This is a genomic window from Vibrio sp. 10N.261.55.F4 (assembly GCF_041470465.1).
Lineage (GTDB): Bacteria > Pseudomonadota > Gammaproteobacteria > Enterobacterales > Vibrionaceae > Vibrio > Vibrio crassostreae_C.
In genome coordinates this window covers 1-115,343 of sequence record NZ_JBFRMM010000014.1, presented here as the reverse complement: position 1 = coordinate 115,343, position 115,343 = coordinate 1, and the positions used below count along the sequence as shown (strand labels likewise).

108 protein-coding genes and 2 pseudogenes (1 of these 110 running past the window's edge) are annotated in these 115,343 nt (G+C 43.3%); 71 read left to right on the top strand and 39 right to left on the bottom strand.

The annotated features are described in order from the left end of the window. The 10 genes from pepN to rmf all read left to right on the top strand — a co-directional run. Positions 1-482, top strand: partial view of an aminopeptidase N gene (pepN, locus tag AB4249_RS08215; protein ID WP_372102802.1) — the 3' portion only. The gene continues 2,125 nt to the left of window position 1, outside the view; 482 of the gene's 2,607 nt are visible here — the last part of the coding sequence; the start codon falls outside the window, past its left edge; the stop codon is at positions 480-482. A gap of 219 nt (positions 483-701) precedes the next feature. Further along, positions 702-920 carry a DUF2835 domain-containing protein gene (locus AB4249_RS08210; RefSeq protein ID WP_004733645.1) on the top strand — a complete coding sequence of 73 codons (219 nt, stop codon included), beginning with the start codon at positions 702-704 and terminating at the stop codon, positions 918-920. Between the two features lie 228 nt (positions 921-1,148). Beyond that, positions 1,149-5,990 carry an NAD-glutamate dehydrogenase gene (locus AB4249_RS08205; protein ID WP_372102800.1) on the top strand — a complete coding sequence of 1,614 codons (4,842 nt, stop codon included), beginning with the start codon at positions 1,149-1,151 and terminating at the stop codon, positions 5,988-5,990. 330 nt (positions 5,991-6,320) lie between these two features. Continuing rightward, entirely contained in the window at positions 6,321-7,331 is a 1,011-nt protein-coding gene (gene pyrD, locus AB4249_RS08200) for a quinone-dependent dihydroorotate dehydrogenase (protein ID WP_372102798.1), read from the top strand. Positions 7,332-7,537: 206 nt separating this feature from the next. Then, a complete protein-coding gene (locus AB4249_RS08195) occupies positions 7,538-8,086 on the top strand; it encodes a cell division protein ZapC (RefSeq protein ID WP_017063848.1) in 549 nt (182 codons plus the stop codon). Between the two features lie 507 nt (positions 8,087-8,593). Next, entirely contained in the window at positions 8,594-10,714 is a 2,121-nt protein-coding gene (gene rlmKL / locus AB4249_RS08190; protein ID WP_017059679.1) for a bifunctional 23S rRNA (guanine(2069)-N(7))-methyltransferase RlmK/23S rRNA (guanine(2445)-N(2))-methyltransferase RlmL, read from the top strand. A gap of 25 nt (positions 10,715-10,739) precedes the next feature. Further along, entirely contained in the window at positions 10,740-11,000 is a 261-nt protein-coding gene (locus tag AB4249_RS08185; RefSeq protein ID WP_019823251.1) for a glutaredoxin family protein, read from the top strand. Next, complete coding sequence (locus AB4249_RS08180; RefSeq protein WP_372102796.1) at positions 10,978-12,894, top strand: ABC transporter ATP-binding protein; 1,917 nt, start codon at positions 10,978-10,980, stop codon at positions 12,892-12,894. The genes AB4249_RS08185 and AB4249_RS08180 overlap by 23 nt, the downstream gene beginning before the upstream one ends. 9 nt (positions 12,895-12,903) lie before the next feature. Continuing rightward, positions 12,904-14,613, top strand: a complete 1,710-nt coding sequence (locus tag AB4249_RS08175) for a DUF3466 family protein (RefSeq protein ID WP_372102794.1) — start codon at positions 12,904-12,906, stop codon at positions 14,611-14,613. Positions 14,614-14,774: 161 nt separating this feature from the next. Continuing rightward, positions 14,775-14,948: a ribosome modulation factor gene (rmf, locus tag AB4249_RS08170; protein ID WP_017059676.1), complete on the top strand. Its 174-nt coding sequence runs from the start codon at positions 14,775-14,777 to the stop codon at positions 14,946-14,948. Between the two features lie 252 nt (positions 14,949-15,200). Here rmf and fabA read toward each other — a convergent pair whose 3' ends face one another. Next, on the bottom strand, positions 15,201-15,716 hold the full coding sequence (gene fabA, locus AB4249_RS08165; protein ID WP_371724605.1) for a bifunctional 3-hydroxydecanoyl-ACP dehydratase/trans-2-decenoyl-ACP isomerase: 516 nt from the start codon (positions 15,714-15,716) through the stop codon (positions 15,201-15,203). A 70-nt stretch (positions 15,717-15,786) separates the two neighbouring features. Continuing rightward, on the bottom strand, positions 15,787-17,439 hold the full coding sequence (locus tag AB4249_RS08160) for an AAA family ATPase (RefSeq protein ID WP_372102792.1): 1,653 nt from the start codon (positions 17,437-17,439) through the stop codon (positions 15,787-15,789). Between the two features lie 189 nt (positions 17,440-17,628). Between AB4249_RS08160 and matP the strand changes: the two genes are divergently transcribed. The 4 genes from matP to AB4249_RS08140 all read left to right on the top strand — a co-directional run bounded on the left by matP (position 17,629) and on the right by AB4249_RS08140 (position 20,198). Next, positions 17,629-18,084 (top strand): macrodomain Ter protein MatP, encoded by a 456-nt coding sequence (gene matP / locus AB4249_RS08155; protein ID WP_010440786.1) that lies wholly within the window; start codon positions 17,629-17,631, stop codon positions 18,082-18,084. Positions 18,085-18,107: 23 nt separating this feature from the next. After that, the gene (locus AB4249_RS08150) at positions 18,108-18,416 is read left to right on the top strand and encodes a DUF3634 family protein (RefSeq protein ID WP_372102791.1); all 309 of its coding nucleotides are present in this window, start codon (positions 18,108-18,110) and stop codon (positions 18,414-18,416) included. 105 nt (positions 18,417-18,521) lie between these two features. Further along, positions 18,522-18,833 carry a hypothetical protein gene (locus AB4249_RS08145; RefSeq protein ID WP_017059671.1) on the top strand — a complete coding sequence of 104 codons (312 nt, stop codon included), beginning with the start codon at positions 18,522-18,524 and terminating at the stop codon, positions 18,831-18,833. Positions 18,834-18,977: 144 nt separating this feature from the next. After that, on the top strand, positions 18,978-20,198 hold the full coding sequence (locus tag AB4249_RS08140) for a hypothetical protein (protein ID WP_372102789.1): 1,221 nt from the start codon (positions 18,978-18,980) through the stop codon (positions 20,196-20,198). A 100-nt stretch (positions 20,199-20,298) separates the two neighbouring features. On the opposite strand, the gene AB4249_RS08135 is transcribed toward AB4249_RS08140, so the two are convergent. Beyond that, on the bottom strand, positions 20,299-20,901 hold the full coding sequence (locus AB4249_RS08135) for a DUF2971 domain-containing protein (protein WP_017063853.1): 603 nt from the start codon (positions 20,899-20,901) through the stop codon (positions 20,299-20,301). A 449-nt stretch (positions 20,902-21,350) separates the two neighbouring features. Further along, the gene (locus tag AB4249_RS08130) at positions 21,351-22,025 is read right to left on the bottom strand and encodes a hypothetical protein (RefSeq protein WP_102333349.1); all 675 of its coding nucleotides are present in this window, start codon (positions 22,023-22,025) and stop codon (positions 21,351-21,353) included. Positions 22,026-22,269: 244 nt separating this feature from the next. On the opposite strand from AB4249_RS08130, the pseudogene AB4249_RS08125 reads away from it, so the two are divergent. From AB4249_RS08125 to AB4249_RS08080, 10 genes and pseudogenes are all read left to right on the top strand, one after another. Then, positions 22,270-22,518, top strand: a pseudogene (locus tag AB4249_RS08125) (M15 family metallopeptidase); the annotation flags it as partial. Beyond that, positions 22,515-22,925: a hypothetical protein gene (locus AB4249_RS08120; RefSeq protein WP_229647985.1), complete on the top strand. Its 411-nt coding sequence runs from the start codon at positions 22,515-22,517 to the stop codon at positions 22,923-22,925. The pseudogene AB4249_RS08125 and the gene AB4249_RS08120, both read left to right, overlap by 4 nt. After that, the gene (locus AB4249_RS08115) at positions 22,910-23,080 is read left to right on the top strand and encodes a hypothetical protein (RefSeq protein ID WP_372102820.1); all 171 of its coding nucleotides are present in this window, start codon (positions 22,910-22,912) and stop codon (positions 23,078-23,080) included. The genes AB4249_RS08120 and AB4249_RS08115 overlap by 16 nt, the downstream gene beginning before the upstream one ends. 257 nt (positions 23,081-23,337) lie before the next feature. Then, positions 23,338-24,144, top strand: coding sequence for a hypothetical protein (locus AB4249_RS08110; protein ID WP_372102786.1), 807 nt, complete (start codon positions 23,338-23,340; stop codon positions 24,142-24,144). Positions 24,145-24,316: 172 nt separating this feature from the next. Further along, positions 24,317-25,270: an abortive infection family protein gene (locus AB4249_RS08105; RefSeq protein WP_372102784.1), complete on the top strand. Its 954-nt coding sequence runs from the start codon at positions 24,317-24,319 to the stop codon at positions 25,268-25,270. A gap of 87 nt (positions 25,271-25,357) precedes the next feature. Next, complete coding sequence (locus AB4249_RS08100) at positions 25,358-25,951, top strand: hypothetical protein (protein ID WP_372102782.1); 594 nt, start codon at positions 25,358-25,360, stop codon at positions 25,949-25,951. 132 nt (positions 25,952-26,083) lie between these two features. Continuing rightward, complete coding sequence (locus tag AB4249_RS08095; protein WP_372102780.1) at positions 26,084-26,821, top strand: HNH endonuclease signature motif containing protein; 738 nt, start codon at positions 26,084-26,086, stop codon at positions 26,819-26,821. Between the two features lie 87 nt (positions 26,822-26,908). Further along, positions 26,909-27,718, top strand: coding sequence for a pentapeptide repeat-containing protein (locus AB4249_RS08090; RefSeq protein WP_372102779.1), 810 nt, complete (start codon positions 26,909-26,911; stop codon positions 27,716-27,718). Positions 27,719-27,724: 6 nt separating this feature from the next. Continuing rightward, positions 27,725-28,345 (top strand): nucleotidyltransferase domain-containing protein, encoded by a 621-nt coding sequence (locus AB4249_RS08085; RefSeq protein WP_102333409.1) that lies wholly within the window; start codon positions 27,725-27,727, stop codon positions 28,343-28,345. Positions 28,346-28,347: 2 nt separating this feature from the next. Beyond that, the gene (locus AB4249_RS08080) at positions 28,348-28,647 is read left to right on the top strand and encodes a hypothetical protein (protein WP_229647984.1); all 300 of its coding nucleotides are present in this window, start codon (positions 28,348-28,350) and stop codon (positions 28,645-28,647) included. Between the two features lie 80 nt (positions 28,648-28,727). On the opposite strand, the gene AB4249_RS08075 is transcribed toward AB4249_RS08080, so the two are convergent. From AB4249_RS08075 to AB4249_RS08060, 4 genes are all read right to left on the bottom strand, one after another. Next, positions 28,728-29,150, bottom strand: coding sequence for a phage protein (locus AB4249_RS08075; RefSeq protein ID WP_372102776.1), 423 nt, complete (start codon positions 29,148-29,150; stop codon positions 28,728-28,730). A gap of 445 nt (positions 29,151-29,595) precedes the next feature. Beyond that, positions 29,596-31,317 carry an ATP-binding protein gene (locus AB4249_RS08070; RefSeq protein WP_372102774.1) on the bottom strand — a complete coding sequence of 574 codons (1,722 nt, stop codon included), beginning with the start codon at positions 31,315-31,317 and terminating at the stop codon, positions 29,596-29,598. Beyond that, on the bottom strand, positions 31,317-32,501 hold the full coding sequence (locus AB4249_RS08065; RefSeq protein ID WP_372102772.1) for an FIST signal transduction protein: 1,185 nt from the start codon (positions 32,499-32,501) through the stop codon (positions 31,317-31,319). Before AB4249_RS08065 ends, AB4249_RS08070 begins: the two co-directional genes overlap by 1 nt. A 115-nt stretch (positions 32,502-32,616) precedes the next feature. After that, positions 32,617-32,982, bottom strand: a complete 366-nt coding sequence (locus AB4249_RS08060) for a hypothetical protein (RefSeq protein WP_102321161.1) — start codon at positions 32,980-32,982, stop codon at positions 32,617-32,619. A gap of 252 nt (positions 32,983-33,234) precedes the next feature. On the opposite strand from AB4249_RS08060, the gene ccoN reads away from it, so the two are divergent. The 10 genes from ccoN to uspE all read left to right on the top strand — a co-directional run bounded on the left by ccoN (position 33,235) and on the right by uspE (position 42,239). After that, positions 33,235-34,668 carry a cytochrome-c oxidase, cbb3-type subunit I gene (gene ccoN, locus AB4249_RS08055; RefSeq protein ID WP_009846707.1) on the top strand — a complete coding sequence of 478 codons (1,434 nt, stop codon included), beginning with the start codon at positions 33,235-33,237 and terminating at the stop codon, positions 34,666-34,668. An 11-nt stretch (positions 34,669-34,679) separates the two neighbouring features. Continuing rightward, positions 34,680-35,300 (top strand): cytochrome-c oxidase, cbb3-type subunit II, encoded by a 621-nt coding sequence (gene ccoO, locus AB4249_RS08050; protein ID WP_017059643.1) that lies wholly within the window; start codon positions 34,680-34,682, stop codon positions 35,298-35,300. Between the two features lie 9 nt (positions 35,301-35,309). Further along, positions 35,310-35,483, top strand: a complete 174-nt coding sequence (locus AB4249_RS08045) for a cbb3-type cytochrome oxidase subunit 3 (RefSeq protein ID WP_372102770.1) — start codon at positions 35,310-35,312, stop codon at positions 35,481-35,483. After that, positions 35,483-36,457 (top strand): cytochrome-c oxidase, cbb3-type subunit III, encoded by a 975-nt coding sequence (gene ccoP, locus AB4249_RS08040; RefSeq protein ID WP_017063857.1) that lies wholly within the window; start codon positions 35,483-35,485, stop codon positions 36,455-36,457. The genes AB4249_RS08045 and ccoP overlap by 1 nt, the downstream gene beginning before the upstream one ends. 108 nt (positions 36,458-36,565) lie before the next feature. Then, a complete protein-coding gene (locus AB4249_RS08035; protein WP_017059641.1) occupies positions 36,566-37,045 on the top strand; it encodes a FixH family protein in 480 nt (159 codons plus the stop codon). Positions 37,046-37,050: 5 nt separating this feature from the next. Then, positions 37,051-39,423 carry a heavy metal translocating P-type ATPase metal-binding domain-containing protein gene (locus tag AB4249_RS08030; RefSeq protein ID WP_136974290.1) on the top strand — a complete coding sequence of 791 codons (2,373 nt, stop codon included), beginning with the start codon at positions 37,051-37,053 and terminating at the stop codon, positions 39,421-39,423. Beyond that, on the top strand, positions 39,423-39,659 hold the full coding sequence (gene ccoS, locus AB4249_RS08025) for a cbb3-type cytochrome oxidase assembly protein CcoS (protein WP_050649075.1): 237 nt from the start codon (positions 39,423-39,425) through the stop codon (positions 39,657-39,659). Before AB4249_RS08030 ends, ccoS begins: the two co-directional genes overlap by 1 nt. Further along, the gene (locus tag AB4249_RS08020) at positions 39,649-40,323 is read left to right on the top strand and encodes a sulfite exporter TauE/SafE family protein (protein ID WP_017059638.1); all 675 of its coding nucleotides are present in this window, start codon (positions 39,649-39,651) and stop codon (positions 40,321-40,323) included. The genes ccoS and AB4249_RS08020 overlap by 11 nt, the downstream gene beginning before the upstream one ends. Positions 40,324-40,409: 86 nt before the next feature. Beyond that, positions 40,410-41,156: an FNR family transcription factor gene (locus AB4249_RS08015; RefSeq protein WP_017059637.1), complete on the top strand. Its 747-nt coding sequence runs from the start codon at positions 40,410-40,412 to the stop codon at positions 41,154-41,156. A 132-nt stretch (positions 41,157-41,288) separates the two neighbouring features. After that, a complete protein-coding gene (gene uspE, locus AB4249_RS08010) occupies positions 41,289-42,239 on the top strand; it encodes a universal stress protein UspE (RefSeq protein WP_017070547.1) in 951 nt (316 codons plus the stop codon). 103 nt (positions 42,240-42,342) lie between these two features. Here uspE and ttcA read toward each other — a convergent pair whose 3' ends face one another. From ttcA to AB4249_RS07990, 4 genes are all read right to left on the bottom strand, one after another. After that, complete coding sequence (ttcA, locus tag AB4249_RS08005; RefSeq protein WP_017059635.1) at positions 42,343-43,236, bottom strand: tRNA 2-thiocytidine(32) synthetase TtcA; 894 nt, start codon at positions 43,234-43,236, stop codon at positions 42,343-42,345. A gap of 319 nt (positions 43,237-43,555) precedes the next feature. Further along, complete coding sequence (locus AB4249_RS08000; RefSeq protein ID WP_372102767.1) at positions 43,556-44,206, bottom strand: DUF2987 domain-containing protein; 651 nt, start codon at positions 44,204-44,206, stop codon at positions 43,556-43,558. A gap of 122 nt (positions 44,207-44,328) precedes the next feature. Beyond that, positions 44,329-45,180, bottom strand: coding sequence for a glucosaminidase domain-containing protein (locus tag AB4249_RS07995; protein ID WP_102393736.1), 852 nt, complete (start codon positions 45,178-45,180; stop codon positions 44,329-44,331). Continuing rightward, positions 45,173-45,988, bottom strand: coding sequence for a hypothetical protein (locus AB4249_RS07990; RefSeq protein WP_371724613.1), 816 nt, complete (start codon positions 45,986-45,988; stop codon positions 45,173-45,175). Before AB4249_RS07990 ends, AB4249_RS07995 begins: the two co-directional genes overlap by 8 nt. 329 nt (positions 45,989-46,317) lie before the next feature. Between AB4249_RS07990 and potA the strand changes: the two genes are divergently transcribed. The 5 genes from potA to AB4249_RS07965 all read left to right on the top strand — a co-directional run bounded on the left by potA (position 46,318) and on the right by AB4249_RS07965 (position 51,476). Beyond that, positions 46,318-47,433, top strand: a complete 1,116-nt coding sequence (gene potA, locus AB4249_RS07985) for a spermidine/putrescine ABC transporter ATP-binding protein PotA (RefSeq protein ID WP_017059631.1) — start codon at positions 46,318-46,320, stop codon at positions 47,431-47,433. Beyond that, the gene (gene potB / locus AB4249_RS07980) at positions 47,417-48,274 is read left to right on the top strand and encodes a spermidine/putrescine ABC transporter permease PotB (RefSeq protein WP_017059630.1); all 858 of its coding nucleotides are present in this window, start codon (positions 47,417-47,419) and stop codon (positions 48,272-48,274) included. Before potA ends, potB begins: the two co-directional genes overlap by 17 nt. After that, on the top strand, positions 48,274-49,044 hold the full coding sequence (potC, locus tag AB4249_RS07975) for a spermidine/putrescine ABC transporter permease PotC (protein ID WP_017059629.1): 771 nt from the start codon (positions 48,274-48,276) through the stop codon (positions 49,042-49,044). The genes potB and potC overlap by 1 nt, the downstream gene beginning before the upstream one ends. A 149-nt stretch (positions 49,045-49,193) precedes the next feature. After that, complete coding sequence (locus tag AB4249_RS07970; protein ID WP_017059628.1) at positions 49,194-50,228, top strand: extracellular solute-binding protein; 1,035 nt, start codon at positions 49,194-49,196, stop codon at positions 50,226-50,228. A 210-nt stretch (positions 50,229-50,438) separates the two neighbouring features. Then, on the top strand, positions 50,439-51,476 hold the full coding sequence (locus tag AB4249_RS07965) for an extracellular solute-binding protein (RefSeq protein WP_017059627.1): 1,038 nt from the start codon (positions 50,439-50,441) through the stop codon (positions 51,474-51,476). A 94-nt stretch (positions 51,477-51,570) separates the two neighbouring features. On the opposite strand, the gene cobB is transcribed toward AB4249_RS07965, so the two are convergent. The 11 genes from cobB to AB4249_RS07910 form a co-directional block, all read right to left on the bottom strand. Beyond that, positions 51,571-52,305, bottom strand: coding sequence for a Sir2 family NAD+-dependent deacetylase (gene cobB, locus AB4249_RS07960; protein ID WP_017063867.1), 735 nt, complete (start codon positions 52,303-52,305; stop codon positions 51,571-51,573). A gap of 256 nt (positions 52,306-52,561) precedes the next feature. Continuing rightward, entirely contained in the window at positions 52,562-53,782 is a 1,221-nt protein-coding gene (locus AB4249_RS07955) for an ammonium transporter (protein WP_102320202.1), read from the bottom strand. A gap of 376 nt (positions 53,783-54,158) precedes the next feature. Next, entirely contained in the window at positions 54,159-54,575 is a 417-nt protein-coding gene (locus AB4249_RS07950; RefSeq protein ID WP_017077240.1) for a hypothetical protein, read from the bottom strand. Continuing rightward, positions 54,559-55,632 (bottom strand): formate dehydrogenase subunit gamma, encoded by a 1,074-nt coding sequence (locus AB4249_RS07945; RefSeq protein ID WP_372102765.1) that lies wholly within the window; start codon positions 55,630-55,632, stop codon positions 54,559-54,561. Before AB4249_RS07945 ends, AB4249_RS07950 begins: the two co-directional genes overlap by 17 nt. A gap of 13 nt (positions 55,633-55,645) precedes the next feature. Continuing rightward, positions 55,646-56,254 carry a formate dehydrogenase FDH3 subunit beta gene (fdh3B, locus tag AB4249_RS07940; protein WP_004742271.1) on the bottom strand — a complete coding sequence of 203 codons (609 nt, stop codon included), beginning with the start codon at positions 56,252-56,254 and terminating at the stop codon, positions 55,646-55,648. A gap of 11 nt (positions 56,255-56,265) precedes the next feature. Beyond that, positions 56,266-59,121, bottom strand: a complete 2,856-nt coding sequence (locus AB4249_RS07935) for a formate dehydrogenase subunit alpha (RefSeq protein WP_372102763.1) — start codon at positions 59,119-59,121, stop codon at positions 56,266-56,268. 10 nt (positions 59,122-59,131) lie between these two features. Next, positions 59,132-59,332 (bottom strand): twin-arginine translocation signal domain-containing protein, encoded by a 201-nt coding sequence (locus AB4249_RS07930; RefSeq protein ID WP_181258778.1) that lies wholly within the window; start codon positions 59,330-59,332, stop codon positions 59,132-59,134. Positions 59,333-59,408: 76 nt separating this feature from the next. Next, positions 59,409-60,047 carry a molecular chaperone gene (locus AB4249_RS07925; protein WP_372102761.1) on the bottom strand — a complete coding sequence of 213 codons (639 nt, stop codon included), beginning with the start codon at positions 60,045-60,047 and terminating at the stop codon, positions 59,409-59,411. A gap of 9 nt (positions 60,048-60,056) precedes the next feature. Beyond that, positions 60,057-61,724, bottom strand: coding sequence for a 4Fe-4S dicluster domain-containing protein (locus tag AB4249_RS07920; RefSeq protein ID WP_372058650.1), 1,668 nt, complete (start codon positions 61,722-61,724; stop codon positions 60,057-60,059). A gap of 299 nt (positions 61,725-62,023) precedes the next feature. Further along, positions 62,024-62,707, bottom strand: coding sequence for a DUF3306 domain-containing protein (locus AB4249_RS07915; protein WP_102320204.1), 684 nt, complete (start codon positions 62,705-62,707; stop codon positions 62,024-62,026). After that, on the bottom strand, positions 62,697-63,158 hold the full coding sequence (locus AB4249_RS07910) for a DUF3305 domain-containing protein (protein ID WP_372102759.1): 462 nt from the start codon (positions 63,156-63,158) through the stop codon (positions 62,697-62,699). Before AB4249_RS07910 ends, AB4249_RS07915 begins: the two co-directional genes overlap by 11 nt. A 455-nt stretch (positions 63,159-63,613) precedes the next feature. Between AB4249_RS07910 and AB4249_RS07905 the strand changes: the two genes are divergently transcribed. After that, entirely contained in the window at positions 63,614-64,435 is an 822-nt protein-coding gene (locus tag AB4249_RS07905; protein WP_372102757.1) for a formate dehydrogenase accessory sulfurtransferase FdhD, read from the top strand. Between the two features lie 222 nt (positions 64,436-64,657). Here the strand turns inward: AB4249_RS07905 and AB4249_RS07900 are convergent, their stop codons facing one another. Further along, entirely contained in the window at positions 64,658-66,241 is a 1,584-nt protein-coding gene (locus AB4249_RS07900) for an ABC-F family ATPase (RefSeq protein WP_009846736.1), read from the bottom strand. Positions 66,242-66,703: 462 nt separating this feature from the next. Between AB4249_RS07900 and AB4249_RS07895 the strand changes: the two genes are divergently transcribed. After that, positions 66,704-69,049: an ATP-binding protein gene (locus tag AB4249_RS07895; RefSeq protein ID WP_372102755.1), complete on the top strand. Its 2,346-nt coding sequence runs from the start codon at positions 66,704-66,706 to the stop codon at positions 69,047-69,049. A 1-nt stretch (position 69,050) separates the two neighbouring features. After that, positions 69,051-69,938 carry a mechanosensitive ion channel family protein gene (locus AB4249_RS07890; RefSeq protein WP_017063876.1) on the top strand — a complete coding sequence of 296 codons (888 nt, stop codon included), beginning with the start codon at positions 69,051-69,053 and terminating at the stop codon, positions 69,936-69,938. A 365-nt stretch (positions 69,939-70,303) separates the two neighbouring features. On the opposite strand, the gene AB4249_RS07885 is transcribed toward AB4249_RS07890, so the two are convergent. Next, positions 70,304-72,331 (bottom strand): cache domain-containing protein, encoded by a 2,028-nt coding sequence (locus AB4249_RS07885; RefSeq protein WP_102333335.1) that lies wholly within the window; start codon positions 72,329-72,331, stop codon positions 70,304-70,306. Then, positions 72,321-73,784, bottom strand: coding sequence for a sigma-54-dependent transcriptional regulator (locus AB4249_RS07880; protein WP_372102753.1), 1,464 nt, complete (start codon positions 73,782-73,784; stop codon positions 72,321-72,323). Before AB4249_RS07880 ends, AB4249_RS07885 begins: the two co-directional genes overlap by 11 nt. A gap of 302 nt (positions 73,785-74,086) precedes the next feature. Here AB4249_RS07880 and AB4249_RS07875 point away from each other — a divergent pair, with 302 nt between their 5' ends. The 6 genes from AB4249_RS07875 (at position 74,087) to AB4249_RS07850 (ending at position 79,551) form a co-directional block, all read left to right on the top strand. Continuing rightward, positions 74,087-74,893: a substrate-binding domain-containing protein gene (locus AB4249_RS07875; protein ID WP_017059611.1), complete on the top strand. Its 807-nt coding sequence runs from the start codon at positions 74,087-74,089 to the stop codon at positions 74,891-74,893. A 303-nt stretch (positions 74,894-75,196) separates the two neighbouring features. Further along, complete coding sequence (locus AB4249_RS07870) at positions 75,197-75,895, top strand: ABC transporter permease (RefSeq protein ID WP_017067174.1); 699 nt, start codon at positions 75,197-75,199, stop codon at positions 75,893-75,895. Positions 75,896-75,905: 10 nt separating this feature from the next. Further along, on the top strand, positions 75,906-76,625 hold the full coding sequence (locus AB4249_RS07865) for an energy-coupling factor ABC transporter ATP-binding protein (protein WP_372102751.1): 720 nt from the start codon (positions 75,906-75,908) through the stop codon (positions 76,623-76,625). Then, positions 76,603-77,187, top strand: a complete 585-nt coding sequence (gene mobA / locus AB4249_RS07860; protein WP_004733776.1) for a molybdenum cofactor guanylyltransferase MobA — start codon at positions 76,603-76,605, stop codon at positions 77,185-77,187. The genes AB4249_RS07865 and mobA overlap by 23 nt, the downstream gene beginning before the upstream one ends. Beyond that, the gene (locus AB4249_RS07855) at positions 77,187-79,004 is read left to right on the top strand and encodes a bifunctional molybdopterin-guanine dinucleotide biosynthesis adaptor protein MobB/molybdopterin molybdotransferase MoeA (RefSeq protein ID WP_372102749.1); all 1,818 of its coding nucleotides are present in this window, start codon (positions 77,187-77,189) and stop codon (positions 79,002-79,004) included. Before mobA ends, AB4249_RS07855 begins: the two co-directional genes overlap by 1 nt. A 280-nt stretch (positions 79,005-79,284) precedes the next feature. Further along, complete coding sequence (locus AB4249_RS07850; protein WP_017063882.1) at positions 79,285-79,551, top strand: DUF2960 family protein; 267 nt, start codon at positions 79,285-79,287, stop codon at positions 79,549-79,551. Between the two features lie 179 nt (positions 79,552-79,730). On the opposite strand, the gene nagK is transcribed toward AB4249_RS07850, so the two are convergent. Together nagK and AB4249_RS07840 are read right to left on the bottom strand one after the other, a co-directional pair. Next, positions 79,731-80,639, bottom strand: a complete 909-nt coding sequence (gene nagK / locus AB4249_RS07845) for an N-acetylglucosamine kinase (protein WP_372102747.1) — start codon at positions 80,637-80,639, stop codon at positions 79,731-79,733. Between the two features lie 163 nt (positions 80,640-80,802). Next, positions 80,803-81,549 carry a tRNA-uridine aminocarboxypropyltransferase gene (locus AB4249_RS07840; protein WP_017080483.1) on the bottom strand — a complete coding sequence of 249 codons (747 nt, stop codon included), beginning with the start codon at positions 81,547-81,549 and terminating at the stop codon, positions 80,803-80,805. Between the two features lie 68 nt (positions 81,550-81,617). On the opposite strand from AB4249_RS07840, the gene AB4249_RS07835 reads away from it, so the two are divergent. After that, entirely contained in the window at positions 81,618-82,421 is an 804-nt protein-coding gene (locus AB4249_RS07835) for a sterol desaturase family protein (RefSeq protein WP_372102745.1), read from the top strand. Between the two features lie 206 nt (positions 82,422-82,627). On the opposite strand, the gene AB4249_RS07830 is transcribed toward AB4249_RS07835, so the two are convergent. Further along, positions 82,628-84,673, bottom strand: a complete 2,046-nt coding sequence (locus AB4249_RS07830) for a methyl-accepting chemotaxis protein (RefSeq protein WP_372102743.1) — start codon at positions 84,671-84,673, stop codon at positions 82,628-82,630. A 104-nt stretch (positions 84,674-84,777) separates the two neighbouring features. Between AB4249_RS07830 and AB4249_RS07825 the strand changes: the two genes are divergently transcribed. Next, positions 84,778-85,263 carry a C40 family peptidase gene (locus tag AB4249_RS07825; RefSeq protein WP_017059602.1) on the top strand — a complete coding sequence of 162 codons (486 nt, stop codon included), beginning with the start codon at positions 84,778-84,780 and terminating at the stop codon, positions 85,261-85,263. Positions 85,264-85,370: 107 nt separating this feature from the next. Here the strand turns inward: AB4249_RS07825 and AB4249_RS07820 are convergent, their stop codons facing one another. Beyond that, positions 85,371-85,715 carry a DUF3802 family protein gene (locus AB4249_RS07820; RefSeq protein WP_010440912.1) on the bottom strand — a complete coding sequence of 115 codons (345 nt, stop codon included), beginning with the start codon at positions 85,713-85,715 and terminating at the stop codon, positions 85,371-85,373. Positions 85,716-86,300: 585 nt separating this feature from the next. Between AB4249_RS07820 and AB4249_RS07815 the strand changes: the two genes are divergently transcribed. Both AB4249_RS07815 and AB4249_RS07810 read left to right on the top strand, forming a co-directional pair. Further along, positions 86,301-87,167, top strand: coding sequence for a fructosamine kinase family protein (locus AB4249_RS07815; RefSeq protein WP_017059601.1), 867 nt, complete (start codon positions 86,301-86,303; stop codon positions 87,165-87,167). A gap of 63 nt (positions 87,168-87,230) precedes the next feature. After that, on the top strand, positions 87,231-87,434 hold the full coding sequence (locus AB4249_RS07810; RefSeq protein ID WP_017059600.1) for a CPXCG motif-containing cysteine-rich protein: 204 nt from the start codon (positions 87,231-87,233) through the stop codon (positions 87,432-87,434). Between the two features lie 108 nt (positions 87,435-87,542). On the opposite strand, the gene AB4249_RS07805 is transcribed toward AB4249_RS07810, so the two are convergent. Then, complete coding sequence (locus AB4249_RS07805) at positions 87,543-88,151, bottom strand: riboflavin synthase subunit alpha (protein WP_372102741.1); 609 nt, start codon at positions 88,149-88,151, stop codon at positions 87,543-87,545. A 453-nt stretch (positions 88,152-88,604) separates the two neighbouring features. Here AB4249_RS07805 and AB4249_RS07800 point away from each other — a divergent pair, with 453 nt between their 5' ends. Then, on the top strand, positions 88,605-89,975 hold the full coding sequence (locus AB4249_RS07800; protein ID WP_017070849.1) for an MATE family efflux transporter: 1,371 nt from the start codon (positions 88,605-88,607) through the stop codon (positions 89,973-89,975). A gap of 101 nt (positions 89,976-90,076) precedes the next feature. Here AB4249_RS07800 and AB4249_RS07795 read toward each other — a convergent pair whose 3' ends face one another. After that, on the bottom strand, positions 90,077-90,919 hold the full coding sequence (locus tag AB4249_RS07795; RefSeq protein WP_229647996.1) for a DNA ligase: 843 nt from the start codon (positions 90,917-90,919) through the stop codon (positions 90,077-90,079). Positions 90,920-91,230: 311 nt separating this feature from the next. Here AB4249_RS07795 and AB4249_RS07790 point away from each other — a divergent pair, with 311 nt between their 5' ends. The 17 genes from AB4249_RS07790 to AB4249_RS07710 all read left to right on the top strand — a co-directional run bounded on the left by AB4249_RS07790 (position 91,231) and on the right by AB4249_RS07710 (position 111,083). Continuing rightward, entirely contained in the window at positions 91,231-91,560 is a 330-nt protein-coding gene (locus tag AB4249_RS07790) for an STAS domain-containing protein (protein ID WP_102333326.1), read from the top strand. A gap of 62 nt (positions 91,561-91,622) precedes the next feature. Beyond that, positions 91,623-92,459, top strand: a complete 837-nt coding sequence (locus tag AB4249_RS07785) for an OmpA family protein (RefSeq protein WP_017067078.1) — start codon at positions 91,623-91,625, stop codon at positions 92,457-92,459. Next, positions 92,456-94,555 carry an SLBB domain-containing protein gene (locus AB4249_RS07780; protein ID WP_102333324.1) on the top strand — a complete coding sequence of 700 codons (2,100 nt, stop codon included), beginning with the start codon at positions 92,456-92,458 and terminating at the stop codon, positions 94,553-94,555. The genes AB4249_RS07785 and AB4249_RS07780 overlap by 4 nt, the downstream gene beginning before the upstream one ends. Then, complete coding sequence (locus AB4249_RS07775; protein WP_372102739.1) at positions 94,555-95,244, top strand: chromosome partitioning protein ParA; 690 nt, start codon at positions 94,555-94,557, stop codon at positions 95,242-95,244. The genes AB4249_RS07780 and AB4249_RS07775 overlap by 1 nt, the downstream gene beginning before the upstream one ends. 554 nt (positions 95,245-95,798) lie before the next feature. Further along, positions 95,799-96,791: an ABC transporter substrate-binding protein gene (locus tag AB4249_RS07770; protein ID WP_017059592.1), complete on the top strand. Its 993-nt coding sequence runs from the start codon at positions 95,799-95,801 to the stop codon at positions 96,789-96,791. Between the two features lie 147 nt (positions 96,792-96,938). Beyond that, positions 96,939-97,838, top strand: a complete 900-nt coding sequence (locus AB4249_RS07765; RefSeq protein ID WP_017059591.1) for a proline/glycine betaine ABC transporter permease — start codon at positions 96,939-96,941, stop codon at positions 97,836-97,838. Beyond that, a complete protein-coding gene (locus AB4249_RS07760) occupies positions 97,831-99,063 on the top strand; it encodes a glycine betaine/L-proline ABC transporter ATP-binding protein (RefSeq protein WP_017059590.1) in 1,233 nt (410 codons plus the stop codon). The genes AB4249_RS07765 and AB4249_RS07760 overlap by 8 nt, the downstream gene beginning before the upstream one ends. A 394-nt stretch (positions 99,064-99,457) precedes the next feature. After that, positions 99,458-99,862, top strand: a complete 405-nt coding sequence (locus tag AB4249_RS07755; protein WP_017066737.1) for an Hpt domain-containing protein — start codon at positions 99,458-99,460, stop codon at positions 99,860-99,862. 223 nt (positions 99,863-100,085) lie between these two features. Beyond that, positions 100,086-101,597, top strand: coding sequence for a sigma-54-dependent transcriptional regulator (locus AB4249_RS07750; protein WP_372102737.1), 1,512 nt, complete (start codon positions 100,086-100,088; stop codon positions 101,595-101,597). After that, positions 101,578-102,684: a glycosyltransferase family 4 protein gene (locus tag AB4249_RS07745; protein WP_372102735.1), complete on the top strand. Its 1,107-nt coding sequence runs from the start codon at positions 101,578-101,580 to the stop codon at positions 102,682-102,684. Before AB4249_RS07750 ends, AB4249_RS07745 begins: the two co-directional genes overlap by 20 nt. Positions 102,685-102,936: 252 nt before the next feature. After that, positions 102,937-104,313, top strand: a complete 1,377-nt coding sequence (locus tag AB4249_RS07740; protein ID WP_102333320.1) for an O-antigen ligase family protein — start codon at positions 102,937-102,939, stop codon at positions 104,311-104,313. A gap of 92 nt (positions 104,314-104,405) precedes the next feature. Then, the gene (locus AB4249_RS07735; RefSeq protein WP_017063898.1) at positions 104,406-105,191 is read left to right on the top strand and encodes a DapH/DapD/GlmU-related protein; all 786 of its coding nucleotides are present in this window, start codon (positions 104,406-104,408) and stop codon (positions 105,189-105,191) included. Further along, complete coding sequence (locus AB4249_RS07730; RefSeq protein WP_136978473.1) at positions 105,184-106,302, top strand: glycosyltransferase; 1,119 nt, start codon at positions 105,184-105,186, stop codon at positions 106,300-106,302. Before AB4249_RS07735 ends, AB4249_RS07730 begins: the two co-directional genes overlap by 8 nt. Next, positions 106,299-107,723, top strand: coding sequence for a Wzz/FepE/Etk N-terminal domain-containing protein (locus tag AB4249_RS07725; RefSeq protein ID WP_017063900.1), 1,425 nt, complete (start codon positions 106,299-106,301; stop codon positions 107,721-107,723). Before AB4249_RS07730 ends, AB4249_RS07725 begins: the two co-directional genes overlap by 4 nt. Before the next feature lie 406 nt (positions 107,724-108,129). Beyond that, positions 108,130-109,230, top strand: coding sequence for a glycosyltransferase (locus AB4249_RS07720; protein WP_372102733.1), 1,101 nt, complete (start codon positions 108,130-108,132; stop codon positions 109,228-109,230). Next, positions 109,227-110,414, top strand: coding sequence for a glycosyltransferase family 2 protein (locus AB4249_RS07715; protein ID WP_017059581.1), 1,188 nt, complete (start codon positions 109,227-109,229; stop codon positions 110,412-110,414). The genes AB4249_RS07720 and AB4249_RS07715 overlap by 4 nt, the downstream gene beginning before the upstream one ends. 9 nt (positions 110,415-110,423) lie before the next feature. After that, complete coding sequence (locus AB4249_RS07710) at positions 110,424-111,083, top strand: sugar transferase (protein ID WP_017063903.1); 660 nt, start codon at positions 110,424-110,426, stop codon at positions 111,081-111,083. Between the two features lie 260 nt (positions 111,084-111,343). Here AB4249_RS07710 and AB4249_RS07705 read toward each other — a convergent pair whose 3' ends face one another. The 7 genes and pseudogenes from AB4249_RS07705 to AB4249_RS07675 form a co-directional block, all read right to left on the bottom strand. Continuing rightward, positions 111,344-111,859 carry a GNAT family N-acetyltransferase gene (locus AB4249_RS07705; RefSeq protein WP_372102731.1) on the bottom strand — a complete coding sequence of 172 codons (516 nt, stop codon included), beginning with the start codon at positions 111,857-111,859 and terminating at the stop codon, positions 111,344-111,346. Positions 111,860-111,937: 78 nt separating this feature from the next. Continuing rightward, a pseudogene (locus AB4249_RS07700) lies at positions 111,938-112,220 on the bottom strand (hypothetical protein). 194 nt (positions 112,221-112,414) lie between these two features. Further along, the gene (locus AB4249_RS07695; RefSeq protein WP_372102729.1) at positions 112,415-112,819 is read right to left on the bottom strand and encodes a DUF1801 domain-containing protein; all 405 of its coding nucleotides are present in this window, start codon (positions 112,817-112,819) and stop codon (positions 112,415-112,417) included. A gap of 104 nt (positions 112,820-112,923) precedes the next feature. Further along, positions 112,924-113,370, bottom strand: coding sequence for a hypothetical protein (locus AB4249_RS07690; RefSeq protein WP_372102818.1), 447 nt, complete (start codon positions 113,368-113,370; stop codon positions 112,924-112,926). Positions 113,371-113,402: 32 nt separating this feature from the next. After that, positions 113,403-113,825, bottom strand: a complete 423-nt coding sequence (locus tag AB4249_RS07685) for a hypothetical protein (RefSeq protein ID WP_017068350.1) — start codon at positions 113,823-113,825, stop codon at positions 113,403-113,405. A gap of 207 nt (positions 113,826-114,032) precedes the next feature. Next, entirely contained in the window at positions 114,033-114,515 is a 483-nt protein-coding gene (locus AB4249_RS07680) for an ATP-binding protein (RefSeq protein ID WP_102428876.1), read from the bottom strand. Beyond that, positions 114,512-114,718, bottom strand: coding sequence for a hypothetical protein (locus AB4249_RS07675; protein ID WP_372102727.1), 207 nt, complete (start codon positions 114,716-114,718; stop codon positions 114,512-114,514). Before AB4249_RS07675 ends, AB4249_RS07680 begins: the two co-directional genes overlap by 4 nt. Before the next feature lie 249 nt (positions 114,719-114,967). On the opposite strand from AB4249_RS07675, the gene AB4249_RS07670 reads away from it, so the two are divergent. Beyond that, the gene (locus AB4249_RS07670; RefSeq protein ID WP_133154771.1) at positions 114,968-115,264 is read left to right on the top strand and encodes a hypothetical protein; all 297 of its coding nucleotides are present in this window, start codon (positions 114,968-114,970) and stop codon (positions 115,262-115,264) included. The last annotated feature ends 79 nt before the right edge of the window (positions 115,265-115,343 follow it).

Below are 115,343 nucleotides of genomic sequence, written 5' to 3'. Positions count from 1 at the left end.
ATACGATGGCAGCAATGGGCGCGGCAAACAGTGCACAACTACCATGTCGTGAAACCTTGATGGTGGATTACAGTGACAAGTGGAAACACGATGGTCTTGTTATGGATAAGTGGTTTGCATTGCAAGGTACAAACCCAAGTTCAAACGCACTTGAAGTGATCAAAGCGTCGATGTCGCACCAGGCGTTCAGTTTGAAGAACCCGAACCGTACCCGTAACTTGGTCGGTTCATTCTTAAACATGAACCCGGTTCAATTCCACGACAAGTCTGGTCAAGGCTATGCATTTGCAGGCGAGATCTTACGTGAACTGAACAGCAGCAACCCGCAAGTGGCTTCACGTCTGATTGACCCGCTACTTAAGTTCCGTAAGTACGATGATGAACGCCAAGCTCTGATCAAAAAAGAACTAGAGACGTTAAAGAACATGGACAACCTAGCAAAAGATTTGTTTGAGAAAGTGACGAAAGCACTAGAGGCTTAAGTCAGCGCGCATTCAGGTAACTGTTTGCTAATAAGCGGTTTACTAATAAACTGTTTGCTATAATGAAAGGTCATCAGTGGTAGAGAATATCTGCCACTGATTTTTTGTTTCTGGTTCATCGAATTTTCGATAAGCTAGAGCAGCTTCAAGTTCAGTTTCACCGTCAGACATCTAAAAGTGCCAAAAAACACTGGCACTGTATATTTATACAGGTATCGTATGAATCGCTATATTTTCCAACTTAACATCTCATATCAGCAGTTTTTGGCCAGCTATTCTGGCGCCGCAAGTAAAGTTCAAGTGATAACAACAACAGGTTTACGCTTACAGTTACCTGCAACTCGGTTCAGACCATTTCTTACACAAATAGGGGTTAGAGGGCAGTTTAGGCTGACAACTGACCAAAAAAATAAGTTTATTAAGTTAGAAGCTCTGTAAACCTTGGCGTGCCTAGTGAGTTAAAAGGAATCTTAATCACATAATCAAACATTTCAGCTCTTACCACCTCCAAAACAATTAACTATTTTTCAATAATGCTTTTACAATAAATGAATGCATTACCTTTGCTTAACTCGTTAGTAGAAAAGCGCTCAACGGCACGTTTCAAACACCAGATTAAGTGATCCCCCTAATAATAAAATATAATTCTAATTGTGGAGTGTGACTATGACCGCACGTGAAACTGTGGTTCCAGTTTTACTTGAAAAAGTTTACAAGCTGATTCAAGACAAACTTGACCTTGCTCATCGACCTCTCGTAACTCAACTTGCTCAACACTTGTTTAGTAACGTTTCTCACGACGATCTAACTCAGAGAAACGAATCCGATTTATATGGTGCTGTAGTTAGCTTATGGCATCACATCAATGAAAAGAAAGCCGACGAAATCTCTGTACGCGTATTCAACCCGACGGTAAGTCGTCAAGGTTGGCAGTCTACTCATACTATCGTTGAGATAGTCGTTCCAGACAGTCCATTCCTTGTTGATTCCGTAAAAATGGCATTGACTCGCCTAGACCTTTCTTCTCACCTTATGCTTCATAACCCAACACAAATCTCTCGCTCAGATAAGGGCAGTGTTGTCGGTGTAAGCAATAACGAAGGTGCATTCCAATCGCTTTTCCATATCGAAGTTGACCGTCTGAGTAGTAAAGCTGAAATGACAGCACTTAAAACGGAGTTGCTGGATATCTTTACCGACACTAGCTTAGTCGTGAACGATTGGTTGAAGATGGTTGAAAGACTTGAAGAAGTGACCAATCAAGTTGAACAGCAAAAAGAGAGCATTCCAGTAGACGGCCAGCGCTTTGATGAAACGTTGGCGTTTCTTCGTTGGTTAGGCCAACACAACTTTACATTCATGGGTTATAAGGAATATGACCTAGTTTCAGTTAACGGCGACACTGAACTGCAACCGACCAAGGAGCAAGGTCTTGGTTTGTTTGCGAACTCAGATCGTGTACGTAACGTTAAGCTATCTGAGTTTTCTGATTCGGCACGTCTTGAAGCGAAAAAGCCTTATGTGCTTATCGTAACCAAGGGCAACACGGCTTCACGCATTCACCGCCCAGCTTACAACGATTACATTGGTATTAAGAAGTTCGATAAGAACGGTAAGGTCATTGGTGAGCACCGCTTTACTGGTCTTTACACATCTGCCGTTTATAACCAAACCGTTGAAACGATTCCTCTTGTTCGCGAGAAAGTAGAACGTATTTTGGATGCGAGTGGTTACCGTGAAGGTTCATACTCTTACAAAGCGCTGCACAACATTCTTGAAAACTACCCACGTGATGAACTGCTGCAAGCTCGAGAAGAAGAGCTACTAGAAGTCGGTACGGGCGTAGTACAAATGCAAGATCGCGATCTCCTGCGTTTGTTTGTTCGCAAAGACCCGTTTGGTCGTTTCTTTAGCTGCATGGTTTACGTAACAAAAGATCGTTACAACACTGAGCTTCGTCGCCAAACACAGCGCATCTTGAAACAGTACTTTGGTTGTGAAGAAGAGGTTGAATTTACAACGTACTTCTCTGAAAGTCCGCTAGCAAGAACGCACTATATTGTTCGTGTTGATAACAACAACATGGATGTGGACGTGAAAACAATTGAGCAAAATTTAATGGAAGTATCGTCTACGTGGGATGACCGTCTGTCTGAATCTATCATTGCAAACTTCGGTGAAAGCAAAGGTCTTCCATTGTCGAAAGAGTACATGCGTGCATTCCCACGTTCGTACAAAGAAGACATGATGCCAGGTTCTGCTGTTGCCGACATTGAACGTTTAGAAGCGCTAAGTGAAGACAACAAACTGGGTATGCTTTTCTACCGTCCTCAAGAAGAAGCGGCAGATTCAAAAGCCGTTCGTTTGAAGTTGTTCTACCACAGCGATGAGCCAATTCACCTTTCTGATGTTATGCCAATGCTTGAAAACTTTGGCCTACGCGTTATCGGTGAATCTCCATATGAAGTGCGTAAAACCAACGGTGTGACCTATTGGATCCTTGATTTCTCTATGCTGCACAAGAGCGATAAGACCATTGATCTTCGTGAAGCTCGCGATCTTTTCCAACAAGCCTTTGCGGCAATCTGGGCGGGTGAGTTAGACAGCGATGGTTTCAACCGCTTAGTACTTGGCGCTGGTCTTTCTGGCCGTGAAATCTCAATCTTACGTGCTTATGCTCGTTACATGCGTCAAGTTGGTTTCCCATTCAGCCAACAATACATTGAAGACACATTGTCTCATTACCCAGAATTAGCGAAAGGGCTAGTGAGCCTATTCGGCAAGCGTTTTAACCCGAAACTGAAGGGCAGCGTAAAAGGCCAACAAGATCTTATTAAGAAGATCACTGAACAGTTGGATCATGTAGAAAGCTTGGATGATGATCGTATCATTCGTCGCTACATGGAAATGATCACTGCAACGCTTCGTACTAACTACTACCAAGTAGACGAGAATAAGCAGTCTAAACCTTGGTTGGCTCTGAAAATGAGACCAAGCGAGATTCCAGATATCCCTGCGCCGGTTCCTGCGTTTGAGATCTTCGTTTACGCACCAGACATTGAAGGTGTGCATTTACGTGGCGGTAAAGTAGCACGCGGTGGTTTACGTTGGTCAGACCGTCAAGAGGACTTCCGTACTGAGATTCTAGGCCTAGTTAAAGCGCAACAAGTTAAGAACACGGTTATCGTACCGGTTGGTGCTAAAGGTGGTTTCGTTTGTAAGCGTCAACACATGATGTCTGGCCGAGACGAGATCTTTGCTGAAGGTCAACGTTGTTACAAGCGCTTCATCCGTGCATTGCTAGACGTTTCAGACAACATCATTGAAGGTGAGGTTATCCCACCTAAGAGCGTTGTTCGTCACGATGAAGATGACCCATACTTGGTTGTTGCAGCCGATAAAGGCACCGCGACATTCTCAGATCTAGCGAACTCAGTAGCTGAAGAGTACAACTTCTGGCTAGGTGATGCGTTTGCATCGGGTGGCTCTAACGGTTACGACCACAAAGCCATGGGTATCACGGCGAAAGGTGGCTGGGAATCGGTTAAACGTCACTTCCGCGAAATGGGTATTAACTGTCAAAGCACAGACTTCACTGCCATTGGTGTGGGTGATATGGCGGGTGACGTATTTGGTAACGGTATGCTGCTATCTAAGCACATTCGCTTGCAAGCTGCGTTTAACCACATGCACATCTTCATTGACCCGAATCCAGAATCAGCATCAAGCTGGGTAGAGCGTGACCGTCTGTTTAATCTGCCTCGTTCAAGTTGGGAAGATTACAATAAAGACCTGATTTCTCAAGGTGGTGGCATCTTCTCTCGCCGAGCGAAGTCTATCTCTTTGACACCTGAAATTCAGAAAATGCTGGGTACCAAGAAAGCATCAATGGCACCAAACGACTTGATCAAAGCGATCTTGTCTATGAAAGTTGATCTACTTTGGAACGGCGGTATTGGTACTTACGTTAAGTCTTCTAGTGAGACTCATACCGATGTGGGTGACCGTGCAAATGACGTGCTACGTATCGATGGCCGTGACCTGAAAGCTAAGGTTGTTGGTGAAGGCGGTAACTTGGGTATGACTCAATTGGGTCGTATTGAATACGCTCTAACGGGCGGTCGAGTTAATACTGACTTTGTCGATAACGTTGGTGGTGTAGATTGCTCGGATAACGAAGTTAACATTAAGATCTTCTTGAATGGCTTGGTGTCTAATGGTGATCTTACCGTTAAGCAACGTAACCAAGTTCTTGAATCTATGGAAGATGAAGTAGGTGAAATCGTACTAGACGACGCTTACTGCCAAGCTGAGTCTATCTCTGTTACTGAGCATCAAGGTGTAGGCTTAGTGAAAGAGCAAATCCGCTTTATCCACACAATGGAAAAAGCCGGGTACTTAGACCGTGGTTTGGAATACATCCCAGATGACGAAACGCTGCTAGAACGTGAGAAGCAGGGCCAAGCACTAACAAGACCAGAGCTATCAGTATTGATCGCTTACGGTAAAATGGTTCTAAAAGAAGATCTTGTGAGTGATGACATTGCGAATGATGAGTTCCATGCTCAACAACTGATGCAATACTTCCCAACAGAGTTACGCCGTAACTACTCTCAGCACATGGATAACCATCCACTTCGTGCAGAGATCATTGCGACTGCGCTTGCTAACCAAATGGTTAACGAGATGGGCTGTAACTTCGTGACTCGCTTGCAAGAAGAGACGGGCGCGAACATTGTTGATATTGCGAATGCTTACGCGGCATCACGTGAAATCTACGGCCTGGGTAAGGTATTGAAGAGCATCCGTGAACTGGACAACATCTCAAGTTCTGAAGCTCAATACGAATTGCTTTACCATGTACGTCGTACGCTTCGTCGTCTAGCACGCTGGTTGCTAAGAAACCGTACCGGTAAACAGTCAGTGAATGCATTGATTGAGCTTTACCAAGGTGATGTCGTCGCAATTACTGAGAAGCTGGATGAAAACCTAGTGGCTTCAGAAGTAGAAGAGCATCAAGCAATGGCTCAAGTATGGATTGACCAAGGTGTAAACGCTGAGCTGGCTAATTCAGTGGCTCGTTTGTCTAGCCTGTACTCAGCACTGGATATATCTACAGTGGCTCGTGAAACAGGTAAAACAGTACAGCAAGCGTCTAAGCTTTACTTCAACCTAGGCGATCGTTTGTCACTGCACTGGTTCTTGAAGCAAATCAATGGCCAAGCTATAGACAACAACTGGCAAGCACTGGCGCGTGCAGCATTCAGAGAAGATCTGGATTGGCAGCAACGCCAGTTAACTGGTCAAGTACTTAACTGTGGTTGTGCTTCAGATATCGATGTGATTAAAGCGCTTGATGACTGGATGGAAAGTAACTCTGTTTCTCTACATCGTTGGGAAAGCATCCTAAACGAATTCAAAGTAGGTTCTGTTCATGAGTTTGCTAAGTTCTCAGTAGCACTGCGTGAATTGATGCTGTTGAATCTAAACTGCATGTCAAAAGACTAGTTACTAGATAAGACGAAAAAGTATAAGGGCAGGCCAAAAGGTCTGCCTTTTTCGTTTCGGTAAAGTGGAAACAATAGGCCTAACGACTTTTGAAGAACAAACTTCGACGCAAACGTTGTTTGTTGTTAAGTGACCTGATGGCTGTACTAAGGTTGAGATTAGAAATGGCTTAATAACTTGAAGAAACGATAACGTTTGCTTAATAATGAACCTCATTCGTTAGCAAACTTGATTATCTTACCCTTACAGACAGTAATAGATTGAATAGTTGGGTAAATAAGTAAATAATAGCGCCCCGTTTACACGGGGCTTTTTTCTATCGGAGGCACAATGCTTTACCGTCTAGCCAGAACTGGCTTTTTCCAACTTGATGCCGAAAAGGCACATGATCTTGCAATTCAAAATTTCAAGCGCTTCACAGGCACACCTATTGATCTTTTGTATCGCCAACAATTACCTCACCGACCTGTAGAGTGCATGGGTCTTACTTTTAAAAACCCAGTTGGCCTTGCTGCTGGCCTAGATAAAAACGGCGAATGTATTGATGCATTTGGCGCAATGGGTTTTGGTTTCGTAGAAGTAGGAACAGTGACTCCGCGTCCGCAAGCGGGTAACGACAAACCTCGTTTATTCCGTCTTGTTGAAGCTGAAGGTATCATCAACCGCATGGGTTTTAACAACCTAGGCGTCGACAACCTTGTTGAGAATGTTAAGAAGTCGAACTGCGATGGCATCTTAGGCATCAACATCGGTAAGAATAAAGACACACCAATTGAAAAGGGCGCTGAAGATTACTTGATCTGTATGGAGAAGGTATATCAATACGCTGGTTACATTGCTGTGAACATCTCTTCACCAAACACTCCAGGACTTCGTTCTCTACAATACGGCGAAGCTCTAGACGATCTATTGTCTGAACTGAAAACGAAACAATCTGAACTGGAAGAGAAGCATGGTAAATATGTTCCTCTTGCTCTTAAGATTGCTCCGGATCTAAGCGACGACGAAATTCGCCAAATTTGTGAATCATTGATCAAAAATAAGATCGATGGTGTGATCGCAACAAACACAACATTGGATCGTTCAATCGTTGAAGGTATGAAACATTGTGATGAAGCGGGTGGCCTAAGTGGACGTCCTGTTCAATCTCGTAGTACTGAAGTAGTTCGTAAACTTCACGAAGAGCTGGGTGACAAACTGCCGATCATTGGAGTAGGTGGTGTTGACTCGTATGTTGCTGCAAAAGAGAAAATGATGGCAGGCGCTAAGCTTGTACAAGTTTACTCTGGTTTCATTTACAAAGGTCCAGGCCTTGTAGGTGACATCGTTAAAAATCTTTAAACGGCAAGACGCTTTTATTTCTGAAAAGCGACAATCTGGCATCGTCTTAATAAAAGAGACACTGTAACTCACTGAGTTGTAGAGAAAAGCGACAAGAAAGAGGAATTCATTTCCTCTTTTTTTTTGCCTATTGCTCAGTAAAATTACTGTAATTGAAGGTAATTTTGCGTTTTACCTAATGGAATGGTTCAACAGTGTGAGACGAAATGATGCTTAAACCTAGCGATACATGGAGTTGGTATTACGATGAGCAGCAATGTTCATTAATGCTAAACCTCGGAGAGGATATGATTTTCAAAACGAATCTGGTCCGCAATAAGCTGGTGGACTGCGCGTTTCGAGATAATGAATTCACCGTTGATGACGCATCTTCATACCAAACCTTCAAAGAACAAATTTCTGGCTTAGAACTGTCTGAGCCTCGTCAAGCTGAATTAGCACTCTATTGTGTGGCAGCAAAGCGTTTCCATAAGCCTGTACAGCCTAAGAGTTGGTTCTTCGACTCACAAGGTACTGGCCATGAATATCCTCAAGAAGGGGATATTGTACAAATGAATAACGAGCATAGCTTAGGGTATTTCATTGTATTAGAAGTGGGAGAGTGTGCGAGCCTATGTGCATTTGTTGACCTAGAAGAGTTCCTGTTAACGCCTTCAAAAGGACTGCGATTTGGAGACTCAATCAAGGTGATGCACGATAGAATGGTAGACGCGAACGCTATCCTTCATCAGACACACATAGCGATGGTAGGTTAACCTCTAATCTAGCACATCATTTCAACCACGCATCGCAGCACACAAACGTATAAACCTTCCTCAGAATCGGCTCATTAGCCGATTTTTTTGTGCCTAAAAAACCTCATCCTGATAAATACATCACGGCTTAACCATTTAAATAGTGAACTTACGACTATTTTTTCACCTTAATTTCTGCCCGTTTTCATCGCCAGAAGAGTAAATCTACCGTCTTTATTCCCTGTTTTTGGTCTTTTGTAGCTAAATTTCATCCATAAATCTCCTTTGGTATATACCAATTTTGAGGTGAATATAAATTCACATTGCTACTTTGGTTAATAAGTGGTCAGAAATGAAGTTGGTTTGATAGGTCTTATGTTCTAAGGGGATGTGGGTAAGCGATCGCTTCAACACTGTGCATTTGCTAGCCAGTTAGTCGAAAGATTCAATGAAAAGACGTGTTTAGTGTGATGCTCTAGTTACAAATTCAGGTATAATCGAACTCATTTTTATCAATAAAAGAACACTATGAATCAATATCTAGCGGTTACCTCAAACGGCCTTGAGAATTTATTAGTTGAAGAACTAACCCAACTAGGGATTACAAACGCAAAACCTGTTCAAGCAGGTGTTAAATTCAAAGCGACCAATGAGCAAATTTATCGTTGTTGTTTGTGGAGCCGTTTGGCTTCTCGATTTGTACGTGTCCTTTCTGAATTCACTTGTATGGACGACATGGATTTGTACCTATCAACCACTGCGGTTAACTGGGTAAATCAATTCCATAGCTCTAAGCGTTTTGTTGTTGACTTCAATGGTACGAACAACGAAATCCGTAATAGCCAATACGGTGCGATGAAAGTAAAAGATGCCGTTGTTGATTGCTTTGAGAAGAAGTCTTTACCTCGTCCTTCTATTAGCAAAGAGAACCCAGACATTCGTATCCACGTTCGTTTACACCGTGATAAAGCGATTCTTGGTGTTGATATGGTAGGTAGCGGTCTTCACCAACGTGGTTACCGTCCTGAATCAGGTCGAGCACCACTACGTGAAACTCTTGCTGCCGCGATTCTTCTTCGTAGTGGTTGGGACGCAACTAAGCCTTTCCTAGATCCAATGTGTGGTTCAGGTACGTTAGTGATTGAAGCGGCGATGATGGCTGCAAACATGGCTCCAGGTGTTAAACGTCAGAAGTGGTGTTTTGAATCACTAGAAGATTTCGAACCAGAGCTATGGGCTGAAGTGAAAGCTGAAGCGAACGTTCAAGGTCGTCGTGGTGTTAAGAAAGTGGAATGTAAGTTCTATGGCTACGACAATGATGAACGTATGATCAAAACAGCGCGTGACAATGCTCGTCGTGCCGGTGTTGAAGAGTTGATTGAATTCGAAGTAGGCGATGCTGCAAAGCTTAAGCGTCCTACAGAGTTTACTGATGGTGTGATTGTTTCTAACCCGCCTTACGGTGAACGTCTTGGTACCGAGCCGGGTCTTATTGCACTTTACACAGCATTCGGTGCACAGCTCAAAGCTGAATTTGGTGGCTGTAACGCATCTATCTTCTCTAGCTCAGACGAGCTACTAAGCTGCTTACGCATGCGTGCAGATAAACAGTTCAAGTTGAACAACGGTGCGTTACCGTGTCACCAAAAGAACTACTCAATTTCAGATCGCCCGATGTCAGAGCGTCCATCAGGCGAGCAAGAACAATTGATTGCACCTGATTTCGCGAACCGTCTTAAAAAGAACATCGGTAAAATTGGCAAGTGGGCTAAGAAAGAGCAATTAGATTGCTACCGTATCTACGACGCTGACCTACCAGAATACAATGTAGCGATTGATGTGTACCCAGGTCACCTTGTGATTCAAGAATACGCAGCGCCTAAAGATGTACCGGAAGAGAAGGCAAAACGTCGCTTAACCGATATCATCCGTGCTTCTATTCAAGTAACAGGCGTAGAAGCAAACAACGTTGTGCTTAAAGTTCGTCAGAAACAGAAAGGCCGTTCTCAATACCAGAAATTGGCTCAAGACTCATCGAACTTAGAAGTGAACGAGTATGGCGTTAAGCTGATTGTTAATCTTCATGATTACCTAGATACCGGGTTGTTCCTAGATCATAAGATCACTCGTCGTCGTATCGGTGAGATGGCCGCAGGTAAGGATTTCCTAAACTTGTTTGCTTATACAGGAAGTGCATCTGTTCATGCTGCTGTGGGTGGTGCTCGTTCTACAACTACTGTTGATATGTCTAATACCTACCTAGAGTGGGCGAAAGAGAACATGGAGCTTAACGGTCGTGTTGGTCGTCAACATCAGTTTGTTCAAGCTGACTGTCTACAATGGCTAGCTAAAGAGCAGGGTTCTTATGATCTGATCTTTATCGATCCACCTACGTTCTCTAACTCAAAGCGTATGGATCAATCTTTCGATGTTCAACGTGATCACATTCAGCTGATGGAAAACCTTAAACGTCTTCTTCGTGAAGAAGGCACGATTGTGTTCTCTAACAACAAGCGTCACTTCAAAATGGACTTGGAAGCTCTAGATGAGTTAGGTCTTAAGGCTCAGAATATCTCAGCGAAGACACTTCCATTGGACTTCTCTCGCAATAAGCACATTCATAACTGCTGGTTGATTACACATAAGTAGTTAAGAGATCGTATAAGGATATATAGTGCTGACTCTCTACAGTACAGAAGGGTGCCATCTATGTGAGATGGCATTCCAACTCACGGAACAGTTAAACATTAGCCATCACGTCAACGTTGTTGACATTGCATTTGATGATGAGCTCTTTTCCCGTTACGGGGTCACTATTCCGGTGCTCAAATTTGAAAGCTCTGACCTTTCTCAAAGCTCAGAGCTTAACTGGCCATTTGGCTTGTTAGAACTTAATGATTGGTTAAAGAAGAATGGCATTACTTACAATTCATAATGGGCAATTAGCGTTTGGTGATCACCCATTATTAGATCGTGCGGACTTCGTGCTGCAAGAAAACGAACGTGTATGTTTAGTAGGGCGCAATGGCGCTGGTAAGTCGACATTGATGAAAATCCTATCTGGAAACATCATCATGGACGACGGTAAGATGCAAATCACGCAAGATGTGGTTGTGTCTCGTCTAGAACAAGATCCACCGCGTAATGAAGAAGGCACCGTTTATGATTACGTTGCTGGTGGCCTAGCGGAAATCGGCGAACAATTGAAGATCTACCATGATCTTCTGGATCTCATCGGCGCTGACCCAAGTGAAAAGAACCTAAACCGTCTTACTCGCGTTCAAGAACAACTGGATCATGCTAATGCATGGCGTTTTGAAGATCGTGTAAGTAACGTATTGGCAGCACTTAAGCTGACTGCTGAAACCAAACTGACAGATTTGTCTGGTGGTTGGCAACGTAAAGCGGCACTTGCTCGTGCGCTTGTATGTGACCCTGACGTGCTTCTACTCGACGAACCGACTAACCACTTGGATGTTGCAACCATTGAATGGTTAGAGGGCTTCCTGAAAGACTTCCGCGGTTCAATCATCTTTATCTCGCATGACCGTGCGTTCATTAAATCGATGGCAACACGTATTGTCGATCTTGATCGCGGTAAATTGAGCTCTTTCCCGGGCGATTACGAAAATTACCTTGTTGAGAAAGAAGAGGCGCTTCGTGTTGAAGAAATGCAAAACGCTGAATTCGATAAGAAGCTTGCTCAAGAGGAAGTTTGGATTCGTCAGGGCATCAAAGCTCGTCGTACTCGTAACGAAGGCCGTGTTCGTGCGCTTAAGAAGCTACGTGAAGAACGTTTGAACCGTCGTGAAGTGCAGGGCAAAGCGATTATCCAAATCGACGATGGCCAGCGTTCAGGCAAGATTGTATTTGAAGCTGAGAATCTTAACTTTGGCTTTGAAGGCAAAGAAATTGTTAAGGACTTCAGCTTCAACATCATGCGTGGCGATCGTATCGCTCTGATTGGTCCTAACGGTTGTGGTAAGAGTACGGTACTTAAGCTGCTTCTTGACCAGCTTAAGCCTGATTCAGGTCGTTTGCATTGTGGTACTAAGCTTGAAGTCGCTTACTTTGACCAATACCGCGAAATTCTAGACCCTGAGAAGTCTGTAATTGATAACCTCGCGGATGGTAAGCAAGAAGTGACCGTAGGTGGCCGTGAGCGTCATGCTCTAAGCTACTTACAAGATTTCTTATTCTCTCCAAAACGTGCTCGCACTCCTGTTAAAGCACTATCTGGTGGTGAGAAAAACCGTCTGTTATTGGCGCGTATTTTCCTTAAGTCGAACAACTTGTTGATTCTCGATGAGCCAACCAACGATCTAGATATCGAAACTTTGGAACTTTTAGAAGATTTGCTTGCCAACTATCAGGGTACGCTGCTTTTAGTGAGTCACGATCGTCAGTTTGTTGATAACACAGTGATGACAAGTTGGATCTTTGAGGGTAATGGCGTTATTGAAGAATTTGTTGGTGGTTACCACGATGCTCAGCAGCAAAGAAAGCAAGCATTAGAGTACCGACAGGTTGAAAAGCCATCAAAGCCTGAGAAAGTAGTTGAGGAAACTCCCAAAACTGCGCCAGTTAAGGCTAAACCTAAGAAGTTATCGTATAAGCTACAACGAGAACTAGAAGCGCTACCAATGCGTTTGGAAGAATTGGAAACTCAAATTGAAACTCTTCAGGAAGAAGTCAACGATCCAAGCTTCTTTTCAAAATCTGTAGAGCAGACACAACCAGTTTTAGATAAGCTATCTGCAGCAGAGCAGGAGCTTGAAGTTGCTTTTGAGCGCTGGGAAGAGCTCGAGGCACTACAACAGGAAAGTTAAGAAGTAATAATGACTTGTACTAAATTTAAATTAACAACAGTTGCAGCGCTAGTTTTGGCTGCAACCAATGCCAACGCTGCACTTTACAAAGTAGTTGAAGTAACGCCTTCGATTACAGGTGCATCTGAAATCTTTGGTGTAGCGATTCAGCCAGCAACAGTTACAGACACTGAAAGTTGTTTTACGACTGGTACCGTTGGCGGAGTTGCATGTGATAGCTTTAAATTGGCTGGTGAAACTCGCAATACGGTCGAGGCTGTAAGTTATCGTGAAGAAGTACCATTCGCGATGGACGCTCCGTTCCAATACATCCAAGAGTTCGATGATTTCGAAAACTATTGTTATCGAGAGCTAAGATACTCTACATGTGAGAGTTGGGCGCAAAACCGTTGGAATGATACTTGGAGTAAGGAAAGGTTCGACCTAACTTACGTCAATGCAAAAGCATTTGTAGAAGGTGGTGATACATTTACGAGTCGAAATACTGTCATTAACTCACTGTATGCCAAATCTGCGACAGAAGTTGAACCTTTGGGGGTAAAATCTGAAGGTGGTATCCGTAATAATGCGCTTCACACCGACTCCGTTGCTCCAGATGGTACTTCGGAAACTCGTGCGTGGCGTGCGATAAAAGCGAGTAACGGCAAAGTTTACAATGTAGGTAGTGTCTCTGAAGAGTTTGTTCCGACTGATACATCAGAACCAGATAAGGCCTATGCTTCTAAAGCGGCGATCTGGGACGGTACTACGACCAAAGAAATCGATTGGATTCGCAGCGGTGACGCTAAACAAGGTGATTACTTTGCTCAAGGCAGTATGCGTTCAATCGTTGAATCAGGTTCTGGTTTTTACGGTGTTGGCTATAATACTGCAGATGGTAATGGTGACCTACAAGACATGAACGCCAGTGTTTTTGTGAGTGACTCATTAGATCTTACTGGTGCAACATGGACGACTACACAGATTAGCGGTGCAGAGGTTAAGTCAGGCTCGTCTAACGACGATGCTAGATACAGTAACTCTGTAGCGACTGACATCAACGATAATTTGTTCGCTGTTGGTTATTCTAAGCGTAATGGTTATGTACCAGAGAGTGGTAGTGCAGGTAATAAGCCTTTCGTTGTAACCGATGCCAAAAACCCAACAGCAACGTACTTGTCTGGTGGTATCTTCTTTGGTGGTTCGAGCGGTGAAGCTAAAGCAGTTAACAACTTTAATGAGTTTGTTGGCCAAATAGATGCAGAAACCACTCGTGAGGTTGATGGTAGTGAGCGTAGACATAGAGGCTTTATCTACCCATACAATGTCGACTCCTCGAAAGATGAGCGTCGTGTAGACATCTTTAATGGCCAAGCTTGGTGGTTAGATGATCTAACAAATGACGGCAACGCGTCTGGAGATAACAACAAGTTCCGAATCATTGATGCTACTGACATTAACGATGCTGGTGTGATCTCTGCTACTGCTATCAAATGTACAGTTGGAGGAACGACTCAACCGTATGACACAACTTCTCACAACTCATACTGTGGTGGCGCTGCGTCTAACGCAGTAGAAGAGGTGGTAGCCGTTAAACTGGTTCCAATTGTTGGTGCTACTAAAGCTGATATCCAAACTCGTAGTGCCGATTCAGAAAAAGTCGATCGCCAAGGTGGTAGCCTAGGTTGGTTGACTTTGACTGTGCTTGGTCTGTTAGGGTTCCGCAGAAAATTTAAATAATTTTATCTCTTGAGCCCGAGTTCACAATTCTGAACTCGGGCTTTTTTTCGCCTTGAGAAAAGTGAAAATCTGATCGATTCTTAAAGTTGGAGTCACAAAAACTCCGTAAAGTTGTAATCATTGTATGTTAGTAAATGTAACACCCGTATGAGGACTGCACTATGAAGAGACAAAAGCGTGATCGACTAGAACGAGCACAATCTCAAGGCTACAAGGCTGGTTTAAATGGACGGTCGCAAGAAGCTTGCCCATATAGCCAAATGGATTCTCGGTCTTATTGGTTAGGTGGATGGCGTGACGCCAAAGATGACAAGCAATCAGGTCTCTATAAGTAGATAGGGCGTAAAGAATTCAAGGTCAGGGCTCCATTGTCTGTTGATTACAACGGCTGGAGCCTTGTTAGTTTCAGAACAACACAAAGACTCCCAGAGCTATGTAGCATTCTAGTTTCGCTATCATAAGCGTATCGCTGGTGGATTTATCCTGTTTCAAGCTTAATACGGGATACTTTAATGCACTATAACTAAATTTATTGGAACGAAAATAAAGCAGCCATGGGCTGCTTTACTAAAAATCTAACTATTAGATTAGAATGCTGACGTATCTTGGAAAAGGCCAACTTTCAAATCTTTAGCAACGTAGATCTCTTTACCATCAACAAGTACGCGACCATCCGCAAGGCCCATAACTAGACGACGGTTAACAACACGCTTCATGTGGATCTCGTAAGTTACTTTTTTCGCAGTAGGTAGAATTTGACCAGTGAATTTCACTTCGCCAACACCTAGAGCACGGCCTTTACCTTTGCCGCCAACCCAACCAAGGTAGAAGCCAACAAGCTGCCACATTGCGTCAAGGCCTAGACAACCCGGCATTACAGGGTCACCTGGGAAGTGACAATCGAAGAACCATAGGTCAGGAGTAATATCCAGCTCAGCAAGAACTAAACCTTTACCGTAATCACCTTCAGTTTCAGACATCTTAGTGATGCGATCCATCATTAGCATGTTCGGTGCTGGTAGTTGAGGGCCTTGTGGCCATAGTTCGCCTTGGCTTGATGCTAGAAGCTCTTCGCGAGTGTAAGAATCACGTTTGTTTTGCATTATCAATTACTCCGATTTTTGATAGGTGCATATTAGTGAACAGGTGTACGCTAAACAAGTCCGATCAGTACTAGACAAACCAGTTTTTAATGCGTCCAACGATTCCAATAGGGTGCTCATGTCTTTCAAAGTTTTCAATACGTTCCGCGATTTTACTCAGAACGCTTTCTTGTTCATCGTCTCTAAATGGCTTGTTCATAATGAGAGGAATTGCTTCGTCTACATTAGACACAGACCAAATATGGAATTCTTCATTCTTAATGCTTTCAATAAGGTCAGGCTTTAGTGCAAGATGCCTTAAGTTCGATCTTGGAAGGATCACACCTTGTTCGCCTGTTAAGCCGTTGTGCTTACACACATGGTAGAAGCCTTCGATTTTTTCGTTTAGCCCACCAACCGCTTGTACACGACCAAATTGGTCCACTGCACCAGTAACCGCAATTTGTTGATTGATAGGGTATTCAGACAAAGCACTAACCAGAGAACACAACTCCGCAAGAGAAGCACTATCGCCATCTACTTCGCAGTAAGACTGCTCAAATACTACGGAAGCTGCGTATGGCAACGGATCTTCAAGGTTTAGTGCGCTGCTCACAAATGCTTGCATGATCATCATACCTTTAGCATGAAGATTACCACCCAACTCGGCTTTGCGCTCAACGTCGGCAATATCCCCATCACCAAAGTGAATAACGCAGGAAATTCGTGCAGGTTCACCATAAGAGATCGGGTGTCCTGGAACATCGATAACCGTCAGACCATTAACTTGACCAACTTGTTCGCCCTCGGTTTCGATAATGACTTGGCCATCTCGAATATCATCAAGGGCGCGTTCTGGTAGGTAAGATTCGCGGTTATATTTGTGCTGTTGAGCTTGTTGGATATGGTGAATATCAATCTCACCATTGTCGGCTTCAATCAGAGCTTCGTTCAATAATGCATTGTGCCAAATAGGGCATAATGGAATATAGCTTTGATCTTCCGTTTCTCTTGCTCCGGCAGTAAGAATGCCCGTCAACGCTTGTTGCGTGATGGTTGGCAATTCATAGCGTTGTTGAAGCCACTTAAGGTAACCAAGATATTGAGTCAAAGTCTCTTCAGAGAGCTTGATATCTTGTTCAATTTCGCTAAATAGGCAAAAGCCGGTTTGAATATCGCTGTCCAGGTAATCAAGGTCACCTAGTTGAGCTCTGTCTCCAACAACAATCAACTTAATGTTGTAAGTCAAAGGCAAAGTCGGGGATTGGTTCAAGTGCTCTGGATTACTGCTGATTGGTTCTACGGCTTCACCAAGCAGTGCTGATTTAAGCAGTAACCAGCTTCCTGGGTTGGCCAAGATCAAGTTTGCTGAAACGATCAGATAGCCGTTGTTTGCTCTAGCCAGTAGGCCGGGCTTTGTCGCTACAATCTTACCGTCTTTTGACTGAACTTGGTCAAACAGAGAGACAGCATTTAAAGACTCAGTTTTTATAACCGGTAGAGTGTGATCATCTAAAGCAGTGACTAGAGATTCAACAATCATTTGACGATAGATCGAATTGTCTGGAGCGTTTACAAGTAAAACACGCGAAAGGTTAGACAAACGGACAAAGCGGGTTAGCGCATCTTTGAATCTATGTTGAATATCTGAAAACGGGAAAGGCGAGATGTCAGGGAATTGCTCTAATTGAGCGCTATATTCGTCGTACTGAGGCGTAACATGTCGCCAATCTACTTGAGTCATTTAAGTTTCTGATTATGATAATGAGGTAGGGAGTATATAGAAAAACCGATCTCGCTTGTAGCTCTATGTGGTAGTTACTAATCACTAAGCTAATATAAGTATGATCTTGGTCTATTCTTTCAAGATCATAATTGTGAAATAACCCATTCTGGGTTACGCTGTCACTAGGATTAACTCTCGAGATTAGACATGAAATATCAGCAACTTGAAAACTTGGAATGTGGTTGGAAATGGAACTATCTGGTCAAAAAGTGGAAAGAAGGTGAATCGATTACTTGCCATATTGATTCAAGTGAAGCTGACGTTGCTGTTCAAGCCTTATTGAAGCTGGAACACCAGCCTACGGGTGTTCTTGAGTGGATCTCTAACAACATGTCTCCTGAGCTCGATAACAAGCTTAAACAAGCGATCAGAGCTAAGCGAAAACGCCACTTCAATGCTGAACAAGTTCATACAAAGAAGAAATCAATCGACCTTGATTACCGTGTATGGGAAAAGCTATCTCAACGTGCGAACGAGCTAGGTTGTACGCTCTCAGATGCCATCGAGTATTTGGTTAGCGAAGCGTCTCGTAGTGAGCAGGCCAGCAAGACGGTGACTAGCCTCAAAGAAGACTTAAGCAAGCTCCTTTCTGACGATAAATAACCATCAACAGTAGTGGTGACATTATGATGTACGTAATCTTAATCGGTGCGGTATTAGTTTTTTGGTTAGTAGCAGTCGATCGACCGGTATTGAAAATTAAATTTGGCGACGGGGCGATCGAACAAGTTAAAGGGCATCTTCCACCGAGCTTTAAGCACAACCTTCAAGAGATTGGTCATAACAACACCTTTAAAGGCGAGCTAAAAGTGTATGCAAAACGTTCTGGTTACAATCTCAAGTTCACTAAAGATGTTCCTAAAAACGTACAGCAACGTATTCGTAACGTGTTCCCGCATAATGGTTTTAAGTCTAAAGGCTCAAAGAAAGCGTAATCGTTGAGAGTTACGCGTTAGCTGGTCAATCCTCATACTAAGTTAATCCTTCATTTCTCTTAAATCTCCGCATACTGTTCTCACCTTCAACAAAGAGAGAGCAGTATGAGATATCTAGTATTACTATTATGTTTTTTATCCCCAGTCGCTTTTCCCGACGATGCATTGGTTAATCCTGTAGCTAAAAAGATAAAAGTCACCGTCATGAAAGGGCTCAACAAGAGTAATGTTGATTTCGAGGGTTATTGCGATCTGATGATTGAGATGAAGCACTCTAAAGGTTATGCAAGAATCAAAAAGGTGAGAACGTCTGGAGATAGTAAAGTTTGCAAGCAGGCGAAAAAACACCTACCGACGAAGAAAAGGTTCAAATACAGCTTTCCAGAAAAGTATATCCGGCTACATATCACACACTAGCCACTCTCAACGCACTATAACTAAATATCCTTAATTTTATTGAAACAATTTCGTGAACCAATCTCTAATTTCTATTAATATTAGTTTTGTTATAAAGGCAGGATATGCCGATACAAGAGCATTTACGGCAAAGGAAAGTCACGGTTGTTGTTAGCAAATAAAAGTTATACCTCTGAAGTAGTTGAGATCTCAAGGAAGGTCTCAATCAATGTTGAAGCTCGCTTTAATCGATGGTTAATCTCACCTGAATATAAGCTCGCACAATCTACAGTAGACACGTTACTAAGTTTGGAAAATAGGTATTGTGATAGTGTCATATTTGATGAATCTGACCGCATATCTCACAATCAACGTATTTTATTGCGCTGCGAGCAGGATAGAGTCAATGCTCATCGTGAAAAAGTCGACGCGAAGCAACAAACCTTACGATACGTTATCGATGATGTCAGCAATGCCGCTTCTGCGCTAATGCTTGAGAAGCTTCAAGGTACCTTAATAAGTTCGTTGTTTTCAGACTTACCCGATTACAATCAGTTCGCTAGTGTTGCGTATTCGCCATCTTTAAACTTTTCCAAACTCCATGAAATATCCGCGAAAAGTAGGCCATTGAGCTCAAGTTTAATCGAGTTTGTTTCCAATCAAGAGTTTGCAGATAAATATGGAAAGAAATCTAAGGTGATTCTCGATCCAAAAGTTGCAGCACGACAAATAGGAATAGAAAATTGTCGTTTATTGTTCCCATTGTTAATGAGTCAACAGCTGATTAAGTGGAATGATGGCAACATTAAACACATCACACCTAAGGTTTGGCAACACTTGGTCGTGACGTCAAATGCGACTCGAATTCGACTTCAAGAAACGTCGGTTAAAGATCCTAACGTAGGCATTTTACTTGGTGTGTTGAGAGTTCTGCCTTTGTTTTTAATTTGTAACCACTTTTCTTCAACGTTTGAAGACGCATTGGTAAAAACGATGCTTGGTTATCGTGAAGCAAGTGACAAGCATGATGAATATTATGCTTGTACTGAGGTGATGCCAAACACACAGTTTCTTGAATCAATGGTCGAGCAGCTAGAGCTTAAGCTACTAAAAAACCTCGTTGAATTTATAGATTGGAGCCCTGGAAATCAGTTCATCAAGAGGGCACTTCTAGAGGAAGTGAATGACATTCCAGTACTTGAGCGAACGGTTTATGGTGCAGCTTTGGCTCAAGGTAGAAAATATTCTGTTTTCGAGGCGTTAGATAATAGTGAACTATTTAACGTTAAGCACCGACCTTATTGGTTTTCAACTGTTCAAATGTCTATCGTGACGATTGAGCAGATGCAAGATAAAGTACTGGGAAAGCTTACGGTGAACATGTAATAAAAAGAGAGAGTCTCATTAATGTCGCTCTCTTTTTTGTTGCGCTGTAACTTTATGTGAATGTCTTGTTTTGGCGCTAAACAGTAGGATTACACTCTACTTAACTGACCACTTCGAAGGTAAACGACTCTTGCTTTGCTATTGCGTGTTTAACAGGGATACCAAGGCGCTGGCAAGTCATCAGAACTTTCAATTTCCTGTCGGCAGGAGCGTGCTCTGACAGAATCACCGAGCTTAGGCACTCTCTATTAAGGTAGAGTTTATTTCCGATCATCTCGTCATCAGGTAATACCCAGCGGTATTCCTTTTCATAACGCCAATTAGAATGCTTAATTTTGAATATCTCAGCTCCCAGTCTTGATGTTTGTAAACCTCTTAGCGATGTCGGGCGGAACATATTCGGTTCGTCTTCATACTGGACTTCAAAACAGTTGAGATTGGCCTCGCCGTTATAGCAGTTGAGATCATACTCGATACACATGCCTTTAAAGTTGTCACCATACTGCGACCATAGTATTGGGTGGTCGTTCGACTGAGAGAAACACATGATCTTAAAGTTTTGTTGAAGCTCTTTGTTGAATGCGTGGTTAGATTCAAAAGGGTTATTAAAAGTTTTAGCGTAATCAAACCACAACGAACACTCGGAAATAGATTGTATGTTTCTGTCGTGGAGCGATCTGAACTTATAAAGTTTAGGCAACATATCAAACACCTAGTTTACAAAATTGCCTGATGTTAACACTTTAATTTATTTTTAAGGATTGAATGCATAGCATTTGATTGCTTAATCACCAAATTTATTCGTATAACTGTTTGATAGATCAAAATTTAAACACGAAATAGTAGCCTGTTAAAGTGGTTTATCTGGCAGCTGAGCGACAGTAATCTAACATTCGCTTGTTGAAAATAAGATACAACGTAACTTTTATGTTTGGCTTAACTGCTTGAGTTTCAGCATTTGAAAGTTGTGAGGTGAATGTTGTCCATCACGGAGTTATGAATAAGGTTTAAGTTGATTAGTTTTGTATAAAAAGGCGAAGCTCAGATCTTTCCTTGCCATTAGATAGCTATTAACAGAAACATCAATCCCTCAAATTCAACGAGTTATAAATCAACCACCACATGAACATCGAGCGTGTTTTTTTAAGAAGTTTAATGCCAAAGGGCTTGGCCGTCGAAGTATGAAGGATCACGAGGCAACTTACGCAAAGTGATTTCATCTCTTAAGTATAAATTGGCGAAGTTCTTTCGTTTTGTTCCTGATGCCGGCAGTTCTCCCAACACGTTGACAATCCTACTCACTTCTTGTGAATCAAAACTATAGCCTTGCTCAAGAAGCACCTCTAATACAGGGTATAGCTTTTTATATACTCGACTAGCATCCGCTTTTGAGTCTAAACGTGCTTTGATCTTTATTAGTATGGAATCTAATAGTGGTGCCTTTAAAAACTGGCCAAGTACATTGATTTCATTAACTATCACGTTCGCTACATAGCTATTGACGACTAGCTTAATGGAAAAAATGACATAGTACTCTCTAGTAAGTGCATGGCTGCTGAATATTACCATAGGATAAACATTCTCTAAGATGGTTATGCAAACAAAACTTGCACCAATCAAGGTTCGATATTTGGAATTAATAACGTCTACGTTAGCGAACCTTAAGAACAGAGAGACAATAACAATATAACTGATAAGCGACGAAATGAAGGCTATGAGCTGTTCACCTATGGTCGCGTTCATTCCGTAAGCGTTAACGAAAGCCGACCCAATTGTTAATAGTGCAAATAAGATCATCGCTTGTTTTTGATAATTGTTTGTTTGCAAAGTTAGGGCTCCGTTTAATAAAGGCGCGGAGTATAGATGAAACTTGCAAATAATTTTATATCATTGATTTAAAATGGTTATTTTAACTATCCAATCAGTTATTTTGATTAGCTTGATGAGCAAAAAAGCCGTGTATTTGGTGTTTCTCAGTCAAGCTCTGTGCGACTTATGTCAATCGGCTCTTATAGTGTTCTGAAAATGTCTCTTTATGACCTAGGTTCTCTACACCAACCAACATTAGTTCTATCAGGAAGGCTTGAGCCAATTAGACGGCCACAAACGTCCAAGTCGCCATCAATCCGGGCATGCGATTGATTTCGTGGCTTACGATGAAAATAGCAAGGTGACATGGGACTTTAAGTATTATGAAGCCATCAGCAAAGCCTTTAAACAAGCGGCTAGGGAGCTTGATGTCTCTATCATTTGGGGCGGTGACTGGAAAAGCCTTAGAGATGGTCCACATGTTGAATTGAATCGTTTGGTGTACCCATGATTGGCGCATTATTGAATCTTGTGACCGGTGGCGTAGCGACGTATAAGCAGCTCAATCAAAACAAAGCTGAGGCGTTAAAGCGTAAAGATGAACTCGAAAATGAGAAGCATCAGGCGAGGGTACGTCGATTACAAAATGGCGAAGAGCAGGCCAGTAACCTTGATGACATCAGCATTCGAGATAGGGGATTTAAGGATGAATTTATCCTGTTAGTCGTCTTCGTGCCTCTCATCTTGTCTTTCATTCCTAATTACGCGCCATACGTCGAACAAGGCTTCAATGCACTGCAGAACATCCCTAACCCTTATTGGTTTGTAGTCGGTGCTGTTGTGGTTGATACGCTAGGCATGCGCGCCATGCTGCGATACCTACTTGAATACTACGCATCTCGATGGAAAACGAAGTGATGGAGTACCTCGATGCGTTAATCATCGCTTTGATCACAGGTGGAGTCTCAAGCCTTGGCACAATTGCGGCCCTGAAAACAGACATCAACTGGATAAAACGAGTGCAACAAGACCAAGAGCAACGGATACGAAAATTGGAGGATCCCAATGGCTAAGAAAGGTTATATATGCAAAGTCCTAAAACAAAACGGTTGGTTAATAAAAAGAGCTACTTTTTCATAAAGTGGCCCTTTTTATTAGCATTCTATAAGAGCTTGTAGTTTTAGCACCTGGTTTCACATCTAATGATTTAAATCACTGTTATACATAGGGTTGATGTTTATAATTCTTCCTTATAAATCAGATAGCAAGATTCTGTATTTTGATATGGAGTTTTGTCTACTAGCTTTTAGGGTTCAGAGGGAACATGCATATGAGTGAGATTGAAAACGAGATTCCTGAATCAGGAAAAAGTAGCAAAGTCGTTAGAGGTGCTCTTCAAGCAGCCGGGGGCGCTGTCCCATTTGTAGGTGGCGTTTTTTCTGCAATAGCTAGTGCTTGGTCCGAAAATGAGCAGGAAAAAGTAAACAAGTTTTTCCAACATTGGGTTCAAATGTTAGAAGAAGAATTAAAAGAAAAAGAAGAAACTATTGTTGAAATTATGGCGAGATTGGATTTACAGAATCAAGCCATCTCAGAACGAGTTGATAGTCGTTCATATCAGTCGTTGGTCAAGAAGACCTTTAGAGAATGGTCTTGTGCCGAAAGCGAAGAGAAACGGGAATATATTAGAAATATTCTAAGTAATGCTGCGAGTAGTTCTGTTTCAAGTGATGATGTAATTCGTATGTTTATCGATTGGATTGATCAATACTCAGAGATGCATTTTCAAGTCATAGCCGCTATTTACAATAGCAACGGGATAACTAGAGGCGAGATTTGGCACAAGATTGGTAAATGCACGGTTCGTGAAGATTCTGCTGATGCCGATCTGTACAAACTTTTAATTCGTGACTTGAGCACTGGAGGAGTAATCCGACAATACAGGGAAACTGACTATCATGGAAACTATCTAGCTAAGACCCCACAACGCAGGCCAAAAGGCAGCGGACCTAAGCCTCCTGTATCTGCTTTTGATACTGTGGAAGGTTATGAATTAACAGCTTTGGGACAACAGTTCATCCATTATGCAATGACAGATCTTCCATTGAGAATAGAATTCGATTCAACAGGGTTATAGATAACAGTTAACTTGTATTCGCTGCGCGTGTCGAATCGATTTTTTTTAAACATAGCGGGTGTTTAACCTAATATTTTTTGTAACGGAATAATTTAAAATGAGCTGTGAAAATATTTATAAAGCAATGTATTGGTCACGACGTGGAAATCTTAAGGGGTAGGTTCAAAAGGTTATGAAAAGTATCGTTAATGAGCTTGAGAGTCTTGAAGTCGATTTGAATTGGTATTTTGAAGATTCCCATTATTCACGCTTAATGGACTCTCAGTTCAGTGCCATAGTTGAAAAAATCAAAAGAAAACTACGGAAAAATGGTGATGTACACGCAATATCAGATCTTGAAAAGGCACTAAGTTCTATCGAAATGATTACTGGTCAAATTGACTATACAATCGACTTTACAAAAGATATTGAATCAAGCTCACCCCAAAACACCCTAAAGCCAAACGAGCAGTTCCAATTAGTTAATGACATTGCATATCAGTTGCAAAGCACAATGACGACAACAGATATCAATAATTACTTGTCCGCTTTTGGTGTTAGAACTCAAAAAGTAAGTATTGTTCAAAGTAAAAGAGTTTATGTTCAAGAGTTATTAAGTACAGCTTCTGCAGAGCAGGTGTTTGAAATTGCTAGTAGTCTCGATATTCGAGTTCCCAATTCTGGTGTATTCGGTGAATCTACTATTAAGAACTTGATTGAATCTAAAGATTTGAAGTCAATCACCGCTGATTTTAATCGCGCTGTTTCTAACATTGAATTGGACCCTGACCTTGCTATAGCAAGTGCGTCTTCAACTCTCGAGAGTATCTGCAAATGTATCATTGAACTTGAGGAGGGTGAGCTGCCAAAGAAGCAAACTATGTCTCAATTGGTCAGTGATACCTCTAAATTACTCAAACTAAGCCCAAGTGACCATGACAATGGTGAAGTTAAGCGAGTACTAGGTGGTATCCAAAATGTAATGCTTGGAATCGGAGCTCTGAGAACTGGGTATAGCTCGGCTCATGGCCACGGGTTAAAGCGACACCGGCTTAACGTTCGACATGTTCGTATGTTGGTTAATAGTATGGTGACATATGGAACATTTTTTTTAGAAACTTATTTTGAACAGGTCGGAGATAAATAACATTTGTTAAGCGTTACGAACGACTTGTAATTCTTCGTATCGTTGTATTTTTTGCTTAGTAAGTCACGCCCAAAGTATAGAGGTTCAATGAGTAATTGGGAAAAAGCACGAAGATTTAGCCACATCGGTATGTCATCTGATTGCAATCTTTCGTATGCATGGCAGTATCAAAACGCCTATGAAGTTCTTTATAAATCAAATGCTCCCGCAGATACAATAGCTTTACCTATGCTTTATATCATGAGGCATTACCTTGAATTGGCGCTGAAATTTAATATCGACTACTTCCATGAGTATTCAGGTTCTAGGAATATGGTTGGGAAGTCAGTTCACTCACTTAGTTCATTAAGTAATGCATTCAAAGAGCATTGGAAGCTAACTAAAGATCGCTACAATATTACGGTTGAGGATTGTGAGATGCTTCGCTACTTTAGCAATCTAGTGAAGCAATTAGATGAACTTGATAGTTACGCAATTAGTTTTAGATACTCACACGACCGTGAGTTGAACAAGAACTTTCAGTGGTTAGATACTGTTGATGTATACAAATTAAACGAGCTGTTTGAAAGTGCGACTACGTTACTCAATCACTCTGTTGATGTTTTTGGGGACAGTACTGGACTAATGCATGGATTGGTTACGAAAGAACAGCTTATAGAACATGTAAAAGATGGAATTTGATGTAGAGATGTAATCTATATCAAAAAACTTGATTAGCAAAAGGCAGGAGCCCTGTAGGCGCACCTATTTCACATTTGATAGTAAAATCAATAGTCATATCTTATTGCGTAATTTGCATAAGAAGAGGAAACAATGTCAATTTCAGATAAGAACAGAAAAATCCTTTGGGGGAAATCTGGAAATAAATGTGCAATGTGTAAGCATACCTTAGTTTTTGAAGGTACAGAGCAAGACTCCGAATCTATTGTTGGTGAAGAGTGTCATATAATCTCTGGGGCAAAAAATGGTCCAAGAAGCGATCCTCAATTTCCAAGGGAAAAAGTTGATGACGTTTCAAACCTTATATTGCTTTGCAGAATTCACCATAAGCAAATTGACGACCAGGTGGAAACATTTACATCTGAAATACTGAGAACAATAAAATCCAATCATGAAAAATGGGTTGAAGAAAAATTAAAAGACATACCTCAGACTCCAAAAATTAGGATTGTTCGAGATAAGAACCAGATCCCAGAAAAGCTCAATATTGTACATACAGGCAAAGAGATGTTTGAAATCATGTCAGGGTGCGTTGCTTCCTACATGGATTACAGTGATAACCTAACTGATGAAGAGTTAGATTTAGTTGCTAACTTCTTACAAAACATAAAGGATTGGTCTGAGTTCTCTCAGGAGCTAGAACCTATACAAAGAATAGGAGCTATCCGTGACATCGATATGGAACTCGGAGCCCTTCGTGACAAAAGTCTGTTTGCATTTGCTGCCGTTGAAATTCAAAAGTTAGTTGGTGGAGTTAAAGAAGAGTCTCCATTCCCGGTGCTTCACTTGACTATTAATAAGGCAAGTGACCCCAACATATGTTCGGAATAGCATTAGAAACTATACATAACACCAATATGGCGTATATAAATTTAATTTTATCGCCATTTTATGAGAAAAATCGAGAGTTGACATTACATGTTAGATGATAGCCGAAGAAAAATTCTTACGGATAAGATGTTCACCGGAGAAGAAACAGATAGCAATTATATCAACAGCTTGTTTGTTAGGGTTGTAGCTAAGAAAATCGTCTTTAGAAATGTAGATTTCAGATATTGCATATTTGATTCCGCGTATCTAAGGAACTGTGTTTTCGAGTCATGTGATTTTACCGGATGCAAATTTAATAACAGTAACCTTGTTGGTTCTGCATTCAACGGTTGTAAGTTCGATTATGCGACGTTTGAAAAGACACAGATCGATACAGACATTTTATATACGGGGTGTCCAAGCTCAGAGAATTTAAAGTTGAAGTTCGCGCGTTCATTAAGAACAAACTATCAACAACTTGGGGACGCCAAGGCCGCAAACAAAGCTATTAGTATCGAATTAAAAGCAACAGACGATCACCTGTACAAAGCATGGAGCTCAAAAGAACCATACTATAGGAAAAAATATAAAGGAATTCTTAGAGCAACACTTTTTACTGAATGGCTAGAGTTCAAATTGTTAGACTTCATTTGGGGGAATGGTGAAAGTGCATACAAATTATTTAGAGCCGTATTTTTAGTTTTGTTAATGATAACAATGTACGATGTATTTAACTTTGGTGATCCTAACCTTGTAAGTGACTATTGGGCTTCGCTTGTAAAATCACCTCAAATACTGTTTGGCGTCAATGGTTCTGCTTACTATCCAGGATCTTTTCTAGCGATAGTCTTTGCAACAAGGTTAATCATGTTTGGTTTCTTTATGTCGATCATTATCAAGCGTTTTAATAGGAGATAGCTAACTGTGCACATTTATGCTTTTGGTTCCGTGTGTCGGGGAGATATTGACTTAGGTTCTGATGTTGACATGTTAATGGTTGCAAAAGGTCAATTAGAACATGTTAACCCTTCGGACTATTCCATTTATTCATATGAACGAATCCAAGAACTGTGGGAGCAAGGGAACCCTTTTGCATGGCACTTACATTTGGAGTCGAAGTTAGTATTTTCGCAAGATGGCTCCAATTTTCTTCATGAGCTAGGTAAACCTAACCTATATGATAGTGGTAAGGCTGATTGTCTTAAGTTTTATGACATTTTTAACTCAGCTCGTGATTCAATATGTGAATCATCAATGTCCTTAGTCTTCGATCTTTCGACAATTTTTCTTTCAATTAGAAATTTTGCTACATGTTATTCCCTTGGATATTCAGATCAGCCAGATTTTTCGAGGCGCTCTAGCAGTAATCTAGGGGCGTCAAGTTTAGATATAGACAAAGAAGCTTTTAGTATATTGGAATCAGCTAGAATATTATGCACCAGAGGAGTAGGGGAAAACCTTACTCAATCTCAAATCGATATCGCAATTGAAGTCATCCCACAGATAGAAACATGGATGAAGTCCTTAATAAGTAGAATCAAGTGATCATGAGTGAATTTAAAAATAGAATTGAATCTCAGCGTGATGCTGTAAAAATCGTGAATAGTTTTAATTTATATAAAGAGCCTCTTTTTAGTCTTACCGAAAAGTCAATAATAAGATGGACATCCGCTAATTTGATCGACCCTAAAGCTAAACATGTGGATTTGATTATGCAAGCATCTAAGAAATTGTTCTTTTTAGCTAACAAAAGTCAGGAACAAATCACTGAAGATTACAAAAAACTTTCGAAAGATGTTGAACTGATTTTTACAGAAATAAATAAAGAAATGAAGCGCTTAGCATAGGCTGGCAAGTCAACAACTTTACATTATGTCGAGAATTACTCCTTGGAGAGCGAGAAATTTATCACGTGTGGGTGTTGTTGTTATTTGAATTTGGTAGGCACCCAAGGCTTCGCTGGCATACGACGACCGCCACGAAATGGCAAAGGATGCTCTTTAGGTGGGTAAAACTTTGGGGAATCAATTCGGCCGTGGCGTTCAACGAGCTGACGATGTTCGTCGCGCCAATACGCAAAACTGAGCAATTCTTTCGGATTAAACTCGCGTCGTTCAGGCGTGATCAAGGTAGCACGGTCAAAGTGCACCTTAAATCCATTCCAACGATAGTCTAACGGCAAGTAATCGCGAGCGTGGATGTTCATCAATTTTTCGGCCATCGGGTTCACAGGGACTTCACCTGAGAGCCATCGTTGGACTGTGATTGGTTGAACGTGAAAAAAGGCCGCGGCGTCGTGGATATCACCAAAGTGATCGTGCACGAGATCCGCAAAGTGTGGCGTGAGCATGTGATCTCCTTCAAAAATTAAGACAAGCGCGCAAAGTTTTTTTTCTCCTTATAAAGTGTGTTTGTAGTAGAAAGTCTCTGGAAACGGCAACACGTGAGCGCAAAAATCAGAGACACGAAAACAAAGTATAGCCAACAATATTGAACTCAACGTGCATAAACGTGCAGATAAAATCCATAAAACCAACGACATTAAGGACTTAGTCCGGCGCCGTGTGCAAAATCTGCAAGGACTAAGGCATTGAAACCCCTCAGATTTCACATGCAGTGACTGCGTATTATGTATATTATGTTAAATGGTGTTTGGTGTTTATAAGGCCGGTATCTTTGTGCGATGCCCTGCCTCTTGTTTATCTACCAAATCGATGTTCTATTTAACAGTAAGGCTATTTACCATAAAATACCTAATAAACATATTTCCTAATCTTCGATTAAGAATACGTTTATTAGACTTCAAGCATTAATCGATCAATTGCTTCTGTGATCTCTTTAGTTCTTACTGGCTTGGTCACGAAATCATTCATGCCGACATCTAAGCACGAACATTTGTCTTCTACTGATGTGTGTGCTGTTAGCGCAACGATTGGTGTTTTGATGTTTGCGTCTCTCATGTATTTGGTTGTGGTTAATCCATCCATGACCGGCATCGACACATCCATTAAGATAATGTCTATTGATTCGTTGCCTCTTTCAATAAAGCCAATCGCTTCTTCACCATTACTTGCGATGAAAACCTCGTGGCCTTGTCTTGTAAGGATTAACTTTATCACCATTTGATTCGTTGGATTGTCTTCGACAACTAACACTGAATAACGGCTTCTTAACTCTCGTGAAGATTCGTCTTCTTTGTTAGCCAGATTATTCGTAACTCTAGTAAGCACTGGCAACTGTACTTCGAATTTGGAGCCTTTTCCAGGCTCACTCTTTACCGATATGCGCCCGCGCATCAGTTCAACCAGTCTTTTAGTGATGGCCAAGCCTAAACCTGTGCCACCAAATCTACGTGTGATTGTGCTATCAGCTTGCACAAATGGACTGAACAGCGACGAAAGTTGTTGCGAGCTAATGCCAATCCCTGTGTCTTCCACCGTTATATAGAAAGAGCTCTGCTGGTACTTTATAGAAACATGGACATGCCCACGCTCAGTGAACTTAATCGCGTTACCGATCAAATTAAATAGGATCTGTGCCAAGCGACTTGGGTCGATGTAATGAAGTTCACCTTCAGGGATATCGCTAGTTACTGTTAGCGGCAAACCTTTATCGTCTGCTGTCTTCTTTTGTTCAGATAATACAAAAGTTACAGTGTCTTTTACGTTGCTCCATCGAGGAGCCAACGAGAAACACCCAGATTCAATCTTAGAAAAATCCAATACGTCACTGATAATTGCCAGCAATAGCTCAGATGATGTGCTCATATTAAGCAGTATAGACTGTTGTTCTTCGTTCAATGATGTGGATTTTAGGGCGTCTATTAGGCCAATTATGGCATTTAGCGGTGTTCTTAATTCATGACTCATCATCGCGAGGAATTCAGACTTGGCCTTGTTGGCTCTTTCTGCGTCTTTTCTTGCTGTGACAAGCTCTGCGGTACGTTCTCGAACGGTTGCTTCAAGCTTTTCTTTGTTCTCAATATCGAAAACAGCACGCTCTATCAACGGTCGAAAACGGTTTAGTGTGGCCTTAGTTTCAATACTAAAGTGCTTGGTATTCGAGTGGATAAAGATGATGACGGATTGTGTTAGTCCGCTATCGATACCAGTAATTAGAACAGAGTTGATTTGATCGAGGATAATGGGATGTAAGGAATTGAATTCACCCAGAGACTTGGGTTCAAAAAGGATGGCGCATTCTCCATTGATCACTCGAGATAACTTGCCACAATCACTCCAATTCATCTGTTCGAAGACTTTGTTATTGCTTAGCAGGGTTTTGAAACTGCCTTCGTTCCCTACCCTTGATACCACGATAAAGTCATCAAACTTAATGTATTTTTTGAGCACGAACTCGAGACTGGAGAATATCTCAGATATGTTACTTGCCTTACTGATCGCAGAGATGGTTGATAAGATCACCCTGTTCTCTTCAGCCAGCTTTCGCTCACGGGCTTTTAGTTTTTGCAGTTCAATACGTGCTTCTTGCAGCGCTTCTTGACCTTCAGAACCCATTACTTTTTCAACCTATAAAACGTTGCAGACGATACCATTAAATTCCCGTGTGCATTCTCGCCACCAGAGAGCCTGCCTTGTTCACCAAACGTAAATGGACATATGTATGGGAGCCCATTAAGTGCTTGATTTATTTGGTCACAAACCTCATCCATATCTTGTTTAAGGTTCAACATTGAGCCTGCACAAAAGATATTGATCGCCCCTAGTTTCTCTTCAAGATCCATGTCGTTGTAGTATGAGGAGTGAATGATATTCGCGGCGCGGCTAATCAACTGCTGCTTAGACCCTTGCATCAGGTAGATGGTGTCGCCTTCACTGATGTCTGTGAACAGCTCAATCCCATTACACTCCGTCTCTCTGATCGAATGAGACAATTTGAAATATGGGTAATCGTAAGAAGAGCCGACTTTCCTGCCTAATGGGTAGACTGACGACTTTTCGAATATGTAGCCATCATCACTGCCATCTAAGTGGAAATTAGTCCATTCGTTGTAAACGGTGACGGCTGGCCTGTGGTCTATCTCCAACAAAATTCGGTTTCTTACTTTGGTCACGGTGCCTGAATACCGCGTAGGCGTATGACCCGCGCTGAAAGAGGAATAGATGGACTGAGACGCAAACACTACCGTTAAAGACACACCATTTATAGACAGCGACTCTTCGGTGAAGATACTCCAATTTCCGGAAACCTGGTTGTCTGCAGCACTGCCACCAATAATTGGCACTTCAGTACCAAATTTCTTATCGATAGCCGCCATCACCTTTTCTTCGTTACCCGGTGTGGAATGCAGCAAGATAAGATCAGGAATTTCACCTTCTCGGTTGGCGTTCTTGAGTGCTTTGTCTATCGCGCTGAAGGTACTGCGGTCTATGGAGTCGCTGAAATGTTCGATTCCCGTACCATAGGCGTTGATCCCCGAGTCATAGATGATGAGTACGCCTATCACTGGGCCGGAGTGGAACCCAGTTTCGGTCATAATGCCGTGACAAGTGGTGCAGCCATGTATTGGGGTGTTAGGGAGAGCATCTACGAAATATCTCTGCACAGCGAGTGTTGAGTACTCTTCTGTGCAGTAGCAAATAAGACAGGCAATATCGTCAGGGTTTTCTACCCCATTGAGCAACTCATCTACTGCGATTTTATCGTCTAGGGAATAAGAGACTTTTGATAGAAATTTCATAGATTCCGGGAAACTTTATTAATGTCCTCTTTATAACACTTTAATGCATGGTGTTTCACTGATTTGGTACATATTTCTATCAAAAGAACCGAGGCGTGACTCAGTTTTCCCTCTATTACTCTTTAGAAAGGTTTACGGAAAACGTGCTTATCTGTTGTGGAAATGTAACTGTTATTGAGGAGGTCTTATCATTAGTTTGTAACAGCCAATTCGAAGGCCCTTTTTCTTCTAGAATTCCGCTTTCATTATAGCTAATGATAAATTTGCCAGTTTTAGATGTTTCGATCGAATACCCTAGGTTATTGCTTGAAACTGAAACATTATGATTATCAATACCAAATTTACAAGGTTTTGAAACTATACAGTTTACTGTTTCGTTATTATCGTATGTTACTGTTCTCCAAGTAAATGCAGCTATTAAAATAACCAACATGACGATAATTTGAACAAGCCTGCCTTTTGTTAGCTTTTGTGCCGCCATTATAATCTTTACTCCTTGTTACAAAGTTCAAAGTTTTTAAATAAAAATCCAATTCCAGACCAAGCGTAAGGTTACTACTCTGTCATTGATTTGTTAATTCAAGTATAGTGTCGCGTTGAAAATGCCACTTTTTTTTAAAATCAGCAAGTGGAAATAAAGCCCTGAATAGGCTGAATTTCCTTTTCTAATTTGGGTGGCATTACGACGTGAGTCGTGTTGGAAGTAAAGTGTAGTAAATAAGAAATTGGAAGCATGCAAATGAGCCAAGAAAAGCAGCTTGAACAAAACTACAACTATACGGTCGTCCGTCAATTTACCCTAGTTACAATTTTGTGGGGTATTGTCGGTATGGGCGTTGGTGTTTTGATTGCCGCTCAATTAGTTTGGCCACAGCTAAACTTTGATACGCCGTGGTTGACGTACAGTCGTTTACGTCCCCTGCATACTAATGCGGTTATTTTTGCGTTCGGTACAAGTGCGCTGTTTGCAACATCATATTATGTTGTACAACGTACCTGTCAGACGCGTCTCTTTGGTGGCCCTCTCGTAGCCTTTACCTTTTGGGGTTGGCAAGCGATTATCCTGTCCGCTGCAATTACTTTACCGTTAGGTTTAACCTCTGGTAAAGAATACGCAGAACTTGAATGGCCAATCGATATTGCTATTACTCTTGTGTGGGTAGCTTATGCGGTCGTGTTCTTCGGAACCATGATTAAACGTAAGACATCGCACATTTACGTAGCAAACTGGTTCTTCGGAGCCTTCATTATCACGGTTGCCGTGTTGCACATCGTTAACAGCCTAGCTGTTCCTGTCTCTGCGTTTAAATCGTACTCGATTTATTCCGGAGCGATCGATGCAATGGTGCAATGGTGGTACGGACACAATGCGGTAGGCTTCCTATTGACAGCTGGTTTCCTAGGCATGATGTACTACTTCGTTCCTAAACAAGCTGGTCGCCCTGTTTACTCTTACCGTTTGTCGATTGTTCACTTCTGGGCTCTCGTGTCTCTGTATATCTGGGCTGGTCCTCACCACCTACACTACACTGCACTTCCTGACTGGACTCAATCTCTAGGTATGGTTATGTCTTTGGTTCTGTTTGCTCCATCTTGGGGTGGCATGATCAACGGTATTATGACTCTATCTGGTGCGTGGCATAAGCTTCGCTACGACCCAATCCTACGTTTCCTAATCGTTTCTCTATCATTCTACGGCATGTCGACTTTCGAAGGCCCAATGATGGCAATCAAAACGGTTAACGCACTATCTCACTACACGGACTGGACTATCGGTCACGTTCACTCTGGTGCGTTAGGTTGGGTTGCAATGGTTTCTATCGGTTCGGTTTACCACTTAGTTCCTAAACTATTTGGTCAAGAGCGTATGTACTCTGTATCCCTAATCAATGTTCACTTCTGGTTAGCAACGATTGGTACGGTTTTCTACATTGTAGCAATGTGGATCTCTGGCGTGATGCAAGGTCTGATGTGGCGTGCAGTTAACTCTGACGGTACATTAACTTACAGCTTCGTTGAATCTGTAGAAGCGTCTTACCCATTCTACTTTGTACGTTTCTTAGGTGGTTTCATCTTCCTATCTGGTATGTTCTTAATGGCATACAACACGTACAAAACTGTTTCTGCACCTAAAGATAGCCTTAAAGCTATCCCTCAACCGGCTTAAGGAGATTTAGAATGAGCTCAAATTCAAATAATCGCCATGAGTTGGTAGAGAAGAATGTTGGCCTACTAGCGATTCTTATCGTTATTGCTATCAGTTTTGGTGCTTTAGTAGAAATTACCCCACTTATTTTCCAAAAGCAGACTACTGAACCTGTAGAAAATCTACGTGTTTACTCTGCTCTGGAAATGGAAGGTCGTGATATCTACATTCGCGAAGGTTGTAACGTATGTCACAGCCAAATGATTCGTCCTTTCCGCTCTGAAACTGAACGTTACGGTCACTACTCTGTAGCTGGCGAAAGCGTTTGGGAACACCCATTCCTATGGGGTTCTAAGCGTACTGGTCCTGATTTAGCGCGTGTTGGTGATCGTTACTCTGATGAGTGGCACCGCGTTCACCTTATCGACCCTCGCGAACTTGTTCCTGAATCAAACATGCCTGGTTTCCCATGGCTTGCTGAGAATGTACTTGATGGCAAATTGACTAAACAGAAGCTTGAAATCTTCCGTAATCAATTTGGTGTTCCTTACACAGACGAACAAATTGCTAACGCTAAACAAGATGTTGAAGGAAAAACAGAGATGGATGCAATCATCGCTTACCTTCAATCGCTTGGCCACGCAATGAAATAAGGAATAATTATGGACATTATTACATTTCAAAGTGTTTGGACTGTTATTGTTTTTGCTTGTTTCATCGGCATCGTTTGGTGGGCTTTCGGTAAAAATCGTAAGTCGCGCTTCGACGAAGATGCAAACCTAGTGTTCGCTGATGAAGCACCTGCGAAAGATAAAAATCAAGGAGTGACGAAGTAATGAGTACATTCTGGAGTATTTGGGTAACAGTAATCACAATCGGTACATTGATTGGCTGTGCAGCCTTACTTCGTTGGTGTTCCAACGATAAAACAGGTGTAGAAGAAGGTCAGGATATGGGCCATGAATACGATGGTATTCGTGAGCTTAATAACCCGCTACCTAAATGGTGGACATACCTTTTCGTTAGCACAATTGTGTTTGCAGCTGTTTATCTAGCTCTATACCCAGGCCTTGGCAACTTTAAAGGTCTACTAGGTTGGACGAGTTCAAACCAAACAGTTCGTAGCGTAGAAGAGTCTCGCTCTGCAATCGCTGCTGCGCAAGCAAATAAACAGTTAGACGCATACGCGAAAGAGCTTGATGATGCAGACACCTACTTTGGTGAAGCATTCAGAAAGCTAGCTCACGACGAAAATGGTCTACGTTCCGTCCCTGACATTGCATCAGATGCTGATGCAATCAAAGTGGGCCAACGTTTGTTCCTACAAAACTGTTCTCAGTGTCACGGCTCTGATGCACGTGGTCAGAAAGGTTTCCCGAACCTAACTGATGACGCATGGCTATATGGTGGTGAACCACAAGCTATCGTTACTACCATCATGCATGGTCGTGTCGGTCAAATGCCAGGTTGGAAAGACGCTCTTGGCGAAGAAGGCGTAAAAGAAGTAGTTAGCTACACGCTTAGCCTTTCTGGTCGTAGCGTAAACGCACGTGAAGCAGAGGCTGGTAAAGCGCGCTTTGTAGTGTGTGCAGCCTGTCACGGTACTGATGGTAAGGGTAACCCTGCTGTTGGCGCACCTGACTTGACTGACCGCGACTGGCTATTTGGCGATTCTCGCGCTGATGTGACGGAAACAGTCATGTACGGACGTTCTGGTGTAATGCCGGCTTGGAAGGACATCCTCGGTGAGGATAAGGTTCAGCTCGTCTCTGCCTACGTCTGGAGCCTCAGCAACTCAGATAAAGAGTAACATAATAATAACAGCCCCTTCTTAAGGGGCTGTCTTTCTTTTACAGTTATAACCTTAAGTGTTTGTAAAAATTAGTTTTATTTCATTGTATATATTGAGAATAATAATATGGAACAACCTTGGTATAAGCAGTTTTGGCCGTGGTTTTTGATCTTCCTAACCGTTGGCGTTTCTATGCTAACATTGGTTCGAGTCGCGATACTTACCAACCATTCAGTTAACGTTGTCACTGAAGATTACTATAAAAAAGGTAAAGGTATTAATGTCGACATTTCGAAAGTAAATGTTGCTAAAGAGCTTGGCTTATCAGCTTCAGTTAGCGAGAAAGGTAACTCAGTTATCATTACTCTCGACAAAGGCAAACTAGACCACTTCCCTGCTATTAGCGCAATGTTCGTGCACCGAACGCTGCCTGACCGTGATTTTACTCAGCTACTGACCGCTGATGCGAGAGGCAACTACACGTTGACTCTGGATCATGAAATGCAAGGTCCATGGTTTATCGAGCTTTCTCCGCATGATTCTGAATGGTTAGTGCAAGGTCGCATGAACTTCCCTATTGATACTCCTACTCAACTAACGAACTAAATCTTATGTGTGAATCCTGTTATCACTGCGGTGAAGATGTACCAGCGGAAACGGATTTTAAAGTAGAAATCTTAGGATCGGTGCGACCTATGTGTTGTCCGGGTTGCGAAACCGTAGCCCAGACAATCGTTGATAGCGGTCTGGTCTCTTACTACCAATATCGTACCGCTCCAGCTGAAAAAGCGGATCTCGTGCCAGAGCAACTTCTGGCACTCAGTCATTACGACAACGAAGATGTTCAATTGGAGTTCGTCCGTAACTCTGAAAACACCTCTGAAGTGACATTGTCACTAGAAGGTGTCTCTTGTGCTGCTTGTGCTTGGCTTATTGAAAAGCAAGTCTCTTCAAAGTTAGGGGTTGTTAGTATTCGTGTTAATACCACGACTAACCGCGCCCTGCTCAGTTGGGACAACACTCAGACGAAACTGAGCGAGCTGTTGTCTGCAATCCATACCTTAGGCTACAAAGCCGCACCTTTTGAGGCTGATCAACAAGAAGCCGCCTATCATCGATCGATGAAGAATTATCTCTATCGTCTTGGCATTGCTGGTTTAGCAACCATGCAGGTCATGATGCTGGCTGTTGCGCTTTATCTTGAAGTCTTTGGTAACCTTGAGCCCGAATTCAAAAGCTACTTCCGTTGGGTGAGCTTAATCTTTGCAACACCGGTTCTGCTCTACTCTGCATTGCCTTTCTATATCAACGCGTGGCGTAGCCTCAAAGGTCGAACATTGGGTATGGATGTACCTGTGTCGATCGCTCTTTTGTTTGCCTACGTTGCAAGTTTGGTCGCAACGGTGACAGAGAAAGGTGAAGTATTCTTCGAATCTATCTCGATGTTTACCTTCTTCCTACTGCTTGGTCGTTTCCTTGAAATGCGCGCTCGTCGTAAAGCCGCCGCTGCTAGTGGTAACCTGCTTAAGCTCGTTCCTGCTATGGCAACAACGTTAGATGGCGAACAAGTTCCAGTCAAAACCTTAAAAGTTGGCGACCAAATTCGCGTTCTACCGGGTGAGCACATTCCTGCCGATGGCAAAGTATTGTCTGGCAGAGTTCATATCGATGAATCGATGCTGACTGGCGAATCTATCCATGTGGTCAAAAACGAAGGCGATACTGTCTACGCTGGTACATTGAATGGTGATGAGTCGTTTGAATTGGAAGTGATGACATCAAAAGCGGATTCGGTGATTTCCAACATCGTTCGCCTGCAAGACGAAGCGCAACTGTCTAAACCTCGCATTGCAGAAATTGCTGATGTTGTGGCTCGATACTTTGTTGCGGTTATCTTAATCATCTCATTCGGCACTTGGTTTTACTGGCACCAAACACGACCAGAAGACGCTTTCTGGATCATGCTTTCGGTATTGGTCGCAACGTGTCCTTGTGCTCTGTCACTGGCAACACCGACGGCGATTACCTGTTCCACTTCTCGCATGGGTAACTTCGGTATTTTGCTGCGCAAAGGCCACGTATTCGAAACCTTGTGCAAAGTGAATCACTTGATCATCGATAAAACAGGTACATTGACTGAGGGTGATATTCGTATCAGCCAAGTTGAAACCTTCGCTGAACTTGATAAAGACACTTGTCTCAAAGTAGCGGCGAGCCTGGAACAACACGCTAACCACCCTATCGCTAAAGCGTTCAAGACTCATCTTTCTGATGAGATCGAAGTAGAGTCAGTTAATAACGTGATTGGTTCAGGTATCACTGGTGAGTGGAATGGCCAAGAAGTTGCGATTGGTAGTAGTGAATTCATTCTAGGTGAAGCTCAACCATCGGAAAGCAACGGCATTTACTTGTCGATGGCGGGTCGTCATATCGCTACATTTACTTATGAAGATCCAATCCGTAAAGAAAGCATCGAGTTTATTAAGCAATTTAAAGAAGCGGGCATCAAAACAACTCTGCTTACTGGCGATTCTTTGATTAACGCGAAGCCTGTTGCTGAAGAGATTGGTATTACTGATATTGTTGCTAACGCGAAACCTGAAGATAAACTTGCTTACCTGAACTCTCGAGATGCAAGTGACATTACCATGATGGTTGGCGATGGCATTAACGATGCCCCTATTCTTGCAGGTGCCCACCTTTCTGTCGCTATGGGCGGCGGTACAGACGTGGCGAAAGCTTCTGCGGATATGGTGTTACTGGGTGATAAGCTCGATAGATTACTTAAGTCGCGTACTTTGGCGTTAAAAACACGTAAGATAATTCGTGAAAACCTAGCTTGGTCATTAGGATATAACTTACTTATCCTTCCATTGGCTGTCGCGGGTTTGGTTGCTCCATACATTGCCGTTGTGGGCATGTCTGCCAGCTCTATTATTGTTGTGTCTAACTCGTTAAGGCTTTTAAAAGAGCAAGGTAAATAATGGAAAGTTTATACATCCTGATCCCCATTGCGATTGTACTGGTGTGCATCGCTGTTGGTATTTTTCTATGGGCGGTGAAGAGCGAACAGTTTGAAGACCTAGAACGTCAAGGTCACAATATACTGTTTGATGAAGACGAAAAGGCTCACAACCATTCTGATAGTAAACCTGCCAAGAATGAGAAAGCTAACAGCGAAAGCCAAACTAACGTAGACAAAAAGAACGATGACGCCTGATTGGATCGGAGCCTTTGTTGTTGGATTGATCGGCGCAGGCCACTGCATGGGAATGTGTGGTGGTATTGCGTCGCTTCTTTCGATTGGCAACAGTAAACCTTCCCCTGTTATTCCCCTACTTTATAACCTAGGGCGCTTGCTAAGTTATGCCGTGATTGGTGGTGTGATTGGCGGTGCAATCTCTTCGATAGGTCAGCTAAGCGATTTTAACGCTCTGCTAGGTTGGCTGCGATTATTTGCAGCTGGCTTTATGATCGTCTTAGGTTTGTATATCGGTAAATGGTGGTTCGGCTTGTTGTTCTTTGAAAAAGTCGGGCAGAAACTATGGCGCTATATCTCTCCTTTAGGTAAATCATTTCTACCCTTGAAGCACCCTAGCCATGCTTTGCCGTTTGGCTTTATTTGGGGTTGGCTACCATGTGGCTTAGTTTACTCAATGCTTACGTGGGCGGCCGTATCAGGAAGTTGGTACAACGGTGCAGGTATTATGCTTGCTTTCGGTTTAGGTACGCTTCCAGCAATGCTCACAGTAGGCATGGGCGCTAATTTCCTCAAAAAACTGCAACAAGCTGACTTATTTCGCCAATTAGGCGCAATTTTAATCCTCCTTTACGGTTTCTATACCGGATATATGGCATTGCAGCTCATTATTTATACCGTATAGGTAATCTTTAAATCCGGTTTTTTTACTACCCAACTGGATAAAGGAATGCTAAAATATTGACGTATATCAAATAGTGAAAGATTGTTATGATTTCTGAAAAGCCTGTGACGAAACGTGTTCAGTCTGGTGGCTGTGCGATCCATTGCCAGGATTGTAGTATTAGCCAGCTCTGTATTCCGTTTACTTTGAATGAATCTGAACTCGATCAACTTGATCAGATCATTGAGAGAAAAAAGCCTATTCAAAAAGGCCAAGAGTTATTTAAAGCCGGTGACGAGCTTAAATCTCTATATGCTATTCGCTCTGGAACGATCAAGAGCTACACGATTACTGAGCAAGGTGATGAGCAGATTACTGCGTTCCACCTAGCGGGCGATCTTGTTGGCTTCGATGCGATTACTGGTGACCAACACCCTAGTTTCGCACAAGCGCTAGAAACTTCTATGGTATGTGAAATCCCATATGAGATTCTTGATGACCTATCAGGAAAAATGCCTAAATTGCGTCAGCAAATTATGCGCCTGATGAGTAATGAGATTAAAGGTGACCAAGAAATGATTCTGCTTCTTTCTAAGAAGAACGCGGAAGAGCGCCTTGCTGCATTCCTTTATAACCTTTCTACTCGCTTCTCTCAACGTGGCTTCAGCCCGCGTGAGTTCCGCCTAACGATGACTCGTGGTGATATTGGTAACTACCTTGGTTTGACTGTTGAAACAATTAGCCGTCTTCTAGGCCGTTTCCAAAAAGCAGACATCTTGAGCGTTAAAGGCAAATATATCACTATCGAAGATCACGATGCGTTGATGGAACTTGCTGGCGTTTCAAAAGAATAGTCTAGATATCAATGATGTAGTTCAATAATGAGCTACATCATGTTTCTCTCTTAAAACCTCTTATATTTCTCTTAATCTCTCCATAACTACGCTACATTATTTATATGTTCGGTCTGAAAAGTAGGCTTAGTTATGAGTATCTATAACAAAATTTTAGTTGTCGCAGACATTAATCACGATGAGCAACCTGCTCTAGTTCGTGCTATCCAACTTGCTAAGAAAAGCACCTCAACAAGCCACATCACTTTCTTTTTGTCGATATACGACTTCTCGTATGAAATGACATCTATGCTCTCTATCGATGAAAGAGACGCAATGCGCAAAGGCGTAATTCATCAACGCGAAATTTGGATGAATAAAGTCGCAGAACCTTACCTAGATGATTCTATTGAATTTAATGTACAAGTGGTTTGGCACAACCGCCCATACGAAGCGATCATTGCCGAGGTTTACAGTGGTGAGCACGACATCTTAATCAAAGGCACGCGTAAGCACGATACCTTGGAATCTGTCATCTTTACTCCAACCGATTGGCATTTATTGAGAAAGTGCCCTAGCCCAGTGCTATTGGTTAAAAACGATTTCTGGCCAGATCACGCGAAGATTTTTGCTTCAGTTCATGTAGGTTCTGAAACAGAAGCTCATTTAGAGCTTAACGATACGATGGTCGACAGATTGCTAGAGATCACCGGTCGTTTGGATGCGGAACCGTTCTTGGTGAATGCCTACCCTGTGACACCTGCGAATATTACCATTGAACTGCCAGAGTTTGATCCAACGTCTTATACCGATGCGGTTCGTGGCCATCACTTAACGGCAATGAAAGCATTGCGCCAGAAGCACGGTATGTGTGAAGAACAAACTGTGGTTGAACAAGGCTTGCCAGAAGATGTTATTCCTCGCGTCGCTTCTGAAAATAACGCTGCGATGGTGATTCTGGGTACAACGGGTCGTACTGGCTTGTCTGCCGTGTTTATTGGTAATACCGCGGAACATGTTATCGATAAGATTAACTGTGATGTGTTGGCTCTTAAACCGTCTGGTTACGTCAGCCCACTAGACCCTAACCTTTCGAAAGGTTAGGTCAGGGATAGTTTAACTTATAAAAAAACGCCTCAAGCATTGCTTGAGGCGTTTTTGTTTGTCTGTTGTAGGCGCATCTATTGCTCTACAACGATTATTCTTATTATACGTTCGTTACGTCGATGAACATTGACTCATCGATGTTAGAAGATGAAATTTCAGCTTCTTCGAATTCGTACGCTTTGCGGTCTTCACTACGGTCTAGTGGAAGGTTCACGAAGTCAAACAGCTCGCGGTCAGCCAGTTGGCTTGGACTTACGTTCTGGATTGACTTGAAGATCTTCTCAACACGACCTGGCGTTTTCTTATCCCAATCAATTAGCATCGCTTTAATGTTCTGACGCTGTAGATTCTCTTGAGAGCCACATAGGTTACAAGGAATGATTGGGAACTCTTTATGTTCTGCGTATTTGATTAGGTCCGTTTCACGACAGTAAGTCAGTGGACGAATAACAACGTTACGACCATCATCTGAACGAAGCTTTGGTGGCATAGCCTTTAAGCGCGCACCGTGGAACATGTTTAGGAACATGGTCTCAACGATGTCGTCTAGGTGGTGACCCAGAGCGATCTTAGTTGCACCAATCTTCTCTGCGAATGAGTACAAAGTACCACGACGAAGACGAGAACATAGGCCACACGTTGTTTTACCTTCTGGCACTTTCTCTTTAACCACTGAATACGTGTCTTTATCTACGATGTAGTAAGGAATGTTCAGCGTTTCAAAGTACTCAGGAAGAATGTGTTCAGGGAACCCAGGTTGTTTTTGATCTAGGTTTACTGCCACAACATCAAATTTGATCGGTGCTGCTTCACGTAAACGTAGCAAAATATCTAACATCGCAAATGAATCTTTACCGCCACTAATACATGCCATTACTACGTCATTCTCTTCGATCATGTTGTAGTCGATGATGGCATTTCCAACATTTCTTCTCAGACGTTTCTGAAGTTTGTTGAATTCAAGTGTTTCTTTTCTATTATCGTTTTGGTTCATTGCGACTCTCACACCGTCGTATTACCGACTGTAGATTGCTAGTGGGACTGTTTTAGGGCGTGGATTATACGGATTTTTATTTGATGTTGAAATAGTAACGGCCGGATAAACAAGCTGAGTAATAGAAAGATTCTGCTTTTATTGTTCGATAAGCGCCTAAACGGCAGAGAAACGCGGCTTCACAAGCTCTCGGTTGGTATCATAGATAAAGAAAAGCAGCCTGATCTTATTCGATGAGGCTGCTTTAAGATATGTCGCAAAAACTTAGGGGGATGATTTCGCTAAGCTTTTACTTCACTAACAATGATTCTGTTAAAAATTATTGCGCGGGAATGTACGGCAATACGCGAACTGTTGGTTCTGGCAACGTGATGCTGTCACTTCCATTCAGTTCTTCTAAGGTGAATTTCGCACGTCCTTCTTTGATTGGTAGTTGCTTGCCATTTGAAAGCTCGATGTTGCCTTCCAGCTTATTAGCGAACTCTAGCGTTAACCCTTGGATATCTGGCGTGAACCAACCAGAGAAAATACCGCTGACGTCTTCAAGCATCGCCTGCATCTGTGGCAATAGATTTTCTATCTGTGTAACTTCAACAGTTCCAACTAAAGGCTCTTGAGTCATCACGACCAAAGAATACGCACATTCTTGTTCTTGAGTTTGTACAAAGATAAGAGGGTTTGCTGAACGAAGGTTTTGATCTACCGGTAGAAGCAGTTCATTGGCCGGAGAGACTTTTAGCTCTTCGTAGTGCTCTTCTTTTTCCATCCAAGCTTTGCTGATGTGACAGGTTTGCTGAGCTTGTTGATCAACAAAGAAGACCGCAACTTTGACATCATCATGCCCTTCTTTGGTGTTGTTTTTCAGCTGAGTATAAAGCTTAGAATACGTGAACATGTATTCTTGCGCTGAAGCAGGAAGAGAAACCCCAAGGCTTAATGAGGCTAATAAAGCGAGTGCTGTCTTTTTCATTATTATAATCTTGTCGAAGTTGAGCGTTTATAAATAGAAAGAGCAGCCAATGAGCTGCTCTTTTTGTGATATTACTGGTATAAGCCGACTATCGAAGGCAACCAAGTTGGTATCAAAATGAGTTACTTTTTCCAGTATACCTCGTTGTGACGGATCATAGCTTGTAAATCAGTCACATAGTCGGAACCTCGCTCAGAATATTTTAACAAGCCATTGGTTAGCTCTGTCGCCGTTGCGGTTGTTAAAAGATCATCACCTTGCGCATCAAGTTTTGCACGAATCACTCTTAGATCGGCGTAAGCACGATTACGATTAAGGTTCATGAAGTAACGATGTACGGATTCTTGGCTTGAAGAGAATGTTGCGACTTCATGCGAGCTACCTTCGTTACGTTGTAGCGGAACAAGGCCACAACCTTTGGTGTAACACCAGTGTCCAAAATAGTTATTTGCTTTAGTGGCGAAACGAGATGTACCCCAAGCTGATTCATTGGCCGCCTGAGTTAACACAAGCGCTTCAGGTAGCACGTTTACACGATTCAACATTTCTTTCAGCCAAGCGTCATCTAAGCCCGATGAAGGTACAGGCAGGCTATACAGCTTCCCTAGTCTCTTTGCGTATGACGCGTCTTCAGAGTCAACATTGTTCAACCCCGTCTCTGAAAGCTTGGTTAGAAACGCACGTTCTTTGGTGATTCGCTTGTTTTCGATGTTGATACTTGGGCGAAGATAAGAAAAGAAGGTGTCTTTCTTTTTATTTACATCTTCAATCGCTGCGAAATCTGGCTTATCAGAAGAGACGGTCAAGTCACCAAAGTTTTGCTCTGAGTCTGAAGCCTTTTGCCCCGCTCGCCTGCGCTCTTCTTCTTGTTGGTAAAGCATTGGGCCAACTAACGAGATCGAGCCAACTAAGGCTAATGCTGTCACTTTTAGCGCAAGTGATTTACTTGCGCTTAATTTAGAGTTGTTATGCATCGAATACCTGTGGGTCTTTATTGTTGCTACCGTTGTGGTCGTCATCGCTCTTTGGACGATCTGAAGCAATCAGTTTCAACTTGATGCCAAACATTTCACGGTAAAGGATTCCTTTCACGTGGAAGAAGAACGGAAGAACGAAGATTAAGCCAATGCCGTACATCATTGCCGCGACGATGAACATCAGCATTACTAATAGGTAGATAGAAGCAACGGTGAAGATTTTTTTGTTGACAGCACGCAGAGAAAGCAGAAGCGATTGCATTGGTGGTACTTTCTTATCGCAAATCAACAGGATTGAGTGGCTGAATGCAAGTGAGAAGTAAATCGACAGAAACGGCAGAATCATACCTGCAATACCTTGAAGCATCAGGCTGAACAGAGTCACAAGAATTACTGGAATCGTAAACTGTAAGCCTTTACCAATGTGGCGTACTTTGGTCTGTAGGCCAGCGGCGTGGCTCATTGCCATTAAACAGATACCGGCATAGATAGGCGCGCTGATCACTTCATAGCTAAAGTTCGCAATAAAAATCGATTCAACGATTTGTGGCGTGAACGACTCTGGGTCGATAACCGCATCCAAGATAACCGCAGGATCACCAAGCTGTAGTTTTAGTGCGATATAAAAGATAGCGAGCTGCACAAACATCAAAGCAATAATCGCTGGGGAAAACGAAAGAAAGTGACTTATCGTATGTTTCCAAGCTTCTTGGAATACAGCCGTTGCTTTGAGCTCATAATCGCCAGAAAGTGCACGGTTGATACTACCGCCCAAATTAAAATCTTTTTCGATGTCGTTGTTCATATTGATACCTAGGTGTGCCGATTAAGCGAAGCCACCTAACTTATTGATAAAAAATTACCTTCATTATACTCATATGTCGGATACAAACTAAAATATGAATCTGTAACAAGGCTTGCTTTTGCGTCTTGATGGTTAATAATTAGACACTTGTTAGGGTGTAAACCCAGTAAATAACAGTATGGTAAAGGATGTTTACTTTTACCTGCGAAATTTTTTATCTTCGAAAGGTAAAAAATGCTTTGAATTCACGTTTTTGGTGATTATGATGCGCGCCTTAAAGGTGTATAGCAACAGGTCTCAAATAGAACCAAGGTGGAGAAAAACAGACGTTGAACGCTAAAAAATCAGTAGGAAAGCCAGTAGTACAGCTAACTGGCATCAGTAAAAGTTTCGATGGTAAGGAAGTCATCGGCAATCTGGATTTAAACGTAAATCATGGTGAGTTTCTCACGATTTTAGGCCCATCAGGTTGTGGTAAAACAACCGTGCTAAGAATGATTGCGGGTTTTGAAACGGCAGATAGTGGTCAAATACTATTAGCTGAACAAAACGTAACCCAAGTTCCTGCTGAACAAAGGCATGTAAACACTGTATTCCAAAGCTATGCCCTATTCCCGCATATGACCGTTTTCGACAATGTGGCATTTGGCTTACGCATGCAGAAAGTTCCAAACAGCGAGATTGAACCTCGTGTAATGGATGCTTTGAAAATGGTGCGCCTAGAACAAATGGCACAACGAAAGCCACACCAGCTATCTGGTGGCCAACAGCAACGTATCGCAATCGCTCGTGCTGTCGTTAATAAGCCTAAAGTTCTTTTGTTGGATGAATCTCTATCTGCTCTGGATTACAAACTACGTAAACAGATGCAAATCGAGCTGAAACAATTACAACGCCAACTTGGTATCACGTTCATTTTTGTAACGCATGACCAAGAAGAGGCGCTGTCTATGTCTGACCGTATTATTGTTATGCGTGATGGCGTGATTGAACAAGACGGAACACCAAGAGAGATCTACGAAGAGCCTAAGAACCTATTTGTAGCGCGTTTCATTGGTGAAATTAACGTATTCGAAGCGACAGCGAAATCTCGTCAAGATGAAAAACGCATTGTTGCGACAATCGAAGGTGAAGAGTCCATTATCTATCACGATAAAGACGTAACACCGGGTCAAAAACTGCAAGTATTGCTTCGACCTGAAGATCTTCGAATCGAAGAAATTAAAGAGTCAGAGCAACGCGGTATTGTTGGCCACATTGTCGAGCGAACCTATAAAGGCATGACATTAGATTCAGTCGTAGAACTTGAATCTGGTATGCGTGTCATGGTTAGCGAATTCTTCAACGAAGATGACCCTGATGTTGATCACTCACTGGGCCAAAAAGTTGCAGTAACTTGGGTTGAGAGCTGGGAAGTGGTATTAGAAGATGAGCAAGAAGTTTAATTTACAAAACGCAATTGTTGCTTTAATCACAGGTTGGTTAGTGTTGTTCGTGATGATTCCAAACATCATGATCATTGGTACTAGCTTCTTAACTCGTGATGAAGCGAACTTGATCGAGATGACCTTCACTCTCGATAACTACGTGCGTTTGGCTGACCCGCTGTATTTTAAAGTGTTGATGCACTCTTTCTATATGGCAATTGTCGCAACCCTACTTTGTTTGATTATTGGTTACCCATTCGCTTACATCGTGGCAAAAATGCCGGCGAAGTGGCGTCCAATCATGTTGTTCCTAGTGATAGTACCATTCTGGACGAACTCTTTGATTCGTACATACGGATTAAAAATTGTACTGGGTACGCAAGGTGTCTTGAACAAAAGCTTGTTAGCGTTAGATATCATTGATAAACCGCTACGTATCATGTACTCAGAAACCGCAGTAATGATCGGTTTAGTGTACATCCTACTTCCGTTTATGATTCTGCCGCTGTATTCAGCGATTGAAAAACTGGACGATACGTATTTAGAAGCGGCTAAAGATTTAGGTGCGAACAAACTGCAAACGCTATTGAAAGTGGTACTACCACTAACAATGCCGGGCATTATTGGCGGCTGTTTGTTAGTGCTACTGCCAGCGTTAGGTATGTTCTACATCTCTGACCTATTAGGCGGAGCTAAGAACCTATTGATTGGTAACGTGATTAAGAGCCAAGTGCTCAACGCTCGAGACTGGCCGTTTGGCGCAGCGACGAGTATCGCACTGACCATGGCAATGGCTGTGATGCTGTATGCCTACTACCGAGCAGGTAAGCTATTGAACAAGAAAGTGGAGCTAGACTAATGGGGCGCACAGTTAAGTTCAGCTTTATGGCGCTGGTATACGCCTTTCTATACCTACCTATTATCGTATTGATCGCTAACTCGTTTAATGCCAATAAGTTTGGTATGAAATGGGGTGGCTTCACCACTAAATGGTATGACGCGCTTATTAACAACGACAGCCTAATGCAGGCTGCGTGGCACTCGATCAACGTAGCGGTGTTCTCAGCAACAGCCGCAACGATTGTCGGGAGCCTTACAGCAGTAGCCCTATTCCGTTACCAATTTAAAGGTAAAGGCATCGTAAATGGCATGCTGTTCATCGTAATGATGTCTCCAGATATCGTAATGGCGATTTCGCTTCTTGCGCTATTCTTGGTAATGGGTGTTCAACTTGGGTTCTTTACCCTACTTGCTGCTCACATTACCTTCTGTCTACCGTTTGTTGTAGTAACGGTATACAGTCGCTTGAATGGCTTTGATGTGAAGATGCTAGAAGCAGCAAAAGACTTAGGTGCAAGTGAATGGACGATTCTAAAACAGATCATTCTGCCTCTTGCTAAGCCAGCGGTTGCTGCGGGTTGGTTATTGAGCTTCACTCTGTCTTTGGACGATGTAATCATTAGCTCTTTCGTAACCGGCCCAACGTATGAAATCTTACCACTGAAGATTTACTCAATGGTTAAAGTGGGTATCTCTCCTGAGGTAAACGCCCTAGCAACAGTGATGTTAGTGGTGTCGTTAATACTGGTGATCATTTCTCAGTCATTAGCGAGAGAAAAAATCAAGTAAGTCTCCTACTCTATATAGAGACTGGCTTGATTAAGAAGTTAAGAGACTTCAAGTTCAAAAAAAGTGTTAATCATAAACAGAATGGTAAATTGCTATTCTGTTTTTCTATCTACTGCCTTCGGGCAACGTTTAGTTTGGAGCTAACGTCAATGAAAAAATGGGCTACTCTATTAGCTGGTAGTGCATGTGCGCTTTCAATGTTATCTGCACCATCATTTGCAAAAGATAACAAAGAATTGGTATTCATGAATTGGGGACCTTACATCAACAGTGAGATTCTAGAACAGTTCACTGATGAAACTGGTATCAAGGTGATCTACTCGACTTACGAGTCGAACGAAACCCTGTACGCAAAGCTAAAAACACACAACAAAGGCTATGACCTAGTTGTGCCGTCGACTTACTTCGTATCTAAGATGCGTGACGAAGGTATGCTACAAAAGATCGACAAAACTAAGCTGAACAACTTCAAGAATCTAGATACTAACTATCTAGATAAGCCGTACGACCCAAGCAACGACTACTCTATTCCACACGTAGTTGCGATCACAGGTCTTGCTGTTAACACTGACATGTACGATCCAGAAGATTTCCAAAGCTGGGCTGATCTATGGAAGCCAGAGCTTGAAGGTCAACTGATGATGATGGACGACACTCGTGAAGTGTTCCACATCGCACTGCGTAAGTTAGGTTACTCTGGTAACACAACCAACGAAAAAGAGATCGACGAAGCGTACGCTGAGCTACAAAAGCTTATGCCAAACGTTCTAGTATTTAACTCAGATAACCCAGGCGCGCCTTACATGTCTGGTGAAGTGGGTCTTGGTATGCTGTGGAACGGTTCTGCTGCTGCAGCGCAAAACGAAGGTCTACCAATCAAACTGGTTTTCCCTAAAGAAGGCGGTATCGGTTGGGTTGATAACTTTGCGATTAGCTCTGGTGCGGTAAACGTAGAAGCAGCTCATAAGATGATTGATTTCCTACTTCGCCCTGAAATTGCTGAGCAAATTTCTCGTGACACAGGCTACCTAACGGCCGTTAAAGCGTCTAACGAGAAGTTCAAAGATAGCCCTGCGCTATTCCCATCGCAAGAAGACCTTGATCGTGTTGAATGGCAAGCTGCGGTTGGCGATAAGACAGTGAAGTACGAAGATTACTTCATGAAACTTAAAGCAGGTCAGTAATTTAGCTTATTATCTAACTGTGGCTAAGTAACCAGTTTACTTAACAGGTCAACGTAGATAATCAATAAGTTAAAAATAAGAATATCAATGAATAGGCAGCTTAGGCTGCCTATTTTATTATATCGCTGCTATAATATAGCGCGATTTTTCGAAATCCTTTACCTTGGGTTCACTACCCAGCTCCAAATCAAACAAATGAACGGAACAGTAATGAAAAAAACACTGTATACCGGCGCATTGTGTGCTGCTACTTTACTTTCTACACCCTCTTTCGCAGCTGACCAAGAACTGTATTTTTACAACTGGTCTGAATATATTCCAAATGAAGTACTAGAAGACTTCACAGAAGAGACGGGCATTAAAGTCTACTACTCAACTTATGAGTCTAACGAAAGCATGTACGCTAAGTTAAAAACTCAAGGTACGGGTTACGACTTAGTGGTTCCTTCTACTTACTTCGTTTCTAAGATGCGTAAAGAAGGCATGCTTCAAGAGCTTGATAAAACCAAGCTAAGCCACTTTGCAGATTTGGATCCAAATTACTTAGATAAGCCATTTGACCCAAATAACAACTACTCAATCCCATACATCTGGGGTGCGACGGGTATTGGTATCAACTCAGACATGCTAGACAAGTCTTCAGTTAAAAACTGGGGCGATCTGTGGGATACGCAGTGGGAAGGTCAACTGATGATGATGGATGACTCTCGTGAGGTTTTCCATATCGCTCTATCTAAACTGGGCTACTCTCCAAACACGACTAACCCTGAAGAAATCAAAGAAGCCTACGAAGAACTTCGTAAGCTAATGCCAAACGTATTGGTATTTAACTCAGATTTCCCAGCGAACCCTTACCTAGCAGGTGAAGTGTCTCTTGGTATGCTTTGGAATGGTTCTGCTTACATGGCACGCCAAGAAGGCGCAACGATTGACATTATCTGGCCAGAAAAAGGCGCTATCTTCTGGATGGACAGCCTAGCAATTCCAGCAGGCGCTAAGAACACTGAAGCGGCTCATAAGATGATCGACTTCCTTCTTCGCCCAGAGAACGCTGCGAAAATTGCTCTAGAGATCGGTTACCCGACACCAGTTAAAACCGCTTACCCTCTTCTTCCTAAAGAATTTGCTGAAGACAAGAACGTTTTCCCACCACAATCAGTGATGGATAACGGTGTGTGGCAAGATGAAGTTGGTGAAGCGAGCGTTATTTATGACGAGTACTTCCAAAAACTTAAAGTAAACAACTAAGTTATTGTTAGTTAAGAAGTTAAGTAAATAAAGCGGCGTAAGCCGCTTTATTTTTTCAGATTCAGAAACTGATGTGTGTTATTAAAGACAAGGCTTAGGCCGTTAAAGAACCTTTCTCTGTACATAATAACTCGCCAACCAGTTTAGGCACCTCGATACTCGCCTTGCCGTAGCGCTTCTCTTCAAATTCACTTTCAACCGCACTTGGTTCGAGGTTTATCTCGATAGTATGTGCACCATGCATTTTCGCATCGTGAACAAAGCCTGCCGCTGGATAAACAACACCTGAAGTTCCGATAGAGATAAACAGATCCGCTTCTTCCAGTGCGGAATAAATGTCGCCCATTCTTAGTGGCATTTCGCCAAACCAAACAATATGTGGACGCATTTGTGCAGGGATTTGGCAGCAATGACAAAGTTCACCCGTTTCAATATCGCCTTTGTGCTCTACAACTTGATTGGATTCACTGCAACGCGCTTTTAAAAGTTCACCATGCATGTGAATAATGTTGTTGCTACCGCCTCTCTCGTGCAAATTGTCGATGTTTTGAGTAATGATGGTAACTTTGCCATCAAGCTTGTCTTCGAGCTCTCCTAGCGCCTTGTGGGCTGAATTGGGCTGAATGCTCTCACTTTGCAGGCCGTGACGACGCTTGTTATAGAAGGCTTGTACCAAGTCAGGATCTTTTGCGAACCCTTCAGGCGTCGCTACATCTTCGATTTTGTGGTTTTCCCATAGCCCGTCTTGTGCTCGGAATGTTTGTATCCCCGACTCTGCAGAGATGCCAGCGCCAGTAAGAATTACGATATTTCGATATGGGAAATGCATATAACGTCCTTTTAGATATGTCACTTTGTAACAGCTTAGCACTGTTCAAATTCCAACAATAGTTTTGGGGATTAGACCATAGTCTTAGGCAACTGAATTCATTGGCTATTTGTGACATAACTCGCTTGATAGTTGTGGTTGTTGTTACTCAAATTCTCTGTTTTGCTATCCATAGAAACAAAAAAGCGACCGAAGCCGCTTAGTTCTGTTCAACAGTTGTCTACTTGATGTGCTTTACCCCACCAAGTGAACAACGTTAGTCTTCGTTGATAGAAGAGATCTTATGGATAGAAAGATCCGCACCGTTGAATTCATCTTCTTCACTTAAGCGTAGGCCTGTTAGTTTGCTCAACACACCATAAACAATCATTGCGCCAATCAAAGCCACAGCAATGCCCGCTAGTGTACCGACAACTTGAGAAGCAAAGCTCACGCCCCCTAGCCCCCAGAATGTTTGCGAGCCGAAGATACCCGCTGCAATGCCACCCCAAGCGCCACATATGCCGTGTAGAGGCCATACACCTAATACATCATCAATCTGTGTTTTGTTTTGCATATAAGTAAATAGGTAAACAAACAGCGCACCTGCCACACCGCCCGTCACCAAAGCGCCAAGTGGGTGCATCAAATCTGAGCCCGCACAGATAGCGACGAGACCAGCCAAAGGACCATTGTGGATGAAGCCCGGGTCATTTTTACCTGCAATTAGAGCCGCAAGAATACCGCCAACCATGGCCATGAGAGAGTTCATTGCCACGAGACCGCTGATGCCATTGATCGCTTGAGCTGACATCACGTTAAAGCCAAACCAACCCACACATAAGATCCAAGAGCCTAGTGCTAAGAATGGGATATTCGATGGTGCGAAGTTGGTGTGTTTGCCTGCACGGATTCGACCTTTACGCATCCCTAAGAAGTAAACTGCGACCAAAGCAATCCAACCACCTACGCCGTGAACCACTACCGAGCCTGCGAAGTCATGGAACACGTAACCAAACTGACCTTCTAGCCAATCTTGGAATCCAAAGTTGCCGTTCCAAATGATGCCTTCAAAAAATGGATAGATGAAACCAACCGTAAACAGTGTCGCAATCAAAATTGGATAGAAACGAGCACGCTCTGCGATACCACCAGAAACAATCGCAGGAATTGCCGCTGCGAATGTCATTAGGAAGAAGAACTTAACCAGTTCATATCCGTTGCCTTGCGAAAGTGTTTCTGCGTCTGCAAAAAAGTGTGCACCGTAAGCAACCCAGTAACCGATAAAGAAGTAAGCAATGGCGGAGACACCAAAGTCGGAAAGGATCTTAACCAGCGCGTTGACTTGGTTCTTCTTTCGCACGGTACCGACTTCGAGAAACGCAAAGCCAGCGTGCATCAGGAAGACCATGATTGCGCCGAGTAATAGGAATAAAGTATCTGAACTTTGGGTAAGGGTTTGTACTGCACTATGAACTTGAGTCACCGTTTCACTCATTAAAGCATTCTCCTTCGCTTTATCTGATTTGCACTGATATCGTGCGATTCAATGTTGTAATTAATTAAAGACTCAACAGTGAACGCAAGATGCGTTCCAAGTGTGTGGTGTAATTTTCGTGCAACAGTTTTTGCTTTTAACTTACTGATTAATTGATAATAAATTTATCGGTGCACTTTCTTGGTTCTTAATGAGCGTGAAAATGGAAACAAGAATTGCACCAATTAAGGGAGTTGCACCATATTGAAGCGGTCAATACTATGCTTCATTAAGTTTCGTTGCTGATTAGAAACAAAAAGCCCAATGACCGAAATCATTGGGCTTTCAAAAGGACTATTGTGCTAGATAATTCGCTATCTAGTGAGCCGATACTCGACTACAGGTTTGGCCCTGTTGTCGGGCTTTGCGGTAGGTTTTGACTTAAGCGCTGCATGCCTTGATACATACGAATAAACCACACCACAATCGCTACACCACCAAACAACATGCCTACGTATGGGATGTAGTAAGCGATGTCATCGATAATATGGTTTTGATACCAGTAATCGTTCACACCGATCAACACGCCATTAGAGGTCGCTACCGTGACGATAAGCACAACAAAGAACGTCAGGTTCAAGAAGAAAGAGCGAATCAAGCCGTAATAATGCGTATCCACTACTTCGCCGTCTTCCCCTTTATCTAAACGATAGCCTGCGTAGATAATCGCGACCACACCAGAGAGAAGACAAGTAAATGGTGTAAAGCAGCTTAGGATGTAAGCGACCCAAATACCTTTATGAGGTTTGTTCATTCTTATTCACCTCTTCGGTTTTCTCTATTGCTACGTTTGCGCTTTGTTCAGCGCCGCTTTTCTCTTGTTCCATCACTTCTTTGTACCAAAGGTCATGGTGCTCTTTAGCCCAAGTTTCATCAACTTCGCCTGTCACCATACCCTCAAGTGCACCTTCCATACCGAACAAGCCGATGTAGATGTGGAACACAAAGCCACAGATAAGGATCAGAGCAGCCAACATGTGGACTAGGTTTGAAAGCTCCATATCACGTCGTGTTTGGCCAAAGATTGGGAAATCTAACACCAAGCCACTGATTGCTGCGACACTGCCCATAACGATAAGCAGCCAAAATAGCGCTTTTTCACCCGCGTTCGAAAACTCTGCAGATGGATGAGAACCTTTATGTTTCCCGACCATACCACCCAGTTTCATGAACCACTGTACATCGACCATCTTGAAAATAGACTTGCGCCACCACTTGATGAGAACAGCCATCAACAGCACATAGAAAATCGGGCCGATGTAGTTGTGGTATTGCTTCGCCAATAGAACGATGAAGCCCCAAAGGTCTGTTGGAATGTACGGCTTCAAGAAGTGCTTACCGTAAACCAACATCAAACCACTGAACGCCAGTGTTAAGAAGGTAAACGCCATACTCCAGTGCAAGGCACGGTCTAGTCGAGACCAACGTTTGATCTTACGGCCTGTTCTTGGCGCACTCAGCATTAATGGGCCAATCACAACGTACATTAGAGTAACGAAAGCAATACTGCCAAAGATAGCGACAGCACCGGCTGGTGACATCCACTTCTCTTTCAATATGTACCACGTTTGACCTGGGGTACTGATCAACACACCGTGCTCAGCCGATTGAGATGTGGTGTAACCTTCTTCACCGTTTCTTACTTGTCGCCAAAAATCAGCGCCAGCAAGTTGTGTGATTTCTCGTTGAGCAGAGCTCGATTGAGTTTGTGATGAGTTCGTCTCAGATGCATGACTCATAGGAGAAAGCATTGTTAGTGCTGCCAACATTGGCAGCACTACAAGGAAGAGACGCTTAAACATTGTAAGCATATGTCTCTCCTACTTAGCTCTTAGTCGCATCGTAAGAAAGGTCGTTGCCGTCTGTCCAACCTGCACCTTTCGCACCACGTTCAACAACACGCTGACGGAAAACATCAGAAACTTTCTCTGCGTCACCCGCTAGCAGTGCCTTAGTTGAACAAAGCGAAGCACACATTGGCAGTTTGCCTTCAGCAATACGGTTCGCACCGTATTTTTGACGCTCTTCAACAGAACCTGGCTCTGTTTCTGGGCCGCCAGCACAGAAGGTACACTTGTCCATCTTACCGCGCTCACCAAAGGCTTCCTGTTTAGGAAATTGAGGTGCGCCAAACGGACAAGCAAACAAGCAGTAACCACAACCGATACACAGATCTTTATTGTGAAGTACGATGCCGTCTTCCGTATGTTCAAAACAGTCTGCCGGGCAAACTGCCATACAAGGGGCATCAGTACAGTGCATACACGCTACTGAGATAGAGTTTTCACCTGGTTCGCCATCGTTCAGTGTCACAACGCGACGACGTTGAATACCCCATTCCAGAGCATCATCATTTTCATTCTTACATGCAGTGACACAACCGTTACATTCGATACAACGCTTGGTGTCACAAAGAAATTTCATTCTAGCCATTTTAAGACTCCTTACGCTTTACGAATATTACAAAGGGTTACTTTCGTTTCCTGCATCAACGTGACAGGGTCGTAACCGTATGTGGTTGCTGTGTTAGCAGCTTCACCAATAACGTAAGGATCAGTGCCTTCTGGGTATTTAGAACGCAAATCTTCGCCTTGGAACTTACCACCGAAGTGGAATGGGATGAATGCCAGACCCGGTTTCACACGACGTGTAACCATCGCTTTCACCTTAATACGGCCCTTCTCTGCACCCTCAACCCAAACATCGTCACCGTCTTTAAAGCCGATGTCGTTTGCATCTTTCGGGTTCACTTCAACAAACATCTCTTGCTGTAGTTCTGCTAGCCAAGGGTTAGAACGGGTTTCTTCACCACCACCTTCGTACTCAACCAAACGACCAGAGGTCAGGATAATCGGGTATTCGCCAGATTTGTCTTGCTCTTGAATCGACTTGTAAAGCGTAGGAACACGGAAGATAGCTTCTTTGTCGTCCCACGTTGGGTAATCAGCAACTAGGTCGCGACGTGGCGTGTAAAGTGGCTCACGGTGCAGTGGTACACGGTCTGGGAATGTCCAAACAATCGCACGTGCTTTCGCATTACCAAATGGGATACAGCCGTGTTTAATTGCCACACGTTGGATACCACCTGAAACGTCAGTCTTCCAGTTTTTGCCTTCAGCAGCCGCTTTCTCTTCTGCAGTTAGATCATCCCACCAACCCAGTTGTTTCAGTAGTTTGTCACTGAACTCTGGGTAGCCGTCTTTGATCTCACAGCCTTTCGAGTAGCTGTCTTCTGCCAGTAGGCTTTGACCTTCAAACTCAACACCAAAACGAGTACGGAAGTTACCACCACCTTCAGCAACCGTCTTAGACGTATCGTAAAGGATGTGTGTACCCGGATGTTTCATCTCTGGTGTGCCCCAACATGGCCAAGGTAGACCGTAAGTCTCGCCATTTGCTGGACCGCCTTCTGCTTCTAGAGACGTTTTGTGGAATGTGTGCCAATTTTGTTGGTGTTCTTTCAAACGCTCTGGGCTTTGACCTGTGTAACCGATCGTCCACATACCTTTGTTGAATTCACGAGTGATGTCTTCAATCAATGGTTGGTTGTTCTCAACACGGATGTTTTTGAACAGCTGATCAGAGAAACCAAGCTTCTTAGAAAGAAGGTACATGATTTCGTGGTCAGGCTTAGATTCGAACAGAGGATCAACCACTTTGTCACGCCATTGTAGAGAACGGTTTGACGCCGTTACACTGCCGTAGGTTTCAAATTGAGTGGTTGCTGGAAGCAAGTAAACGCCGTCGGTACGATCGTTCATTACTGCCGCGACCGTTGGGTATGGGTCAACGATAACCATCATATCCAGCTTCTGCATCGCCTTCTTCATCTCTGGACCACGAGTCTGAGAGTTCACCGCGTGACCCCAGTAGAACATGGCACGGATGTTTTCGCGTTGACGAATCTTGTCTTTGTCTTCAAGTACGCCATCAACCCAACGAGATACAGGAATACCTGCACTATTCATTGGTTTTTGACCGCCGTATGCGTTGTCGTCGAAACGCCCTTTAACCCAGTCAAAGTCGATGTCCCAAACTTTAGACCAGTGGCGCCAAGAACCTTCAGACAGACCGTAGTAACCTGGAAGCGTGTCTGATAGCACGCCAAGGTCAGTTGCGCCTTGTACGTTATCGTGACCACGGAAAATGTTTGCACCACCGCCTGATTTACCAATGTTACCTAGAGCAAGCTCAAGTACACAGTAAGCACGCGTGTTGTTGTTACCAGTAGTGTGTTGAGTACCACCCATACACCAAACGATACAACCCGGACGGTTTTCAGAAAGCAGTTTTGCTGTGTGGTAAACGTCTTCTTCGCTAACGCCGGTTACACGCTCAACTTCTGCTGGGCTCCACTTTGCAACTTCTTCACGGATCTCGTCCATGCCGAATACACGTTGGCGGATGAATTCTTGGTCTTCCCATTTGTTAGCAAAGACATGCCATAACACACCCCAGATAAACGCAACATCTGAGCCTGGGCGAAGAGATACATAGTGATCAGATTTCGCAGCAGTACGCGTACGACGAGGATCCGCAACAACGATCTTACAGTTGTTCTTCTCTTTCGCGATCAGGATGTGTTGCATCGCAACCGGGTGAGCTTCTGCAGGGTTTGAACCAATGAACAGCATCGATTTACAGTTGTGCATGTCATTGAACGAGTTTGTCATTGCACCGTAACCCCAAGTGTTCGCAACACCGGCTACTGTGGTTGAGTGACAAATACGTGCTTGGTGGTCAACGTTGTTGGTACCCCAAAGCGACGCCATCTTACGGAATGCATAAGCTTGTTCATTACTGTGTTTTGCACTACCCAAGAAGTAAACTGAATCAGGCCCAGACTCTTTACGAAGTTCTAGCGCTTTGTTACCGATTTCTTCAATCGCTTGTTCCCAAGAAAGCTTCTTCCACTTACCGCCTTCCAATTTCATTGGGTACTTAAGACGACGTTCACCGTGGCCGTGCTCACGAAGTGCTGCACCTTTCGCACAGTGTCCACCAGCGTTGAATGGGTGATCGAATGCAGGCTCTTGACCCGTCCAAACACCGTTTTGAACTTCAGCGTAAATACCACAACCCACAGAACAGTGAGAACAGATAGTGCGTTTCACTTCTGTTTTCGCTTCAGGGTCGACTGACTTAGCTTGCGCCTTTTTCATCATACCCGGAGCGAATAGACCAGCGCCTACTACCGCACCACCAGCCGCTAGAGAGGTGTTTTTCATGAAGGCGCGACGAGACACACCTAGCTGATTAGTTTCTTTGCTCACACTATCGGAGCGTTTGACAAGTTTCATCCGTTATCTCCTAAAGTGTGTCGTAGTAATCGCGAATATGTTGCGTTTCGCGATAGCCCGTTTTCTTCGCGTCTTTTTCAGGCATTTCAACAGTTTCTGAAGCGGTTGCCACTTTGGTTGTACCAGCGACAACGGCACCAGCAACGGCTGCAGTTGTTAAGCCTTTGAGTAAGTCCCTACGGCTTGTATTTATTTCTTTATTATCTTTCATCATTGCTTCCTTACCTTACGGTAGATCTTTTTGGAGGCTTAATGCCCCTCTATCGATATAATCGCGTACTGCTCGATTACTCGTAATCAGTGACGTTTTTCACATCAATCTTTAATTTGTGCTTACTGCTTTTTGTATTCACGCTAAAACGTACTTGTTCTAACGTTAAGAATGCTTCACACAGCTGGGCTGCTGATTTGTAGAAGTTGGCGCTTTCTGCTGCTTCAAGTTGACGCGTGAAAGAGTTAAACCAAGGGCCAAGGTGCTTATTGAAAACCGCTTGTTGTAGCGCTTCTTCTTCATTGCTTAACATTGCCATTACTTCACAAAGCGCAGCGATATGATCTTCTGGCTCTTTCACTTGATCATCACGCTCAATGCCTAAAAGCTCTAGGTCATGACGAATTTCTGCTAATGGCTTTTCCATCATGGCGCCAGTTCTATGCCAAGAACCAAATGGAACTATCTCTCCACGGCCAATGCCAATGAACAGATCTTGATATTCGTCTTCTAACGCTTCGCGATTTGATTCCGTTGCCGCTTGTTGAATGGCAATCCAAGCTTTTTGCATTGCACTCTCAGACGCTTCAATGTCTAACGTCTTTAGGAAATCAATGACCTCTTCAGAAGGTGCGCTACGGAACAATGCAGAAAGAACCAAATAGATCTCAGTTCTTAGTGTCTGTTCTTGTGCCTGATCCAAATTCGTTTCCAAGGCTAACTCCTAGTATTTCAATTGTTTCAATGGGTCTTGAGCCATTGAATCGAACATATCCACCACACGGCAGTCTTCACACATAGCAATACGATTAATCGCTGCTTCATCTGAAAAGTGAGAGTGACCGCGTAACTTGTTCTGTAACATGTCAATCATAGACTGAGGTGCGAATGGTTTATGGCAACGTACACATTCCGCAGCTTTCTCTTCATGAATCACAACTGCTTTTTGACGTTCTTCTTTTACCCAGTTCATACGAGGCGTAAGAGTCAGAACATTTTCAGGACATGCCTTTTCACACAAGCCACATTGAATACAGTCTTGTTCTACAAATTTAAGTGATGGAGAAGCCCCGTCGGTATGAAGTGCACGTGTCGGACACACAGCCACACAGCTCATACATAACGTACAATCTTTGCTATCACACGAAACGTTGCCGTAAGGTGCGTTTGACGGAAGCTCAACAATGTTCTCAACAGGAATACGAGCTGAAGACATCGCATCAAGTGCTGTAAATAGACGTTGGCGCTTGTTGCCTTGAAGATCGCCAAGTGCAAGGTCGAATGAATCCACACAAAGTGTTGGAGGACATTCACGTAGAGATTCTAAGTACAGAATATCGATGGTTTCTTTTGGAATACCGATTTGATCTAGTAGTTCTTGAGCAATCCCTACTTCGTTATTTAGAACACGAATGATCGTTTCTGGCATAAAGCGAGATGCGGCAAACAGAACCTGAGTTGCGCCATTAACTAAAGCTGCAAACCAAGTATCGATACCAATAGATGGCAGTTCTTCTACGACAATTGGAATCACGTTATCTGGTAGCGCTTTAAGAGCCATCACGTTGTAAGTCTCATGACGTGAGCTACAGATAAGTACGATTGGATCCAGACCACCCGCTTGCTCGTAGTTAGCTAGCGTACGTTCAATGAATTTTTGAGTATCGTCAGGGTTAGGTAATGCGTAAGAGATAGCTTCTGTCGGACAGCTCGTTGCACAGGTACCCACGCCTTGACATAGGTACGGGTTAATCTCGATCTTATGACCCGTCTTATCTGAGCCTTCACTTGAAAGTGCACCAGCAGGACAAGCATCAACACAACGCTCACAACCTTTAACACCACGAGAACTGTGTGCACATAGGTCTGTGTCCAAACGGAAGAACTTAGGCTTATCAAACGTGCCCATTAACGTAGGAATTTCTTCTAACGCTTCAGCCAGTTTTGGATAACCACGACCTACTGGGTAATAACCAGGAACAGGCACTTCTTCAGTCATGCAGCTATTCAGACATAAGTCCAAAACCACATCAAAACAGTCATGATTGATTGCTACTTTTGCAAGGTTATTGGTTCGGCCTTTGTTTTCGATTAGAACTTCGAACGTACCAAGGAACCCTGAAACCTGAACAGCATTTGCGTAGTAAAGCTCTGACTCAGTATTCGTTGCCTTCACACCATCTGTCGAAAGCAGTGTTAGGCTTGTTAACTGAGGTAATTGCGCCGCAGCACTTTCAATGATCGCAGTTGGACCAATAACAAGTGTATTACCGCCGCTTTCGTAGCTAACAGTAGGTGGAATCAGATTTGTTAACTCAACTGTATTTTCAAATGCATACAGTCTTGCTTTAGCGTTATTTGAATTTGCTTGTTCTAATAATTGTTTAAGCATTGCTCAGTTCCATCTTTGGACATGGATAATCTGTTCAACCTTTATTGTAGTAAGCGAGAGAGAACTTGCTGAGTAATCCGTTAACAACTAACCCTTTAGCCAGTGTGTCGTTCGTCAGACCGTGAACTCATCTATCTACAAAAAAGTTGATAATGAACGTTATTTTGCAAATGCCATGCCAATTTAATATGCCTTATATTTCAGTGATTTAATCCTATATAACGTTTATTGTGCGTATAAAAAAACCGCTTGGGACATTTTGTCGCAAGCGGTTCATTGAGTGTTTAGTCAAAATGTACCTATTCTTTGTGTGGTATATTTTGTCCCACCTCTTTCAGGTCTGCTTCGTCTGACATTGTAGCGTTATTATCCGATACTGTGTTTTTATACAGTTCTTTTTCTTGTTCGGTTATTTCGGCACTTTCTGACGTTTCAAGTTTATTATCAGATACCTCAAGATCGCTTTCAGAATTTTCTAAAACTTCACCTTCGTCTTTATTATCAATGATTTGCTCTTCTTCTGGCGCAGTTTCTTCTTCCGTTTTGTCTTTAACCCAATCACGCAAGGTTTCCGCAACCCCTTCAGAAAGAGACTTCAAATTACTGTAATCGTCGTCGTAATCATCTAAACCATCACGAACGTTGAATTCTTCTGAGAGGAATAATTTACGCAATGCCGCTTTTTTTACGCTTTCTGAAGCTTCTGACACCAATAATTGAGCAACAGACAAGTCTTCAGTCGTTTCTGATGCTATCTCCTGAGAGTCAATAGTTTGAGAATCGACAGCGTGTTCTGGAGACTCTTTTTCCAAAGTTCCACGTTCTAGTGACTCCGATGTTTCTGCGTCTATAGATGAAGCAGCAGACGAAGCCTCAGTGGAAGTAAGCTCAGTTTCCTCAAGCGTTTGTTGCGCTTCTAAAGGTTGGTCGGTTGATTCATCAAGCTTTCGTTGAGACCAACGGCTAAAAAAGTTAGTTGCCATTTGATCGACCCGCGCCTTTACGTTTCTTACGTCTTGCTTCTAATAACTCGCCATGACGACCGATGAATGCTTCCATCCAAGCTTGTACAGGCAATGGCATGTCGTAAGACAATACTTGGTTATCTCCGTCCATGTATTGGCCTGCGACTGTTTGTGATGCTGTCAGTAATTGAATAATAGGTTTACCGGAGTCAACATTATCCATAACTAAGAATAGCTTAGGTTGCTGAGAGCTTAGATTGAAGCGGTAGTCGGTACGTTCGTCTTTGTGCAACTGAAGCAAACATACGTCTGGGGTTTCATTTTCAGGTGATAATTCAAAACCGATGAGTTCCCATTGAGTTGTTACCCAAATGCCAGTTTTGATCTCTTTCTCTATTCTTTGGACACCGATTGGCCAAGCTGCTTCTGTTTTTTCATATTGTTCTTTGAATTCTTTTATCTCAGACATACTTCACCCAATTGATTTTCTTTGGTCTGAATGCACTTAGGACATTTTGTACTGTGTGCATTCATATACACCCCATAAAGCAATAAACACGCCAATACGGATTAACTGCGAGAGCGTATCTATAGCGTTCGTTATCAAGTTGTCACTATAACGTTAGTCGATACTGGTTATTTCAGACAACTCCACCCGGTGAACTCTCATATTTTGCGCTATTTTAATCTAATGCTTCATGTTTCCATCAATCCCCGTTATTTTGGAATAAGATTTGCTTTAGCTAATTCGCTAATGTTCTTCACAGAGCTATGTATTCACAGATCTATGGCATGTTCGAGAACGATAATCGAAATCTAGGCCATAGCGAATCAACAAACTAGCGCATTAATGAATGAGAGCCTTATTGCTCTTGTTGACTTCTTATCTCATAAAATCGCTATCTCATTAAGTAGGAAATGACTGTGGTAAAACCAAACATAATAAAAACCAGTGAGAACCCTCTTCAGACAATCGAAGTTGAAGTGTTTGATGAATATGGCGAAAAGCTAACGAAACAGATCGCGTGTGAGCGCCCTCTTACCGTGATGTTGAACTGGAAAGAGATCGTAACTCTAATGACATTGGGCTCTCGTCCTGAGTCATTAGTATTAGGCTATTTGAAAAACCAAAGCTTCCTTTCCGATCCGGAAGCGGTTGAATCTATTATCATCGATTGGGAAACCAGCTCTGCTGCGGTTATCACCAAAGAAGATACAAGCCAACTTGAGCAAGCGCTTAAGAAGAAGACAGTAACCTCTGGCTGCGGTCAAGGCACTATGTATGGCAACGTGATGAAGCAGTTGGAATATTACCAAGTGCCTCAAAACAAGATTAAGCAATCTGAAATCTACACAGCGCTTGAAGCGTTGACTCATTACAACGATACCTACAAGAAAGCAGGTGCTGTGCACGGTTGTGCGGTTTGCAAAGACGACAAGGTTCTATCGTTTGTTGAAGATGTTGGCCGACACAATGCCGTTGATACATTGGCTGGTGAGATGTGGCTTAACAAAGAGACAGGTGAAGATAAGATCTTCTACACCACAGGCCGTTTAACGTCTGAGATGGTGATTAAGGTTGCGCAGATGGGAATCCCTGTTCTACTGTCACGCTCTGGCGTTACACAAATGGGCTTAGATTTAGCGCAGAAGTTCGGCATCACTACGATTGCTCGCGCTAAAGGTTTACGCTTCCAAGTGTTCACGGGTGCAGACAAGATTGACTTTGATGTGAAAGGTGAATAATCAGCAGTCGGAAAAAAGCGTAGGTTTGATTGGTGATTCACTAACCGCTTCTAATTGTAAAGTTCTGATGTAAATAGTTAGTGACCCATCAAGGATAAATACATAGAAACTTAGCTAGATACAAAAACGCCGTCATGCTTTTTAGTATGACGGCGTTTTTAATTTTCAATTTATAGCTTAATTTCCAACGCATAGAGTTGAAAACTAAGGCTAACTAAAAGCTTAGCCGCGTGCTTTCAAGAACTCAGCGTAAGTACCGCGGAAATCGTTGATCTTGCCATCTTTGATTTCAAGGATACGAGTTGCAAGCGAGTCTACGAATACACGGTCGTGAGATACGAAGAACAATGTGCCCTTGTAGTTCTCAAGAGCCAAGTTAAGCGCTTCGATAGATTCCATATCCATGTGGTTTGTTGGCTCATCCATTAGCAGGATGTTTGGTTTATGCATCATGATCTTACCAAGAAGCATACGACCTTGCTCACCACCAGAGATAACCTTTACAGATTTCTTAATGTCGTCTTGACCAAATAGCATACGACCTAGGAAGCCACGAACAACTTGCTCGTCTTCGCCTTCTTGGCGCCATTGGCTCATCCAATCAAACAAGTTCATGTCTGTCTCGAAATCGTGTGCGTGATCTTGAGCGTAGTAACCGATGTTTGAGTTTTCAGACCACTTGTACTCACCTGTGCGAGGCTCAAGAGCGCCAGCTAGTGTGTTAAGTAGTGTTGTTTTACCCACACCGTTCTCACCGATGATAGCAACACGCTCACCTACTTCGAAAATACCGTCGAACTTGTTGTATAGGTCTTCTTCAAAACCTTGAGATAGGTTTTCAACCACAAGTGCGTTACGGAATAGCTCTTTAGACTGTTCGAAACGGATGAATGGGTTTTGACGGCTAGACGCTTTAACTTCGTCTAGTTGGATCTTATCGATCTGCTTAGCACGTGACGTTGCTTGCTTCGCTTTAGATGCGTTAGCAGAGAAACGAGATACGAACGTTTGAAGTTCAGCAATTTGTGCTTTCTTCTTAGCGTTGTCAGACAGTAGACGCTCACGAGCTTGAGTCGCAGCCGTCATGTACTCATCGTAGTTACCTGGGAATAGACGAAGTTCGCCGTAATCAAGGTCAGCCATGTGTGTACAAACAGAGTTTAGGAAGTGACGGTCGTGCGAAATGATGATCATTGTGCAGTTACGTTGGTTTAGCGTGTCTTCCAACCACTTGATGGTGTCCATGTCCAGGTTGTTCGTTGGTTCGTCAAGAAGCATGATATGCGGGTCTGCAAACAGTACTTGAGACAATAGAACACGAAGTTTCCAACCCGGTGCTACTTCGCTCATCAGACCGAAGTGCATTGATTCTTCAATACCTACCGCTAGAAGAAGCTCACCAGCTTTAGCTTCTGCCATGTAACCGTCCATTTCAGCGAACTGAACTTCAAGGTCAGCCACTTTCATGCCGTCTTCTTCGCTCATTTCTGGCAAAGAGTAAATGCGGTCACGCTCTTGCTTAATAGCCCAAAGCTCTTTGTGACCCATGATAACCGTGTCGATTACCGTGAATTCTTCGTAAGCAAACTGGTCTTGGTTTAGCTTAGCAACGCGCTCGTTTGGATCGTAGCTTACGTTACCAGCACTTGGCTCAAGTTCACCAGATAGGATCTTCATGAACGTCGATTTACCACAGCCATTCGCGCCGATTAAACCGTAGCGGTTGCCTTCGCCGAACTTAACTGAAATATTTTCGAAAAGTGGCTTAGCGCCGAATTGTTGGGTGATATTTGCTGTGGAGATCAATGCCATTACCTTTTTAATGTGAAAAACGCCGCAACGTTACTTGTTCAGGGCTTTAACTGCAAGTATTGATTGCAATTACTGGCCATTAAGTGAGTGATAACCTAGCCAAATCATAGTTTGAACTGACTCACATTTTTGGCTTTCTATTTATCGCCGTAAAACCGTCGATTTTAAGGAAAAACAAAATATCGAACAGCGCACCATAATGGGCGGTATATAACGTCCCAAATCATGCCAACCATTGAATATATCGTATGCTGATTGGTCACAGTAAAAGCCAACCCGATCAACGCAACAGAAGACATAATAAAGATGCTCAAATACTAGCCTAATCCCTGACAATTTCATGACAAAATCTCTCGAAACAGGAATAAATTACTCGCCCCCGACACGGGGTTGGATTTCACAAAGTCAGATTATCTAACTATAGTAATCCTAACCTCATAATTCTAAGAGACTTTTATGCGTTCACTATCGCGCTTCTTAATCCTCACTTTGGCCATTCTCTCTTGGCCTAGTCATGCCAACTTGGAATATGACTTACAATCTCAGCCGCAGGTATCCGATTCTGCTGTTGATCTCGATGATCGAATTGATTCGTTACCCGACCCCCTCTTTATGGAACCGTCGGACAGACGCCAAGTCAATATATTGCTCGCTGAAGTGCTACAAGTTCAAAAGCAGGAAATCAAAACCTTCGAGCAACAGATAAAAGCCTACAGAGCGAACAACGACGCCGATCAATGGTTTGCCGTTCAAACCAGTTACGTCACTTTGAATAGCTTGAATGTGAGCAAGCAACACCTGTTAGAGCAGACGAATTCCGCTAATAAAGAGCGCCTAACGGGTTTTGGCCCCTACGGCGTAACTCAATTTAAGCAAGAGTGGGAATTAACCAAGCTCAACATTGAGTATCTTGTTTACTTCCAAATTCGTAGCTTTAAAGCGCTCGTTAAAGACATCTTTATTTCGCCAGTGCCAGTGATTGGTGCCTCACTAAAAGTGTTATTCATCTACTTCGGTTTAGTGTGGTGGCTTGCCAACAGCACCCGCTTGATTGAACTGTTTCGAATTAACTTTCTTGAAGCGAAAACGAACCCTCCTTTTCTGGTTCGCGTGATTTGGTATATCAGCCGCGCTGATCGTGCGATTGCTTGGCTAATTGCCATCACATTGTCATTGAGAGTGCTTTCTAGTATCCCTAGTCTTCAACATTTGATTTTCCTGGAGATCTTCACTTGGTGGATTCTAGGTGGTTCGATTGCCATCAGCTTTATTTTGGAATTTGCCTACCGTTTAGGTCGTACATCAAATCAAGAAGTGATAGTACTACGCCTATCGACTATTCGTCGTTACGTGTGGAGCTTCATCGTTGCGGGTGTGATTCTCCAGATATCAAGTATTACGCTAGGCAAAGGTACGATTTACAGCTGGATTTACAGCGCTCTGTTTTTCTGGTTTGTGCTGGTCACGATCTCAGTTCTCAGACTATGGAGAGCGAAGGTCTTCAATACGTTGCAACACATCTCTGATCGCCCGGTTTGGGTGAATTGGGCAGTAAACCGCAAGGATACCTTCTTACTTAATATATTGGCGACGGCCATTGGCATCGTGTGGTTGAGTGTTTACAACTTTCAACATCGAATTATGGCCCTGCTATCCAATTACACTTTGTTTAGCCAGGCCTTAGCTTATCTATTTAGAATTGAAGTTGCTAAACAGTCTGACCTTGATAAGAATCAGCAAAACTTGGTTCGAATCAAAGGCGATCAAACCTATGAATACATTCTTCCGGGTAATATCGACAGTACGTTGATAGATTACGCGGGAGATGAAATTAAGCAGTTATCACGCTACTTAATGTCAGACAGCCCGGCTATCTGTATTGTGTCTGGCGAACGTGGTGTCGGCGCGACAACGCTGCTATATACCTTACTGCACAAAGTCTCTAACGCTGAGCCTGTATACGTGAGTTGCCCTTATGCGGGTTACCAAGAGCTTTTAGCGCATTTAGCCGTGAGCATTGGCTTGGACGAAGAAGCGACTGAAATTCAAATATTAGCGCATCTTCGTAAGAGCAATACCACTTACCTTATCGCGATTGATAACGCACAACGACTGGTGCAACCAATGGTCGGTGGCCTGTCTGATTTGATTCGTTTGACCAACCTTCTGCGTCGTTCTAAAAAGAACCACCGTGTCGTGATATCGATCGCCAAATCAAGCTGGCGATTTGTGGATAGAGCGCGTGGCGAACGTTTGCTGTTTGACTTGGTGTGTTTCCTTCCGCGTTGGACAGAGAAACAAGTGGGTGAACTTCTAAATAGCCGTATCAATACGGAGCTTGAGAAGCCGTTGTCTTTTGATGGTTTAGTAGTCCCTAAGCAATGGGACCAAGATGATATGAGTGAAGAAGAACGTGCACGCCAAGGTTTCTATCGAATTTTGTGGCACTATTCTGATGGCAACCCTACCGTTGCGCTGCGTTTCTTCCGACTCTCTTTGAACCGAAACAAAGAGACAGATCAAGCCGTGGTGCGTCTGTTCCATGTTCCTGAAGCCCAGGAGCTGGAAAATATGCCGAAACCTATGCTGGCTGTACTTCGTTCTATCGTACAACTGGAAATCGCTTCTCCGGAAGTATTGTCTGAATGTACACAGCTGAGCACGGCAGAGATAACGGGGATTCTGCGTTACTTTGAAAGCCGTGGTTATATTGGTTGGCATGAAGAAAAGGCTCGGATTTCTGAGCACTGGTTCCGCCATATTACGAACGTTCTCGACCGTCAACATCTACTGGTGAAGTAAAATGAAGAAGTTATTTATCCTACTATTTGTTGGCTTGGCAAGTGCTGTCAGTTTCCCGACCTTTGCGACGGAAGAGTTAGCTAACGTAGAAAACATATCTAAAATAGCGAGCCTTGTGCGATGGAGCGGCGTGTTCTTCTCCATGATCGTTATTGCTGCGATGTGGTTATTGCTTAAGTTCATCAACTCGTTAGTGACCAGCTTTGGTAGTCAGTTCGTGCAATATCGAATGCTACTACAAAAACTGCAGTCGTTTACTCAGTTCTTCATCTATGTGAGCACCGGTCTTATCGTGTTCATGATGAGCTTTAGAATCAACGACCAAATACTGGCTTTGATTGGTGGTACACTCGCCGTGTCAGTCGGCTTTGCGCTTAAAGATTTGGCAGCTTCATTCATCGCGGGCATCACGGTAATGATTGATAGACCCTTTCAAGTTGGTGACCGCGTCACGTTCGAAGGCAACTACGGAGATATCATTACCATCGGTTTGCGTTCAGTGCGAATGAGAACGCTGAACGATGACATCATTACCATTCCTAACAACAAGTTCTTAAATGAAGTGACCACCAGTGGTAACTACGGTGCGTTGGACATGCAGGTGGTGATTCCGTTTTACGTCGGTATGGATGAAGACATCACCCTAGCCCGTGACTTAATTCAAGAAGCTGCGTCTTCGAGTCGTTACATCCACTTACCGAAGCCTGTCACGGTTTTGGTTAAACAGACGATTACCGATAACTACCTAGCGATACAGCTAACCTGTAAGGCTTATGTTGTGGATACTGCGTATGAGAAGCTGTTTGAAACCGACATTACCCTGCGTGTGATGAAAGAGTTTAAGAAGCACAACATCAACCCACCGAAGATTTCAGTGGCAGCGCATTAGGCTTGATGCTTTTGACGTTAGTTTCTTATAGCAAATGACTAACCATAAATAAAAACACCTCCGAACTTATCTCAAGTGCGGAGGTGTTTTTTATGGGCTTTTTATCTTCAGCTCAGTTGTATTTAGGCTAAACCTTAAAGTATTTCAATTGCTCAGTAAGGTGCTCTGTGGTGTTCGCCATTTTCTGACTGTCTTCTGCGAGCGATTGTGAGGCTTGGAGTACCTCATTTGCAGCGAGTTGAGATTTGGTTTGCGATAGATTAGTAGTGCGGAATTTTCGTGCTTGGGCTAAAACGTTCGTGTAATAGCCCAAGCGCGTTAGAAATATTATCAGATGATAATATCAGTGAATGAGTTCTTAGAACTTATAGGTTTGATACAAGCAATTGAGGTGTCGCTTTCTGTTGAAGATAGATACTAAAGCAACTTCCCTTACCTACCTCAGATTCAACTCGGATCTCGCCGCCAGTTTGGCTCAAGATACTCTGAGATACTGACAACCCTAAGCCCGTGCCATCTCGTTTGGTGGTATAGAAAGGTGAGAAGATACGTTTCAGTTGTTCTTCCTTAATACCGCAGCCTTCATCTTGAACATGAACGATAGCGCCATGAGACACACCATTTTCAACCCAGTCTTCACTCGAAATGGTTAACGTGCCCTGACCGTCCATTGCATGAATCGCGTTCATTTGTAGGTTAACCAGAATCTGTAGCAATTGGTTTCGATTGACCTCGACTGAGGTTTTAGCGTTCAGCTGCGATACGTACACAATGCCTTTCTTCTTCGCACCTGTTTTTACGAGCGTAATACTTTCATCCACTATTGGGTTGATATGTTGCCACGTAATTTCGTCTTGTACGCCGCCGTGACGGCTGTATTGAAGCAGGCTTCGTGTGATATTTCGAATTCGGTCAATCTGCTCCATGATCGCGTGGACTTCCTCATCTACACGGCTCACTTCATCGCCCAGTTCAAACTTCATCAGTTCAACGTTGCCAAGAATCACGGCGGTTGGGTTATTGATCTCATGAGCAATACCTGCCGTTAATTCACCTAACGCGGCCAGTTTTTCATTGACCACCAGCTTATCTCTGGCTTGATTGAGAAGCTTGATGTGCAGTTCAAGTTCTTCAGTTTTCTCTTTCAAACTCGCGGTACGAGAATGCACTTTGCACTCTAGTTCAGACGCCGCTTGTTGAATCTCTTGATTGCGCTCGTGCAGTAGATCCAACATCTTGTCGAACTGTTTAGCGAGCAGTGTCAGTTCGTGTTGATCATCCAAACCTAGCGTACCAATTCGCTTGTCTTGCCCCATCTGGACTAGCTTGACGACCTTATGAATGCGTTCGATTGGGTTGAAAAGATCACGTGCGCCACGGTGAACGATCAAACCGGATGCCAACAGAAGCAACACAATGGTAATGCTAATTTCGCCAAGGTTGGTTAAGTACGTTTCTATCAGCGGCCAAATCAAATAACCGGTGTAAAGCATACCAATCACATTATTAAACTGGTCATGGATTGGTTGGTAAGCTGTGATGTACCAAGCATCGTAAACATACGCTCGATCTAGCCACTCTTTACCTTCATTTAAGACTTTCGAGTGAACCTCGTGAGAAACACGTGTACCAATGGCGCGCCCTACACTGTCTTCACTGCTCAAAGGCACGTTGGTGCTAACACGAAGATCATCAAGGAAAACCGTGACCGTTCCTATATGACGATTAAAACCTTCTCGTTGTGGATAGATAAGGTTACTGATTTGGTCAACAAGTTGAGTACTGTTATTCAGTAAGATCCCACCATCCAGAAAACCAATCACATGATCATGTTCATCTTTGATGGATACAACGGTTCGGCTTACCAATCCGCGAGTCTCGACCTCTTGCCCGTTGAGCATCGGAACTTCCGCTTTTTTAGCGAGGTCACGATCGAGATAATTGAGTTCATTACGGCTTAAGACACTGAAAAATGAAGGCTTGTGAGTTAAGTTTAGATATTCGAGTTTCTTTTCCATGCTCTCGACACTGCGCCAGCGCAGAAAATCGAGCTCATAGCGAGATTTGTTCTCAGACACCCAGCGAGTTAGCTCTTCGTGTGAAAGATCACTCGCGAGTTTGGTTCGAAAGTTATAAGACTCGGCGAACGCACGAACGTTGTATGCTTGCTGATTTTGGATCAGGTGAATACTGTTATCGGCAACATCCAAGCGTTCATCAACATCAATCAGAGCGCCCTGCCACGTGTAACGTATTGACCAATACAGTGTGATAGCCACAAGCGCGCACAAGGTCAGAATGATCGGAGCTGATGTTAGGAATAATAATCGGTAGCGAACCATGGTTTTGAATCGGAACGCCCACTTTGACCACCAACGACGTCTAATCGGCATATTCAGAGCCTTCTGTGTTCCAATCTTTGTACTTACGCTCTAGCGTTTTACGTGCGACGCCAAGATCTCTTGCAGCTGCCGATTTATTGCCATCATGAAAACTAACCAGCTGTTCTATATGAGATTTTTCTACTTCTTTGAGTGTCCAAGTGTTTGGATAACCCTCGGCAGCGTCTGCATTATTCAAGTTTGGCATTTCCGCACCATGTGACACCGTCACTGAAATGCTAGCGGGAACAGGATCACCATTAATCTCGCGCCAATAGTGTGCTGGTGGCTTGTCTAAAAGAATGCATCGTTCGACTAAGTTTTTAAGTTCACGAATATTTCCCGGCCATTCGTATTCGTTCAACGCCAAGATATCTTCATGTGCCCAATTTGGAACTGGCATGCCAAGCTCGCTCGATAAAAGACGAGTAAAGTATGGAACAAGTTCAATCAGGTCTGACGGGCGCTCTCTCAATGGCACCACATCAATCTTAAGTACATTGAGTCGGTAGAACAGATCGCGGCGGAAGTGCCCTTTATCGACCTCTTCTTGAAGATTTCGGTTGGTCGCCGCCACCACTCGTACGTCAACGGAAATTTCCTTTTCGTTACCGACTGGACGAATGGTTCTTTGCTCTAACACGCGTAGCAATGCAGCTTGCATTGGCAGTGGCATTTCACCAATTTCATCAAGGAACAAGGTGCCACCACTTGCGACTCGGAAAAGACCTTCACGGTTTTTCTTCGCACCAGTAAATGCGCCTGATGTATGTCCAAACAGTTCACTTTCTAGAAGCTCTGGAGCAATCGCACCACAGTTGATTGGCACAAATGGACCTGTGCGTTTACTGGCTTCATGTACACCACGAGCAACCAGCTCTTTGCCGGTACCCGACTCACCTTCTATCAAGACGGACGCTCGAGACGGTGCAAATTGACTGATCAGCAATTTAAGTTGTTTGGTCTTGTCTGAATTGCCAATCAGTTCAGTCTTGATATGACGACTCACATCACGCTTCAACGCGTACTGCATTCTTTGGTCGAGTCGCTTATCCATACAACGCAGAACCGCTTGTATCATCTGTTCGAGGTTGAACGGCTTAAGAATAAAATCTGAAGCACCAAGCTTAAGCGCGGATATGGTCATCTCTAGATCGGCATAACCCGTCATGAAAATCACATCGGCGCGTTTGTCGTTGTCGTTAAACGCCTCTTCCCACTCAATGCCAGAGCGGCCTGGTAGGTTGATATCAAGGACAATCAGATCAAAATGTTCGCTCGAACGCAGCGTTTCAGCCTCTTCAACCGATCCTGCGCTCGACACCTTGCCAAAGAACTTACCTAGTGCTTTCTTTAAGATAGCCTGCATACCCCATTCATCATCGACGACCAAAACGGAAAAGGCCTGATACTGAGTCAATGTGTTCGGGTTGAGATTGGATGCAGATGAACTAGGTAAAGACATAATGATTAGCCGGTGAGAAAAGTTGGGACAGAGTGTACCAATTAACCTTTTCTCCAACAGGGACAATGTGCGACATTTTGTCCTCGCTCATGTTTTGATTCATTTTAACGGGGTAAATGACGCAATTTTGTCCGAAATAACAGCAATTTAATGAAATCTGATGCATTATTTATTGGCATTAAGATTGCTTATAAGGTGTAGATTTCTAATTACAACAATTAGCGTCTTATGCACATGCCCTCTTTGAGCCCTTTAAAACTGAAGGCATGTCATTCATTTATAACAGAATGGACATAATAATAATGAAAGCAATTCCCCTAACTATTGCAGCTCTATCTATCGTCAGTTACACGGCTAGCAGCGCGGAAGACACCACTCATATTAAGTTGGCGACAACCACAAGTACTTATCACTCTGGTCTATTGGACTACTTATTGCCTGAGTTCGAAAAAGATTCTGGTATCAAGGTTGATGTTCTAGCTGCGGGTACCGGTAAATCACTTCGCATGGGCGAAAATGGTGATGTTGATTTGGTAATGACTCACGCACCAAAAGCTGAAGCGAATTTCGTAGAAAAAGGCTACGGCGTTTTACCTCGTAAGCTGATGTACAACGACTTTGTGATTGTGGGCCCTCAAAGTGACCCTGCAAAAATTGAATCTCAAAAAGCAGTGGCAGATGTGTTCAAAGCGATCGCGACTAATAACGTGACGTTTGTGTCTCGTGGCGACGACTCTGGTACTCATAAGAAAGAGATGGGCATTTGGGCGCAAACTAAAATTGAACCAAACTTTGGTGGTTACCGCAGTGTTGGTCAAGGTATGGGCCCTACTCTGAACATGGCGTCAGAGATGCAAGGCTACACCATGACAGACCGTGGTACTTGGTTGGCTTACCAAAATAAACTGGATCTAAAAATCCTTTTCCAAGGTGACAAGAACCTCTTCAACCCTTACCAAGTGATTCTGGTTAACCCTGAGCGCTACCCAAGCATTAACTACCAAGCAGCGAAAGTATTCAGTGATTGGTTGGTTAACCCTAAAGGTCAGAAACTGATTAACGACTTTAAACTGCATGGCAAACAACTGTTTGTTGCAAGCGCAGAATAGTTTGTTGTAAGTGAACCGTCGTTTTCTGTAAGTAAAAGTAGCGCTAAGGGTTCAACCCGAATCAATTAGCGCTACGCTTAACTAAACAGTTAACGAAGCACCTAAGCAATATCGCTTTAATAACTATCTTGTTTAACAGCAGGTCGCTATAAAGCTGTCTCGCTTTAATAGCGTTCATGCTTAGAAACACAATCATGCTTAAGAGCAATCGCTGACCAATACACACTCAAATAGTTTGGGTCAGCTATGATTAACATCAGTCATTACCGATAAAACCTATTATCGATTTACACGAGATACTTCATGACCCTATGGCAAACAACGATTGATGCAATGAATCTACTTGTGAGCTTTGACCACGAATTGTGGAAAATCGTCGCGGTATCCTTCAGCGTATCTTTGTCCGCCATCTCATTGGTGATTGTTCCTGCAATCCTTATGGCTTTCTTATTGGCTTATACCGAGTTCCCCGGGAAATGGGCTCTGCTTTCAGTGATCAACACCCTGCAAGCGATCCCTACTGTGGTTATCGGTTTGTTGATGTACATGATGCTTTCTCGCTCTGGCCCGTTAGGTGATTGGCAATTGCTGTTCACCCAAAAGGCGATGATTCTAGGTCAAATGGTGATCTGTTTCCCTATCCTAGTTGCGATGATGCATGGCGCTCTGCAGGCCAGTGACCGCCGTGCGGTAGAAACAGCGCGCACACTTGGCGTATCAACAACACGCGTGGCGTGTACCTTGATTTGGGAAACGCGTTTTCCTCTGTTGGCTGCAACCATTGCTGCCTTCTCTCGTATCGTGACAGAGGTAGGTTGTTCAATGATGGTAGGTGGCAACATTATGGGGATGACAAGAAACATCCCAACAGCTATTGCCATGGAAAGCCACAAAGGCGCATTTGCTCAAGGCGTCGCCCTCGGTATGGTGTTATTAGCATTGGCATTAGCCCTTAACTTTTTCCTTTCCAGTGTGAGAGGAAAAGGCTATTTAAGAACTTAGGAACGCTGTCATGAGTATAAAAATAACAACGCAGCAAATTTCAATGCGCTACAAAGAGCGTGTTTTGTTCCATATTCCCGAATTGTCGATCGGCCCCAACGATGCCATTTATCTCAAAGGAGATAATGGTATGGGTAAAACGACCCTACTTAAAATATTGTCTGGATTGATTCAGCCCAGCTCTGGCCGCATTCAGTCTCCGACACAAAGCTGGCAGCAGATCTTATTCCCTAGGCTCAAGTTCAAAGACATTATCTACCTGCATCAAACCCCCTATCTTTTTGATGGTTCGGTGTACCAAAATGTCGCTTATGGCATTCGCTTTAACAAAGAGAGCCAAAAAGATAAGCGAGCTCAAATAATTAATGCATTGAGAATGGTAGGTTTAGAAACCTTGGCAGATGAACACATTTCTGTGTTGTCTGGCGGTGAGCGTCAACGCGTAGCAATGGCTCGAGCTTGGATTCTTAAGCCTTCAATCTTGCTTATGGATGAACCAAGTGCTTCTTTAGACAAAGAATCTATTGAAAGATTGGTGATTATGGCCGAAGATCTTCTTCAGAGAGGCGCGAGTTTAGTCATCACCAGTCACCAAACTAACGCGTTAACCGATTTATGTAAGAAGCAGTGGTGGATCAAAGACAATACTTTGACCGAATCCCCGCTTCTGCAAGTTATTCAGAAAGATAAAGCACAAGAGAATATTTATGCTGCTTCCAACGCAAACTAGTTGGGTTATTTTGGCTGGCGGACAGGCCAGCCGCATGGGCGGAAAAGATAAAGGACTTGTTGAGCTCAACGGTTCTCCGCTTATTCAATACGTTATAAACAAGCTGTCACAGCAAGATGTCAGCATCACTATCAATGCCAACCGTAACTTAGACAGTTACCAAGCATTTGCTCCGGTTGTTTCCGATTCCTTCCCTGACTATCCAGGTCCATTGGGCGGCATTCATGCTGGCCTTAAAAACGCGAGTACAGACTGGGTCGGCTTTGTCCCTTGCGACAGCCCACAAATCAGTGACGACCTTGTTGAGCGTTTTTGTTCTGCAGTTAAAGAAGACAGCGACATTCTTGTCGCGCATGATGGCGAATTTAAGCAACCTGTATTCACCCTATTCCACAAACGTGTTCTACCAAAATTAGAAGCGTTTTTGGAACGTGGTGACCGTAAAATCATCTTACTATACAAAGAGTGTGTTACCGAATACGTTGATTTCAGCGATTCTCCTAACTGCTTTGTTAATCTCAACACGCCAGAAGAACTCACCCAATTCGGAACGCTTCAATAATGAAAGATTCTAAACAACGCCCTAACCTTCCTTTATTGGGCTTTGCTGCTTATAGCGGTACAGGCAAAACGACCGTACTTGAAGCCCTGCTTCCTCTGTTGACTGATGCGGGTTTAAAAGTTGGCGTGTTAAAACATGCTCACCACGATTTTGATGTCGATAAGCCGGGTAAAGACAGTTACCGCTTACGTAAAGCGGGCGCGAACCAAATGTTGATTGCTTCTCGTAATCGTCACGTGATGATGACAGAAACACCAGAAGCCGAAGCAGATTTTTATTACCTGCTGACTCGATTTGATACCAACACGCTTGATCTGATTTTGGTTGAAGGCTGTAAGAACATCGCCTTCCCTAAAATTGAACTGCACCGAGATGAAGTGGGCAAACCTTGGTTATATCCAAACGATAACAACATTATTGCTATCGCGGCAGACAGCCAAGTTGAATCAGAGCTGCCACAAATGGCGATCAGCGACTTAGAAGCGATTCGTGATTTCATCATCGATTACGCGCAGTCCTTTGACCTTGTCTCTACAACAGGCAGAGCCGTGTCATGCTCACCTTCAAAAGACGCAGCGCCAGCTGTTTGTTGTGATTCGTTCTCTCCTGCAGGTTTAACCGTTACTCAAGGCCAACAAAAGATTGTTGATAGCATTGACGCACTCGATCTCACAGAGAGTGTTGAATTACTGCAAGGCTACGGCCGCGTGCTGGCTGAAGATGTGATTTCGCCAATCAACGTTCCTCAGAATACCAACTCTGCAATGGACGGTTATGCAATTCGTAGTGAAGATCTAGAATTGGACAGTTACAACATCGTTGCTGAAGTCATGGCGGGTCACAGCTACGAGCAAATCGTGCAACAAGGTGAAGCCGTTAAAATCATGACCGGCGCACCAATGCCAGAAGGCGTTGATGTTGTCGTGATGCGTGAACAAGCCGTCCAAGATGGCGATAAAGTTAGCTTCCCTGATGCTAAAATCTCGGTTGGACAAAATGTCCGTATCGCAGGTGAAGATTTAGAAATCGGCCAACCTGTCTTTACACGTGGCACACGCATTGAAGCGCCAGAAATGGGCATGATGGCGTCGTTAGGTTTTGGTACCTGCCCTGTTCTGCGTAAAGTGAAAGTGGGTGTGTTCTCTACGGGTGATGAAGTTCAAGCGCCGGGTCACGAGCAAAAACCAAACTCTATCTATGACTCAAATCGTTTTACTATTATCGGCATGCTTCAAAAGCTCGGCTGTGACATCGTCGATTACGGCATCATTGAAGATGATGAGCAGAAGATGATGGATGTGCTGCATTCTGCGTCGCTTGAAACCGATATGGTTTTGACTTCTGGTGGTGTGTCTGTTGGTGATGCGGATTACATCAAGCTTGCGTTAGATAAACTGGGTGAAATCAACTTCTGGCGTATCAACATGCGTCCAGGTCGCCCATTGGCTTACGGTAAGATTGAGAACAAGCCGTTCTTTGGTTTACCGGGTAACCCTGTTGCTGTGATGGTGTCGTTCATTAACTTTGTTGAGCCTGCGATCCGCAAGCTTCAAGGTCAAACGAACTGGACACCAGTAAAAGCGAACGCGGTAGCGACCGAACGGTTGCGTTCACGCCAAGGTCGTACCGAGTTCAGCCGTGGTGTGTTCTCGATGAATGAATCGGGTGTGCTTGAAGTGAAAACGACGGGTAAGCAAGGTTCAGGTATCCTGCGTTCAATGAGCGAAGCAAACTGTTTAATCGAAATCTCACCAGCGGTTGATACCGTGAAAGTTGGTGAAACGGTAACGATCATTCCATTGCAAGGGCGTGTTTGATTCAAAGCTCAAACACCTAAATTGACTTAGCTGCTTTTTAAATGATTTGGAAGATCTTCGCCAAAACATAAACGAAGCCCCTATATAGATTTTTCAATGTTAAGGGGCTTTTTGTTCTTTTCGTTTCGTGAAAGACAACCTGTTCGTTGCCTAAAAGACAAATAGCTTAAATTACGCTAAACGTTAGAACGATAATCTTAAGATTTCTTATCATAACCTTGAGCCACGTACGCTTTTTATGTAGAGTGCGCGCAAAGTAATAATTCTATTGGAGAGCACCATGGCTCGTACCATTCTGTACACTTACAAAGACGAAGACAAAGAGTTACTGTTTTCAAAACAAGAACACCGCACGATCCAAGAAGCTGTTGCTGCAGCTGAAGGCATCGATATCTCTGAGTATCTAAAAACTGAGCAACAGCTTGAGTTGATTTCTGATACTAAAGCGGTTCGCAACTACCAAGACAACTACTTCCGCAAGCTTGGCTTTACTAAGCTTACGTTGAAGCAAAAAGACAATCTTGGTGTTGGTAAAAAGAAGAAGTAAGCCCTCTTGGATCTTTTCTTGATATGTCGTTTCTAGCTTTTCGTTTGTAGTTAACAGCTAACAGCTAAAGAAACGAAAGCACCGAACAATAAAAAATGCCGCAACCTCTTTCGAGATTGCGGCATTTTTATTTGTACTTTTTAACTATCTAACCTTAACTAGCTTAACTTAAGTCACGATTACTTAATGTTAAGGAATGCAGCACCACGAACGCCGCCTGAATCACCATGCTTCGCTTTGATGATCTTTGGACATTTCGCTACAGACAGTAGGTATTTAGGGATACGCTTTGGCATCTCTTCGTAGATAAGTTCGAAGTTTGAAAGACCGCCACCCAATGCAACTACGTGTGGATCAAGACCGGTAAACAGGTTCGCGAAACAGATAGCCAATAGCTCCATGAAACGATCAACGTGCTCAGCCGCTTTTGCTTCACCTTCGTTGTACGCTTGAATGATCTCGATTGCTTTCTTCATCTCGCCGAAGTAGTGCTCGTAAATCAATTCAAAGCCACGACCTGATAGGTAGCTGTCTAGACAACCTTTCTTGCCACAACCACAACCGAGTAACGGTGCGTTGTCGCCAAGGTGGAACCAAGCATCAATAGGAAGACGCATATGGCCCAGTTCACCAGCAACGTGGTTACGACCAGAGAACACTTTGCCTTCGTAAACTAACCCGCCACCAAAACCAGTACCTAGAATTAGGCCTGCTACTGATGGTTCGTCTTTAAGCTCGTCATCCCACGCTTCTGAAAGCGCAAAGCAATTCGCATCATTTTCAATTTTCACACTACGACCAATAAGTGATTCTAGGTCTTTACGTAGTGGTTTCCCCGTTGAAGCTGGCACGTTAACAACCAGCATTGTGCCGTCGTCAGCATCTTCCATACCAGGAAGACCAAGACCAATTTTACCTTCGCAAGAAAATTCACTGTCGTACTTCTTCACCAAACCGGCAATCGTATCAAGTAGCAGTTGATAATCTTCAGTAGGCGTTGGTACGCGTTCTGTTGCTACTCGCTCAAGTTTTTCATTGAACGCACCAAATTCAATTTTTGTGCCGCCAACATCGAAGCCGTAATACATGAAATCTCTCCAATTTTTCCCTAAATTCGGGCAAATAAATTTTTCAAATTAAACATCTAGGACGCATTATCCATAACACTCCCCCTACAAACCGTGATAGATAACAAACTTATCTCGTGTTCGAATCTGTTTGAACAACAAGTCAGCACAAAGCGGTTAAAGGTTAGAGTGACGTCTCACTTTTAGTATGCTCTATGAAAGCATTCAGGCTTGGTTTGGTTGGATCCGATTTATAACGTGTCTTACTCAACATGTAGCTTTCACGAAATGCTTCAAACCATAGCTGTAAAGTCTTAGCGCCCTGTTCTTCACCGGCTTGTTTCAAAACTAAGCTCGCTACTTCGGCCGTTGATAGATGTTGTTCGTTGTCTGACTTACGCATCATGTATTGAGAAACCGATTCCGGCTCAATCGACAACACCGGTAAATCTTGCAGATACTCTGAGCGACGGAAGATACGTCGTGCTTCGCGCCAACTGCCATCAATGAAAATCAGCAATAGTGTTTTGTTTGGGTCACGCATTTGTGGCAGATCTTGAACTACGCGCGTTTTGTCGTCGGTATAGTCTTCAGGGAATACGATCACAGGTTGGTATTTGTCATCTTTGAGGACATCCAACATCTCTTGATTTGGCTCAGTACGATGCCAAAGGTAGGCGTAACTGTCTTTAACCGTATCAACAATCAAACGACCAGTGTTACTTGGCTTTAAGATTTCGTTGTCTGACAAGATCAACATAGTCGCGACGTTCGTATCAACGTTAGGTTGATGTTCACAGATACAGCTGTCTTGTTTGATTTTACAGAATTCACATCGCACGACTTTACACCCGCGCGCATTAAACGGTTTGGTAGCAATGGACAAACGATGTTGATATAAACGGTGAAAAGCGTGGATTCTCATGGACAATAACGATAACTCTAGAAAAGTGGCACGATTGTACTTACAGTGTCCTTAGAATGATAGAAGGAATTCCCATGCAAGACCCATCACTGCTTCGCCTTGTTTGTTTTATTGTCGTTTTTGGATTGTGTGCGCTTTGGGAATACCGTTTTCCACGTAAAGCACTGACTCAAAGCAAATGGTTTCGCTGGGGAAACAACTTTGCGTTAGTCGCTTTGAACAGCTTTCTATTGGCCACTATAATTCCTATCGCAGCATTTCAAGCGGCGGTTATCGCACAAGAAAACCAATGGGGTCTGTTCAATACCCTTTCACTTCCGAAAGAATTGACCATTCTGATCTGTGTATTACTGTTAGATTGCGCCATTTACCTACAGCACTTGGTGTTTCACCGTGTTCCTTGGTTGTGGAAGCTACATCGAGTTCACCATGCGGATCTAGATATCGATGTCACAACCGGAACGCGCTTTCACCCTATTGAGATGATTCTTTCAATGCTCATCAAGGTGAGTTTGGTGATCGCACTTGGTGTGCCTGTCATTGCTGTCGTGATCTTTGAAATTGTTCTTAATGCGAGCGCGATGTTTAACCATAGCAATGCACGTTTTCCGCTATGGTTCGATAAACGATTGAGAAAAGTGATTGTGACACCAGACATGCACCGCGTTCATCACTCGGTCATTGTTAAGGAAACGCACTCAAACTTTGGCTTCTTTTTATCTGTGTGGGACATCTGGTTTAAGACTTACCGCGCCCAACCCAAGCTTGGTCATGACAAGGTGCATATTGGTGTTCCCGAGATTCAAGATGGTAAAGAGCAACGGCTAGATTTAATGTTACGTCAGCCATTTGCACGATTCCCGACAACGAAAGATTAAGTTCGAATTCAGTTGAGTCTCAAGCTTATATTGAGACCAACCTTAGCTTAATACCAAAGTTATCTTAATCCGAAAACAAAACGCCCTTAGATTCTTGTGAGAACTTAAGGGCGCTTCTGTATCGATAGTCGTTATAAGCGTAGTTAATGATTAAGTACTGCTAGTGCTTAAACTCTTTCGCACACTAGCTTAACTATCACGCTCGTCTATTTCAGCACGTACTTATGAAGCATGGCTTGTTGGTGCCCTGCTATCTCTCCGACTTGCTCTGAACTCTCGATCATAGATTCAAGTTGCAGCTTAGTATTCTCGCCCTGCTCAGATACTCGAGTGATTGAATGGGTAACATCGACAGTTGCACGAGCTTGTTCTTCGGTAGCCACCATGATTTGCTCAACACGCCCTTTGATCTGGCTAACCGCAAATTCGATTTTCTCGAAGGCTTGTCTTACATCGCCACTGGTTTCCAGTGCATTGGCCATCTCACTTCTCGATTCCGTTACAGAAGCACGTGAGCGATCTGCTGCCGCTACTAGTTCGTTCATCATGCTACGAATATTGGTGGTTTGCTGGGATGTGCCGCTCGCCAATTTACGCACTTCGTCTGCAACTACCGCAAAACCTCGACCTTGTTCACCTGCTCGCGCCGCTTCTATCGCAGCGTTCAGTGCCAATAAGTTGGTGTTTTCAGCGATACCACTGATCATGTCGACCATTTCACGAATCTGTTTCACTCGACCATCCAAGTCAGCCATCGACTCTTCACTCATGCTAAGAGAGTGCTCAAGCGCTTGTAATCGTTGTTGGTTAAGGCCAACCACTTGGCTGCCATTCACTGACTCATCTTCTGCTATTTGAGCATCGTCGTTCGATGCGTTAGAGATACGAGCAATCTCACCAATCGATGCTTCCAGCTCCGTAATGGTGGTGATCATATTCTGAAGTGATTCGTTCTGCTCGTTCAAGCTCGAATTGGTTTGCTCTGCAGCGTCGTGGCTTACTTCTGCCGTTTGATAAAGCGTCTCACAGTTGCGCGTTACTAAACGAACCGAATCTGCGGTTGAATCAACGACCGTATTGAGTTTTGAAGTAATAACTTGCAGCTCTAGCGGCCCCAGTAATTCACTCTGTTTAGAGAAGTCATGATCTGCCAGTGAACTCAACTGTTGAGTTATGTTTTTAAGCCCTTTATTCATCCAACGGCGTAACACGAACCATGAAATCACAATGATTACGGCAATCACTAGCCCGCTGATAAACAACACACGATCAATATTGGTAATGGTTTGATTTACAACCAGTTCACTTTCATCAATCAGGTGGGAAGCGGTGGAAGACAGCTGATTCAATGTGCTAATGACGGTGTTCGCTAAGTTAATGACTTGCGTTAAGTTTTGCTCTTGCTGCTGAACCAGTTCGAGTTTCAAGAGGATCTGTTTGATCACGCCTTCTTCGGTAAAGCCTTCTTTCACCATCTCGTAAGGCGCCGTCAAGCTCGCGAACTCAACGATGTCTGGATGCCAATCGGCAAAATCGCTGTAAGCCAAGTTAAGGCCTGCGATTCGGTTTCTCAATTGACGGTATTCGTCTTGTGCTTTATCAATGTCAGGTTGCATCATCAACATCAAGAAGGTGTTCGCCATAGCAGACGCACTGGATGTGAATCGGTTCGCTGCATCGCTCGCTTCTGGGTTGTCTTCAACCAAGAATGAGCTGATTCGATTCATTTCTGGTCCGATAGATCCAACGCCATAACGGAACTCGCCCATTTTACTGTCGATCAGATTTTGCTTACTTTGAATTTCGATCTGTGCCAGCAGTACCGTGTTGGTCATGGTTTGCAGTTGCGCCATGTCATCGACAAGGTTTTGTTGTTGCTCTAAAGAGATTGCATCAGGAAAAGATTGGGAGATAAAAAGGAGTTCCTCTAGCGTGGTATTGCTCTCTGTAGCGAGTTGGTCAATTGAGCCCCTTGTGGCATTCAGTGTATCTAAGTCGGTTGATTGGGTGCTGTAAGTGAGAAGTTTTACTTGTTCTAATACGCTTTGCGTTAATTCGGCGTTATGTAGAGCAAGGGGTAATGCTTGTTCCGAGAGTGCATCAAAATGTCCCCCGACCCGTTCAACGCCCCGAATGCTAACCATTGATAAAAAAGTAACAAGTAAAAGAATGGAAATAAATACAGCAGTGACGGTTTGAATGAGCGAGAATGTATAACGTGAGGGTTTTATTGATAAATTTGTGTCGGGCATGTGAAATCCAGTTTGACTACGAAAAGAGATATCCTTAAGTTAGGTCGTATACTAGAAGTCCTTGATGACGTTTTTATTTCAGTTTTTTGTCAGAAGAGTTACATATGAAAATCAGAAAAATGGCTGTAGTTACAATAACTTTAGCAACATTGGCTGCTTGTAGCTCGTCACCTTCGCCTTCTCAGCTTAGTCAAACCGCACAGAAACCCCTATCAAAGTCAGAACAATTGACTACAAACGCTTATATGAGCGTGTATGAACAGTGGAAAGGCGTGCCATACCATTTCGGTGGGACCTCATTTCGAGGTATAGATTGCTCTGCTTTTGTTCAAATCGCCGTGCAAAATGCGACTCAACAAGCTCTACCAAGAACCACAAAAGACCAGAGTAAAAAGGGAAAAGAAATTGCGTATGGGCAGGCAACAAGCGGTGACTTGGTGTTTTTCAAGACTTCGATGACGGTGCGACATGTAGGCGTTTATTTAGGAAACAACCAATTTCTACATGCCTCGACATCGAAAGGTGTCATTATTTCTAGGTTAGATAACCCTTACTGGGCATCCAAGTTTTGGCACTTTAGGCGTTTATAGCGGTTCGAAAGATAAACCGCTGAGCGAGGTAACTCTAGAAAGATACGACTTAAACGCCCGTTGTTATTATGCTGATTAATTACGACGATAAATGAGCAAACAAACCGTTAATCGTATTTAGCAACAGCAGTATCAAACAGGTTCTTCACTAACGCGATGTACTCATCGAGGAATACAATTTGTTCGTTAGTCGCTTTCTTAGCCCACACACCCGCTAATACTTCACCAAGATCCGCTACTACGGCATCTGCTTCTTTCAAAAGTTGAAAACGAACGCTCGAATGCAACTCTGGGTTTTGCTCGAAAATAGCCATGATGTTTGTTGAAATCATGTCGGTAACAATGTCTTCGACACTTTCGTTTCCAGTATCACCATTACTATTGGTAAACACATCAAGGTTGAATGATAGGTGCTCGATTAAAGCCAAATAGCCATCGGTTTCTACAACCACAATAATTCTCCGTTTTAAGCTCTAGAGCAGATTAATACGTACTTGCCTAATACTATGTAAATGAAGCTATTTGTCATCACTTTATTGCCCAAAACCACATTTAAATGATCCTAGTTAGTATTTCAGCTTAAAATTAAATCGATATAGCTTTATGTGGTATACCTGCCTACTTACGACATAAGTAAATTCACGCTAAAGAAGTGTAAGACAAACTTTGAAGCAAAGTATTGCGCCAGTTAACAATAGCCCTTTCAACTTACTCTAAAAGCTCATTTGATTTAGTCGCTAGACAATAACAAGCTCAAACCTCTTTTCCAGTTTGTGGCGTTCAAAACCGTTTCAATTGTGAGACCAGTTCCAAACTATTTCATCACGTCAGGTTTTCAATTTATGTTTGTATTTCAAAGAGCTTGAATCAGTTCGAGTTCACAATTCGGCCAATTGATTCTACGTAAGATGAAGAAGAGCTAAGAACATTGACGAGTGCGTCTATAAATTGTTCAGATTTATCCTAAACTATTGCTATTAAACAAACAGTATTTCTAACCTTCAATCTTTTTAACTTTCAGTCTTTGAGGATTTCCTATGTGGCAGGCCATTTCTCAACAACTTTCAGATACTCTTCTATTTAACTTTCAGATTACTGAACGTACCAAGGTTTCTGGTGGCGACATTAACGATTGCTATATGATCAGCGATGGTAATGAGCGTTACTTTGTGAAAGTGAATCAGCGAGAATTTTTACCTAAGTTTGAAATTGAAGCTGAGAACTTACGCTTGTTAAGAGAAACCTCCACTGTTTACGTTCCTGAGTTGGTGCTTATTGGCAAAACCAAAGAGTGCTCGTTCATTATTCTGAATTACTTGCCGACCAAACCGCTCGAGACGGGCAACAATAGCTTCGATTTCGGCGTTCAGCTTGCGCGGCTTCATCAATGGGGCGAGCAAAAAGAGTTTGGTTGCGACCAAGACAACTATATCGGCAGCACACTTCAACCCAACCCTTGGCATAAGAAATGGGGTCGCTTTTTCTCTGAGCAACGCATTGGTTTCCAACTGCAACTGCTCAAAGAGAAAGGCATCGAGTTTGGTGATATCGATGACATCGTTGATGTGGTGAATATGCGTCTTGCTGGCCACAACCCTCGCCCTTCTTTGCTTCATGGGGATCTTTGGAATGGCAATGTAGCAAATTCAGCCTTTGGGCCAATCTGTTACGACCCGGCTTGTTACTGGGGGGACCATGAATGCGATTTGGCATTAACGGAATTGTTTGAAGGTTTCCCTAAAGAGTTTTATGAAGGTTACCAGAGCGTCAATCCACTCGACGTTGGCTATACTGATCGGAAAGACATTTACAACTTGTACCATCTTCTTAACCACTGCAATCAATTTGGCGGCGAATATTTAGCACACACTGAAGCATGCATTCAGAAGATACAGGCCGTTTAATACCAATTACAGCTGTTTATAACCGAATACGATTGGTATCAGTTACAGTGAGGAGAATTTGCCATGCATAAATACACAGAGAAACATGTCTCCTGTCCGCATTGTGGGCACGGTATTAACATCACGCTTGATGCATCTAATGGTAGCCAAGACTTCTATGATGATTGTCCAGCGTGTTGCAATGCCATTCATTTGGATATGCAGGTTGACGAAGTAAGAGACAGAATCAACCTTTCGATTGATGCCGATGATGAACAAGTATTCTGACAATCAGTTTCTCGTTTAAACCATGATCAAAAAAGAGCACCTCACGTGCTCTTTTTTAATTTGGTCATCGGTGTGATTTTATTGCCACCGATTAAATGCGCTTAGTGGCTATTTCTGGTTCGCTAATACACGCTCGACAGTATCAACAATCGCTTGTGTTTGAGGATCAAACTCAATGTTTACTTGGTCGCCTACTTCACGGCCGCCAAACAGAGTACGATTCAGAGTTTCTGGGATCAGGTGAACAGAGAAACGGTTCTCTTCCACTTCACCAATCGTCAATGAACAACCATCAACACCAATGTAACCCTTACTCAATACGTACTTCATCGATTCTTCTGGTAGTTCGAACCAAAGTGTACGGTTGTTTTCTGTTTTAATCACATCGACTAGGTTAGCCATCAGAGTAATGTGGCCAGACATGCTATGCCCGCCAATTTCGTCACCAAACTTTGCTGCACGCTCAACATTCACTTTGTCACCAACATTCAGTTGGCCTAAGTTCGTCAATCGCAATGTCGCTTGCATTAAATCAAAAGCAATCTGGTTACCTGAAATTTCCGTTACCGTTAAGCAACAACCGTTATGAGCTACTGAAGCACCAATGGCTAATCCTTCAACCATTTCATCGCTTAGCTCAATGGCATGAGTTTGAAACGACTCTTTTTTGTTGATAGCAACCAGTGTTGCCATGCCTTGAACGATACCTGTAAACATAAGATTCCTATTTAGTATTCTAGGGCGTGTTGACCTTTCGCGGTTAAATTTTGTTCGGATGGGGACGCCTAGTCAAAAACGTTTTAATCGCGGCGAGGGGGAAGTAGCCTAGCATCCTAAGCAAATCTCCCTCAACAAAGAGTAAAACGCTTTTTGCGGGGGCGCCCAGCTCGAACCCTTCGGGCAGCGTTTGCTGGTCATTTTTACTACGTTATCGGCTTCTCATGTAGGCTAGCTACACATCAAAGCCTCTGCCTTGTAAAAAGGCCCAGCAACTCGCTGCAAAAATCAGCTCGAAAGATCAACACGCCCTAATAACAGTTTTTCATAGCAGTTATTGTGACATTTCTTTATGATTCGTCCAGTGGAAGCTTAAGATCATTGTCTCTGATTCCTTCAGAATGTCCTTTCCTACACTATTATTCTAATTTTCCCTCTTATTTGGAGTTGTTTGTGCATCGTTACAAAGAAGAATCCTCGAATCTAATCAAACTTGCGACCCCAGTATTGATCGCATCCGTTGCACAAACTGGAATGGGTTTTGTTGATACCGTAATGGCCGGTGGCGTAAGTGCTATCGATATGGCGGCGGTTTCGATTGCAGCAAGTATCTGGCTACCATCAATCCTATTTGGTGTTGGTTTATTGATGGCGTTGGTTCCTGTCGTTGCACAGCTGAATGGTTCTGGTCGACAAGTCAAAATTCCATTTGAGATTCAACAAGGCGCATTTTTAGCGCTCGTCATCTCCCTTCCAATCATTGGTGTGCTTTTTCAAACACAATTGATATTGGAGTGGATGGACATTGAACAACTCATGGCGGAAAAGACCATCGGCTATATGAATGCGGTGATGTTTGCTGTACCTGCATTTTTGTTGTTCCAAACATTGCGAAGCTTTACCGATGGTATGTCTTTAACCAAGCCTGCGATGGTGATTGGTTTTATTGGCTTGCTATTAAACATCCCGCTGAACTGGATGTTCGTATACGGAAAACTTGGTGCTCCTGCTCTGGGTGGTGTTGGCTGTGGCGTTGCAACGGCTATCGTATATTGGGTGATGTTTGCACTGCTATTCGCTTACGTTTTAACTTCAAAACGGTTATCGAAAATCAACATCTTCGGTACGTTCCATAAGCCGCAACTTAAAGCTCAAATTCGCCTGTTTAGACTTGGTTTCCCTGTCGCAGCCGCTATCTTCTTCGAGGTAACTTTGTTTGCGGTTGTTTCCTTGTTGGTTGCCCCACTTGGCTCGTTGATTGTTGCCGCGCACCAAGTCGCGATCAACTTCTCTTCGCTGGTCTTCATGATTCCAATGAGTATCGGTGCAGCCGTGAGTATTCGTGTTGGGCATAAGTTGGGCGAAAACAACACCGAAGGCGCTAAGATCGCGACACACGTAGGTATCATTGTTGGTTTAGTGACAGCCTTAATGACAGCGGCGTTAACTGTCCTGTTCAGAGAACAGGTTGCATTACTTTACACAGAGAACACTGCGGTAATTACCGTTGCAATGCAGTTGCTGTTGTTCGCGGCGGTTTATCAATGTACTGATGCCATCCAAGTTATCGCTGCAGGTGCTCTGCGTGGCTACAAAGACATGCGTTCAATCTTCAACATTACCTTCGTTGCTTACTGGTTGCTTGGCCTTCCTATCGGCTACATCTTAGGAATGAAAGATTGGATTGTTGAACCTATGGGCGCGCACGGCTTCTGGATTGGTTTCATTGTCGGTCTAACATCAGCAGCGATTATGCTAGGTATGCGCTTACACTGGATGCACAAGCAGGATGATGACGTACAGTTAGAATTTAGTTCTCGTTAGATTCGCACTCGCTTAGTCGGTCTATCTGATTTCGAACACAAAAAAGAGCTCTGATTTTCAGGGCTCTTTTTCGTTTAATGGTTAGGTAGATCGTATCTGCCTTAATATTCACTCTTCTCTCGTACAAAGCGGGCAAACTTGGGTTTTCCGTTTTGAGTAAAACCATTGTAGCGAAAGGTAATACGGCTGCCGATCTCTGGCGGTACAAGTCTCATTTGGTCACTGAACCCGCTACCTATATAAAATTCCACACCCTCTTCTGTGTGAACCAGAATTGACCCCATCATCCCTTTGTACTTCCCTGTCCCACCCCTATAGCCAATAACCGTGGCTTCGGCATCGTGATGCCTTTTAAGCTTTACCAAATCATTACTTCGGCCTGCTTGATAACGACTGGTGATTTTTCTAAGCATCAAACCTTCGCCATTACGCTCATCGACATTATCAAGTTGATGAAACAAAGCCTCTTCACTGTGAATTGGTACATGTTCTATGTAGCTGACATGAGATTCTCCAATCACGCTTACCCAATGCAAAATGTTGTAATAGCGCTTTTGATAATCTCCCGCAGCGCCGGGCATATCAAACAGCATGAAATCGATTTGGCGCCATGCTGTGTCACTCGGCGTATGATCGAGAACGGTAGATTGAACAAGGTGGAACTTGCCCCTTCCTGCCCACAACTCTCCTTCGAGATGGACCTTAGGCAAGTTTTCAGTAAACCACTTGGGTGAGTAAATGCGATTACCATTGCGTGTATAAAGATGTTGTCCGTCCCAAAGAGCCCGAATCCCATCAAGCTTTTCACTCTTCCAGTATTCAGAAACATCAATGCCTTGTTGGTATGTATTGGCCAGTACCAAATGGTCGGGAGGTAAATAGGATGAATGAGAAGAAAGCGAACACGCCCATAGAGTTGCTATCGCCAATTTAGTTAATCTCATCATCTGCTCCGTATTGATATCTGTAGTAGTCAACAAACGCCTTTAATCCTAAGCGTTCTGACACGTAGGTAGACAACCTTTGCTAGAAGATGCGATCCACTCATCAACCTTATCTAACCTTTTCATTTATTCATTAAATTAATGATCTATAACTCTCATATATTCCGCCTTTTTTAGTTCTCATATTGAGAAACGTCTTTTCTCAATTTGAGATAGGAATTCGTACTAAACATAACTTATTGAAAAATAACAACATAAAAGTTGGCACATTCAGTGCAGTTGTCCATACATACTTAAAAGGAGATATCGCTATGGAACTACGTAAGATTGATTTAAACACAACGACACTGATACTTTCTATTTTCGGTGATCTGGATGCAGCAGGCAGTCGTGATGCACAAACCGACATCGATGATGTGATTTCTAACGATGGCCACCCTGAAATCGAAGTTGATTTTAGCCAAGTTGAGTTTTTAGATTCATCTGGGGTTGGCGCAATTGTTTATATGTTCAAACGTCTGACTGAACGCGAGCGCAATATGCGACTTGAAAATGTGACGGGGCAACCGCTTGAAATTATGAGCTTGCTGCGTATTGGCCACGCTATCCCAGTAAATTCAAAAAATCCTGCAAATTCATGAAGACCCACTAAGCTAGAAGTAACAAAAAATAATAAGAAAAATTAGAAACATAGGACGTTGGCATGAAAATACTGAAAAACTACATAGCCCTTTCTCTGTCCGCTCTCGTTCTGGGTGGCTGTACTAGCTATCCTGAACAAGGCACAGGGGGTTTGGCTGAAAGTTACGATTCTATTAACTATCAAAACTCAGACTTCTCTCCTGTCATGCCAGACGAGCCTCTTGGTCCAGAACATGGATTACGCTTTGATTGGCAGCTCGCTAAATTGCACCTTGATGCTTTGATCCAAGAAGGTGCTCGTTGGTGTTTCCCCGCTGCTGTTGTTCAAGCAATCGAAAAGCAAAACCGTATTGCTCGTGAACTTCAAGGCGGTCTACTACTGGATGCAGCCAACGACTTAGTGATCCAAAGAAAACGCCTAAATGAACTTGAGGTCCAACTGGATTACGTAACTTCACAAGCCCGCTGTGAGCCACCAAAAAATGAAAATCAATTTAGAATGCAACTGTCGGTTATTGAACAGTTGTATGACCTGCTTAATGTTGACAACCAATTTGCGGAAAACTCGACTGAAGTAAATCCTAAATATATGGGAAGACTGGCCGAGGCGACCACTTTACTTAAAGAACACAAATCCCTAGACCTTGTTGTTACCGGCCATGCTGATGCAACGGGTGCCGAAGAATACAACGACAAGTTAGCACTTGGACGAGCGAAACAAGTCGAACGCTACCTGACTATTTTTGGACTAGGCGCTCAACGAATCAAAGCCGTCTCTGTTGGCGAAACCGTCCCTCTTTTTGAAGGTGAATCCGACGGCACGCGTTTAACGAACCGCCGAGTAAGTATTGAAATTGTCTCGCCTAAGAATGCCGAGAAAATGGGAGGTGGATTATGAAATTATTGATCGCTTTTATCATCACCCTATCGTTATGCTTTGCGAATGTCGTCAATGCTAACGATGAGTTTTCAGACGCGGTTCAAGTCGGTGACCTTATCCAAGTTAACGTACCCGGTGAAAGTACCTTAAACACGGGGTTCCAAGTGGATAAGCGTGGCCGTATTACCCTTCCTGAAGTAGGCGCTGTGTTTGTTGCAGGTTACGACAGTGAGCAGCTTAACAAAGTGGTTCTAGAGTCGCTGGCAAACGCCTATAAAGATCTTTCGAACGCTTCAGTCTATGTAAAAGAGCAGCAAATCATCATCTACGTACAAGGTTATGTAGAACAGCCTGGTGAATACACTCTCGCATTAGGTTCTAGCATCCAAATGGCACTTTACGCTGCGGGTGGTTTACGCCCGGGCGCGCAACTGGATAAGCTGATTCTTAAGCGAGGCGCAGACAAGAAAGAGTTTAACTACAAACGATTCCTTGATTCAGGAGACGAGTCAGCATTACCTACTCTTCAATCACTGGATTCACTATTCGTTCCAGCTTCTCCATTAGTCGGTAACATCGAGCAAGAGTTTGACGCAGCAAAGCTTGCTAACTCAGGTGACAGTGCTGATTCTCGTAACTCCATCAAAGTATTTGGTGAGGTGAACGCGCCGGGTTCGTTCACTTACAAAGAGAACACCGACCTTGTCGACGTACTTATGCGTTCGGGCGGCGTAACTCGTTATGCCAGTGTTGAGCAAATCCGAGTGATTTCGAACAACACCCCAACGCTATTCAACCTAAAACGTTACTTAGATTCTGGTGACGAAAGTCTGCTTCCAATTTTACGCCCGGGTGCGACCATTTTCGTTCCCAAGCAAGAAGAAGAGATCAAATCCGGCGCCAACATGGTTTACGTAATGGGCGAAGTCGCAGCCCCTGGTGCTTTTGAAGGCAAAAGAGACGCGACCTTTATGGATATCTTGGCGAATGCGGGCGGCCCAACTCGATTTGCAGAGTCACGACAAATCCGTGTTATCAAAGCAGATGGCAGAGTGCTTAAATTCGATTTAGCGGCTTACACTGAAGGCTTACCTAACTCTAACCCTCCTAGCATCAAAGCTGGTGACGCGATTTTCGTTCCCGAGAAAACCGACATGAACGAGAAGTCTTGGTTGAAAATTACGCCAGACCGAGCGGTTAACGTGATTGGTGAGGTGAATCGACCTGGTCGTATTGAATGGTCAGATGAAATGAACTTCATGGGGCTATTGGCACACGTCGGCGGCCCTACGCTACGCGCAGACACATCAAAAATTGAAGTCGTGACTGGTAGAAAGTTGGTTGTGTTTAACCTTGATGATTTCATTCGAAATGGTGCGCCACGTGACCAAATGCCGCAAATTCGCGCGGGTTCTATCGTGCGCGTTCACGACTTGCCACAAGATCCTTCAGACAATAAATCACAATGGGTTCGTCAAAGCTCTGATGCTTCGATCTACATCTTTGGACAAGTGAATGCACCCGGTCGTTACCGCTTCACCAAAGACATGCACTTCCTTGATATCTTGTCTGCGGCTGACGGTCCAACAAAGGATGCCGACATCCACAACGTTCGAGTAACGCATCGTGACAAAACCTATTCGCAAGTAAGCAAACTTAACTTATCACTGTACTTCGAAACCGGTGACGAATCGTTACTGCCAAACGTAACCACTGGCGACACGATTTACATCCCAGAGAAAGGCAAAAACTGGTTAGATACACCGAAAGAAGAAACCGTTCGTGTGCTTGGTGCGATTAACAATCCGGGGCGTTATGTGTTCAACGACAACATGACCATTCTAGATATTCTGGCAGAAGCAGCAGGACCTACCGACAATGCTTATGTAGAAAAAATTACCATCGTCAATATGTCTTGCTGCCAAGGTCAGGCTCGTACTTTTGACCTTGTTGAATTCAGCAAAACGGCGAACATTTACAACTTGCCGGTGCTACGCGCTGGTGACACGATTTACATCCCAGACCGTCGCGAAAGCTTTATTGAAAAAGCACGCGTCGGACTTGATGACATACTGCGTATCACCACCACCATCGTATTAATAGGAGCTTTATAATGACAATTTCAGCGACCCATGCCGAAGTCGAGCAACTGTATTTAGCTTCTGAACTTAACGGCCAAAAATCAATATGCGTCACCGCCTGCCATTCAGGTGACGGAGTAACATCTATTGCAACCGCACTAGCTGAGCGTTTTCTTCTTGCGGGTCATTCAACGCTTTATGTTGATCTCAACTTATTCAACCCTGCTTTCAAAGATTTGAATATGCTAGAAGATAATCAGCAAGGTCAACTGATAGAACATGTTGAATCTCAGCGTACGTTTATCGGTGTCCCTGCTCCACAAGTTGCTTCAACGCAATTGGCTTATAAAGATCCGACAACGTTACAAAAAGTGGTCAACAAATGGTTAGAGAAATACGACAGAGTCATCATTGATACCTCACCGCTTCTCAACAGAAACAAAGGCAATATTCCGGCGCAGTCTGTCGCGAGCGCTTGTGGCAGTACACTAATTGTTGTCGCCTATGGAGAAACGTCGAGTCACCACCTAGAACAAGCGAAAAAGCTGCTTGATGCACAAAGTATCAATCTAATGGGCTGCGTGATGAACATGAAACAAAAGCCTAGCTTTGCACAAGAGTTGGTCAGACAAATCAATCGAATGAAATTTATCCCCGTTAAGCTTCGCGATAGCTTGGCAAACAAGCTGTATCGAAATGAGTTTTTGAACCTTCCGATGTAACTTTCTTTTGCTACTTTCTGGCTGTCATTAAACCATGACAGCCACCTATCCTATTAGACTTCAAGCTCCAAAAGCTCTGAATAACTCAAAATCAAATTGGGTATTTTTGGCGAAGTTATTATTAAAAATAAGATTTTAAAAACAATTCAACGCATTTCACACACGCCAACCATGGTCTTACCACCTGTAAATCCCTTCAGAAATCAACAGCCCCATACCTAACTTTAGCGGTAATGTGACACAGACGATTAAAGTGCCATGTAAATCGCATCAAAGATGGAATTCGTACGATTATTCCCTAAGATTATCAATAGAGGTGGTTTTTGACGAATTTGTAATAGTTTGACAAAGTTATCCGATGGCTGTTGAAACACAGTGGATGAATTGGCAAATCACACTTCACTGACTTTGCACGTTTATCTATTCAAACTTCACCCATCCCTCCTTCTGCTCAAATGGTTCAAATACACGGAAAGGATCACCATCGAGCAATTTAGATAATCAATTTACCTTGGTTACCTTAGTTGTATTATTAAAGAGAAAGGAAACTCAATATGAAATACAAGTTAAGCTCCGTATTTTTGTTAGTAGCAGCAGCCAGCGGTAATGCTAACGCTGGAGAATGTGGCAGCGTAACAATCGCAGATATGAACTGGAACTCTGCAACACTGATCGCCAATATCGACCAATTCATCCTTGAACATGGTTATGGGTGTGATGCTGAACTTATCCCTGGCGACACTATGCCAACAGGCACGTCTATGATCGAAAAAGGCCAGCCTGATGTTGCACCTGAACTTTGGAGCAACAGCTTAAAAGACGCATTAGATAAAGGTGTTGAAGAAAAACGTCTTCGCTACGCAGGTAAAGCACTTGTGAACGGCGGCGAAGAAGGCTTTTGGGTTCCAGCTTACCTAGTAAAACAGTACCCTGAAATGGCAACCATCGAAGGCGTACGCAAAAACGCAAGCTTATTTAAACACCCTGAAGACCCAGATACATCTGCATTCTACAGCTGCCCTGCAGGCTGGAACTGTCAGATCAGCGCCGGAAACTTGTTTAATGCTCTTGAGCTAGAAAACAGCGGTTTCACGATTGTTGATCCAGGCTCGAGTGCCGGCTTATCTGGCTCTATCGCAAAAGCTTATGAACGTGAAGAAGCTTGGTTTGGTTACTACTGGGCACCGACCGCTGTTCTAGGTAAATACGACATGGTTAAAGTCGACTTTGGCAGTGGCGTTAATGAGGAAGAGTTCCTTAACTGTACCACCAAAGAAGATTGTGAATCGCCAAAAGCAACCATGTACCCGCCTTCACCTGTCCACACGATTACCACTGAAAGTTTTGCGTCACGTGCTCCTGAAGCGTACGACTACTTTACTAAACGTGGTTTCACAAACGACAAAATGAACTCGCTACTTGCTTGGATGGAAGACAACCAAGCTGATGGCGAAGAAGCGAGTCTGCATTTCTTAAGTGAATTCCCAGAAGTATGGCACCCATGGGTTTCTGAAGAAGTGGCTAAGAAAGTTGAAGCTCAGCTGTAAGAGCTTGATTTAATAACAAGTAATTACGCTTCAACAATAAAACAGAAATAACGTCGCTATACTTGATGTTATTCATGATTCGGAGCCCTTTTCATTAGCGATTTTCTTATCGCATGGACAAGTGGCTCCGAACTATAAGGATATAAAATGGCTGACAGCAATTGGTTATCAAGCTTTCCAGAGATGGAACGCGGTGATTTACGAACCATAAAAAAGACGCTAGATGGCGCATACCGTGAATTTTCCCGTGAATACGGCGAAATGATTGAATCTCTCTTTGACCCTCTTCTTTCATTCCTCGTTTGGTTTGAAAAACTCCTTATCTCAACACCTTGGATTATAGTCCTGGCTGTGTGTACCAGCCTTGTCTACGCAGCAAGCCGTTCTTGGAAACTGGCTCTAGGCTGTGTTGCTTCTCTACTTCTCATTGGTTACTTTGGAATGTGGGAAGACACCATGCGGACGCTCAGTATCATCACTGTATGTACCTTGGTTTCAATATTCTTGGGCATTCCGATTGGTATTGCGATGGCTCGTTCAAATCGAGCTCAGTCAATTGTTACGCCGATGCTCGATATCATGCAAACCATGCCTGCGTTCGTTTATTTGATTCCAGTGGTAATGCTACTGGGCATCGGTAAGATTCCAGGGCTAATCGCCGTGGTTATCTACGCGATCCCACCTGTAATTCGTCTAACTAACCTAGGCATACGCTTAGTTGATAAAGAAGTCCTTGAAGCCGCTACCGCTTTCGGTGCGAGCAAAAAGCAACGCTTATGGGGTGTTCAACTTCCTCTAGCAATGCCAACGATCATGGCGGGTATTAACCAAACCATCATGATGGCACTGTCTATGGTTGTTATCGCATCCATGATTGGTGTGAAAGGCCTAGGACAACCGGTTCTCAAATCGATTACTAACCAGTACTTCACATTAGGCTTGATGAATGGTTTCGCCATCGTTGCCCTCGCAATCCTTTTTGACCGCGCTTCTCAGGCGTACGCAAGAAGAACTAATGCGCATTTAGGAGGATTCAAGCATGACTAAACCATTGATTGAAATTAGTGGTCTGTACAAGGTGTTTGGACCGAAACCAATGTCTGTTATGAACCGAGTTCAAAACGGCGAACACAAAGATCAGATTCTTGCGGATACGGGTCATACCGTTGGTTTAAAAGAGATCAACCTTGAGATTAACCGTGGTGAAATCTTCGTTATCATGGGGCTTTCTGGCTCGGGTAAATCGACGCTGATCCGCCACTTCAACCGTTTGATTGACCCGACTCAAGGTAAAATCATGGTTGAAGGCATTGATGTGATGAGCCTCAACACTAAACAGCTAGAAGAGTTCCGTCGTCATAAAATGTCGATGGTATTCCAACGCTTTGGCTTAATGCCTCATCGCACTGTGGTTGAAAACGTTGCGTACGGGTTGGAAGTACAAGGCATCAAAAAAGAAGACCGTTTAGCAAAAGCCAACGAATGGTTAGAAACCGTGGGCTTGAAAGGTTACGGCAAGCAATACCCTGCGCAACTTTCAGGTGGTCAGCAACAACGTGTTGGCCTTTCGCGCGCTCTGTGTACTAACGCTGAAATCTTGTTAATGGATGAAGCCTTTTCGGCACTCGACCCTTTGATTCGAAGTGAAATGCAAGACCAGCTTATTGAACTTCAAGAGAAGCTTCATAAGACGATTGTTTTCATCACACATGATCTGGACGAAGCACTCCGCCTAGGCGATAGAATCGCAATTTTGAAAGACGGCGAGTTAGTACAACAAGGCACACCACATGAGATTCTGCTAAATCCAGCCGATGATTACGTGGAAGCGTTCGTGAAAGACGTAAACCGTGCTCGTGCACTGACCGTTGAAACCGTTATGCAGCCTCCTCTGTATCGAATCACATCAGAAACAATTGAAGGTGCTTTGGCACAAATGAAGATGCTTAAAAACGATTACGCTTATCACGTAACAGATGACGGCTATCAAGGCCTAGTCACACAAGAAAGTCTACAAGACGCCGTTGAAGATTCATCGGTACATGATTTTAGTGATGAGATATACGAAGAAGTCCCTGCCATCTTACCAGATGCGGTGATTGAAGAAGTGCTACCGGACACTATGTCTTGTGACTACTCTCTTCCAGTTGTTGATGAAGACGGTAATCTAAAAGGTGAACTCGAGAGAAGCGCTGTTGCTGATATCTTCTCAGAAAGTAGCGAGGAAGAAGTAGAAGCCGACCCAAAGCCAAAAATTGATAAAGCTTCGTAGTCCTACTTTTCGTGATTTAAAGCACGGCTGTTTAAATTATCATTGTTTGGGTTATCGTTATTTGAGTTATTGCTATTTAGATTAGCCTAAACTACATAAACCGCTCTAAGACCACTGTTGTTATTTCACTGCAGTGGTCTTTTTTATTTGTATCGGGCTCGTTTTCTTCTGAGATCTACCCGCACCTTAGGCTTTATAGGCACCTAAGTTTATATTTCATAAGAGAAAACAAAATAAAATCAGTCCGTTAGGTTTGTCACAAACCCAATAGCAAGATGAGTGAGATGCCAATTAAATGCTCTATTTGTACGGCAACCAGTTGAAATTATTCTAGAAAATGACTAAAACTTAATAGTATTAACAGATATTAAGCTCAATAAAAGGACTTAGTTTGATGAATTCTACTTTAGCGTCAGACGCAGCTACAAATCTAAACTCACAACAAGTGAGCAAGCTTGTCGATGAAAGCGTTCTGGAGCAAATGATTCGCGATACAAGTGCGGACATTATCCCTATCTTGATCGACCATTATGTCGAAGAATCACAAACACGCTTGGTCGCTATAAAAGAGGCAGTCACGCAGAAAGACGCTCAAACACTTGAGTTCGAGGTCCACACTCTCGGCAGCACAGCGCTTTCGTTAGGTAATCGCCCTTTGGGTGAATTAGCTCGAGCTTTAGAAAAGCTATGTTTAGAACAGAGTCATGATGCGGCATTTCGACAAGTTGATGAATTACTAGAGCTCGCAGAGCGTTCAATAAAAGCCTTGCTTGAAAGGAAAGAGGCAGGCTTCAGCTAGCTTTGCATGTTCATTATCGGTATCAGATTAAAAACTCAAAACAGTCGTTATTAATATAGTCGCCATAAGATGGGCTCCATCATGAACAGCAATGCGAGAAGTTATACAGGCCGCTTCTTAAAAGATTGCATGTGGTAGATAACAAATACACAAGACTCGTATTGATGGTTGCATATCACTATGTTATTGATTGGTTAGGATAAAGTTTCAAAAGGAATACACAATGCGCCCTAAGGTATTGTTAGTTGAAGACTCCACCTCACTCGCCGTACTCTACAAGCAGTACGTAAAAGACGAGCCCTATGATATTTTCCACGTCGAAACCGGCGCGGAAGCTAAGACCTTCATTGAAAGGCACTCTCCACAGCTTGTGATTCTCGACCTTAAGCTTCCTGACATGCCAGGCGAAGAAGTCTTAGATTGGATTACTGCTAACGAAATACCGGCCGCTGTCATCATCGTGACAGCGCATGGTTCAGTAAACATCGCGGTAGACCTTATCCAACGCGGTGCAGAAGACTTCTTAGAGAAACCCATTCAAGCCGATCGACTCAAGACCTCTGTTAGCTTGCATCTAAAAAGAGCGAAACTCGAAAACCTCGTCGATAACATGCAAAGCAAATTCGATCGTGATCGTTTTCATAATTTCATTGGCTCTTGCCTACCCATGCAGGCGGTTTACAAGATCATTGATTCGGTAGCACCAACCACTGCCAGCGTGTTTATTAACGGCGAAAGTGGTACAGGTAAAGAAGTGTGTGCGGAAGCGATTCACCAAGAGAGTCAGCGTAATGGTAAACCCTTCGTGGCCATTAACTGCGGCGCTATCCCTCGAGACCTAATGGAGAGTGAAATCTTCGGTCACGTTAAAGGTGCGTTTACCGGTGCGACAACCGACCGGAAAGGTGCAGCAATGCAAGCGCATGGCGGTACCCTATTTCTCGATGAGCTTTGTGAAATGGAACTGGAGATGCAGAAGAAGCTCCTCAGATTTTTGCAAACTGGTACGTTTACTCCACTCGGTGGCAACCGCGAGATTAAAGTGGATGTCAGAATTATCTGTGCGACCAACCGCGATCCACTGGTTGAAGTAGAAGAAGGACGTTTTAGAGAAGACCTTTACTATCGTGTTCACGTTGTGCCTATCGAGATGCCACCGCTTCGCGAGCGAGGGAGTGACATTGTCACTCTTTGCAATCATTTCTTGAAGCTGTACGCGAAGCAAGACAAGAAGAAGTTCAAATCAATAGACAAAGAAACGCAGAATCTACTTAAACGTTATGCGTGGCCAGGCAATGTGCGTCAGTTGCAAAACATCATCCGTAACATCGTGGTGTTGAACAATGAAACGAGCGTGACTAAAGACATGTTACCGCCTCCGATTAATAAAGTAGATGCCGCTCCATCATCTAAATCAGTGACACCAGTTCGAGTAACTGCGCCTCAACCTGCAGTTGTTGAAGCACCAGAAGCTAAGTTGCCACCGATTACTCCGGAAGAGTTGGAACAATCGTCAGTTGCTCAAGCTCACAATGAGCCGATGACGCCTGCATTTACCACAAGCGAAGGTGCTATTCGTCCAATGTGGCAAATAGAACGTGAAGCCATTCAACATGCCATCAATCATTGCGATGGGAATGTGTTAAACGCTGCTGTGCTGCTAGAACTTAGCCCTTCTACTGTTTATCGTAAGAAACAGGCTTGGGAATCGGAAGATGAGTACAATCAAGCCTAACCAAGGTGTACTCGACATAAACCTTCATGAGATTTGGCTGTTGATCGACAGCCAAACTTTTGGAGGCATAGAAACGCATGTTTTAGAATTAGCACAAGGCCTGATATCGGAAAGCGCTCAGTATTCAGAGGCTGTTCGTATCGTTCTTTTGACTAAGTTTAATCCTGAAGCGATCATCGTTGAAAAGTTGAATGCGCTGAACATCCCTTTTAGTTACCTCTCCGATTTAGCCTCATGTTCTGTAGATTCAAATGGCAATAGCGCGACACAGCTGAAACGTGCAATTCAACATTATCAACCAAGGCTTATCCATGCTCATGGTTACAAAGCCAGTTTGGTCAGCAAGTTAATCAAGCTTCCGCCTCGTTTCAACAACACAAAGCAAATCACCACTTATCACGCAGGTGAAACCCCAAAAGGCAAAGTATGGCTTTATGATTGGCTCGACCGTTACAGCAGTTTTCTTTCTGATCAGTCGCTCGTGGTCAGTGAAAAGATTAAAGCGAAAGTGCCGAGTCAAACCCATCAATTGAATAACTTTGTTAAAATGCCAACCGGGTTAACAAGCTCCCCTTCATCAAGCCCATTCCATGTTGGTTTTGTGGGGCGATTGAGCCATGAAAAAGCGCCTGATCGATTTGTTGCATTAGCCAAACAGTTTCCTGATGTTCGGTTTGAGCTTTTTGGTGACGGGCCAGAAATGGACATCTTAGTTAAATCGCAGCCTGATAATGTGACCTTTCATGGGCATCAGACCAATATGGACGACGTCTGGAGCCAAATCGATCTGTTAATCATCCCTTCTCGCTTTGAAGGCTTACCTATGGCGGCATTAGAAGCCATGATTCGTGGCATTCCCGTTCTCGCCACCTCAGTTGGTAACTTGCCTCAACTCATCGAGCATCAAGTTAACGGCTACCTTGCAAATTCAGAAGCTGAGCTAGAACAGTTTTTATCTTTGTGGATGTCATTGACGAACGAGCAACGTAACTCTCTCAAGAGTCACGCGATAGAAACCGTGAAAAACCAATACTCTCCACAAGCCGTTGTCCCGCAGTTGTTGGAAATCTATCAACTCGACCGTTAATTCTAGCCTTAGTCGATAACTGGTTATTTGGGCTTGATGATTTAAGTACTTTAGTCAGTTTTATACTGATTCTCAAAATGACAAAACTCACCTCAAGGCTACGCCCTCACTTAATAATCCAACATTAAATCAGTAAGTTAAACAAAATGCATAACTGGCACTCACTTTGCAATCTTTAACATCAGGCGTAACTACGTCTTAAAAAGATTACGAGCCGAGTCCTAAAGAGTTTATTTGCCAATAGAGGTCACAATGGTCAACCCTGAAGCCAATAGATTGCCAGTCATCATCACGATCAGCACCTTGTGTGTTGGGCTTGGTGTTGTTTGGTACTTTGTGCCTCACCCTGCTGTCATTGTGGCGCTCGCTCTTGTGCCATTGGCCGGGTTATTCGTGTTAAACAAAACATTCTGGTTAGTTTTACTGTTCGTTGTCTTTTCATTTTTCCGAATTCACGAAGCTATACCTCAGCTCTATTCGCTAAAAATACCGCTGATGCTTTCATTAGGCGCTCTGTCGGCTCTTCTATGGCATGCATTAATCAGTAAAGAACTTAAAATCTTCTGGCACCCTTGTTTAAATTGGCTCGCCATATTTTGGGTATTGGTTTTCATTGGTATTATCTTCGCGTCCAACAGGCCAATAGCACTAGCAGAATTCAAGGGCGTTTATTGGAAAATTATAGTGATGACGCTTGCGATTACTTGGCTAGTAAACACCACGGAAAATCTCGCAAAAACCGCGATGACGATTATCTACGCTGGCGCTTTAGTCAGCTCTATTGCCGTGTACAACTCAGTAAATGGTATTGGGCTTGTCGAGGGCTCACGCGTGACTATTGGCCGCGATTTTGGCTCTATGTTAGGTGACCCGAACGACCTAGCACTGGTACTGATGTTCCCACTCGCCTTTACAATAAGCCAAGCCACCACGACTGGCATCTCACGATCCAAACGTTTAATCAGTGCCTTAGTTTGTCTGTTACTGCTCGCCGCCATTATTGCCACTCAAAGCCGTGGCGGATTACTGGGTTGTATTGCGGTGATTGGTATTTTTGCGTGGAAGCTAGTGCGCTCTAAAGTTCTCTTAATCTCAGTGGGAACTGTCGCGGCCGTGATGCTCTATTTAGTTGCTGGTATCTCAGACAGGTCTTCTGGTGGTGCAGCTGAACAAGGTATCGATGAATCTGCAATGGGGCGAATCTATGCTTGGGAAGCGGCAGTAAAAATGGCAGTTGAAAATCCACTGACTGGCGTAGGGTTGAACAACTTCTTCTCGAACTACTTCTTTTATAGTTCGCACTGGGACGGACTGAATCACGCCGTTCACAGTACTTGGTTTGGTGTGTTAGCAGAGACTGGCTTTATTGGTCTGATCATTTTTGTCTGCCTTATCGTTTCTTTGATCAAAACCTCTCGCTCTACGCTAACGAGATTAAAAAACTCGACCACAGAAATCTCCCCCGAGCTTAATGCGGTCGCCTATGCGATCTATGCAGGTCTGATTGGCACAATAGTGTCGGGGACATTTTTGACTCAAGGCTTCAACTGGCCGATTTATATCCTCGCAGCACTCACAGTTTGCGCCTCAAACGTATCTCAAACTGCCTGTCAAAATGAGAAAACCTAAAAGCTATGTTTTAACTCATTGAAAATATTATATTTATTAAATGGCACAGTATATGAAAGTACTTCTATATAACAAAACAGAGGATTTTCATTATGACGTCAGTATCTATACATCAATTCAAACATTGGCTTAAGTTTCATCCTAATTCTCGAATTAGAAATGTGTTTTTCATTTTGAAAGACATCAGAAGCGCAGAGCTACCTACCCCTCAAGTACTTAATCGCTGCCTATATCAAGCGCACAAGCTAGTGGTGAATCTGGTTTCTGGCTTTACGCGATTCTTTTACTGGACTCCGGCTTTCAAAGGTCGTGTGGCTCAATGTGGCAAACGCCTGTATTTGTATGGTGGACTGCCTTTCGTCAGCGGTCCGGTGCAAATTACGATTGGCGACAACTGCCGTATCTCTGGCCACACGACATTCTCTGGTTGTACTCAACAACTTGAAGGCTTGGAACACCCACTATTGTCGATTGGCAATAACGTCGACATTGGTTGGCAGTCGACTATCGCTGTTGGAGGTAAAGTGGTTATCTCTGACAACGTACGAATCGCAGGCGGCGCTTTTCTATTTGGATACTCTGGACACCCGCTTGATGCAAAACGCCGAGCGCTAGGTGAAGGTGACGACCCTCAGCAAATCGGTGACATCATTCTTGAACCCGATGTTTGGTTAGGCACGAATGTGACGGTTAAAGGTGGCGTAACCATCGGCGAAGGTGCCGTAATAGCCGCAGGCAGCGTAGTAACAAAGAACATCCCGGCTTTTGCAATCGCAGGCGGTAACCCAGCTCGAGTTGTCGGTCACATTAAACCCGTTGAAGTGACAGAATCCGATATGTTCGATTCGTTAGAGACTCATGGAGGTGACCATGCGTGATTTAATCGTATTTGGTGAAGACTTTGGTGGCCTACCTTCATCGACTCAACATTTAGTTCGTCACCTTGCTAAGCAACACAAAGTCTTATGGGTCAACTCTATTGGCTTAAGACAACCGAAGCTGTCCGCTAAAGATGCCAGCCGAGCGTTCAACAAGTTGTTTGGTAAAACCAAAGCCGTTACTCAAAACATGCTCGACTCTGAGGGACACGACAACATTACTATCGTTAACTTAAAGACAATCCCTGCGCCTGCTTCTAAATTTTCTAGAAAGTTGGCTCAGCAAATGATGTTGCACCAACTAAAACCGATTATTGCGGAGCTTAATCTGAACGCGCCTATCCTATGGACTTCTCTTCCGACCGCTGTTGATTTGTGCGGACACTTAGGCGAGTCATCTGTGGTCTATTACTGCGGTGATGATTTTAGCGCGCTGGCTGGTGTTGATCATGACACCGTTGCACAGCACGAATCAGAGCTAATCGAAAAATCAACGCTTATATTCGCGGCTAGCAAAAAATTGATGGGTAAATTTCCAAAGCATAAAGCGCACTTGCTACCACATGGTGTCGACGTAGACCTATTTTCAACACCCGCACCAAGAGCAAAAGATTTACCAAGCAACCACCGCCCTATTGCTGGTTTTTATGGCAGCCTTTCTAAGTGGCTTGATTATGAAATGATTGATCATGTTGCGAATGCGATGCCGGAATGGGACTTTGTTTTCATAGGTCCAAACGAGCTTGATACGCTCATGCTGCCTAAGTTGAGTAACGTACATTACCTTGGCCCTCGTCCACACCACACGCTACCAAGCTATTCTCAACACTGGGATGTGAGCTTGTTGCCGTTTGTTGATAACGAGCAGATCCGAGCGTGTAGCCCACTCAAACTAATGGAATACCTTGCGGCGGGCACACCCATTATCACAACACCGTTCCCTGCTTTGGTTCCATATCAAGGGCACGTAACCACGGTTGGCAGTGCCAACCAAATGATTTGGGCGCTTGATCATGCACGCGAGCTAAGCAACTCACCTATCTCTGTCGTCGAACAAGAGAGCTGGCAGAACCGTGGTAACTTCGTACATTGGATGTTGGAGCTATTATGAATAATCTGAAATTGCGGTTATTAGTCATCATCAATGCGATGTGGCGCCAACGCTACGTTATCGTTCTGCCAATGCTTATTTTGCCCTTTGTAGGCTTTGGTGTGAGCAAGTTGGCTCCAACTAAATATGACGCGCATACCAGTATGTTGATTCAAGAAACGGCCAAGATGAATCCATTCTTGGAAGACATTGCCGTTTCGACGATGCTCAAAGATCGACTTAACGCATTGAGAACACTGCTTCACAGTCGACATGTGCTTTACTCGGTCGCTGATGAACTGCAATTAACCACGCCAGATATGCCTGAAATTGAGAAACAAGAGATCATTACTGACCTGTCTCAACGTCTAACGGTGACTCAGCTTGGAAAAGATTTTCTAAAGATAAGTCTAACGTCGAACACACCAAATGGAATGGAAGCGACGCTGCGCTCGGTAAGTGAACATTTCATTGAACAGTTACTCGCACCGGAACGTTCATCGATTGAAGATTCAAGTAACTTCTTGAAAATCCATATCGACAAACGTAGCGCAGAGCTTGCAGAAGCAGAAGAAGCGCTAGCTGCATACATGAATGAGAATGTTCATTCGACGCCTGAGGTACAGAGCCAAAGTTTGAATCGCTTAGCTTCACTCAAACAAACATTGGCAGAAAAAGAGGCCGAGTTATCGGGTGTCGAAAAAAGTTTAGGGTCAATCGACCAACAACTTTCAAGAACCAACCCTGTGATCGGTAAATTAGAAGACCAGATCATCGACATTCGTAGCGACCTTACCTTGTTACAAGCTAAATACACGGACAAGCACAGTGCTGTGCAAGCTAAAGTGCGTGAGCTAGACAGACTAGAGAATGAACGTAAGAGTTTGCTCGAGGTAACCCAGCCAACGATGAACAGCGACCAGCTTTGGGACATCGCAAGTAGTACGACACTGAACAAACTTTCTGATACCCAACCTCTTCTGGTCACTCAATTACACAGCCTACAGCTGGTTCGTGCTCGCTTTGAGTCTTTAACTGAAGAGACCAAAAGCCTTCGAACTATGATTTTCGAATTAGAACACAAGGCCAATAACTTCGGCGAAAATGCAAAAGAGATGTACCGCCTTAAACGTCAAGTTGAAATCAAACGTCAACTATATGATGAACTGACAGAGCGTTATGAAATGGCTCAACTAACGGGTTCGCTTGGTGTATTCGAGCAAAACAAACGTGTGAAGATTATCGATTTGCCTTTCACACCGAGTGTCAAATCTAACATGCCGACTTTTGTTTTTATTCTGGCTGGATTCGTTGCAGGTATCGGACTGGGTATTGGTTTAGCGGTATTGTTTGAACTGTTTGATTCTTCAATCAAACGCAAAGACGAAATCGAAGATATCTTGGGTGTCCCTGTGATAACGGTGATCCCTAAAATGAGCTAGTCAGCCTCAAAGCCATTTTTGACTTGCTAGATTCACAGCTTTCTAATTTCCTAGCTTCGTGCTTTCTAGCTTTCTAGCTTTCTAGCTTTCTAGCTTCGTGCATCCTAGAGCAAAACGCCAACACTCGCTTGGCGTTTTGTTTGTTTAAAGCCCCAAGTTCTAATGCTACTTTCGATTTACCCAAGCCCTATGATTCAAACTGCCATTCAATTGTATTTTGTTTTGATTCCCATTTTGAGAAATGAAAACTGCCCTAGAATTAAATAATCTAAACAACTGAAAAATAACGGTTATTTAATTGGCACAACTCCTGCAATCTCCTTGTGTAGTTAAACGTTTTAAAGAAGTTACTTCAAGAGAAACGTCAGAAAGGCGAAACAACAATTATAAAGGCAGGGTCCAAACTATGAATACGCATTTAACGAAGCATGGCAAAAAGATCATACACGTTGTTCAGCACCTTGCACCGGGTGGATTAGAAACCCTAACTCTGGATTTGCTCCGCCTTGCTAAACCAACAGACCAAGTGTTGATTGTCAGTTTAGAGGGTACTAAACAAGAGTCTATAAACAACTGGCCGAAGCTAGAGCCATACAAAAAGCAAATCGTCTTTTTGGATAAAGCACCAGGCGTACAATTCAATATCATTATTAAGCTAATTAAAGCCTTCAACGCGATTCGCCCTGATGTGGTTCATACCCATCATATTGGCCCACTGTTATACGCTGGTTATGCCGCTCGCGTAACCGGGGTTCCAACTCGAATCCATACCGAACATGACGCTTGGCATCTGAACAACAACAAACGTCGTCGATTACAAGCGCTTGCTTTAAAAGCTGCTCAACCAACGTTAGTTGCCGACGCGACACGTGTTTATAACCAACTACGCACTGCTTTTTCTTATGAGAACATCATTACCATCAAAAATGGCGTTGATTGTGAGAAGTTTAAGCCAATGTCGAAAGAACACGCGAGAGCAAAACTAAACCTGCCGACAGACAAACACATCATCGGTTGTGCAGGTCGACTAGAACATGTCAAAGGCCAAGACCAACTTATTAAAGCACTGACTCTTTTACCTGCAAACATGGTTGTCGCATTGGCTGGCGGCGGTACTAAACGCAATCAACTAGAGCAACTGACTAGCCGCTTGAATCTGAGTGACCGAGTCATCTTTCTTGGCTTAGTTGAAGACATGACCACGTTTTACGGAGCGTTGGATACGTTCTGCCTACCTTCACGCCACGAAGGGCTGCCGCTTTCTACACTAGAAGCTCAGGCGTGCAACATCCCTACCGTCGCAATGAATGTAGGAGCTGTCGATGAAACCTTATGTCCAGTCAGCAGCGCCCTCGTCAAAAGCGGCAGCATTGTGGGGTTAGCTAGTGCGCTATTAGAAAAGCAAAATGAACGCTTTTTGTCACCTCGTCGTTACGTACTCGAAAACTTCGACATCATCAAAATGGTTTCGTCTTACAACGATATATCAGAAGGAGCTTACGCATGATTGATTGGTTGCTTGCGGGACTTTGTTTGTTTTCAGGTGCGTTGATTGTCTATCATCACGCAGCCTACCCTTTGTTACTGCGTTGGTATGCGAAAAGCCACCCCGCACGCAAAGTTGAAGAGAGTCATCGTTGCTACAAAGAGGAACAGCAAGATTGCACGTTGCCGACCATCACCGTTCTTGTTCCTGCATTTAACGAAGAACAGTGGATCGCAGACAAGATTCGTAACCTTGCTTCACTCGATTACCCAAAAAAGAAATTGGAAGTCATTATCGCTTGCGATGGTTGCACTGATAACACAGTCGCCATTGCACAAATGACCATCCAAGAAGCGATGTGCAGTGATGTTTATTTTGAGATACATGACCATCAAGTAAACCGAGGTAAAGTCGCGGTTGTTAATGAAGAAGTGACACGTATAACCAGTGATATCACGGCGATGAGTGATGTTTCTGCCCTTATTTCATTGGATGCTTTGCTTATAGCTGCCGCTCATTTTGAAAGTGACAAGGTTGGAGTGGTAAACGCAACGTATCAACTTTGTCCAACAGGCAATGAAGGCGAAAACACGTATTGGCAGTACCAAACCGCGGTTAAAGAGTCTGAGGCTTCGTTAGGTTCTAGCTTGGGTTCTCATGGCGCTTTCTACTTGTTTAGAACACACCTGTTTGAACTGCTTCCACTCAACACTATTAATGATGATTTCATCTTACCGATGCAAATCGTTAAACAAGGTTACATCGCCGAATACGAAACCCAAATGGTTGCATTAGAGCTAGAAGAATCGAACCTAGAAACAGACTTCAAAAGAAGACTTCGTATTTCAGCGGGCAACATGCAACAAGCGATTCGATTATTTGCCTTGTTCAGCCCGAAGTTTAAAGGCATCGCGTTTGCGTTCTTTTCAGGAAAAGGACTTCGCCTACTCACTCCATATTTAATGATTGTGTGCTTAGTGTGCTCAATCTTACTTAGCAACTACTTGGTATTTGAAGCGCTGTTATGGGCTCAAGTTGCCGTTTATACCATTGGCGTCCTTGGCTGCATCTTACCAAAGCGTCTAGTAAACAAACCTATTTCATTAATCTCTTATTTGATAGTTGGACACTACGCCAACTTCATTGGTGGCATTCGTTACCTAATCGGACTAGAAAACTCACCTTGGACACGAGCAAATCATTAAGGACTTATTATGATGAACATCGAACAGCTATCTACCCAAAACCTATACCAATACAAAATCTCACGTGCTAAACGTACTTTCGATTTTGTAAGCTCACTGATTGCTTTGATTTTGCTAGCGCCCGTATTTCCGTTGATTGCGATGGCGATTGCACTCACTTCTCGTGGCCCTATTTTCTACCGTCAATTGCGCGTTGGTAAATCGACACCGGAGAAAATGGAAATCTTTGAGATCATGAAATTCCGTAGCATGTACGAGGATGCAGAAACTCGCTCTGGTGCAGTTTGGGCTACCGCAAATGACCCACGAATCACGCCTGTTGGCCGCTTTTTGAGAAAGACACGTCTTGATGAACTGCCACAACTGATCAATGTACTGAAAGGTGAAATGTCTCTAATTGGCCCGCGCCCTGAACGCCCTACTTTTTACACCAAACTAGAGAACGAAATTCCTTACTTTGCCGACCGTACATACGGTGTAATGCCTGGTATTACAGGGCTTGCACAAGTAAATCAAGGTTACGACACCTGTATTGATGATGTACGTCGTAAAGTAGGTTTTGACCACAGTTATGCACTAAGCCTATGTTCGGTTAAGTCTTGGATTGCCGCTGATCTCAGCATCATCTCTAAAACAATCATCGTAATGGTAGATGGTCGAGGTCGCTAAACCAGTATGGTCTAATGTGGATACAAAGCCTGTTTTTTATAAAGCCTTAGAGGGCGATTGGAAAGTCGCTAATGAAACACAGAGTGCCGAATTAGCCCACGTTAACTAGACTCGCTGCTCTCGGTTCTCAGTTGAATGGTGTAATAAGGTTTCTTCCCTATCAATTGACGTAAACATTGGCAATGAATGTATAACGCAGATATGGCTTGAGATAGGGATTAGAAATTGAGAACTGAGAGTTAAGAGCTCAGAGTTAATAATTAAGAGTTAAGACGAGAAAGCTTATATTCATAGAAAACCACAGCACTTTCGTCAGAGGCTTGCTCAACAAAACCTAGCTTTTTAAGTAAGTTGGCAGAGGCTATGTTTGAACGACCGACACCGCCAGTCAGTGTTGACCATGACTCCATTTTAGCGACTTCTGTGATGAAACCCTTCAGTAACTCACTCGCTAAACCCTTGCCCCAGAACTCTTCTGCAAGCAAGTAGCCAATATGAGCATCACTTTCGTCTTCTACATAAGCGAACAGAAAACCAATCAATTGATTATCGTTGGATTTCACTTGAAGTAAGCGGCTCCCCGACAACATTCGGTCGAGCCAAATTTCAGCCAGCTCACCTGACACAAGACCGTGAAAGTATGGTGGAAGGTTTTCAACGACTGACGGGATTAGAATGCCAGGTACTCGCTCAAGCAGAGCCGAACGTTCAGGAACAGTAAGTTCACCTGCGACTTCTTCTACTTTTAGTCTTTGAGTTTCAAACGAGATCGCCATGTGTCCTGCCTAATTCGATAAAAATGTGGATTATACACCTGAGTTCTCGTGTTGGCTTCGTTTCCAGGCTAAAGCAAACTAAAGAACAGCCACGCCTTCAACTTCAATCACTGAGTTAACATTTGCTCGCTCGATTATCTTGAGTAACGTCGTTTGAACTAATTCATTATCTCGGATTTCGGTTTCACAAGAAAAACGCTCTTCTTGAACACCATCGCCCTCACCCAGCATAAATTGAACCGCGACTTCCGTTGCGAGATCTTTGGTCGCTCCGTAGTACGCTAACGTGATTTTTGGGTATCCGTGGTCGCCTTTTTTTAACCTGCTTTGCGATACGTTTCTTGGCTTTATCTAAATTCATGCAACTTCCTTTTAAGTCTGAAATACAAGGTGACTAGAACACCTTTTTAAACGGTAAGCAATACAATCAGCGTTGGTTATAGAGATTCCCTAGCCTCTTGATACTAATCAAGATGGTACACTCTTAACGCTTTAAAGAGTGATAGCTAGAACACAGATAACCAGTTTAAGAAATATAATGACAGCGCGTAAGAATTACGCGCCAAGAAGCGGTAGATGTTTTCGTTGTTGATAAGTTAAGGCTAACTCTAAGCACTGCTTGATTGGTGCTTTGGGAAGTGGTTCAGTTAGGTTCAAGATGATTGCCCGATTACCTTGAAATGCCAATGTGTCATCGTGCAATTCTCTGAATGTGTCGATTAGCTTTGTTTGACAGTTAAAGAACAAGTAATAGTTATTTGGCGATTTTAATTTCCAATCGATTCGAATTGGACTGCCCGTCTTAACGCTGTAACTCGGCTCGCCCCATTTCAGAGACTCTTCGACGTCACCTAAATCCAAATCAGAACAAAGTTCAAAAATTAATGCATGCAACTCTTCAAGCCGAGCTCGAACATCATCGGGATACTCGTCGAAATGTGTTTTGATTGCTTTGTCCATTCAATCTCCGATTCACTTGTTGTGATATTAAAATGCAGCTCACTTAAAGCAAAGAGCCTTAAACATTAGTCCAACTTGAAATGAAAAATGCCAAGCCTCGTAAATCAATTTTGAGTTATCTGTTCGTTAGCGATTTTCAAGGCCAGCTTTAAACCGTCCGTATCCTTACAACCAATGTAAACATGCTTTCCATTGCTTAGGCTTAACTTCAGCGCTGAACCTATCGATGCATTATACAACCAACCATCGCTCAGCATTCGGATGCCAATACCTTGATACCACTTGCTTTGATAGAACGATGTCTCGGTAATGTCTGACACTTCTACATTCTTACGCAAAAAGCCAAACCCGAAATACCAGCTTAGTACATTGTCTTTAACCTCAATGGTCATGGAGAAAAAGAGCAAAGCAATTAAGCCGTTGATGGCGTGAGCGATTAATGTCCCGGGGTTATTATCAGAGGTAACGACAATGAAAGCACTTATCGCAACAAGGATGAGCAGCAATCCCTTGTTGAATTCCTTACTATAAAACACAGCGACAACTCCCATAGACAACGAACAATCCACTAACTAGCCAACAGTTATCTTACTGCAGCCTTTCTAAAAAATCGTAGCAAGTAATGCAGGCATACTCCCACAACCAAACCAAGTAGCATCGCCTTGATACTACCAACCCAAAGTATCAAGCCAGAATAACCTTGTCCCGGACCTAAGCCTTGTTTATTAATCACATCGACGAACATAAATCCGTTCCACAGCACATGCAGTGAGGCTGTAAATCCATGCACACAAATTGCGATGGTTCCAAGTAACTTGTACTTGCTAATGACTGGTGCGCCACAAAAAATGACAACAAGCGCAAAGGTAAAAATCAGAGGGCCAGACAATACTAAAGTGAGTGTGGTTACTTCAACGTGGCTCTCTATGCCATAACTGTATGTACAAAATACCATTGTCATTGAAAACAAAAGCGAAATGAGTGCGAACCATAGCGTTCTATTCATTGGGGTTCCCTGCCTTAATAGTGGGTTTAGGACAAATTCGATAATCGACAGGAAGAACTAATTACCAAAAATACGGCATGAGAAATGCCCTTGTTACTCTACTATTCGACGGACGACTCAGACTTTCATAAACCCAATGTAATGTGAGACTTAGAACACAAGCTAGATAACAAAAACACCACTCACCTTCGCGCCTGACTACATACCTTATTGAACTTCCTGTTGAACCCAAACAACATTTTCATTTGAAGTTGGAACCTCAAACCAAGACCAAAACAGATCTAACATTTCAGGCGTCATTTCATAAGACTTACCCTTGAGATCCGAGTTACGGCTGAATGCCCTCTCCTTACAAGTCTCAAATGGAACATCAAGATAGTGAACTTCGCTGTCCACGCCTAGGTTTGATGCCCAGCTTGTAAAAGAATCTCGGTTTGATTTACGCCAAAAACCAAAGTCAAAAATCACCGGAACACCCAAGGAAAAGAGCTGCATTGCAGAGTCTTTGAATAAACCTTGTAGCGTAGCCAGCCGGCGGTCAAAAACTTCACGCTCCATATGCTCGCCATACAAAGGAATCATCCACTCATCAATCGAGAAACGAAAGGCGCCATGCTTTTTTGCAAGCGCTTTCGAGTAAGTCGTCTTACCTGAGCCGATAAAGCCACATACGAAATAGATTTTAGTCATGATGTCCCTTTAGTCTGCTTGTTACGCATGATTCTTTCTTTTAGAAGTGTACCAATACTGCTCACTACAAACGTAAAAGCAAACGCCACCATTGGCCGATAGAAATCAAACACACCATCCGTCATAAAAAAGTACTGATGAATGGCAACACCAAAACCAACACCTAATGCCAGCTTCAGGTTCTTGAAAATTCCTTGTTTCATGTTCATTCCCTCGTAGAAAGCAGACTATGTATGGGTGTGAGTGACGTTATGACTAGAATTTAATCCATTGTGACATAGACGTTTAAACTGAAGTAAGCCGAAAATACCAAGCGTTGGACATCGCTTTTAAATTTCTTGCATGCTCGTTACAACACACATTGTCCTACTGATTTTTAGGTATTAATTTATTTTTTGATTATGCAGGCTTGGCAATTTATGATCTATGGATGCAATTCAGAGAAACCCAAAATGACATATAAGAACGTAATAAAAATCTCAGCTATAGGTACACGCGGTAAAGTTAAAGGCCTAGAGTTCGTCGCAAAACAGAACCTCGATGGTCAATATATACTAAATGGAAAAGTTCATACGCCCACCGATTCTAATAGGACCAACAAAGCTAAGAATAAGGTATATGCGTCTACACTGACTGAGGCCGCCAACCTGCTTTCAACCAACGAATACTTAATCAACTTAACCTGTATAGATCCGATCGGAGGGCGAGCTCTACGTGAGTACAACAAAGTAAAGGTTACTGAAGGCTAAAACAATATCGACAAGGATGTCTCCACTAGATCGGGTCAACTACAGAATCCGTCTTAAATGCTTGTATGGATAATAAGCA

Excerpts from the sequence above, each read along its gene's own strand:
- AB4249_RS08210 (WP_004733645.1), top strand. The coding sequence starts at position 702 with ATGAATCGCTATATTTTCCAACTTAACATCTCATATCAGCAGTTTTTG.
- AB4249_RS08205 (WP_372102800.1), top strand. The coding sequence starts at position 1,149 with ATGACCGCACGTGAAACTGTGGTTCCAGTTTTACTTGAAAAAGTTTAC.
- pyrD (WP_372102798.1), top strand. The coding sequence starts at position 6,321 with ATGCTTTACCGTCTAGCCAGAACTGGCTTTTTCCAACTTGATGCCGAA.
- AB4249_RS08195 (WP_017063848.1), top strand. The coding sequence starts at position 7,538 with ATGATGCTTAAACCTAGCGATACATGGAGTTGGTATTACGATGAGCAG.
- rlmKL (WP_017059679.1), top strand. The coding sequence starts at position 8,594 with ATGAATCAATATCTAGCGGTTACCTCAAACGGCCTTGAGAATTTATTA.
- AB4249_RS08180 (WP_372102796.1), top strand. The coding sequence starts at position 10,978 with ATGGCATTACTTACAATTCATAATGGGCAATTAGCGTTTGGTGATCAC.
- AB4249_RS08175 (WP_372102794.1), top strand. The coding sequence starts at position 12,904 with ATGACTTGTACTAAATTTAAATTAACAACAGTTGCAGCGCTAGTTTTG.
- rmf (WP_017059676.1), top strand. The coding sequence starts at position 14,775 with ATGAAGAGACAAAAGCGTGATCGACTAGAACGAGCACAATCTCAAGGC.
- fabA (WP_371724605.1), bottom strand. The coding sequence starts at position 15,716 with ATGCAAAACAAACGTGATTCTTACACTCGCGAAGAGCTTCTAGCATCA.
- AB4249_RS08160 (WP_372102792.1), bottom strand. The coding sequence starts at position 17,439 with ATGACTCAAGTAGATTGGCGACATGTTACGCCTCAGTACGACGAATAT.
- matP (WP_010440786.1), top strand. The coding sequence starts at position 17,629 with ATGAAATATCAGCAACTTGAAAACTTGGAATGTGGTTGGAAATGGAAC.
- AB4249_RS08150 (WP_372102791.1), top strand. The coding sequence starts at position 18,108 with ATGATGTACGTAATCTTAATCGGTGCGGTATTAGTTTTTTGGTTAGTA.
- AB4249_RS08145 (WP_017059671.1), top strand. The coding sequence starts at position 18,522 with ATGAGATATCTAGTATTACTATTATGTTTTTTATCCCCAGTCGCTTTT.
- AB4249_RS08135 (WP_017063853.1), bottom strand. The coding sequence starts at position 20,901 with ATGTTGCCTAAACTTTATAAGTTCAGATCGCTCCACGACAGAAACATA.
- AB4249_RS08120 (WP_229647985.1), top strand. The coding sequence starts at position 22,515 with ATGATTGGCGCATTATTGAATCTTGTGACCGGTGGCGTAGCGACGTAT.
- AB4249_RS08115 (WP_372102820.1), top strand. The coding sequence starts at position 22,910 with ATGGAAAACGAAGTGATGGAGTACCTCGATGCGTTAATCATCGCTTTG.
- AB4249_RS08110 (WP_372102786.1), top strand. The coding sequence starts at position 23,338 with ATGAGTGAGATTGAAAACGAGATTCCTGAATCAGGAAAAAGTAGCAAA.
- AB4249_RS08105 (WP_372102784.1), top strand. The coding sequence starts at position 24,317 with ATGAAAAGTATCGTTAATGAGCTTGAGAGTCTTGAAGTCGATTTGAAT.
- AB4249_RS08100 (WP_372102782.1), top strand. The coding sequence starts at position 25,358 with ATGAGTAATTGGGAAAAAGCACGAAGATTTAGCCACATCGGTATGTCA.
- AB4249_RS08095 (WP_372102780.1), top strand. The coding sequence starts at position 26,084 with ATGTCAATTTCAGATAAGAACAGAAAAATCCTTTGGGGGAAATCTGGA.
- AB4249_RS08090 (WP_372102779.1), top strand. The coding sequence starts at position 26,909 with ATGTTAGATGATAGCCGAAGAAAAATTCTTACGGATAAGATGTTCACC.
- AB4249_RS08080 (WP_229647984.1), top strand. The coding sequence starts at position 28,348 with ATGAGTGAATTTAAAAATAGAATTGAATCTCAGCGTGATGCTGTAAAA.
- AB4249_RS08075 (WP_372102776.1), bottom strand. The coding sequence starts at position 29,150 with ATGCTCACGCCACACTTTGCGGATCTCGTGCACGATCACTTTGGTGAT.
- AB4249_RS08070 (WP_372102774.1), bottom strand. The coding sequence starts at position 31,317 with ATGGGTTCTGAAGGTCAAGAAGCGCTGCAAGAAGCACGTATTGAACTG.
- AB4249_RS08065 (WP_372102772.1), bottom strand. The coding sequence starts at position 32,501 with ATGAAATTTCTATCAAAAGTCTCTTATTCCCTAGACGATAAAATCGCA.
- AB4249_RS08060 (WP_102321161.1), bottom strand. The coding sequence starts at position 32,982 with ATGGCGGCACAAAAGCTAACAAAAGGCAGGCTTGTTCAAATTATCGTC.
- ccoN (WP_009846707.1), top strand. The coding sequence starts at position 33,235 with ATGCAAATGAGCCAAGAAAAGCAGCTTGAACAAAACTACAACTATACG.
- ccoO (WP_017059643.1), top strand. The coding sequence starts at position 34,680 with ATGAGCTCAAATTCAAATAATCGCCATGAGTTGGTAGAGAAGAATGTT.
- AB4249_RS08045 (WP_372102770.1), top strand. The coding sequence starts at position 35,310 with ATGGACATTATTACATTTCAAAGTGTTTGGACTGTTATTGTTTTTGCT.
- ccoP (WP_017063857.1), top strand. The coding sequence starts at position 35,483 with ATGAGTACATTCTGGAGTATTTGGGTAACAGTAATCACAATCGGTACA.
- AB4249_RS08035 (WP_017059641.1), top strand. The coding sequence starts at position 36,566 with ATGGAACAACCTTGGTATAAGCAGTTTTGGCCGTGGTTTTTGATCTTC.
- AB4249_RS08030 (WP_136974290.1), top strand. The coding sequence starts at position 37,051 with ATGTGTGAATCCTGTTATCACTGCGGTGAAGATGTACCAGCGGAAACG.
- ccoS (WP_050649075.1), top strand. The coding sequence starts at position 39,423 with ATGGAAAGTTTATACATCCTGATCCCCATTGCGATTGTACTGGTGTGC.
- AB4249_RS08020 (WP_017059638.1), top strand. The coding sequence starts at position 39,649 with ATGACGCCTGATTGGATCGGAGCCTTTGTTGTTGGATTGATCGGCGCA.
- AB4249_RS08015 (WP_017059637.1), top strand. The coding sequence starts at position 40,410 with ATGATTTCTGAAAAGCCTGTGACGAAACGTGTTCAGTCTGGTGGCTGT.
- uspE (WP_017070547.1), top strand. The coding sequence starts at position 41,289 with ATGAGTATCTATAACAAAATTTTAGTTGTCGCAGACATTAATCACGAT.
- ttcA (WP_017059635.1), bottom strand. The coding sequence starts at position 43,236 with ATGAACCAAAACGATAATAGAAAAGAAACACTTGAATTCAACAAACTT.
- AB4249_RS08000 (WP_372102767.1), bottom strand. The coding sequence starts at position 44,206 with ATGAAAAAGACAGCACTCGCTTTATTAGCCTCATTAAGCCTTGGGGTT.
- AB4249_RS07995 (WP_102393736.1), bottom strand. The coding sequence starts at position 45,180 with ATGCATAACAACTCTAAATTAAGCGCAAGTAAATCACTTGCGCTAAAA.
- AB4249_RS07990 (WP_371724613.1), bottom strand. The coding sequence starts at position 45,988 with ATGAACAACGACATCGAAAAAGATTTTAATTTGGGCGGTAGTATCAAC.
- potB (WP_017059630.1), top strand. The coding sequence starts at position 47,417 with ATGAGCAAGAAGTTTAATTTACAAAACGCAATTGTTGCTTTAATCACA.
- potC (WP_017059629.1), top strand. The coding sequence starts at position 48,274 with ATGGGGCGCACAGTTAAGTTCAGCTTTATGGCGCTGGTATACGCCTTT.
- AB4249_RS07970 (WP_017059628.1), top strand. The coding sequence starts at position 49,194 with ATGAAAAAATGGGCTACTCTATTAGCTGGTAGTGCATGTGCGCTTTCA.
- AB4249_RS07965 (WP_017059627.1), top strand. The coding sequence starts at position 50,439 with ATGAAAAAAACACTGTATACCGGCGCATTGTGTGCTGCTACTTTACTT.
- cobB (WP_017063867.1), bottom strand. The coding sequence starts at position 52,305 with ATGCATTTCCCATATCGAAATATCGTAATTCTTACTGGCGCTGGCATC.
- AB4249_RS07955 (WP_102320202.1), bottom strand. The coding sequence starts at position 53,782 with ATGAGTGAAACGGTGACTCAAGTTCATAGTGCAGTACAAACCCTTACC.
- AB4249_RS07950 (WP_017077240.1), bottom strand. The coding sequence starts at position 54,575 with ATGAACAAACCTCATAAAGGTATTTGGGTCGCTTACATCCTAAGCTGC.
- AB4249_RS07945 (WP_372102765.1), bottom strand. The coding sequence starts at position 55,632 with ATGCTTACAATGTTTAAGCGTCTCTTCCTTGTAGTGCTGCCAATGTTG.
- fdh3B (WP_004742271.1), bottom strand. The coding sequence starts at position 56,254 with ATGGCTAGAATGAAATTTCTTTGTGACACCAAGCGTTGTATCGAATGT.
- AB4249_RS07935 (WP_372102763.1), bottom strand. The coding sequence starts at position 59,121 with ATGAAACTTGTCAAACGCTCCGATAGTGTGAGCAAAGAAACTAATCAG.
- AB4249_RS07930 (WP_181258778.1), bottom strand. The coding sequence starts at position 59,332 with ATGAAAGATAATAAAGAAATAAATACAAGCCGTAGGGACTTACTCAAA.
- AB4249_RS07920 (WP_372058650.1), bottom strand. The coding sequence starts at position 61,724 with ATGCTTAAACAATTATTAGAACAAGCAAATTCAAATAACGCTAAAGCA.
- AB4249_RS07915 (WP_102320204.1), bottom strand. The coding sequence starts at position 62,707 with ATGGCAACTAACTTTTTTAGCCGTTGGTCTCAACGAAAGCTTGATGAA.
- AB4249_RS07910 (WP_372102759.1), bottom strand. The coding sequence starts at position 63,158 with ATGTCTGAGATAAAAGAATTCAAAGAACAATATGAAAAAACAGAAGCA.
- AB4249_RS07895 (WP_372102755.1), top strand. The coding sequence starts at position 66,704 with ATGCGTTCACTATCGCGCTTCTTAATCCTCACTTTGGCCATTCTCTCT.
- AB4249_RS07890 (WP_017063876.1), top strand. The coding sequence starts at position 69,051 with ATGAAGAAGTTATTTATCCTACTATTTGTTGGCTTGGCAAGTGCTGTC.
- AB4249_RS07885 (WP_102333335.1), bottom strand. The coding sequence starts at position 72,331 with ATGCCGATTAGACGTCGTTGGTGGTCAAAGTGGGCGTTCCGATTCAAA.
- AB4249_RS07880 (WP_372102753.1), bottom strand. The coding sequence starts at position 73,784 with ATGTCTTTACCTAGTTCATCTGCATCCAATCTCAACCCGAACACATTG.
- AB4249_RS07875 (WP_017059611.1), top strand. The coding sequence starts at position 74,087 with ATGAAAGCAATTCCCCTAACTATTGCAGCTCTATCTATCGTCAGTTAC.
- AB4249_RS07870 (WP_017067174.1), top strand. The coding sequence starts at position 75,197 with ATGACCCTATGGCAAACAACGATTGATGCAATGAATCTACTTGTGAGC.
- AB4249_RS07865 (WP_372102751.1), top strand. The coding sequence starts at position 75,906 with ATGAGTATAAAAATAACAACGCAGCAAATTTCAATGCGCTACAAAGAG.
- mobA (WP_004733776.1), top strand. The coding sequence starts at position 76,603 with ATGCTGCTTCCAACGCAAACTAGTTGGGTTATTTTGGCTGGCGGACAG.
- AB4249_RS07855 (WP_372102749.1), top strand. The coding sequence starts at position 77,187 with ATGAAAGATTCTAAACAACGCCCTAACCTTCCTTTATTGGGCTTTGCT.
- AB4249_RS07850 (WP_017063882.1), top strand. The coding sequence starts at position 79,285 with ATGGCTCGTACCATTCTGTACACTTACAAAGACGAAGACAAAGAGTTA.
- nagK (WP_372102747.1), bottom strand. The coding sequence starts at position 80,639 with ATGTATTACGGCTTCGATGTTGGCGGCACAAAAATTGAATTTGGTGCG.
- AB4249_RS07835 (WP_372102745.1), top strand. The coding sequence starts at position 81,618 with ATGCAAGACCCATCACTGCTTCGCCTTGTTTGTTTTATTGTCGTTTTT.
- AB4249_RS07830 (WP_372102743.1), bottom strand. The coding sequence starts at position 84,673 with ATGCCCGACACAAATTTATCAATAAAACCCTCACGTTATACATTCTCG.
- AB4249_RS07825 (WP_017059602.1), top strand. The coding sequence starts at position 84,778 with ATGAAAATCAGAAAAATGGCTGTAGTTACAATAACTTTAGCAACATTG.
- AB4249_RS07815 (WP_017059601.1), top strand. The coding sequence starts at position 86,301 with ATGTGGCAGGCCATTTCTCAACAACTTTCAGATACTCTTCTATTTAAC.
- AB4249_RS07810 (WP_017059600.1), top strand. The coding sequence starts at position 87,231 with ATGCATAAATACACAGAGAAACATGTCTCCTGTCCGCATTGTGGGCAC.
- AB4249_RS07805 (WP_372102741.1), bottom strand. The coding sequence starts at position 88,151 with ATGTTTACAGGTATCGTTCAAGGCATGGCAACACTGGTTGCTATCAAC.
- AB4249_RS07795 (WP_229647996.1), bottom strand. The coding sequence starts at position 90,919 with ATGAGATTAACTAAATTGGCGATAGCAACTCTATGGGCGTGTTCGCTT.
- AB4249_RS07790 (WP_102333326.1), top strand. The coding sequence starts at position 91,231 with ATGGAACTACGTAAGATTGATTTAAACACAACGACACTGATACTTTCT.
- AB4249_RS07785 (WP_017067078.1), top strand. The coding sequence starts at position 91,623 with ATGAAAATACTGAAAAACTACATAGCCCTTTCTCTGTCCGCTCTCGTT.
- AB4249_RS07780 (WP_102333324.1), top strand. The coding sequence starts at position 92,456 with ATGAAATTATTGATCGCTTTTATCATCACCCTATCGTTATGCTTTGCG.
- AB4249_RS07775 (WP_372102739.1), top strand. The coding sequence starts at position 94,555 with ATGACAATTTCAGCGACCCATGCCGAAGTCGAGCAACTGTATTTAGCT.
- AB4249_RS07770 (WP_017059592.1), top strand. The coding sequence starts at position 95,799 with ATGAAATACAAGTTAAGCTCCGTATTTTTGTTAGTAGCAGCAGCCAGC.
- AB4249_RS07765 (WP_017059591.1), top strand. The coding sequence starts at position 96,939 with ATGGCTGACAGCAATTGGTTATCAAGCTTTCCAGAGATGGAACGCGGT.
- AB4249_RS07760 (WP_017059590.1), top strand. The coding sequence starts at position 97,831 with ATGACTAAACCATTGATTGAAATTAGTGGTCTGTACAAGGTGTTTGGA.
- AB4249_RS07755 (WP_017066737.1), top strand. The coding sequence starts at position 99,458 with ATGAATTCTACTTTAGCGTCAGACGCAGCTACAAATCTAAACTCACAA.
- AB4249_RS07750 (WP_372102737.1), top strand. The coding sequence starts at position 100,086 with ATGCGCCCTAAGGTATTGTTAGTTGAAGACTCCACCTCACTCGCCGTA.
- AB4249_RS07745 (WP_372102735.1), top strand. The coding sequence starts at position 101,578 with ATGAGTACAATCAAGCCTAACCAAGGTGTACTCGACATAAACCTTCAT.
- AB4249_RS07740 (WP_102333320.1), top strand. The coding sequence starts at position 102,937 with ATGGTCAACCCTGAAGCCAATAGATTGCCAGTCATCATCACGATCAGC.
- AB4249_RS07735 (WP_017063898.1), top strand. The coding sequence starts at position 104,406 with ATGACGTCAGTATCTATACATCAATTCAAACATTGGCTTAAGTTTCAT.
- AB4249_RS07730 (WP_136978473.1), top strand. The coding sequence starts at position 105,184 with ATGCGTGATTTAATCGTATTTGGTGAAGACTTTGGTGGCCTACCTTCA.
- AB4249_RS07725 (WP_017063900.1), top strand. The coding sequence starts at position 106,299 with ATGAATAATCTGAAATTGCGGTTATTAGTCATCATCAATGCGATGTGG.
- AB4249_RS07720 (WP_372102733.1), top strand. The coding sequence starts at position 108,130 with ATGAATACGCATTTAACGAAGCATGGCAAAAAGATCATACACGTTGTT.
- AB4249_RS07715 (WP_017059581.1), top strand. The coding sequence starts at position 109,227 with ATGATTGATTGGTTGCTTGCGGGACTTTGTTTGTTTTCAGGTGCGTTG.
- AB4249_RS07710 (WP_017063903.1), top strand. The coding sequence starts at position 110,424 with ATGATGAACATCGAACAGCTATCTACCCAAAACCTATACCAATACAAA.
- AB4249_RS07705 (WP_372102731.1), bottom strand. The coding sequence starts at position 111,859 with ATGGCGATCTCGTTTGAAACTCAAAGACTAAAAGTAGAAGAAGTCGCA.
- AB4249_RS07695 (WP_372102729.1), bottom strand. The coding sequence starts at position 112,819 with ATGGACAAAGCAATCAAAACACATTTCGACGAGTATCCCGATGATGTT.
- AB4249_RS07690 (WP_372102818.1), bottom strand. The coding sequence starts at position 113,370 with ATGGGAGTTGTCGCTGTGTTTTATAGTAAGGAATTCAACAAGGGATTG.
- AB4249_RS07685 (WP_017068350.1), bottom strand. The coding sequence starts at position 113,825 with ATGAATAGAACGCTATGGTTCGCACTCATTTCGCTTTTGTTTTCAATG.
- AB4249_RS07680 (WP_102428876.1), bottom strand. The coding sequence starts at position 114,515 with ATGACTAAAATCTATTTCGTATGTGGCTTTATCGGCTCAGGTAAGACG.
- AB4249_RS07675 (WP_372102727.1), bottom strand. The coding sequence starts at position 114,718 with ATGAAACAAGGAATTTTCAAGAACCTGAAGCTGGCATTAGGTGTTGGT.
- AB4249_RS07670 (WP_133154771.1), top strand. The coding sequence starts at position 114,968 with ATGACATATAAGAACGTAATAAAAATCTCAGCTATAGGTACACGCGGT.